At 72.6% G+C, this 113,273-nt stretch carries 104 protein-coding genes and 2 tRNA genes (1 of these 106 running past the window's edge); 32 read left to right on the plus strand and 74 right to left on the minus strand.

All coding sequences use genetic code 11. The features are described 5' to 3' along the window. The 14 genes from AC1DP1_RS00005 to AC1DP1_RS00070 all read right to left on the minus strand — a co-directional run. The coding region (locus AC1DP1_RS00005; RefSeq protein WP_477505091.1) for a ThuA domain-containing protein at positions 1-790 on the minus strand (790 nt) is incomplete at its 3' end. Between the two features lie 159 nt (positions 791-949). Then, on the minus strand, positions 950-2,110 hold the full coding sequence (gene xylA, locus AC1DP1_RS00010) for a xylose isomerase (protein WP_300045909.1): 1,161 nt from the start codon (positions 2,108-2,110) through the stop codon (positions 950-952). Then, on the minus strand, positions 2,107-3,300 hold the full coding sequence (locus AC1DP1_RS00015; RefSeq protein ID WP_477505092.1) for a Gfo/Idh/MocA family protein: 1,194 nt from the start codon (positions 3,298-3,300) through the stop codon (positions 2,107-2,109). The genes xylA and AC1DP1_RS00015 overlap by 4 nt, the downstream gene beginning before the upstream one ends. 169 nt (positions 3,301-3,469) lie before the next feature. Continuing rightward, on the minus strand, positions 3,470-4,546 hold the full coding sequence (locus AC1DP1_RS00020) for a substrate-binding domain-containing protein (protein ID WP_457191970.1): 1,077 nt from the start codon (positions 4,544-4,546) through the stop codon (positions 3,470-3,472). 115 nt (positions 4,547-4,661) lie between these two features. Then, positions 4,662-5,735 carry an ABC transporter permease gene (locus AC1DP1_RS00025; protein ID WP_477505093.1) on the minus strand — a complete coding sequence of 358 codons (1,074 nt, stop codon included), beginning with the start codon at positions 5,733-5,735 and terminating at the stop codon, positions 4,662-4,664. Next, positions 5,732-7,243: a sugar ABC transporter ATP-binding protein gene (locus tag AC1DP1_RS00030; RefSeq protein ID WP_477505094.1), complete on the minus strand. Its 1,512-nt coding sequence runs from the start codon at positions 7,241-7,243 to the stop codon at positions 5,732-5,734. The genes AC1DP1_RS00025 and AC1DP1_RS00030 overlap by 4 nt, the downstream gene beginning before the upstream one ends. Then, entirely contained in the window at positions 7,240-8,511 is a 1,272-nt protein-coding gene (locus tag AC1DP1_RS00035) for an ROK family protein (protein WP_477505095.1), read from the minus strand. The genes AC1DP1_RS00030 and AC1DP1_RS00035 overlap by 4 nt, the downstream gene beginning before the upstream one ends. 103 nt (positions 8,512-8,614) lie before the next feature. Beyond that, complete coding sequence (xylB, locus tag AC1DP1_RS00040) at positions 8,615-10,036, minus strand: xylulokinase (protein ID WP_477505096.1); 1,422 nt, start codon at positions 10,034-10,036, stop codon at positions 8,615-8,617. An 80-nt stretch (positions 10,037-10,116) separates the two neighbouring features. Next, positions 10,117-10,192 (minus strand) — tRNA-Glu (locus AC1DP1_RS00045). Between the two features lie 88 nt (positions 10,193-10,280). Beyond that, positions 10,281-10,352: transfer RNA gene (locus AC1DP1_RS00050), tRNA-Gln, on the minus strand. Positions 10,353-10,424: 72 nt separating this feature from the next. Then, the gene (locus AC1DP1_RS00055) at positions 10,425-11,429 is read right to left on the minus strand and encodes a lysostaphin resistance A-like protein (RefSeq protein ID WP_477505097.1); all 1,005 of its coding nucleotides are present in this window, start codon (positions 11,427-11,429) and stop codon (positions 10,425-10,427) included. A gap of 4 nt (positions 11,430-11,433) precedes the next feature. Then, the gene (gltX, locus tag AC1DP1_RS00060) at positions 11,434-12,912 is read right to left on the minus strand and encodes a glutamate--tRNA ligase (RefSeq protein ID WP_457191982.1); all 1,479 of its coding nucleotides are present in this window, start codon (positions 12,910-12,912) and stop codon (positions 11,434-11,436) included. 8 nt (positions 12,913-12,920) lie between these two features. Beyond that, positions 12,921-13,733, minus strand: a complete 813-nt coding sequence (locus tag AC1DP1_RS00065; protein WP_477505098.1) for a fumarylacetoacetate hydrolase family protein — start codon at positions 13,731-13,733, stop codon at positions 12,921-12,923. 24 nt (positions 13,734-13,757) lie between these two features. Next, on the minus strand, positions 13,758-15,119 hold the full coding sequence (locus AC1DP1_RS00070) for a pyridoxal phosphate-dependent decarboxylase family protein (RefSeq protein WP_477505099.1): 1,362 nt from the start codon (positions 15,117-15,119) through the stop codon (positions 13,758-13,760). Positions 15,120-15,202: 83 nt separating this feature from the next. Here AC1DP1_RS00070 and AC1DP1_RS00075 point away from each other — a divergent pair, with 83 nt between their 5' ends. Beyond that, complete coding sequence (locus AC1DP1_RS00075; RefSeq protein ID WP_477505100.1) at positions 15,203-16,057, plus strand: 3-methyladenine DNA glycosylase; 855 nt, start codon at positions 15,203-15,205, stop codon at positions 16,055-16,057. Between the two features lie 148 nt (positions 16,058-16,205). Here the strand turns inward: AC1DP1_RS00075 and AC1DP1_RS00080 are convergent, their stop codons facing one another. Continuing rightward, complete coding sequence (locus tag AC1DP1_RS00080; RefSeq protein WP_477505101.1) at positions 16,206-16,847, minus strand: sulfotransferase family 2 domain-containing protein; 642 nt, start codon at positions 16,845-16,847, stop codon at positions 16,206-16,208. 54 nt (positions 16,848-16,901) lie between these two features. On the opposite strand from AC1DP1_RS00080, the gene AC1DP1_RS00085 reads away from it, so the two are divergent. Then, positions 16,902-17,510, plus strand: coding sequence for a pentapeptide repeat-containing protein (locus AC1DP1_RS00085; RefSeq protein ID WP_457191994.1), 609 nt, complete (start codon positions 16,902-16,904; stop codon positions 17,508-17,510). On the opposite strand, the gene AC1DP1_RS00090 is transcribed toward AC1DP1_RS00085, so the two are convergent. Beyond that, the gene (locus AC1DP1_RS00090) at positions 17,507-18,058 is read right to left on the minus strand and encodes a TetR/AcrR family transcriptional regulator (protein WP_477505102.1); all 552 of its coding nucleotides are present in this window, start codon (positions 18,056-18,058) and stop codon (positions 17,507-17,509) included. The two genes, AC1DP1_RS00085 and AC1DP1_RS00090, sit on opposite strands and share 4 nt — an antisense overlap. A gap of 119 nt (positions 18,059-18,177) precedes the next feature. Between AC1DP1_RS00090 and AC1DP1_RS00095 the strand changes: the two genes are divergently transcribed. From AC1DP1_RS00095 to AC1DP1_RS00105, 3 genes are read left to right on the plus strand one after another with little or no spacing between them, the layout of a single operon-like run. Next, a complete protein-coding gene (locus tag AC1DP1_RS00095; RefSeq protein ID WP_477505103.1) occupies positions 18,178-18,795 on the plus strand; it encodes a biotin transporter BioY in 618 nt (205 codons plus the stop codon). Beyond that, the gene (locus AC1DP1_RS00100) at positions 18,792-19,481 is read left to right on the plus strand and encodes an energy-coupling factor ABC transporter ATP-binding protein (RefSeq protein WP_477505104.1); all 690 of its coding nucleotides are present in this window, start codon (positions 18,792-18,794) and stop codon (positions 19,479-19,481) included. Before AC1DP1_RS00095 ends, AC1DP1_RS00100 begins: the two co-directional genes overlap by 4 nt. Before the next feature lie 16 nt (positions 19,482-19,497). Next, positions 19,498-20,109 (plus strand): energy-coupling factor transporter transmembrane component T family protein, encoded by a 612-nt coding sequence (locus AC1DP1_RS00105; RefSeq protein ID WP_477505105.1) that lies wholly within the window; start codon positions 19,498-19,500, stop codon positions 20,107-20,109. A gap of 3 nt (positions 20,110-20,112) precedes the next feature. Here AC1DP1_RS00105 and AC1DP1_RS00110 read toward each other — a convergent pair whose 3' ends face one another. Together AC1DP1_RS00110 and AC1DP1_RS00115 are read right to left on the minus strand one after the other, a co-directional pair. Beyond that, positions 20,113-21,504, minus strand: coding sequence for an amidase (locus AC1DP1_RS00110; RefSeq protein WP_477505106.1), 1,392 nt, complete (start codon positions 21,502-21,504; stop codon positions 20,113-20,115). 105 nt (positions 21,505-21,609) lie between these two features. After that, positions 21,610-22,164 carry an NAD(P)H-dependent oxidoreductase gene (locus tag AC1DP1_RS00115; protein ID WP_300045966.1) on the minus strand — a complete coding sequence of 185 codons (555 nt, stop codon included), beginning with the start codon at positions 22,162-22,164 and terminating at the stop codon, positions 21,610-21,612. 72 nt (positions 22,165-22,236) lie between these two features. Between AC1DP1_RS00115 and AC1DP1_RS00120 the strand changes: the two genes are divergently transcribed. Beyond that, positions 22,237-22,824, plus strand: a complete 588-nt coding sequence (locus tag AC1DP1_RS00120) for a TetR/AcrR family transcriptional regulator (RefSeq protein ID WP_477505107.1) — start codon at positions 22,237-22,239, stop codon at positions 22,822-22,824. An 18-nt stretch (positions 22,825-22,842) separates the two neighbouring features. Here AC1DP1_RS00120 and AC1DP1_RS00125 read toward each other — a convergent pair whose 3' ends face one another. After that, positions 22,843-23,538, minus strand: coding sequence for a DUF305 domain-containing protein (locus AC1DP1_RS00125; protein WP_477505108.1), 696 nt, complete (start codon positions 23,536-23,538; stop codon positions 22,843-22,845). 189 nt (positions 23,539-23,727) lie between these two features. Between AC1DP1_RS00125 and AC1DP1_RS00130 the strand changes: the two genes are divergently transcribed. Next, positions 23,728-25,518, plus strand: coding sequence for an LVIVD repeat-containing protein (locus AC1DP1_RS00130; RefSeq protein ID WP_477505109.1), 1,791 nt, complete (start codon positions 23,728-23,730; stop codon positions 25,516-25,518). A 42-nt stretch (positions 25,519-25,560) separates the two neighbouring features. Here AC1DP1_RS00130 and cimA read toward each other — a convergent pair whose 3' ends face one another. From cimA to AC1DP1_RS00160, 6 genes are all read right to left on the minus strand, one after another. Beyond that, the gene (cimA, locus tag AC1DP1_RS00135; RefSeq protein WP_477505110.1) at positions 25,561-27,141 is read right to left on the minus strand and encodes a citramalate synthase; all 1,581 of its coding nucleotides are present in this window, start codon (positions 27,139-27,141) and stop codon (positions 25,561-25,563) included. A 274-nt stretch (positions 27,142-27,415) separates the two neighbouring features. Beyond that, positions 27,416-27,832 (minus strand): hypothetical protein, encoded by a 417-nt coding sequence (locus AC1DP1_RS00140; RefSeq protein WP_477505111.1) that lies wholly within the window; start codon positions 27,830-27,832, stop codon positions 27,416-27,418. 130 nt (positions 27,833-27,962) lie between these two features. Then, the gene (locus tag AC1DP1_RS00145; RefSeq protein WP_477505112.1) at positions 27,963-29,288 is read right to left on the minus strand and encodes a circularly permuted type 2 ATP-grasp protein; all 1,326 of its coding nucleotides are present in this window, start codon (positions 29,286-29,288) and stop codon (positions 27,963-27,965) included. Between the two features lie 81 nt (positions 29,289-29,369). Continuing rightward, entirely contained in the window at positions 29,370-30,404 is a 1,035-nt protein-coding gene (locus AC1DP1_RS00150; RefSeq protein ID WP_477505113.1) for a zinc metalloprotease, read from the minus strand. 141 nt (positions 30,405-30,545) lie between these two features. Beyond that, the gene (locus AC1DP1_RS00155) at positions 30,546-31,097 is read right to left on the minus strand and encodes a DUF5709 domain-containing protein (protein WP_477505114.1); all 552 of its coding nucleotides are present in this window, start codon (positions 31,095-31,097) and stop codon (positions 30,546-30,548) included. Between the two features lie 71 nt (positions 31,098-31,168). Next, positions 31,169-32,971, minus strand: a complete 1,803-nt coding sequence (locus tag AC1DP1_RS00160; protein WP_477505115.1) for a serine/threonine-protein kinase — start codon at positions 32,969-32,971, stop codon at positions 31,169-31,171. Between the two features lie 90 nt (positions 32,972-33,061). On the opposite strand from AC1DP1_RS00160, the gene AC1DP1_RS00165 reads away from it, so the two are divergent. The 5 genes from AC1DP1_RS00165 (at position 33,062) to AC1DP1_RS00185 (ending at position 37,594) form a co-directional block, all read left to right on the plus strand. Next, positions 33,062-33,415, plus strand: a complete 354-nt coding sequence (locus AC1DP1_RS00165; RefSeq protein WP_477505116.1) for a TraR/DksA family transcriptional regulator — start codon at positions 33,062-33,064, stop codon at positions 33,413-33,415. A 5-nt stretch (positions 33,416-33,420) separates the two neighbouring features. Further along, positions 33,421-33,912, plus strand: coding sequence for a GyrI-like domain-containing protein (locus AC1DP1_RS00170; RefSeq protein WP_477505117.1), 492 nt, complete (start codon positions 33,421-33,423; stop codon positions 33,910-33,912). Positions 33,913-34,038: 126 nt separating this feature from the next. Beyond that, positions 34,039-35,445, plus strand: coding sequence for an HNH endonuclease signature motif containing protein (locus AC1DP1_RS00175; protein ID WP_477505118.1), 1,407 nt, complete (start codon positions 34,039-34,041; stop codon positions 35,443-35,445). A 362-nt stretch (positions 35,446-35,807) separates the two neighbouring features. Continuing rightward, positions 35,808-36,953 carry a sensor histidine kinase gene (locus AC1DP1_RS00180; protein ID WP_477505119.1) on the plus strand — a complete coding sequence of 382 codons (1,146 nt, stop codon included), beginning with the start codon at positions 35,808-35,810 and terminating at the stop codon, positions 36,951-36,953. Next, the gene (locus AC1DP1_RS00185) at positions 36,950-37,594 is read left to right on the plus strand and encodes a response regulator (RefSeq protein WP_477505120.1); all 645 of its coding nucleotides are present in this window, start codon (positions 36,950-36,952) and stop codon (positions 37,592-37,594) included. Before AC1DP1_RS00180 ends, AC1DP1_RS00185 begins: the two co-directional genes overlap by 4 nt. Here AC1DP1_RS00185 and AC1DP1_RS00190 read toward each other — a convergent pair. Genes AC1DP1_RS00190 through AC1DP1_RS00210 form a run of 5 tightly spaced genes read right to left on the minus strand, consistent with a single transcriptional unit; the run spans position 37,573 to position 42,538 of the window. After that, complete coding sequence (locus AC1DP1_RS00190; RefSeq protein WP_477505121.1) at positions 37,573-38,250, minus strand: DUF2306 domain-containing protein; 678 nt, start codon at positions 38,248-38,250, stop codon at positions 37,573-37,575. The genes AC1DP1_RS00185 and AC1DP1_RS00190 overlap by 22 nt on opposite strands. A 57-nt stretch (positions 38,251-38,307) precedes the next feature. Beyond that, a complete protein-coding gene (gene nhaA, locus AC1DP1_RS00195) occupies positions 38,308-40,188 on the minus strand; it encodes a Na+/H+ antiporter NhaA (protein WP_477505122.1) in 1,881 nt (626 codons plus the stop codon). Continuing rightward, positions 40,185-41,264, minus strand: a complete 1,080-nt coding sequence (locus tag AC1DP1_RS00200) for a branched-chain amino acid aminotransferase (protein WP_477505123.1) — start codon at positions 41,262-41,264, stop codon at positions 40,185-40,187. The genes nhaA and AC1DP1_RS00200 overlap by 4 nt, the downstream gene beginning before the upstream one ends. 34 nt (positions 41,265-41,298) lie before the next feature. Further along, positions 41,299-42,387, minus strand: coding sequence for a 3-isopropylmalate dehydrogenase (locus tag AC1DP1_RS00205; RefSeq protein ID WP_477505124.1), 1,089 nt, complete (start codon positions 42,385-42,387; stop codon positions 41,299-41,301). A gap of 10 nt (positions 42,388-42,397) precedes the next feature. Further along, entirely contained in the window at positions 42,398-42,538 is a 141-nt protein-coding gene (locus tag AC1DP1_RS00210) for a hypothetical protein (protein WP_300045997.1), read from the minus strand. 423 nt (positions 42,539-42,961) lie between these two features. Here AC1DP1_RS00210 and AC1DP1_RS00215 point away from each other — a divergent pair, with 423 nt between their 5' ends. Genes AC1DP1_RS00215 through AC1DP1_RS00230 form a run of 4 tightly spaced genes read left to right on the plus strand, consistent with a single transcriptional unit; the run spans position 42,962 to position 47,267 of the window. Then, positions 42,962-43,528 carry an O-methyltransferase gene (locus tag AC1DP1_RS00215; RefSeq protein WP_300045998.1) on the plus strand — a complete coding sequence of 189 codons (567 nt, stop codon included), beginning with the start codon at positions 42,962-42,964 and terminating at the stop codon, positions 43,526-43,528. 19 nt (positions 43,529-43,547) lie between these two features. Further along, positions 43,548-45,047, plus strand: a complete 1,500-nt coding sequence (locus AC1DP1_RS00220; RefSeq protein WP_477505125.1) for a gamma-glutamyltransferase — start codon at positions 43,548-43,550, stop codon at positions 45,045-45,047. Between the two features lie 5 nt (positions 45,048-45,052). After that, on the plus strand, positions 45,053-45,730 hold the full coding sequence (locus AC1DP1_RS00225) for an ABC transporter ATP-binding protein (RefSeq protein WP_477505126.1): 678 nt from the start codon (positions 45,053-45,055) through the stop codon (positions 45,728-45,730). Then, positions 45,720-47,267, plus strand: coding sequence for a DUF6297 family protein (locus AC1DP1_RS00230; protein WP_477505127.1), 1,548 nt, complete (start codon positions 45,720-45,722; stop codon positions 47,265-47,267). The genes AC1DP1_RS00225 and AC1DP1_RS00230 overlap by 11 nt, the downstream gene beginning before the upstream one ends. 4 nt (positions 47,268-47,271) lie before the next feature. Here the strand turns inward: AC1DP1_RS00230 and yczE are convergent, their stop codons facing one another. Beyond that, on the minus strand, positions 47,272-47,955 hold the full coding sequence (yczE, locus tag AC1DP1_RS00235; RefSeq protein WP_477505128.1) for a membrane protein YczE: 684 nt from the start codon (positions 47,953-47,955) through the stop codon (positions 47,272-47,274). Between the two features lie 62 nt (positions 47,956-48,017). Here yczE and yczR point away from each other — a divergent pair, with 62 nt between their 5' ends. Further along, positions 48,018-49,469, plus strand: coding sequence for a MocR-like transcription factor YczR (gene yczR, locus AC1DP1_RS00240; protein ID WP_477505129.1), 1,452 nt, complete (start codon positions 48,018-48,020; stop codon positions 49,467-49,469). A 10-nt stretch (positions 49,470-49,479) separates the two neighbouring features. Here yczR and serA read toward each other — a convergent pair whose 3' ends face one another. After that, positions 49,480-51,075, minus strand: a complete 1,596-nt coding sequence (serA, locus tag AC1DP1_RS00245; protein WP_457185218.1) for a phosphoglycerate dehydrogenase — start codon at positions 51,073-51,075, stop codon at positions 49,480-49,482. Between the two features lie 135 nt (positions 51,076-51,210). Here serA and AC1DP1_RS00250 point away from each other — a divergent pair, with 135 nt between their 5' ends. Beyond that, positions 51,211-51,783, plus strand: a complete 573-nt coding sequence (locus tag AC1DP1_RS00250; RefSeq protein ID WP_477505130.1) for a YdeI/OmpD-associated family protein — start codon at positions 51,211-51,213, stop codon at positions 51,781-51,783. 9 nt (positions 51,784-51,792) lie between these two features. Here AC1DP1_RS00250 and AC1DP1_RS00255 read toward each other — a convergent pair whose 3' ends face one another. The 11 genes from AC1DP1_RS00255 to AC1DP1_RS00305 form a co-directional block, all read right to left on the minus strand. Then, positions 51,793-52,506 carry a DsbA family oxidoreductase gene (locus AC1DP1_RS00255; protein ID WP_300046011.1) on the minus strand — a complete coding sequence of 238 codons (714 nt, stop codon included), beginning with the start codon at positions 52,504-52,506 and terminating at the stop codon, positions 51,793-51,795. Positions 52,507-52,603: 97 nt separating this feature from the next. Beyond that, the gene (locus tag AC1DP1_RS00260; protein ID WP_457185213.1) at positions 52,604-54,103 is read right to left on the minus strand and encodes a purine-cytosine permease family protein; all 1,500 of its coding nucleotides are present in this window, start codon (positions 54,101-54,103) and stop codon (positions 52,604-52,606) included. A 71-nt stretch (positions 54,104-54,174) separates the two neighbouring features. Further along, on the minus strand, positions 54,175-55,467 hold the full coding sequence (efeB, locus tag AC1DP1_RS00265) for an iron uptake transporter deferrochelatase/peroxidase subunit (RefSeq protein WP_477505677.1): 1,293 nt from the start codon (positions 55,465-55,467) through the stop codon (positions 54,175-54,177). Next, positions 55,464-56,636 carry an iron uptake system protein EfeO gene (efeO, locus tag AC1DP1_RS00270; RefSeq protein ID WP_477505131.1) on the minus strand — a complete coding sequence of 391 codons (1,173 nt, stop codon included), beginning with the start codon at positions 56,634-56,636 and terminating at the stop codon, positions 55,464-55,466. The genes efeB and efeO overlap by 4 nt, the downstream gene beginning before the upstream one ends. A gap of 17 nt (positions 56,637-56,653) precedes the next feature. Then, positions 56,654-57,517 (minus strand): iron uptake transporter permease EfeU, encoded by an 864-nt coding sequence (gene efeU / locus AC1DP1_RS00275; protein WP_477505132.1) that lies wholly within the window; start codon positions 57,515-57,517, stop codon positions 56,654-56,656. A gap of 56 nt (positions 57,518-57,573) precedes the next feature. Continuing rightward, positions 57,574-58,371, minus strand: coding sequence for a class I SAM-dependent methyltransferase (locus AC1DP1_RS00280; RefSeq protein ID WP_477505133.1), 798 nt, complete (start codon positions 58,369-58,371; stop codon positions 57,574-57,576). A 51-nt stretch (positions 58,372-58,422) separates the two neighbouring features. Next, a complete protein-coding gene (ilvC, locus tag AC1DP1_RS00285; protein WP_300046014.1) occupies positions 58,423-59,451 on the minus strand; it encodes a ketol-acid reductoisomerase in 1,029 nt (342 codons plus the stop codon). A gap of 78 nt (positions 59,452-59,529) precedes the next feature. Beyond that, positions 59,530-60,087 (minus strand): acetolactate synthase small subunit, encoded by a 558-nt coding sequence (ilvN, locus tag AC1DP1_RS00290; protein ID WP_457185205.1) that lies wholly within the window; start codon positions 60,085-60,087, stop codon positions 59,530-59,532. Beyond that, a complete protein-coding gene (locus AC1DP1_RS00295; RefSeq protein ID WP_477505134.1) occupies positions 60,087-61,844 on the minus strand; it encodes an acetolactate synthase large subunit in 1,758 nt (585 codons plus the stop codon). The genes ilvN and AC1DP1_RS00295 overlap by 1 nt, the downstream gene beginning before the upstream one ends. 259 nt (positions 61,845-62,103) lie before the next feature. Further along, positions 62,104-62,787: a 4a-hydroxytetrahydrobiopterin dehydratase gene (locus tag AC1DP1_RS00300; RefSeq protein WP_477505135.1), complete on the minus strand. Its 684-nt coding sequence runs from the start codon at positions 62,785-62,787 to the stop codon at positions 62,104-62,106. Positions 62,788-62,854: 67 nt separating this feature from the next. Then, on the minus strand, positions 62,855-63,871 hold the full coding sequence (locus AC1DP1_RS00305) for a S66 family peptidase (protein WP_477505136.1): 1,017 nt from the start codon (positions 63,869-63,871) through the stop codon (positions 62,855-62,857). Positions 63,872-63,896: 25 nt separating this feature from the next. On the opposite strand from AC1DP1_RS00305, the gene AC1DP1_RS00310 reads away from it, so the two are divergent. Then, positions 63,897-64,346 (plus strand): DUF6973 domain-containing protein, encoded by a 450-nt coding sequence (locus tag AC1DP1_RS00310; protein WP_477505137.1) that lies wholly within the window; start codon positions 63,897-63,899, stop codon positions 64,344-64,346. Here the strand turns inward: AC1DP1_RS00310 and AC1DP1_RS00315 are convergent. After that, complete coding sequence (locus tag AC1DP1_RS00315) at positions 64,343-64,948, minus strand: TetR/AcrR family transcriptional regulator (protein ID WP_477505138.1); 606 nt, start codon at positions 64,946-64,948, stop codon at positions 64,343-64,345. The two genes, AC1DP1_RS00310 and AC1DP1_RS00315, sit on opposite strands and share 4 nt — an antisense overlap. Before the next feature lie 43 nt (positions 64,949-64,991). Between AC1DP1_RS00315 and AC1DP1_RS00320 the strand changes: the two genes are divergently transcribed. Continuing rightward, positions 64,992-65,714, plus strand: a complete 723-nt coding sequence (locus tag AC1DP1_RS00320) for a hypothetical protein (protein WP_477505139.1) — start codon at positions 64,992-64,994, stop codon at positions 65,712-65,714. Here AC1DP1_RS00320 and AC1DP1_RS00325 read toward each other — a convergent pair. The 8 genes from AC1DP1_RS00325 to AC1DP1_RS00360 form a co-directional block, all read right to left on the minus strand. After that, positions 65,695-66,159, minus strand: a complete 465-nt coding sequence (locus tag AC1DP1_RS00325; protein ID WP_477505140.1) for a deoxycytidylate deaminase — start codon at positions 66,157-66,159, stop codon at positions 65,695-65,697. The genes AC1DP1_RS00320 and AC1DP1_RS00325 overlap by 20 nt on opposite strands. Continuing rightward, a complete protein-coding gene (locus AC1DP1_RS00330; RefSeq protein WP_477505141.1) occupies positions 66,156-66,572 on the minus strand; it encodes a VOC family protein in 417 nt (138 codons plus the stop codon). The genes AC1DP1_RS00325 and AC1DP1_RS00330 overlap by 4 nt, the downstream gene beginning before the upstream one ends. Position 66,573: 1 nt before the next feature. Continuing rightward, positions 66,574-67,335, minus strand: coding sequence for a GNAT family N-acetyltransferase (locus AC1DP1_RS00335; protein WP_477505142.1), 762 nt, complete (start codon positions 67,333-67,335; stop codon positions 66,574-66,576). Next, positions 67,332-68,555: a kynureninase gene (locus AC1DP1_RS00340; protein WP_477505143.1), complete on the minus strand. Its 1,224-nt coding sequence runs from the start codon at positions 68,553-68,555 to the stop codon at positions 67,332-67,334. Before AC1DP1_RS00340 ends, AC1DP1_RS00335 begins: the two co-directional genes overlap by 4 nt. Positions 68,556-68,604: 49 nt before the next feature. Further along, positions 68,605-70,296, minus strand: a complete 1,692-nt coding sequence (ilvD, locus tag AC1DP1_RS00345; protein WP_477505144.1) for a dihydroxy-acid dehydratase — start codon at positions 70,294-70,296, stop codon at positions 68,605-68,607. Positions 70,297-70,360: 64 nt separating this feature from the next. Continuing rightward, entirely contained in the window at positions 70,361-71,008 is a 648-nt protein-coding gene (locus AC1DP1_RS00350; RefSeq protein ID WP_477505145.1) for a helix-turn-helix transcriptional regulator, read from the minus strand. A gap of 316 nt (positions 71,009-71,324) precedes the next feature. After that, positions 71,325-71,783: an SRPBCC family protein gene (locus tag AC1DP1_RS00355; protein WP_477505146.1), complete on the minus strand. Its 459-nt coding sequence runs from the start codon at positions 71,781-71,783 to the stop codon at positions 71,325-71,327. A gap of 43 nt (positions 71,784-71,826) precedes the next feature. Beyond that, positions 71,827-72,927, minus strand: coding sequence for a WD40/YVTN/BNR-like repeat-containing protein (locus AC1DP1_RS00360; RefSeq protein ID WP_477505147.1), 1,101 nt, complete (start codon positions 72,925-72,927; stop codon positions 71,827-71,829). Between the two features lie 63 nt (positions 72,928-72,990). Here AC1DP1_RS00360 and AC1DP1_RS00365 point away from each other — a divergent pair, with 63 nt between their 5' ends. The 3 genes from AC1DP1_RS00365 to AC1DP1_RS00375 are packed head-to-tail and all read left to right on the plus strand — an operon-like array spanning position 72,991 to position 75,648. Further along, entirely contained in the window at positions 72,991-73,554 is a 564-nt protein-coding gene (locus tag AC1DP1_RS00365) for a PadR family transcriptional regulator (RefSeq protein ID WP_477505148.1), read from the plus strand. 13 nt (positions 73,555-73,567) lie between these two features. After that, a complete protein-coding gene (locus AC1DP1_RS00370) occupies positions 73,568-74,479 on the plus strand; it encodes an EamA family transporter (RefSeq protein WP_477505149.1) in 912 nt (303 codons plus the stop codon). Then, positions 74,476-75,648, plus strand: coding sequence for a PQQ-dependent sugar dehydrogenase (locus AC1DP1_RS00375; RefSeq protein WP_477505150.1), 1,173 nt, complete (start codon positions 74,476-74,478; stop codon positions 75,646-75,648). Before AC1DP1_RS00370 ends, AC1DP1_RS00375 begins: the two co-directional genes overlap by 4 nt. 27 nt (positions 75,649-75,675) lie before the next feature. Here AC1DP1_RS00375 and AC1DP1_RS00380 read toward each other — a convergent pair whose 3' ends face one another. The 9 genes from AC1DP1_RS00380 to gatC all read right to left on the minus strand — a co-directional run bounded on the left by AC1DP1_RS00380 (position 75,676) and on the right by gatC (position 87,486). Then, a complete protein-coding gene (locus AC1DP1_RS00380) occupies positions 75,676-76,500 on the minus strand; it encodes an ECF transporter S component (RefSeq protein ID WP_300046040.1) in 825 nt (274 codons plus the stop codon). Continuing rightward, positions 76,497-78,113, minus strand: coding sequence for an ABC transporter ATP-binding protein (locus AC1DP1_RS00385; protein ID WP_477505151.1), 1,617 nt, complete (start codon positions 78,111-78,113; stop codon positions 76,497-76,499). The genes AC1DP1_RS00380 and AC1DP1_RS00385 overlap by 4 nt, the downstream gene beginning before the upstream one ends. Beyond that, positions 78,110-79,210: an energy-coupling factor transporter transmembrane component T gene (locus tag AC1DP1_RS00390; protein WP_477505152.1), complete on the minus strand. Its 1,101-nt coding sequence runs from the start codon at positions 79,208-79,210 to the stop codon at positions 78,110-78,112. The genes AC1DP1_RS00385 and AC1DP1_RS00390 overlap by 4 nt, the downstream gene beginning before the upstream one ends. A 5-nt stretch (positions 79,211-79,215) precedes the next feature. Continuing rightward, on the minus strand, positions 79,216-80,367 hold the full coding sequence (locus AC1DP1_RS00395; protein ID WP_477505153.1) for a hypothetical protein: 1,152 nt from the start codon (positions 80,365-80,367) through the stop codon (positions 79,216-79,218). Then, entirely contained in the window at positions 80,364-82,241 is a 1,878-nt protein-coding gene (locus AC1DP1_RS00400) for a hypothetical protein (RefSeq protein ID WP_477505154.1), read from the minus strand. Before AC1DP1_RS00400 ends, AC1DP1_RS00395 begins: the two co-directional genes overlap by 4 nt. A 333-nt stretch (positions 82,242-82,574) precedes the next feature. After that, complete coding sequence (locus AC1DP1_RS00405; protein WP_457185160.1) at positions 82,575-83,984, minus strand: prenyltransferase/squalene oxidase repeat-containing protein; 1,410 nt, start codon at positions 83,982-83,984, stop codon at positions 82,575-82,577. A 163-nt stretch (positions 83,985-84,147) separates the two neighbouring features. Continuing rightward, positions 84,148-85,656, minus strand: a complete 1,509-nt coding sequence (gene gatB, locus AC1DP1_RS00410) for an Asp-tRNA(Asn)/Glu-tRNA(Gln) amidotransferase subunit GatB (protein ID WP_477505155.1) — start codon at positions 85,654-85,656, stop codon at positions 84,148-84,150. Between the two features lies 1 nt (position 85,657). Beyond that, the gene (gatA, locus tag AC1DP1_RS00415; RefSeq protein WP_477505156.1) at positions 85,658-87,187 is read right to left on the minus strand and encodes an Asp-tRNA(Asn)/Glu-tRNA(Gln) amidotransferase subunit GatA; all 1,530 of its coding nucleotides are present in this window, start codon (positions 87,185-87,187) and stop codon (positions 85,658-85,660) included. Beyond that, a complete protein-coding gene (gene gatC, locus AC1DP1_RS00420; protein WP_300046052.1) occupies positions 87,187-87,486 on the minus strand; it encodes an Asp-tRNA(Asn)/Glu-tRNA(Gln) amidotransferase subunit GatC in 300 nt (99 codons plus the stop codon). The genes gatA and gatC overlap by 1 nt, the downstream gene beginning before the upstream one ends. Before the next feature lie 124 nt (positions 87,487-87,610). Here gatC and AC1DP1_RS00425 point away from each other — a divergent pair, with 124 nt between their 5' ends. From AC1DP1_RS00425 to AC1DP1_RS00435, 3 genes are read left to right on the plus strand one after another with little or no spacing between them, the layout of a single operon-like run. Beyond that, complete coding sequence (locus tag AC1DP1_RS00425; RefSeq protein ID WP_477505157.1) at positions 87,611-89,239, plus strand: N,N-dimethylformamidase beta subunit family domain-containing protein; 1,629 nt, start codon at positions 87,611-87,613, stop codon at positions 89,237-89,239. A gap of 22 nt (positions 89,240-89,261) precedes the next feature. Further along, entirely contained in the window at positions 89,262-89,891 is a 630-nt protein-coding gene (locus tag AC1DP1_RS00430; RefSeq protein ID WP_477505158.1) for a hypothetical protein, read from the plus strand. Positions 89,892-89,899: 8 nt separating this feature from the next. Beyond that, positions 89,900-90,835: an LCP family protein gene (locus tag AC1DP1_RS00435; RefSeq protein WP_477505159.1), complete on the plus strand. Its 936-nt coding sequence runs from the start codon at positions 89,900-89,902 to the stop codon at positions 90,833-90,835. Positions 90,836-90,845: 10 nt separating this feature from the next. On the opposite strand, the gene AC1DP1_RS00440 is transcribed toward AC1DP1_RS00435, so the two are convergent. The 4 genes from AC1DP1_RS00440 to ligA form a co-directional block, all read right to left on the minus strand. Then, complete coding sequence (locus AC1DP1_RS00440) at positions 90,846-91,490, minus strand: response regulator transcription factor (RefSeq protein ID WP_191196535.1); 645 nt, start codon at positions 91,488-91,490, stop codon at positions 90,846-90,848. A gap of 19 nt (positions 91,491-91,509) precedes the next feature. Beyond that, positions 91,510-93,759 carry a sensor histidine kinase gene (locus AC1DP1_RS00445; RefSeq protein WP_477505160.1) on the minus strand — a complete coding sequence of 750 codons (2,250 nt, stop codon included), beginning with the start codon at positions 93,757-93,759 and terminating at the stop codon, positions 91,510-91,512. Positions 93,760-93,827: 68 nt separating this feature from the next. Then, positions 93,828-95,075 carry a calcium-binding protein gene (locus tag AC1DP1_RS00450; protein ID WP_477505161.1) on the minus strand — a complete coding sequence of 416 codons (1,248 nt, stop codon included), beginning with the start codon at positions 95,073-95,075 and terminating at the stop codon, positions 93,828-93,830. Between the two features lie 80 nt (positions 95,076-95,155). Next, positions 95,156-97,279 carry an NAD-dependent DNA ligase LigA gene (ligA, locus tag AC1DP1_RS00455; protein WP_477505162.1) on the minus strand — a complete coding sequence of 708 codons (2,124 nt, stop codon included), beginning with the start codon at positions 97,277-97,279 and terminating at the stop codon, positions 95,156-95,158. Between the two features lie 164 nt (positions 97,280-97,443). Here ligA and AC1DP1_RS00460 point away from each other — a divergent pair, with 164 nt between their 5' ends. The 3 genes from AC1DP1_RS00460 to AC1DP1_RS00470 all read left to right on the plus strand — a co-directional run bounded on the left by AC1DP1_RS00460 (position 97,444) and on the right by AC1DP1_RS00470 (position 100,490). Further along, positions 97,444-98,055 carry a TetR/AcrR family transcriptional regulator gene (locus AC1DP1_RS00460; protein WP_477505163.1) on the plus strand — a complete coding sequence of 204 codons (612 nt, stop codon included), beginning with the start codon at positions 97,444-97,446 and terminating at the stop codon, positions 98,053-98,055. Positions 98,056-98,173: 118 nt separating this feature from the next. Beyond that, on the plus strand, positions 98,174-99,793 hold the full coding sequence (locus tag AC1DP1_RS00465) for an MFS transporter (protein WP_477505164.1): 1,620 nt from the start codon (positions 98,174-98,176) through the stop codon (positions 99,791-99,793). 58 nt (positions 99,794-99,851) lie between these two features. Then, positions 99,852-100,490: an alpha/beta hydrolase gene (locus tag AC1DP1_RS00470; protein ID WP_477505165.1), complete on the plus strand. Its 639-nt coding sequence runs from the start codon at positions 99,852-99,854 to the stop codon at positions 100,488-100,490. A gap of 42 nt (positions 100,491-100,532) precedes the next feature. Here AC1DP1_RS00470 and AC1DP1_RS00475 read toward each other — a convergent pair whose 3' ends face one another. From AC1DP1_RS00475 to AC1DP1_RS00485, 3 genes are read right to left on the minus strand one after another with little or no spacing between them, the layout of a single operon-like run. Continuing rightward, positions 100,533-101,522, minus strand: a complete 990-nt coding sequence (locus AC1DP1_RS00475; RefSeq protein WP_477505166.1) for a uroporphyrinogen decarboxylase/cobalamine-independent methonine synthase family protein — start codon at positions 101,520-101,522, stop codon at positions 100,533-100,535. Further along, the gene (mnmA, locus tag AC1DP1_RS00480) at positions 101,519-102,622 is read right to left on the minus strand and encodes a tRNA 2-thiouridine(34) synthase MnmA (protein ID WP_477505167.1); all 1,104 of its coding nucleotides are present in this window, start codon (positions 102,620-102,622) and stop codon (positions 101,519-101,521) included. Before mnmA ends, AC1DP1_RS00475 begins: the two co-directional genes overlap by 4 nt. Before the next feature lie 22 nt (positions 102,623-102,644). After that, positions 102,645-103,826 (minus strand): cysteine desulfurase family protein, encoded by a 1,182-nt coding sequence (locus tag AC1DP1_RS00485; protein WP_477505168.1) that lies wholly within the window; start codon positions 103,824-103,826, stop codon positions 102,645-102,647. 73 nt (positions 103,827-103,899) lie between these two features. Between AC1DP1_RS00485 and AC1DP1_RS00490 the strand changes: the two genes are divergently transcribed. After that, positions 103,900-105,147: a hypothetical protein gene (locus tag AC1DP1_RS00490; RefSeq protein WP_477505169.1), complete on the plus strand. Its 1,248-nt coding sequence runs from the start codon at positions 103,900-103,902 to the stop codon at positions 105,145-105,147. Positions 105,148-105,151: 4 nt separating this feature from the next. Here AC1DP1_RS00490 and AC1DP1_RS00495 read toward each other — a convergent pair whose 3' ends face one another. Continuing rightward, the gene (locus tag AC1DP1_RS00495) at positions 105,152-105,796 is read right to left on the minus strand and encodes a nucleotidyltransferase domain-containing protein (RefSeq protein ID WP_477505170.1); all 645 of its coding nucleotides are present in this window, start codon (positions 105,794-105,796) and stop codon (positions 105,152-105,154) included. Between the two features lie 23 nt (positions 105,797-105,819). On the opposite strand from AC1DP1_RS00495, the gene AC1DP1_RS00500 reads away from it, so the two are divergent. Then, positions 105,820-106,296 carry an HIT family protein gene (locus tag AC1DP1_RS00500; protein ID WP_477505171.1) on the plus strand — a complete coding sequence of 159 codons (477 nt, stop codon included), beginning with the start codon at positions 105,820-105,822 and terminating at the stop codon, positions 106,294-106,296. 14 nt (positions 106,297-106,310) lie between these two features. Beyond that, positions 106,311-106,628 carry a nucleoside triphosphate pyrophosphohydrolase family protein gene (locus AC1DP1_RS00505; RefSeq protein WP_477505172.1) on the plus strand — a complete coding sequence of 106 codons (318 nt, stop codon included), beginning with the start codon at positions 106,311-106,313 and terminating at the stop codon, positions 106,626-106,628. Positions 106,629-106,637: 9 nt separating this feature from the next. Here AC1DP1_RS00505 and proB read toward each other — a convergent pair whose 3' ends face one another. The 5 genes from proB to AC1DP1_RS00530 form a co-directional block, all read right to left on the minus strand. After that, positions 106,638-107,771 (minus strand): glutamate 5-kinase, encoded by a 1,134-nt coding sequence (gene proB, locus AC1DP1_RS00510; protein WP_477505173.1) that lies wholly within the window; start codon positions 107,769-107,771, stop codon positions 106,638-106,640. Continuing rightward, complete coding sequence (obgE, locus tag AC1DP1_RS00515; protein WP_477505174.1) at positions 107,761-109,326, minus strand: GTPase ObgE; 1,566 nt, start codon at positions 109,324-109,326, stop codon at positions 107,761-107,763. Before obgE ends, proB begins: the two co-directional genes overlap by 11 nt. A gap of 108 nt (positions 109,327-109,434) precedes the next feature. After that, positions 109,435-109,689 (minus strand): 50S ribosomal protein L27, encoded by a 255-nt coding sequence (gene rpmA, locus AC1DP1_RS00520; RefSeq protein WP_135840891.1) that lies wholly within the window; start codon positions 109,687-109,689, stop codon positions 109,435-109,437. Positions 109,690-109,738: 49 nt separating this feature from the next. After that, positions 109,739-110,038, minus strand: coding sequence for a 50S ribosomal protein L21 (gene rplU, locus AC1DP1_RS00525; RefSeq protein WP_056908626.1), 300 nt, complete (start codon positions 110,036-110,038; stop codon positions 109,739-109,741). A gap of 192 nt (positions 110,039-110,230) precedes the next feature. Next, positions 110,231-113,273: the 3' portion of an Rne/Rng family ribonuclease gene (locus tag AC1DP1_RS00530; protein ID WP_477505175.1), read on the minus strand. Its footprint extends 281 nt past the window's final position; the window shows 3,043 of its 3,324 coding nt (coding positions 282-3,324); its start codon lies beyond the right edge, outside the window — the gene reads right to left on this strand; its stop codon occupies positions 110,231-110,233.

Here is a 113,273-nt window from a genome sequence, read left to right on the forward strand (position 1 = left end):
GGGTGTAGGTGGTCTCGTCCAGCGACGCCAGCACGTGGAGCTTCGTGCGGGGGTTGGCCGCCGGGTTGGTCCGGAAGTTGTACCACTCGTCGGTGCGCTGCCAGCGGCGCTGGATGCCGGCGGTGGACGGGTGCGCAGGGTCCTCGACCTTGACCGTCGCGGTCGGTGTGCCCGGCGGGTGGTTGTTGAAGTAGGCGCCGACGAGACTGCCGTACCAGGGCCAGTCGTACTCGGTGTCGGACGCCGCGTGGATGCCGGCGTAGCCGCCGCCGGCCTGGATGTAGCGCTCGAACGCGGCCTGCTCGGACGGGTTGAGCACGTCACCGGTGGTGGAGAGGAAGATGACGACCTCGTACTGCTCGAGGTTGGCGTCGTTGAACGCGCTGCTGTCCTCGGTCGCCGTCACCGTGAAGTTGTTGTCGGCCGCGAGCGCCTGGATGGCGGTGGTGGCCTCGTCGATGTTGGAGTGCCGGAACGCAGCCGTCTTGGAGAAGAGGAGCGCGTCGAACGACTCCTCCGCGGCTGCGGCGGCGGATGCCTTCGGGTCGGCGGTCCACGGGACCGCGTCGCCCAGGGTGCTCGCGGTCTCGGCCGGGCCGGCCTTCCCGGTCCCCTGGGGGGCCTTCTTCGCCTGGATGTCAGTGGCGGCGGCGGGCTCGGGGCTCGGTGCCGCGGTGGCCGTGGAGGCCAGCCCGATGGTCGCGCCCAGCGGCAGCGACACGATCAAGGCCATGGTGGAGCCGACCGCGACGCGGGAGCGCCTCTGCAGTCGCGTGATGAGTCTGTTCATCACGATCCCTTCTCTGGTGACGGATGTGCGCTCCATCAGTTCCGGGGCGGGTCCCCGGGCGTTCGGCCCTCGTCATGCGGTCGAGCTGTGCTGCGGTCGTGCGGGTGGGACAGGTGTGTGCCCGGCGGGTTCGGCGCCCGCCGGGCCCACGGTGGTCGGTCAGCGGACTCCCAGCAGGTGCTCGAGCGCGAGCTGGTCGAGCGCCTCCTGGCCGACGCTGCGGGTGGCGAGGCCCTCGACGTCGTACGACGCCGCGCGGAGGTCGGCGAGCGACTCACCCTCGCCGAGGGTCGGGGTGCGCAGGGTGCCGATCTCGGCGGCCTCGAGGGCCGCGACGACGTCGGGGTCGGCGCGGAAGGCCTGGACCTTGTCGCGCAGGATCAGGTAGTTGCGCATGCACCCGCGGGCGGACTCCCAGACACCGTCCATGGCCTCGGCGCGCGGCGGCTTGAAGTCGAAGTGGACGTAGCCGTCGTAGGCCTTGCCGGTGCCGGCGCCCAGGAGCGCGTCGACGGTCCAGAAGGCGCCGCGCACGTTGCCGGCCCCGAAGCGCAGGTCCTGGTCGAACCGGGGACCGTGCTGGCCGTTGAGGTCGACGTGGAAGAGCTTGTCGTGCCACAGCGCCTGGCTGATGCCGTGGGCGAAGTTGAGGCCGGCCATCTCCTCGTGGCCCACCTCGGGGTTGAGGCCGACCATGTCGGGGTCGTCGAGCTCGGAGATGAGCGCGAGGGCGTGGCCGATGGTCGGCAGCAGGATGTCGCCGCGCGGCTCGTTGGGCTTGGGCTCGAGCGCGAACCGCATGTCGTAGCCCTGGTCCTTGACGTAGGCGCAGAGCAGGTTCAGCGACTCGCTGTAGCGGTCGAGCGCGGCCTGGACGTCCTTCGCAGCACCGTGCTCGGCGCCCTCGCGGCCACCCCACAGCACGAACGTCTTGGCGCCCAGGGACGCCGCCAGGTCGATGTTCCGCAGCGCCTTGGTGAGCGCGTAGCGCCGCACCTCGCGGTTGTTGGCGGTGAGCGCGCCCTCCTTGAACACCGGGTGCCCGAACAGGTTGGTGGTCACCATCTCGACGGCGAGGCCGGTGTCGGCCAGCGCCTTCTCGAAGCGCTCGAGCACGGCGTCGCGCTTGTCGTCGTCGGGGACGAGGTCGTCGTCGTGGAAGGTGACGGCGGCTGCGCCGAGCTCGGCGAGCTGGTAGGTCGCGTCGACCGGATCGAGGAGGTCACGGGAGCTGGGTCCGAACACGTCGGTGCCCTGCCATCCCACCGTCCAGAGGCCGAACGAGAACTTGTCCTCAGGGGTCGGGGTGTAGTCGGTCATGCGGGGATCTCCTGCCACGAATCGTTGTCAGAGCTGGTCTCGACCGCGGCCAGGACGCGTTGCACCTGGAGTCCGTCGGCAAAGGTTGGGGTGGGATCGGTGCCGTCCGCGATCGCGCGGACGAGGTCGACGGCCTGGTGGATGAACCCGTGCTCGTAGCCGATGACGTGGCCGGGCGGCCACCACGCACCCACGTAGGGGTGCACGGCCTCGGTGACGAGGATCCGGCGGAACCCGGCGGTGCCGGCGTCCTCCGTGCCGTCGAAGAAGTGGAGGACGTTCATGTCCTCGAAGTCGAACGCGATGCTTCCGCGCGAGCCGTTGATCTCGATGCGGATCGCGTTCTTGCGCCCCGAGGCGAAGCGCGTCGCCTCGAAGACGCCCATCGCTCCCCCGCGGAAGTCCGCGAGGAAGGTCGCGGCATCGTCCACGGTGACCTTGCCGGTGCCCGTGCCGGCCGTGCCGGAGAGGCCGGCGTGCTCGCTGGGGAGCGGCCGCTCGTCGACGAAGGTGCGCAGCCGGCCGGAGACGCGGGTGATGGTGTCGCCGGTGATGAACTGGGTGATGTCGATGATGTGGGCGCCGATGTCGCCGAGCGCGCCGGAGCCGGCCTTGTCCTTCTCCAGGCGCCACGACAGCGGCGCCTGCGGGTCGACGATCCAGTCCTGCAGGTACTGGGCGCGCACGTGGTGCAGCGTGCCGAGGCGTCCCTCGGCGACGAGCTGCCGGGCGAGGGAGATGGCCGGCACGCGCCGGTAGGTGAAGCCGACCATGGCGCGTACGCCGTCGGCGGCCGCGCGCTCGGCGGCGCGGGTCATCGCCTCGGCCTCCTCGACGCTGTTGGCCAGCGGCTTCTCGCACAGGACGTGCTTGCCGGCCTCGAGGGCGGCGATGACGATCTCGGCGTGGGTGTGGCCGGGGGTGCACACGTCGACGAGGTCGATGTCGTCGCGCTCGACCAGGGCCTGCCACGAGGTCTCGGTGGACTCCCAGCCGAGGCGCTCGGCCGCGGCGCGGACGCCCTCGGCGTCGCGACCGGCGACGGCGGCCATGCGGGGACGGAGCGGCAGGTCGAAGAAGCGGGGGGCGGTGCGCCAGGCGTGGGAGTGCGCGGCGCCCATGAAGGCGTAGCCCACCATGCCGACCGACAGGTCGCGTCGGCCATCAGGGGTGTCGGGAGTGGTGGTCATCGGACCTCCTCGGGGGCAGGGTGTGGGATCAAGGGGCGCGCGAGGGCGCAGTCCGCAGACGCCCTGTCGGGTCGACCGGGCGGCTGCTGACGTGCTGTGGGTGGTGCTGGGTGCCCTTCGGGGCGGTGGTGCCGCGGCGGCTCCCGGGTGGGGAGCCGCCGCGGACCGATCAGGACTCGAAGGCCGAGTCGATGAAGTCGTCGACGTTGTCGGACGTGACGACCGGGGCGTAGAGCTGGACGGTGCGGGGCACCTCGACCTCGACGAGGTCGCTCATCGCCTTGCCCTGCACCAGCAGGCGGGCCAGCTTCACGCCGTCGGCGCCCTGGGTGGAGGGGTAGATGACCGTCGCCTTGAGCACGCTGTTGTCGTCCTGGATCGCGCGCATGGCGTTGGCCGAGCCGGCGCCGCCGATCATGGTGAACTCGTCACGGCCGGCGTTCTCGATGGCGGCGAGGACGCCGACACCCTGGTCGTCGTCGTGGTTCCAGAGGAAGTCGATCTTCGGCTCTGCCTGGAGCAGGTTCGCCGCGACCTCCTCACCGCTCTCGACGGTGAACTCCGCCGCCTGACGGGCGTCGACGTCGAGGCCGCACTCGGACAGCGCGTCCTCGAAGCCCTGGCTGCGGTCCTGGGTCAGCGGCAGGGAGTCGATGCCGGCGATCTCGGCGACGATGGCGTCCTTGTTGCCACCGGCCTGCTCACAGACGTACTGGCCGGCCGAGACGCCCATGCCGTAGTTGTCGCCGAGCACGGTGACGCGGGCAGCGTTGGGGTCGTCGAACTCGCGGTCGACGTTGATGACCGGGATCCCGGCCTCCATCGCCTTGAGCGCGACCGGCGTCATCGCGGCGCCGTCGAAGGGCAGCAGGACGATGGCGTCGACCTTGTCGTTGATGAAGGTCTCGACCTGGCTGATCTGCAGGTTGACGTCGTTGGTGCCCTCGGCGACCTGGAGGTCGATGTCGGGGTACTCCTCCGCGAGGTCGCGGACGTTGTTGGTGATGGCGGCCATCCAGCCGTGGTCGGCTGCGGGCGCCGAGAAGCCGATGGTGACCTGGTCGCCCTCCTCGTCGTTGCTGCCGGCGGCAGCGGCCGGTGCGGAGTCGGAGCCGCCGTTGTCGTCTTCGGCAGCGTCATCGGCGCTGCCGGTGCAGGCGGCCAGGGACAGGACGGCGACCGCGCCGACCACGATGCCGGTGTAGCGGCGGCTCTGGTGCCGTCGAAGGGGAGTGCGCAGTCGCATGTGTCGTGCTCCTAGTTCATCTCGGGTTCATCTCGATGGTTGTGGTGCAGCCGGCGTTCCTGGGGGGTGCCGGCATGGTGGTGCGGTGGTTCCGAGCTGGTGGGCCCGGCGTTCGCTAGGTCGACGTCGCGTTGCGGGCCAGGCGCTGCTGGAGCAGCACGGCGACGATGATGATGACGCCCTTGGCGACCGCCTGGGTCGAGGTGTCCTGGTTGTTGAGGGTGAACACGTTGCCCAGGGTGGCGAAGATGAGGACCCCGACGACCGTGCCGACGATGGTCCCGCGCCCTCCGGTGAGCAGCGTGCCGCCGATGACGACGGCCGCGATGGCGTCGAGCTCCCACAGCGTGCCGTGGGTGGAGCTGCCGGTGGTGGTGCGGCTGACGAGCATGAGCGCCGCGAGCCCGCAGCACAGGCCGACGAGGACGTAGAGCATCACGGTGTGGCGGTTGACGTTGATGCCCGCCAGGCGTGCCGCCTCGGGGTTGCCGCCGACGGCGAGCGTGCGCCGTCCGAACGTCGTGCGGTTGAGCAGGATCCAGCCGGCGACCGAGACCAGCGCGAAGATGACCACGAGGAGCGGCACTCCGAGGACGTCGGCGGAGAAGAAGTCCTTGAACCCCTGGACCGTCACGATCTGCGTGCGCCGCTCGGAGATGATCTCGGCGAGACCACGCGCGGCGGCCAGCATCGCCAGCGTCGTGATGAACGGAACGACCTTGCCGTAGGCGATCAACACACCGTTGACCAGCCCGCATCCTGCTCCCACGGCCAGTGCCGTGAAGACCATGAGGATCCAGTGGGTGTCGCCGGCCATCGTCTGGGTGGCGAACGTCGTCGCCCACACCGAGCAGAGCGCCGCGATGGCGCCGACGGAGAGGTCGATGCCGCCACCGGTGATGACGAAGGTCATCCCGATGCTGACCACGCCGATGGTCGAGGCGAAGCGCAGGATCGTGAGGACGTTGTCGATGCTGGCGAACCGGTCGCCCACGGTGATGACGCCGGCTGCACAGATCAGCAGGAGCGCCACGATCAGGCCGAGGTTGCGGCCGAAGGGGCCGCTCATCAGTCCTCCCCCGCCACCTGCCGACTCTGCGGCGGCGCGCTCCACCGTGACTGTGTCCGTCGAGGGGGTGACGGTGTTCTCGACCGCGCCCCCGGGTCGGTTCGTGCTCTGCTCGCTCATGCGACCTTTCCTTCCATGACCAGGTCCAGGACGCGGGACTCGTCGATCTCGCCCGCGGGACCTTCGTGCACGACACGGCCCTCACGGACCACGAGGACCCGGTCGGCGAGACCGAGCACCTCCTCTACCTCGCTCGACACGACCACCACGGCGACGCCGGAGTCGGCCAGCGAGCGGACGAGGGCGTAGATCTCGGCGCGAGCGCCGACGTCCACCCCTCGGGTCGGCTCGTCCAGGAGCAGCACCCGGCAGCCGCGGAGCAGCCACCGAGCGAGGACGACCTTCTGCTGGTTGCCGCCCGACAGGAGGCGCACGAGGCGTTCCACCCCCGCCGGGCGGACGTCGAGGGACTCCGCGACCTCGGCGGAGCGCTTGCGCTCGGCGCGGCCGTCGAGCAGCCCGAACCGGCTGAAGCGCCCCATCGTGGACACGGTGATGTTGGCGTAGATGGCCTGGTCGAGCAGGAGCCCCTGGCTCTTGCGCTCCTCCGGGGCGAGCCCGACGCCGGCCTTCACTGCGGCGGGCACGGAGCCGCGACGCAGCTCCTTGCCCGCGACCCGCACGGTGCCGGCCGACGGACGCCGCGCGCCGTAGAGGGTCTCGAGGATCTCCGAGCGTCCGGCGCCGACGAGGCCGGCGAGACCGACGATCTCTCCCGCCCGCACGCTCAGGTCCACACCGGTGAAGACGCCCGGCAGCTCGAGGCCGATCACCTCGAGGATCGGGTCGCCGGTCACGGGCGGGGCGTCGCCGCGGGGCGGGAAGACGTACTCGATGGACCGGCCCGTCATCAGCTTGATCAGCTCGCTCGTCGGCGTCTGGTCGACGGCGAGGCCGGTGGCGACGGTGCTGCCGTCCTTGAGGACCGTGATCCGGTCGCCGATCTGCCTGATCTCCTCGAGCCGGTGCGAGATGTAGACCACGGCGACGCCCTCGGACGTGAGGTCGCGGATGACGCGGAAGAGGTTGTTGACCTCGCCCTGGTCGAGGACGGCGGACGGTTCGTCGAGGATGAGCAGCCGGGTGTCCTGGGAGAGGGCGCGCGCCATGCTGACGATCTGCTGCGCGGCGGGCGAGAGCCGGCCCACCGAGCGGGTGGCCGGGATCTCGGAGTGCCCGAGCCGGGCGAGCAGGTCGCGCGTACGACGGATCGTCTCCCCGCGCTGGCTGAAGCCGCCCTTGCTGAGCTCGTGGCCGAGGAAGATGTTCTCGGCGACGCTCAGGTCGGGGACCAGGTCGAGCTCCTGGTAGATCGTGGAGATGCCGAGGTCCATCGCGGTCTGCGGCGTGGACAGCGAGACCGGCTCGCCCTCCCACAGGATCTGGCCCTCGTCGGGCTGGTAGCTCGCGGACAGGATCTTGATCAGCGTCGACTTGCCGGCGCCGTTCTGGCCGAGCAGGCAGTGCACCTCCCCTGCGCGCACCTCGAGCTCGACTCCTCCGAGCGCGAGCACTCCGGGGAACCGCTTGACGATGCCGCGCATGGTCAGCAGCGGGGCGTCGTTCATGACATCACCTCCAGCGTGGGGACCGCCCGGGGCACGAGCGTGGGGTCGTCGTAGACGTGGTCGATGGCGACGGCGGCGGCACCGTGCACCGCTGCCGAGAAGCCGAGGCTCGAGAGCGCGATGCGCGTGCCGCCGGCGTCGGGGGCGAGCACCCCGGCGGCGAGCTCGGACTCGACCTCGGAGCGGATCCGCTCACCGATCTCGCCGAGGTAGCCCGAGAGCACGATCATCCCGGGGTTGAGCACGTTGGTGAGGATCGCGGCGCCGATGCCGACCCAGCGTCCGACCTCGCTCAGCGCGGCCAGGGTCCGCTCGTCGCCGGCGGCGGCCCGGCGGCTGATCTCCTCGACCTTGCCCTCGAGGTCGATGAGGGGCGATCGCAGCAGGTCGTCCTCGCCCGCAGCGGCCAGCTCGATGAGGTGGCTGAGACCGATGACCGTCTCCCAGCACCCCGTGCGACCGCAGCCGCAGCGGTTGCCGTCGCGGTCGACGACCATGTGGCCGAACTCGCCGGCGTAGCCGCGTCGTCCGGCGAACGGGCGGCCGTCGGCGACGATGCCGCCACCGATGCCGACCTCGCCGTGGATGACGAGGATGTCGCGGCGCTCGGGGTCGCCGGGGATGGCCTCGGCGACGGCGGCGAGGTTGGCCTCGTTGTCCACCTCGAGGAGGTAGTCGGGGTCACCCAGCCGGGCGCGCAGCAGGCTGGCCAGCGCGACGTCCTGCCACCCGAGGTTGGCCGCGACCGAGACGGTGCCGCGGTCGTGGTCGACCAGGCCCGCCACGCCCACGACCGCCGAGACCGGGGCCGCGCCGAGCGCGGTCAGGTCGGCCAGCGTGCCGTGGACCAGCTCGACGAGGCGGTCGACCACCTCGTCGGGCTCGAGGCCGCGGGTGTCCACCGACGTACGCCGCTCGCTGACGACGACGCCCGCCAGGTCGACCGCGCGGGTCGAGACGTGGTGGACGTTGATCTCGGCACCGAGGCCGTAGGCGCCGGCACCGTCGATCTCGACGATCGTGCCGGGGCGCCCGACGGCGCCGCGCTCGGCGCTGCCCTCACGGACCAGGCCGCGCTCGCGCAGCTCGGTGACGAGGCTGGAGACGGTGGCCTTGTTGAGCCCGAGGTCGGCGGCGAGACGGGCCCGGGACCGGGCGCCGCCCTCGCGGAGGCTGCGGAGGACGAGCGACAGGTTCGCGCGGCGCACGGTGCCCTGGTCGGCACCGCCGGTGCCGGTCGTCGACCAGCCATCCCGCACCTGCGACATCGGCGTCCTCGATCCTGCGTGTGACCTCGGTCACCCATTAGTTTGACGGACCGCCAAACTAAGTGCGTGATGGGCATCACGTCAAGGGTGGCACACAGAAAGTTCAGCTGGTCTTGTCCAGGTGCCGCGAACGACCCTCGGCGTAGCGCTCGCGCACGCTCGGCACGGGGTCCGAGGCATAGCGTCGGGTGCCCTCGCGGACCCACTCCGGCGGTGCGTCCGCGCCCGACAGCGCCCAGGCCGCCTGGCGTGCGGCGCCGTCCGCGACGTACTCCCCCGGCGGCGGGACGTCGACCGGGACGCCGAGCACCTCCGCGGCGACCGTGCGGACGGCCTCCGACGCGGCCGCGCCCCCGACGAGCAGGACGCGCGAGGGGGTGACCCCGGTGGCGACGACGGCGTCGAGTCCGTCCGCGAGGCTGCACACCAGTCCCTCGACGCTGGCCCTGGCGAGCGCCGGCCGGGTGGCGGTGGCGAGGGTGAGGCCGTGCAGCGAGCCGGTGGCGTCCGGCAGGTTGGGCGTGCGCTCGCCCTCGAGGTACGGCACCAGCACCAGCCCGCCGGCGCCGGCGGGGGCCTCCAGCGCGAGGCGCGACAGCGTCTCGTGGTCGACGTCGAGGAGGCGGGCGGCGGCGTCGAGGACCCGCGCCCCGTTGAGGGTCGCGACGAGCGGGAGGAACAGCCCGGTGGCGTCGGCGAAGCCCGCGACGGAGCCGGTCGGGTCGACGGCGGGCGTGCTGGTGACGGCCGTGACGACACCTGAGGTGCCGATCGAGACGACCACGTCGCCCTCCCCCGCCCCCAGGCCCAGCGCAGCGGCGGCGTTGTCCCCGGCGCCGGCACCGAGTGCGGTGCCGGCGACCATCGCCGCGACCTCGCCTGGCCCCACGACGCGCGGCAGGTGCGGCACGGCGCCGAAGGCACGCTCGAGGAGGTCGGTGCGGTAGTCGCCCGTCGGTGCCGACCAGTAGCCCGTGCCGCTGGCGTCGCTGCGGTCGGTCGTCAGGTCGCGCAGGTCGGTGCTCCCGGACAGCTTCCAGGTGAGCCAGTCGTGCGGCAGGCACACCGCGGCCGTACGACGGGCGTGCTCGGGCTCGTGCTCGGCGAGCCAGCGCAGCTTGGTCACGGTGAACGACGCGACCGGCACGACACCGACCGCCTCGGCCCAGGCGCGACCGCCCTCCTCGGGACCGCCGAGCTCGTCGACGAGGTCGCGGGCGGCGCCGGCCGAGCGGGTGTCGTTCCAGAGCAGCGCGGGGCGCACGACGGCGCCGTCCTCGTCGAGGCAGACCATGCCGTGCTGCTGGCCGCCGACGCTGACGGCAGCCACGTCGTCCAGTCCCCCGGCCTCGGCGATCGCCGCCTGCAGCGCGGCCCACCAGTGGTCCGGGTGCACCTCCGTGCCGTCCGGATGTCCGGCGCGGCCCTGCCGCACGAGCGCGCCTGTCCCGGCGTCGCGGACGACGACCTTGCAGGACTGGGTGGAGGAGTCGATGCCGGCAACCAGCCGGGGCCCGTCAGTCATGGGCGCGGATGCTAGCCCACCGTGCGCAGTGCCCGACGACGACGAAGGGCCCGGTCCGAGGACCGGGCCCTTCCATGCGTTGGTACCCCCGACCGGATTTGAACCGGCGTTACCGCCGTGAGAGGGCGACGTCCTAGGCCGCTAGACGACGGGGGCTTGCATGTTGCTGCCCTGGAGCAGCGGAGCGAAACTCTACCGAAGTTGGAGTGCCGCACCAAATCCAACCCCTGGTGGGGCGGATCCGCTGGGGTACTAGGACTCGAACCTAGAACAACTGGACCAGAACCAGCCGTGTTGCCAATTACACCATACCCCATGGGGGTATCAGTTCGACCGCCTGCGATCGCCCTGACCACCACGTGATTCCTTGCGGAACCGATCCCGAACGTTACACGCGGGGTGGCGGCACGGCCAAAACGGGGTCCCCGCCGGCGGGCGGCAACGCTCCCCCGACGGGCGGTCCTGTGGTGACCAGGCCCATCGCCCGCGCCACCCACGTCGCGAGGCCCAGGTAGACCAGGGACTGCGTCAGCGTCGAGAGGATCGTCCACCAGCTGCTACCCCCCTCCGCGTTGAGCGCCGTGGTCAGGTCGCCGAAGGTGAGCGCCAGCCCGAAGGCCAGGAAGTTGTTCAGCACGTGCATCGCGATGGGCGCCTCCAGACCTCCGGTGCGGATCACGAGGATGCCGGCGACGACGCCGAAGGCGAAGCGGTCGAAGAAGACCGGCCAGTCCTGCGACAGGCCGTGGAAGAGCGCGAAGATCAGCGCCGGGCCCAGCACGGCGAGCGCCTGCGACAGCTGCCTGGCCCACACGAGCGACCCGAAGGCCTGGGTGAGGTAGCCGCGGAACAGGTACTCCTCCCCCGCCGCCTGGAGCGGGGTCAGGAGCAGGATGACGAGGATGAAGTCGCGCGTCTGCGAGGTGAAGTCGTTGACCGTGCTCGCCGGCATGTCGCCGGTCTGCACGGGCAGCAGCATCGCCACGCCGAGCGAGGCGAGGAGCGCCACCACCGACAGTCCGAGGCAGACGAAGAGGTAGCCCCACCGCAGGCGGGGCGCCACCGAGGAGACCCAGCGCGGCTTGAGCCGGTGCAGCCACCAGGTGACCAGGAAGGTCAGCGGGATCGCCGCGGCGATGATCACGTTGAGCAGGGCGAGCCCGGCGGGCGTCGCCTCCGCCGTCACGTCGAGGACGGTCGAGGCCTCGCTCGCGCTGCTCCCCGTGGCGAGCAGCAGCACGAAGGCGATGCCCCCGACCACGAGCGGCACGACGGCGAAGACCAGGACGAGGAGAAGCACGACGCCCACGACCGAGCGCCACCAGCCGGGCCTGCCCACCCGGTGCAGCTCGTGGTAGCGCGGCCGGAAGTCGGGGGCCAGCGGTGCGGGCACGGCGTCAGGCCAGGGCCGACTGCAGGCGCGCGAGGCTGCGCTCGCGGCCCAGCAGCTCCAGCGACTCGAACAGCGGCGGGCTGATCCGCTTGCCGGTCACGGCGACCCGCACCGGACCGAAGGCCACACGGGGCTTGAGCTCCATGCCCTCGATCAGCGCCACGCGCAGCGCCTCCTCGATGGCGGCGGTCGACCACTCGTGCAGCCCCGAGAGGGCGTCGTACGACGCCTGGACGACGCCGCGGCCCGTCTCGTCGAGCAGCTTGGCGACGTCGGCGGGGTCGCGCTCGAAGTCGGCCTCGTCGACGAACAGGAAGCCGAGCATCGGCGCGGCCTCGGTGAGCTTGTTGATCCGCTCGGCCACCAGCGGCATCGCGAGCTCGAGCATCTGGGCATCGGGGTCGGTCACCGGGTCGCCCACGACGCCTGCGTCCTTGAGGAAGGGCAGCACGCGGTGGGTGATCTCGTCGATCGACAGCAGCCGCATGTGCGAGGCGTTGATGGCCTCGGCCTTCTTGAGGTCGAAGCGCGCGGGGTTGGGGTTGACGTCCTTGATGTCGAACTTCTCGACCATCTCGTCCAGGGAGAAGACGTCACGGTCCGCCGCGATCGCCCAGCCGAGGAGGGCGAGGTAGTTGAGCAACCCCTCGGGCAGGAAGCCCTGCTCGCGGTAGAGCGCCATGTGGGCCTGCGGGTCGCGCTTGGAGAGCTTCTTGTTGCCCTCGCCCATGACGTAGGGCAGGTGGCCGAACGCGGGCGTCTCCTTCGCGACGCCGAGCTCCTTGAGCGCGTCGAAGAGGGCGACCTGGCGGGGCGTGCTGGAGAGCAGGTCCTCGCCGCGCAGCACGTGGGTGATCTCCATCGTGGCGTCGTCGACCGGAGCGGTCAGCGTGTAGAGCGGGTCGCCGTTGGCGCGGCACAGCGCGAAGTCGGGGACGAACTCGGTCTCGAAGGTGATGTCGCCGCGGACCAGGTCGTTCCAGGTGATCGACCCGTCGGGCATCCGGAACCGGACGATCGAGGAGCGGCCCTCGGCCTCGAAGGCGGACCGCTGCTCGTCGCTGAGCTCGCGGCAGAAGCCGTCGTAGCCCATCACCTTGGAGCCGCTCGCCTTGCGGCGCGCCTCGACCTCGTCGTTCGTGCAGAAGCAGTCATAGGTGTAGGACGACTCGCGCAGCCGGGTGAGCACGTCGGCGTAGATCTCGGTGCGCTCGGACTGGCGGTAGGGACCGTGCGCACCGCCGACCACGACGCCCTCGTCCCAGCTGAGGCCGAGCCACTGCATGAGGTCGATGAGCGAGTCGTAGGACTCCTCGGTGTTGCGCGCCTTGTCGGTGTCCTCGATGCGGAAGACGAAGGTGCCGCCGTGGTGGCGGGCGAACGCCCAGTTGTAGAGGGCGGTCCGGGCCAGGCCGACGTGGGGCGACCCCGTCGGGGACGGGGCCATGCGGACGCGGACGGGGGTGCTCCCGGGGGTGCTCATGCTGGTGCTCACGCTCTCTGGGCGACGGGGTTGGTCAGGGAACCGATGCCGGCGACCGAGATCTCCACCTCGTCGCCCACCTCCATCGGCCCGACACCCTCGGGGGTGCCGGTCAGGATCAGGTCGCCGGGCAGCAGCGTCATCACTGACGACACGTGAGCGACCAGCGTCGGGACGTCGAAGATCATGTCGGCGGTCGAGCCGTCCTGGACGACGTCGCCGTTGAGGAACGTCTGCACCTGGCGGCCGTCGATGAAGTCCTGCGGGTCGAGGTCGGTCTCGATCCAGGGGCCGACCGGGCAGAAGGAGTCGAACCCCTTGGCGCGGGTGAACTGGACGTCGGAGCGCTGCAGGTCGCGCGCGGTCACGTCGTTGGCGATGGTGTAGCCGAAGATCACGTCAGTCGCCTGCTCGGCGGGCACGTCGCGGCAGATCCGACCGATCACCACGGCCAGCTCGCCCTCGAAGTGGAGGTTGGTGGTCTGCGAGGGGTAGAAGATCGGGTCGCCCGGGCCCACCACCGAGGTGTTGGGCTTGAGGAACATCAGCGGCTCGCTCGGCAGGTCGTTGCCCATCTCGGCGGCGTGGGCGGCGTAGTTGCGACCGATCCCGACGACCTTGCTGCGCGGGATGATCGGCGCGAGGAGGCGTACGTCGCTGAGCCGGTGCTCCTCCTCGAGCAGCTTGATCCCGGCGTAGAGCGGGTCTCCCGCGAGGGCCACCACCACCGAGTCATCGGCCGGCTGGCCGAACTCGTCGACCTCACCGGTGACGACGCCGAACCGAGGCTCCTCGCCCGTGCTGAACCGACAGATGCGCATGCGCCGAGGCTATCCAACCGTCCGTCAGTGGCCGGCGGCGCGGTGCAGTGCGGCGAGGCTCGAGGCGACGTCGTCGACGGTCGTCGACCAGTTGCTCACGCTGACCCGCAGCACGGCCTGGCCGTGCCAGCGCGACCCGGTCGTCCAGGCCGTCCCCTCGCTGAGCATCGCCTCGACCACGGCCCGGGTGCGGTCGTCGTCGCCGAAGGAGGCGCACACCTGGGTGAAGTCGACGTCGTTGAGCACCTGCGCGCCCTCGATCGCGGTGATCCCCTCCGCGAACGCCGCCGCGTGGTCGCAGAAGCCGTCGACCAGGTCGGCGACGCCGTCGCGTCCCAGCGCGCGGAGCACGGCCCACACGGGGAAGGCGCGGCCGCGGCGGCTGATCTCCGGCACCTTGTCGAACGGCTCGCCGGTGACGTCGTGGATGAGGTAGTCGCCGTGCATGCCCATCGCGGCCCGCAGGGCAGCGCGGTCGCGCACGATCGCCAGCCCGCAGTCGTACGGCACGTTGAGGGTCTTGTGGGCGTCGGTCGCCCAGGAGTCGGCGCGGTCGGCGCCCGCCATGAGGTGCCGCCGGCGCGGCGAGGCGCCGGCGAAGAGCCCGAACGCGCCGTCGACGTGCACCCACGCCCCCGCGTCGTGCGCTGCGGCGATGGTCGCGTCGAACGGGTCGAAGGCCCCGGAGTGGACGTTGCCGGCCTGCAGGCAGACCACCGTGGGACGGCCGTCGCCCGCGTCGAGGGCCGCCGCCAGCGCGGCCGGCTCGACGCGTCCCTGGTCGTCGACGGCCACCGGCTCGGGCGCACCGAGGCCGAGGTAGCGCAGGCTGAGGTCGATGGTGTCGTGGCGCTCCGCCCCCACCAGGACGCGTACGCCCGGCGAGCCCACCAGCCCGCGCTCGGCGACGTCCCAGCCGGCTCGGCGCAGCACCTCGTCGCGACCGGCGGCGAGGCAGGTGAAGTTGGCCATGGTGCCGCCGGTGACGAACCCGACGGCGCTGCCCGCGGGGAGGCCGAGCAGGTCGACCACCCACGCCTCCGCCACGTCCTCGATCGCGGAGTGGGCGGGGGTCAGCACCCGCAGCCCGGAGTTCTGGTCCCACGCGCTGACCAACCAGTCCGCGGCCAGCGCGGCCGGGTGGGTGCCGCCGATGACGAAGCCGAAGAACCGTCCGCCCGGCATCGCGGTCAGCCCGGGCTCGCACGCCTCGGCCAGCTCGTCGACGACCGCGACGGGATCGGTCGGGCCGTCCTGGAGGCGCCGGTCGAGCCGGTCCAGCATCTCGTCGGCCGTCATGGCCGGCGGGACCGGCCGCGTTGCGAGGGAGTCGAGCCACCCGAGGGCGTGAGCGTGCGCACGGTCCAGCCCGGCGGTGCGGTCCATGTCGGCAGTGTGCTCCAGGCACGAGCCCACGTCGAGTGCCGTCGAAGCGGCCCGGGCCGCTCCCCCGCACTAGCCTTGGCGCAGTGCGCGTGCTGTCGACCTCCGAGTGGCGTCCCCTCGCCGAGGCCCACGCCGCACGCGTCGACGACTTCGTCCGGCCGCACCTCGCCCGTCGCGCCGACCAGGTGAAGCACCCGGTCCACGACTTCCTCTTCACCTACTACTCCCAGCGCCCCGCGCACCTGCGCCGCTGGCACCCCGGTTTCGGGGTCGCGCTCGAGGACGCGGATGAGCACGCGAGCCTCAAGGGCTACGCCGGTGACCCGGTCGCCGTCACCGCGCCGTACGTCGCCTCGCAGCGCCCGCTGCTCACCCAGCTGCACTCATTGCTGACGGCGACGGCCGCCCGCCCGCCGCAGCTCGGCTGCTTCGGCCTGCACGAGTGGGCGATGGTGCACCGCTCGGCGGAGCACGGGACCCGGCACGACTGGCCCCTCCGCCTCGGTCCCGAGGGCACCGACGCGGTCGTCGAGTCGCACCGCATCGCCTGCTCGCACTTCGACGCCTTCCGCTTCTTCACCCCCACCTCCCGCCCGCTCAACACCCTGCAGCCGGGGCGCGACGACCGGCCGGCGTTCGAGCAGCCCGGTTGCCTGCACGCGGGCATGGACCTCTACAAGCACGCCTTCCGGCTCACGCCGATGGTCCCCAGCGAGCTGGTGGCCGACTGCTTCGAGCTGGCGCGCGACATCCGGGTGCTCGACATGCGCGCGGCGCCCTACGACCTCGCCGACCTCGGCTTCGAGCCGGTGCGGATCGAGACGACGGAGGGCAAGGCGGCGTACGTCGAGGCGCAGCGCGGGTTCGCGGAGCGCGGGGCTCCCCTGCGGGCCCGGCTCGTCGCCGAGTGCGAACGGCTGATGGACGCCACGCCTTAGCCGAGGTCGGGGTCGGGGTGGTCGGGGTCGTGGTCGGGATCGGGGTTGACCTGCGGCTTGTCGGGGTCGAGGCAGGCCCACTCCGAGACGTCACCGTGCACGTCGTGCACGCGGACGCAGGGCCGCTTCGCTTGCCGGGTCGGGGCCGTCAGAACTCGTAGCCGAAGGCCTCGACGGTGTCGGCGAACACCGTCGCGACCCGTTCCTTGGACGCGGGGGTGTAGAGCTCGCGGTAGTGGCCGGCCGGGCGCGCGTTGCCCTTGGCGCGCGGCAGGTCGGGCTCGCCCGGCAGCCCGAGGTGCTCCCACACCTCGCGGAGCTCGTCGTCGAGGTTCTCGTAGCGCAGCACCCGGTCGAGCGCCATCTTGCCGCGGATGCGGTAGAGCCGGCGGTTGTTGGCGAGCTGCTCGATCCAGATCTCCTTGACGTAGGTCTCGAAGTCGGGCAGCTCGGGCCGGTCCTTGTACTTCCAGTAGTAGAGGGACACGACGGCGTCCCACGGGTTCCGCTCGATCGCGAAGGTGAAGTAGTCGGCGAACACGGCGGCCCCGACGAGGTCGCGCGTCGCCTTGGCACCCATGTGGTTGTAGGCCTTGCGGGGCTGCGGCGGCGACTCGAAGTTCTGCGGGGCACGACCACCGGCGGCCTGCCGCAGCTTCTCGTCCTCGGGGCTGATCTCGGTGATGACGTCGTCGGGCCCGCACACCTTGGACAACGCGATCTCCACGCTCGTGCCCGCCGTCTTGCGGGTCTTGAGGAAGATGAAGCGGTGCTGGTGGGACGCGATCACGGGGACGACCCTATCCGTCCCGCCCTCTCCCGTGGCACGACTACGGTGGGCGCCGTGACCGAGGCCCAGGTAGCGAACGGCAGGCACTTCCGCGGCGACGACTGGTACGGCGACGACCTCGGCGCCGCGCACTTCGTCGAGTGCACCTTCACCGACGTCGACCTGTCGGAGACCACGACGTCCGGCGCCACCTTCGAGCGGTGCACCTTCCACGGCGGTCGCTTCAACGCCTCGGTGCACACCGCGACGGCCTTCGTCGGGTGCGACTTCCGGCGCACGTCGTTCTTCGACGCCACGCTCGACGGCTGCAAGCTCGTCGGGTCGGTCTTCGCCGAGTGCACCCTGCGCCCCCTCACGGTCGCGGGCGGGTCCTGGCTCGGCGTCACGATGCGTGGCGCCAACCTCTCGCGCCTCGACCTCACCGGCGTCGACCTGCGCGAGGCCGACCTGTCGATGTCGGACCTGACCCTGACCACGCTGGCCCGTGCCCGCCTCGACCACGCCGTGCTGCGGCAGGCCAAGCTCGACCGCACCGACCTGCGGGGCGCGAGCCTCGACGGCGTGGACCTGCTCACCGCCGAGCTCAGGCGGACCCGGCTCGACCTGGCCGGCGCCGTGCTGCTCGCGGAGCTGCAGGGCGCGGACGTCGACACCTCGGCCTAGGCGAGCCGCGCCCGCAGGCCGTCGATGACGAGGTCGAGGCCCAGGTCGAAGTCGGGCAGCGAGTCGAGCGAGCGCTCGACGGCACCGAGGCCCACGGCCTGGCGGGCGGTCTGCTCCTCGAAGGCGTGGCCGAAGACGTAGTGGACCAGGGTGCGCGACGCGACGGGGACGAGCTCGTCGGGGACGTCGGCATCGGCGAGGACCTTCTCCATCTCCGCCACCGGCGCCGCGGCGCCGAGGCCGAAGGCCCACACCGTCGCGACCACGTCGGCGCCGTCGGTGCAGGCGAGCATCGCGTGCCGGAGCTCCGAGCACACCTCGCGCAGCTGGTCGGGCCACTCCGACGCCGTACGCGGTCGCGCACCGCGGGCGAGGATCTCGTCGGCGACCGCCGCCAGCAGGGCCTGCTTGCTCGGGAAGTGGTGGTAGATCGCGCTCGGCTGGACCCCGAGCTCGGCCCCGAGCCGGCGCATCGTCAGCGCCGAGAGGCCGTGCGCGTCGAGCAGGGTGACGGCGTGGGCGAGCACGTCCGCGCGGCGGTGCGGCACGACGTACCCCCTCCCTCTCCGACGATCCCGACGCCTGCCACCGCGGTTGACGCGGCGTCCCCACGACCCTAACCTGAACGCCGTTCAACTGATCACCGTTCAGGTAGAGGGAACACCCCATGAGCACTCGCCGCAACCCCGGCACCGACGTCGCCCTGATCGCCGCCTTCGCGGCCCTCGTCGCGGTGTGCGCGCTGCTGCCGGCCATCAAGGTCGCCGGTCCCGTGCCGATCACCCTGCAGACCTTCGCGGTGCTGCTCTCGGGTGCGGTGCTCGGCATGCGACGCGGCTTCCTCGCCGTCCTGCTCTACGTCGTGGCGGGCGCCGCCGGGCTGCCGATCTTCTCCGGCGGCGCCGCCGGCCTCGCCGTCCTCACCGGCCCCACGGCCGGCTACCTCATCGGCTTCCCCCTGGCGGCCGGGCTCTGCGGCGCGATCGTCGAGCGGCTCCCCCGCCGCTCCCTCGTCAGCCCGGTCGCGATCTTCTGCGCCGGACTGATCAGCTCGGCGCTCTGCATCCACACCCTCGGCATGGCCGGCCTCGTCCTGCGCGCCGACCTGACGTGGGCCCAGGCCTGGGACATCGACAAGATCTTCTGGATCGGCGACGTCCTCAAGAACGTCGCCATGGCGCTCGTCGCGACCGCGGTGCACCGCGCCTTCCCGGGCATCCTCGACCGCCCGACCGCGCCGGCGCCCGCCGGGCAGGGACAGCCCGAGGGCACGCCCACCGCGTGAGCGGGATCCTCCTCGAGCAGGTCACCGTCTCGGTCCCGACCCAGGACGGCGAGCGCCGCATCCTCCACGAGACCTCCCTCGAGCTCACCGAGCGCCGGGTCGCCCTCGTGGGCCCCAACGGCTCCGGCAAGTCCACCCTCGCCCGGCTCCTCAACGGCCTCGTCCCGGCTACGACCGGCCGGGTCGTGGTCGACGGCCTCGACGTGGCGCGCGAGGGCCGGGAGGTACGCCGCCGGGTCGGCTTCGTGTTCACCGACCCCGCCGCCCAGCTCGTGATGCCGACCGCCCGCGAGGACGTCGCCCTGTCGCTGCGGCGCACGCACCGCGACAAGGCCGAGAGGCTCGTCGCCGCCGACCGGGTCCTGGCCGACTTCGGGCTCGGCGGCTTCGGCGACCGCAGCGTGCACGGGCTGTCCGGGGGCGAGGGGCAGCTGCTCGCACTGGCGGGGGTGCTCGCCACGGGGCCGTCGATCCTGGTGGCCGACGAACCGACGACGCTGCTCGACCTCGGCAACAGCCGCCGCATCGGCGACCTGCTGCTCGGCCTGGAGCAGCAGCTCGTCGTGGTCACGCACGACCTCGACCTTGCCGAGCGCTGCGACCGGGTGCTCCTGGTCCGCGACGGCAGGGTGGAGCGCGACGGCTCCCCGGCCGACGTCATCGGGCACTACCGGGCGACAGCATGACCGGGTCGTCCACCAGATGAGCGCCCAGCTCCTCGGCCTCCACCAGCCCGGCACGACGTGGCTCCACCGGCTGCCCGCCGGCGCGAAGCTGCTCGGCCTGATGGCTGCCAGCCTCGTCGTGGTCCTGGTCCACGGCCCCGCGTCGGCCGTGGTGTTCGTCCTCGTCGCCGCCGGCCTGGTGGTGTGGTCGGGCGCGCGCCTGGGGTTCACCCTGCGCGCGATGCGCTGGCTGCTGCTGACCGCGGCGATCCTCGGCGGTTGGACCGTCTGGCAGAACGGCTGGCCGCGCGCGGTCGAGGTCGTCGGCGACCTGGTCGCCCTCATCCTGCTCGCCACCACGCTGACCGTCACGACGCCGGTCGACGAGGTGATGGACGCGGTCGCCCGCGGGCTGCGTCCGCTGCGCCGCGTCGGTGTCGACCCCGAGGCGGTGGCGCTGGCGTTCTCGCTGATGCTGCGGGCGATCCCGACGACCATCGGGCTCGCCGAGGAGTCGCGGGACGCGGCCGTCGCCCGCGGGCTCGAGCGGTCGCCGCGGGCGCGGCTCATCCCGTTCGTGGTCCGCGTCGTCGCCCGGGCGCACGACACGGGGGACGCGCTGCACGCGCGCGGGATCGGCGACGACTGAACGTCACCAGCCGGGCGGTCGCCTGTCAGCCCAGGGCGCAGCGGCCTCGACCTGCGCGGCGAGCGACAGGAGCAGCTCCTCCTCGGCCGGTCGCGCCGCGACCATCACGCCGATCGGGAGACCCTCGTCGGTCCAGTGGAGTGGCAGCGACATCGCCGGCATGCCGGTGACGTTCCACGCGCTGGTCCACGGCGTGAACGCCTTCTGGGCGGCGAAGTCCCCCGCCGGGTCGGCGTCGTCGCGCAGGGCGCCGACCTCGACCGGCGGGCTGGCGAGGGTCGGCGTGAGGACGACGTCGTACGGCGCCAGCGCGGTGAGGGCCGCCGCCGCGTGCTGGCGGAGCCGCCCGATCGCGAGCCCGAACTCCGGCCCGCTGACGGCGTGGCCGAGGCCGCCGAGCCAGCGGGTGAGCGGGCGGAGCCGGTCCTCCCGGCCCGGGGGTGCGGGCGAGAGCGCGGTCAGCACCGCCCAGCAGGTCTCGAAGTCGGCGACCGCCTCGCGCGGGATCGGCACCGGCACGTCCTCGACCTCGTGGCCGAGGACCTCCAGCAGCCGCGAGGCGTCGTCCCACGCGGTCACGGAGGCCGGGTGGACGTCGACGTCGGCGATGACCGGGGTGATGAAGCGCGCGACCCGCAGCCGTCCCGGCTCGCGGTCGCAGGCGTCGAGGAAGCTGCCCGACGGCTCGGGCGCCCAGAACGGGTCGCCGACGCGCCGGCCGGCGAGCACGTCGAGCAGCGCGGCGGCGTCGCGCACGCTGCGGGCCAGGGTGCCGGCGGTCGCGAGCCCGACCGGGTCGCCGTAGCGGGGCGCGCCGCTGATCCGTCCGCGGGTGGGCTTGAGCCCGACGAGGCCGCAGCACGACGCCGGGATCCGGATCGAGCCGCCGCCGTCGGAGCCGGGCGCGACGGGCAGCAGGCCGGCGGCGACGGCCGCGGCCGCCCCGCCGGACGAGCCGCCGGCGGTGCGGGTGGTGTCCCATGGCGTGACCGCCGGAGGCGCGACGTCGGGCTCGGTGTAGCAGGGCGAGCCGAACTCGGGCGTGCTCGTCTTGCCCAGGCTCGGCATCCCCGCGGCCTCGACGGTCAGGACGAGGTCGTCGGAGGCATCGGGCACGAAGTCGTCGTACGCCGCGGAGCCGAAGGTGGTCCGGACCCCGGCCGTCGGATGGAGGTCCTTGATGCCCGTCGGGACGCCCCAGAGCGGACCTGCGTCCGTGGGGCGTCCCGCTCCGGTGAGCCGGCGGGCGTGGTCTCGCGCCTGCTCGTGGGTCGGCGTGACGAACGCGCCCACCCGGTCGGCCCGGCCGGCGTAGTGCTCGACCAGCTCGAGCGGCGACACCTCGCCGCGGCGTACGGCGTCGCCCTGCTCGAGCGCGGTCAGGTCGTGGAGCACACCGCCGAACCTACCGATCGATGCGTTCCCCGGATATCCGGGGAAGTTCCCGCTTGTCGGCCGATGCTTCGGCCGACAAGCGGGAACTTCGGCAGCAGAGTCAGGTCAGGCCGCGACCTCGACCTCGTGCGCGACAAGGGCGTCGAGGGCGCCGAGGAAGCGCTGCACGGCCTCCTCGTTGGCCAGCGGGTCGCCCTCGAGGGCGGGCTCGTCGACGACGATGCCCTCGACGACGACGGCCCCGGCGATGGTGGCCGAGTGGCGGGCGTGCTCGTGCGACCACTTGCCGCCGTACGGCGTGGGGGTGGCGCCGATGGCCGCGAAGGGCTTGCCGACGATGGCGCCCTGGCCGTAGGGCCGCGACAGCCAGTCGATGGCGTTGTTGAGGACGGCCGGCATCGTGCCGTTGTACTCCGGCGTCACGGCGAGCACGCGGTCGGCGCTGGCGACGGACTGGCGCAGGGCGGTGGCAGCTGCAGGAGCCGACTCGCCGTCGATCTCCTCGTTGTAGAACGGGACGGCGTCGATGCCCTCGACGACGTCGACGGTGACACCCGCGGGGGCGTGGTCGCGGAGGTGCTCGGCGATGCGGCGGTTGAGCGAGCCGGCGCGGTAGGAACCGAGGAGGACAGCGACACGGGTCTGCTTCTGAGTGGTCATGAACGTCGAAACGGACCGCGGTCCGCTTCTATTCCGGTGCGGGGGAACTTTCTTCCGACCTAGGCTGAGGGCGTGACCCACCTCCTGCCGCTGGCCGACGAGCCTGCGCCGGAGCGGGCCGACGCGGCGCGCAACCGCGAGGCGATCCTCGCAGCGGCGCTGCGCCTGGTGGAGACGCGGGGGGTCGGGTGCGTGACGATGGACACGGTCGCGACCGAGGCCGGCGTCGGCAAGGGCACGCTGTTCCGGCGCTTCGAGAGCCGGGAGGGGTTGATGGCCGCGGTCCTCAACGAGTCCGAGACGGTGTGGCAGGGCAGCGTCATCTCGGGCCCGCCTCCCCTGGGCCCGGGCGCACCGCCGATGGAGCGGCTCCTGGCGTTCGGCCACTCGCGGATGCGGGTCAACGTCACCCACGGTGACCTGATCCGGGCCGCCACCGGGATGGACCCGGTCCGCTCCCGGGCTGCCGCCGGGTTCGCCCTCATGCACGTGCGCCACCTGCTCGGCCAGCTCGGGGTGACGGGCGACCTGCACTTCCTGGCGTTCGCCCTGCTCGCCCCGCTGGAGGCGATGGCGCTCCAGCAGCAGCGGGTCGACGGGGTCAGCCTGCCGCAGATCGAGCTGGCCTGGGACGACCTCGTGGCACGCGTGGTCGGCTGACCGCAGGCGCCCGCGGGGTCAGCTGCCCAGCCGCTCCTTCATCGCGGCGATCTCGACCTGCTGGTCGGTGCCGATGTGGCTGGCCAGCTGGAACACCTCCGACTMCTGGCCGCCCTCGCCGCCGGTGAGCAGCGTCTCGACCATCACCACCGCGCCCTCGTGGTGGCGGATCATGCCCTGCAGGAACAGCCGGTCGAACCGGTCGCCCTTCGACCGCGCGAGCTGGTCGAGCTGGGCGGGGGTGAGCATGCCGGGCATCTCCTGGTGGCCGCCCGCACCGCCGTGCTCCCCGTGCCCGCCGTGCATGCCCGACACCATCTCGCCGCGCTGGTTGAGCCACTTCTCGAGCAGCGCGATCTCGTCCTGCTGCGACACCTCGATGCGCTCCGCGAGCTGGGCGAGGTCGGGGTCTGCAGCCCGGTCCTCGACGAGGGCGGTCATCTCGAGCGCCTGCTGGTGGTGCGGGATCATCATCTGGACGAACTCGACGTCGGCGTCGGTCCAGGTGGGCTCGTCGATCGCCTCGGCCTCGTCCGGCGAGAGCGTCTTCCCCGCCTCACCGGGGGCGCCGAGCTGGACCACCGGCGCCGCCTCGTCCGCGGGCGGGTCGTCGTCGGACGTGCAGGCCGCCGACCCCAGCGCGACGGCGAGGCCGACGAGGAGAGCCGGCCACCGACGGACCCGACCGGTGCCGCTGTCGCTCCTGTTCCCCATGCGGGTCTCCCACTCGCTCGATGCTTGCTGGTTCGGCTGGCTGGCTCGATCTCGGTGCGGCAACTGGTCGGCTGCGGGTATGGCGGTCCACCCCCCACCCTCGCTACGTTGTCCGACATCGTAGGTCGATCTCGCGGCGGGCCTCCCGGGCCCGGGGCTTTGGGGCGACCCGAACGGGAGGGTACCCACATGTCGCGTCATCCCCGTCCGAGCAGGTCCGTGCTACGAGCCGCCGGGGTGATGGCCCTGGCCGCCGCGCTCCTGCCGGCGATGGCCTACGCCGCCGAGGACGACCCGCGCGAGGGTCTCGCGCCGGGCTACCTCCCCTGGTCCGAGGCGAGCAGCAACATCGAGCTGCTCGACAACGACCCGCGCGTGGCGCCCTTCGACGCAGCTCCGGGCAACTTCGGGTTCGTGAACTCCGACCTCGCCTTCACCGGCGACACGGCGGTCGTGGGCAACTTCAACGGCTTCCAGTTCTACGACATCTCCGACCCGTCCGACCCGACCCTGAGCGGCTCCTTCGTGTGCCCCGGCGGCCAGGGTGACGTGTCGGTCTACGGCGACCTGCTCTTCATGTCGGTCGAGGAGACCCGCGGCCGCATCGACTGCGGCAGCCAGGGCGCTGCCGGCTCGGTCAACCCGGAGCGCTTCCGCGGCGTCCGGATCTTCGACATCAGCGACCAGAGCAACCCCGTCCAGCTGCCGGGCGTGCAGACCTGCCGCGGGTCCCACACGCACACGATCGTGAGCGACCCCGACGACCCGGCCAACATCTACATCTACAACTCCGGCACGTCCGGCGTACGCCCCGCGGCCGAGCTGGCGGGCTGCGAGAACGCGAACGCCAACAACCCGGCCCCGGTCACCTCGGGCAACCCGACGCAGTGGCGCATCGACGTGATCAAGGTGCCGCTCGCCGCACCGCAGACCGCGGCCATCGTGAGCCAGCCGCGCATCTTCACCAACCCGGCGACGGGCGCCTACAACGGGCTGCAGAACACGACCCCCGGCACCCTGCACCCGAGCGGTACGGCGTACTCCCCCCTGCCGAACACCAACACCTGCCACGACCTGACCTCGTTCCCGGCGCGTGAGCTGGTCGCCGGCGCGTGCCAGGGCAACGGCATCCTCCTCGACACCTCGGACCCCGTGAACCCGGTGCGCCTCGACGCGGTGTCCGACCCGAACTTCTCCTACTGGCACTCCGCGAGCTTCAACAACGACGGCACCAAGGTGATCTTCACCGACGAGTGGGGCGGCGGCACGAGCGCCCGCTGCCGGGCGACCGACAAGCCGGAGTGGGGCGCCGACGCGCTCTTCGACCTCGAGGGCGACCAGATGGAGTTCGCCAGCTACTACAAGATGCCCGCCGTGCAGACCACGCAGGAGAACTGCGTGGCCCACAACTCCTCGCTCGTGCCGGTGCCGGGTCGCGACATCCTCGTGCAGGCCTGGTACCAGGGCGGCCTGTCGGTGATCGACTTCAGCGACACCGCGAACCCCGTCGAGATCGCCTACTTCGACCGCGGGCCGATCAACACCCCCAACCCGACCGGTCTCAACCTCGGCGGCCTCTGGTCGACCTACTGGTTCAACGGACAGGTCTACGGCAGCGAGATCGCTCGCGGCTTCGACACCTTCGGGCTGACGACCAGCGACCTGCTGAGCGAGAACGAGCTCGACGCGGCCCGTGAGGTGCAGCTCGACGAGTTCAACGCCCAGCACCAGGAGCAGATCGTCTGGACGCCGAGCTTCAACGTCGCCGGCGCCTACTTCGACCAGGCCGTCCGCTCCGGCGAGCTGAGCGGCACGACGCTCGACACCGTCGAGAAGCACCTCGCCAAGGCGGAGAAGCTCGCCGACAACCCCGGCAACGCAGCCAGGGCCCAGCTCGCCAACGCGATCCGGGTGCTCGGCACCTCCGGTGACCAGGGCGAGCTGCGCCAGGCGCTGGTCGAGCTGCGCGACAGCCTCTGAGCACGGAGGGCGCCGCCACCCGTCCGGTGGCGGYGCCTTCCCTCAGCGGTGGTGTCGGCGCAGGCCGAAGGTCAGCCCGTCGACGAGCGCGCCCCACGACGCCTCGATCACGTTGGCGCCGACCCCGACGGTGACCCACGACGACTCCCCGTCGGTGGTCTCGATGAGCACGCGGGTGATCGCGTCGGTGCCGTGTCCCTGGTCGAGGATGCGCACCTTGTAGTCGATCAGCTCGAACTTCGCGACCTCCGGGAAGGCCTGGCCGATCGCCTCGCGCAGCGCGGCGTCGAGGGCGTTGACCGGGCCGTTGCCCTCGCCGGTGACGACGTAGCGCACGCCCTCGGCCCGCAGCTTCACCGTCGCCTCCGAGATGGCCTCGCCGTCGGTGCGGGTCTCGGTGATGACGCGCCACGACTCGACGTCGAAGTACGACGGACGCGCGCCCTCGACCTCCTCGGCGAGCAGCAGCTCGAAGGAGGCGTCGGCGGCCTCGAAGGTGTAGCCGCTCTGCTCCATCGCCTTGACGCGGTCGGTGACGCGGGTGACGAGCTCGCGGTCGTCGCTCAGGTCGTAGCCGAGCTCCCGGCCCTTGAGCTCGATCGAGGCGCGCCCGGCCATGTCGGAGACGAGCAGGCGCATGTCGTTGCCGACGACGAGCGGGTCGAGGTGCTGGTAGAGGTCGGGGTCGACCTTGATGGCACTGGCGTGGAGGCCGGCCTTGTGCGCGAACGCCGACGTGCCGACGTACGGCTGGCGAGAAGCGGGCGGCACGTTGGTGACCTCGGCGACGGCGTGCGCGATGCGGGTCGCCTCGCGCAGCAGGCCCTGCGGCAGCACGTTCCGGTCCAGCTTGAGCTCGAGGTTGGCGACGACGGTGACGAGGTCGGCGTTGCCGGTGCGCTCGCCGTAGCCGTTGATGCAGCCCTGCACGTGGCTCGCCCCGGCGGCGACGGCGGCCAGCGAGTTGGCCACGGCGCAGCCACTGTCGTTGTGGGCGTGGATGCCGACGCGGGCGCCGGTCGTCTCGATGACGTCGAGCACGACGTCGGAGACCCAGTCGGGCAGCATGCCCCCGTTGGTGTCGCACAGGGCGACGACCTCCGCGCCGGCCTCGGCGGCCGTGCGCAGCACCTCGAGGGCGTACGCGCGGTTGGCGCGGTAGCCGTCGAAGAAGTGCTCGGCGTCGAGGAAGACCGTCTGCCCCTCCTCGCGCAGGTGCGTGACCGTGTCGCGCACCATCGCGAGGTTCTCCTCGAGCGTGGTGCGCAGCGCGAGCTCGACGTGGCGGTCGTGCGACTTCGCGACGAGGGTGACGACGCCGGCGCCGGAGTCGCGGAGGGCACCCACGAGCGGGTCGTCGGCAGCACGTACGCCGGCCCGGCGGGTGGCGCCGAAGGCCGCGAGCCGCGCATGGCGGAGGTCGAGCTCCTCCCGGGCGCGGCGGAAGAACTCGGTGTCCTTGGGGTTGGAGCCCGGCCAGCCGCCCTCGATGTAGCCCACGCCGAGGCCGTCGAGCTGCTTGGCGATGCTCAGCTTGTCGGCGACCGAGAGGTTGAGACCCTCCTGCTGGGCGCCGTCGCGCAGGGTGGTGTCGTAGACGTGGAACGAGCCGTGCAGGTCCATCGGAGGTCTCTCGGTCTCGGAGGTGTGGGGGCAGAAAAAAACCTCCTGGGGTGCAGGAGGTCGGCGCGGCGGGGAGTCCCGTCGCGCTAGGCAATGATGATCGTGCTGGTGGTCACGCCTTCATGGTGCCACCGATCCCCCGCTGGTGAGATCTGCGTCTCGCCATCCGGTCGACACGAACGTGCCCCGGGTGCCGCCCCCCACGAGCAGCACCCGGGGCAGGTTCGTACCCCCAGATCGTCCCCTCAGATCGTCCCCCAGTACCAGCGGCCGGTCAGCAGTCGTACGCGTCCGCCCCGGCGACGTACGTGGCCACCATCTCCTCCGGGAGTGGCGAGCCGGCCCCGAAGTACTCCAAGCCCCTGCCGTTGGCCCCGTTGGGGTTCATCCGGCCGGTGTCCTTGGGATCGCCGATGGTCATCTTCTCGAAGACCTTGAGCCCGACCGGCAGGCCGGCGTCGCGCAGCGCGGCGTACCCGGCGTCGCGGGCGCCGTCGCAGGCGGCGGTGTAGCCCTCGAAGCCCGCCCCCTCCTCGGCGGAGACGACGAACCAGTTCGGCGAGGCCGGGCCGTCGAGCGAGTACATCGGGACGAAGCAGTGGTGCGCGCTGGCGCTGGCCGCGGTCACGGCGATCGCGGCGGCGGCCCCAGCGGTGACGACGCCGAGGCGTCGGACGGTGATGATGCTCATGTGTTCCACCCCTCCTGCTGACCCCCTGCGGGCCAGCACGAGCAGTCCACCGCCTCGCCCCGGCGGCCGCCACGGCCAGCGACCCGCACAGTTCTCGTACAGTTCGCCGGCCGCCGAGGCCACGGCCGCGCTAGCCGACCCAGGTCGCCTTGGCTCCGCCGTCCTGGGAGGAGTTGACGACCATCTGACCCTCCTCGAGCGCCACGCGGGTCAGGCCTCCTCGCGGCACGGTGACCTCGCGACCGTCGAAGAACACGAAGGGCCGGAGGTCCACGTGGCGCGGCTGCGGGACGCCGTCGACGATCGTCGGCTGGGTGGACAGCGAGACGACGTCCTGGACGATCCAGCGCTTCGGCTCGTCGCGCATGGCCTGCCGGGCGGCGGACAGCTGGTCCGCGGAAGCCGTCGGCCCGATGACGACGCCCTCGCCGCCCGCCCCGTCGCGGGGCTTCGCGACCAGCTCGGGCAGCCGGTCCAGCGCCTCCTGCAGCCGGTCGGCGTCCGTGAGGTCGTAGGTCCGCACGGAGCGGACTCGCGGCTCCTCGTGGAGGTAGTAGCGGACCATGTCGTCGACGTGCGCGTAGACGGACTTGTCGTCGGCGACCCCGGTGCCGTAGCAGTTCACCATGCCCACCCGACCGGCCCGCCACGGCTCGAGCAGCAGGCCCGCCACGTCGACGCCGGCGTCGCGCGGCGCGAGGCCGTCCTGCTCGGTGCGGCGGTAGGCGGCACGCACGGGCGTCCCGTCGGCCAGTCGCAGCACGTCCCCGTCGCGCCGGAGGCCGTCGGGCTCGACGAGCTCCAGCCCGGCCTCGTCGGCGAGGCGCCGGTGCTCGTAGTAGGCCGAGTTCTCCTCGCCGTCGGTGAGCAGCACGAGCGCGCCCTCCCCGTCGGGGTTGGTCGCCTCGAGGCAGCGGCGCAGCGCCGAGGCGCACTCGTCGAGGCCGGACGACGGCTCGACGCCCAGCACCTCCGACACGGCCTCGGACACGGCCATGGCGTACGCCATCCCCGACGGCGTGCGGACGTTGTCCTCCAGCACCAGCAGCGTGCCGTCCTCGTCGCGGACGACGTCGAAGCCGGCGACCGAGATCCAGGCGCCCGCCACCGGGGCACTTCCGGTGAGGTCCTGCTCGAGGTAGGGCGTCGCGTCCAGGACGTGGGCCGGCACGACGCCGTCGGAGACACACCGACGCTCGGCGTAGACGTCCGCGACGAAGGCGTCGAGCGCGCGGATGCGCTGCGCCAGGCCGTCGGCGAGGAGCTCCCACTCCCCCGGGTCGAGCAGGCGCGGGACGGGGTCGGCGCGGAAGGCGTGGCCGCCCGCTCCACCGAAGCGCACGCCCCGCTCCTCCAGCACGGCGTTGACGCGGCGGCTCAGGTCGTCGCGCTCCGCCGCGGACGAAGGTCGCTGGGTGGGGTCGGTCGGGTGGGTCGGATCAGCAGGCTGGTGCATCCGACCTGTCTACCAAGGGTGTGGCCGGACCGTCCCCCCGTAGGGAGGTGCCTGCAGGGGGACGTCCGGTCTTCCGGTCGGTCAGCCGATCTCGCGGTACGCCGTCCACGCCGCCTGCATGCGGGCCGCCTGGCCCGCGGTGAACTGCGTCATGCAGGAGTCGTAGGTGTAGTCCATGAAGTTCGTGATCGGGTCGACTCCCCCACCCGCGCACGTGTCGCGCCCGACCGGGCACTGGAACGCCGGCGAGGCCTCGGGCGCGGTGTCGGCGACGTAGTCCCCCGGCTCGGAGCACCCGCCCTGGAACGTGTGGTAGAGCTCGAGCCAGTGCCCGATCTCGTGCGTCGCCGTGTCGCCCTCGCCGTAGGTGCTGTACGCGCGGCTGTCACCGGTGTCGTTGGGCACGGTCGGGAGGCTCCGGTAGTCGACGACCACGCCGTCGCGGTACTGCGGGAGCGGGTTGCCGGCCGTCGCCGCGGCGTCGAAGTCGGAGGGGAAGTAGGCCCAGCCGAGGAGCGACTGGCCGAGGGAGGCCGAGTAGATGTTGAGCGTCTCCGACGTGCTGTCGCCGTAGAGCGCCTTCTTCATCGCCACCTCCTTGCCGCCACCGCGGTAGAAGCGCGGGTCGCCGCCGTTGGAGGAGATGAGGTTGAACCACTGGGGCTCGTAGGTGCGCGTGACCTGCTCGAGCACGAAGGAGAAGCCGTGCGGGGCGTAGGCCGCGTTGAGCACCCGGATCTGCTCGGCGATGCGGGCGTCGGAGACGTCGCCGCCCTCCTGGCCGCGGTCCTTGGCGATCACGTGGAAGCGGACCGGTACGGTCACCGGGGCGAAGGCCGCCGCGGTCGTGCCGGAGCCCGGCTTGCCCCTCGCGGACGTGCGAGCCGCCCTGGCAGCCTTCAGCGCCCTGGCCAGCGGGTCCTGGTGCACGACCTGCAGGTCGTCGCGCGGGATCGTGCCGGCCGGCGCCGCGGCGACGTCGCCGTAGTCGATGCAGTCGGTGGGCTTGTCCTTCGCCGGCGCCCCGGAGGACGGCGTGGACATGCCCATCCCGAGGGCGAGTGCGGTCACTGCGACGCCGATGCGTCGTACGGCAAGGGTGCTGCGAAGGTGCATGGGGGGTCCCCTCAGTGAGTCGGTGGAGCGAACGTAAGCCCGCCGGGCACGCCGGGAGAAGACCCACCTTCGGGTGGAGCAGGCCGTCCTGACGACGCGAGAGCCCCCGACCCGGGGGTCGGGGGCTCTCGTGAGTCGTCGCTACGGTCGGTCGGGCTCCTCGTCCACGACCTCACCGTCGAGGAGCAGCGGGTCCGCGAGTTCGGGGTCGTCGACCACGTGCACGGCCGCCTCCTCGGCGCCGGCCGCGGCGCCGTCGATGCCCACGTCCTCGGCGACGAGGTCCTTCTCGGTGTCGGTCCGGACACCTTCGTCCGCAGCGACCAGGCGTCCCGCCCGCTCACCCTCGGCCCCCTCGACGTCGGCCTGGACGGCCTCGCCCTCGCTCGAGTCCTCGGCCACCATCGCGGCGAGGTCACCGCGCGCGGCCTCCTCGTCGGCGACCTCGTACGGGTCGAGCTCGGCGACCTCCTGCTCGACCCGCTGGTCGAGCGACTCGCCCTGGATCTCCTCGAGCGGGGTGTTGCCGTAGCCCTGCGCCGCCGACCACTTCTCCGGCGGCGAGTAGCCCTCGTCCAACGGCTCAGCGAGGCCGCGGTCGTCGACGAGGCTGTCGCCGTCGCCCTGGGGCTGGTCCTCGTCGTCGACGCTGTAGCCGTGGTAGCTCTCGTTGTCGGGCTGGTCGGAGCTCATCGGTCCTCCTGCTGTCGGGTGCGTGGACCCGGTAGGTACCCCGCTCGGGCATGCCTGAACGGCGAGGCCCGTCACAACCAGCCGGGAAGCCGTACGTCGGAGAACGGGGCCGAGTCGTCGGGCGCCCAGCTGGTGCCCTGCGCGGACGCCGCCGCGCCGAGGCCGGACCCGGCAGCCGCGACGAGCAACGTGACGAGCAGCCACGGCACGCCGCGGCGGGCAAGCGGGTCGACGACGCGGTGGACGGGCGAGCGGAGCCGCTCGGAGCCCGGGCCCCACCAGGTCGACAGGGCGAACATCGCCCCGATCACGGCGAGCGACGTGGTCAGCGACAGCGAGCCCGCGAAGCAGAGCAGCGCGACGCCGCAGGCGATGCCAGCGCTCCACATGAACAGCAGCAGCGAGCCGCCGAGGCCGGCCACGGCGTGCCACGGGGCGGCGAGCAGCACCTGGATGCCGTCGTACCACTTGGCTCCGCGACGGTCGCGCCGGTTGCCCGCGGACGACGCCGCCAGCGAGCCGCTGCGCAGCAGCCAGACGACGACGACGAGGACGGCGATCGAGACATAGGGGGCGAACGTGATGGCGCCCGCGACGACGCCGCCCACGGCGAGCAGGGTGAGCGTGCGGCGCACCCGCTCGCCGGCCGGCACGTGCGGCCGGGCGGGCGGGCCGTAGTCGCCGACGTACTCGGTGGAGCCGTCCGGCAGCACGCGGGTCTGCCGGTGCGGCTGCGTGCCGGCGTCGCCCCACCCGACGGTCGCGTCGTGGTCGCGCCAGGCGTCGGTGCGGTCGTCGAGCTGGTCGTCGGTGGGGTCGTCGTCGTGCCAGGCGCGGTCGCCGTGTCGGTCGTCGGCGCCCGGTCGGTCCCAGTCGTGGGACCAGTGCACCGGCTCACCGACCGGCTGGGTGTACGCCGGCGCGACGGTCGGCGCGAACGGCTCCGCCGTGGCCGTGCCGACGCGGGTCGGCGCCTCGAGGTCCTGACGGATGCCGGCGACGTAGGGCAGCGTGACGGGGGCGGCCGCGCGCTCCTCGCGCTCCTCGCGCTCGTCGGGCTCGGGCGAGCCCAGGTCCTCGAGCCAGTCGCGGACCTCCTCGAGCGTGGGCCGGTCGGCGGGCTCCGGGGAGAGCGCCTCCTCGACCAGCTCGAGGACGTCGGGGTCCAGGCCGGCGAGGTCGTGCTCGCCGCGTCGCACGCGGTCCATGACCGCCACCGACGGCCCGCGGCCGAACGGCGCGCGACCGGTGCCGGCGTACGCCACCGTGGCCGCCCACGCGTGCACGTCGGAGGCGATCGTGGCGTCGTCGCCGTAGAGGATCTCGGGGGCGAGGTAGCCCGGCGTGCCGAGCAGCCAGCCGGTCATGGTGATGCGTGAGTCCTCGGCGACGCGGGCCAGGCCGAAGTCGATCAGGATGGGCGTGCGGCCCTCCATGATGACGTTGGACGGCTTGATGTCCCGGTGGAGCACGCCTACCGAGTGGACCGCCTCGAGCGCCTCGGCGAGGCAGTCGGCGAACCACAGCAGGTCGTCGCCCTCGAGCGCTCCCTCCTCCTGCACGTGGTCGTGGAGAGAGAGGCCGGGCACGTAGCGGGTGGCGACGAAGGGGATCTCTCCGAACGGGTCGGCGTCGACGATCTCGGCGATGCGACGGCTGCGGACGCGACTCAAGGAGCTGACCTCGCGCGCCAGCCGGCGCCGGGCCTCGTCGTCGCCGACGACGTGCGGGCGCAGGACCTTGATCGCCACCGGGCGCTCCCCCGGCTTCTGCCCGAGGTGCACCACGCCCATGCCACCCTCGCCGAGGCGGGCACGCAGGGCGTAGCCGCCAACGGTCAGCCCGGGCGGCGGCGCCTTCGGGGACGTCGTCACGGCACGAGGATACGGCTGGAGCCGGTCGTTCCCCCGATCCCGGACGACGCGCCGCGCGCCGCTGTCGGAGGCGTCGGCGACGATGGAGCGGTGGACGAGGTACGACGGCGCCTGACGCTCGAGCGCGAGCAGGCGCTCGCGCGGCTGGCCAGCCTGACCGGCGACCACGAGGCGATGGTGGCCGCCTCCCTCGACACCAACGCCGACGACGAGCACGACCCCGAGGGCACGACCATCGCCTTCGAGCGCTCCCAGATCGGGGCGCTCGTGCGCCAGGTGCAGCACCACGTCGCCGAGGTGGATGCGGCCCTCGACCGGGCCGGGGCCGGCACCTACGGCGTCTGCGAGGTCTGCGGCCGCGACATCGGCGCACCGCGCCTCGAGGCCCTCCCCGCTGCCCGCACGTGCATCAGGTGCGCGGGCCGCGCGCCCGGCCTACGGTGACGGACATGACAGACCTCACGCCCGCACAGCCCTTCGAGCTCGGCGCGCGCGTCACGCTCGACCCCGTCCCTCTCGCCGTCGTGCGCCACGAGGGCGTCTCCCTCGACGACCTGCGCGACCTCTTCGACGCCGCCTACCCCGCCATCGCTGGTCTCTTCGGCTCAGGCGAGCTCGTGCCGGCCGGCGCGGCGCTCGCGGTCTACCACGGCAATCCGCAGGAGTCGTTCGACATCGAGATCGGCTTCCCCGTCGTCCAGCCACCCGGCTCGGCGATCGCGGTCGGCGACCTCCAGGTGGTCGGTGCCGCGCTGCCTGCCGGACCGGCCCTCGCGGCGACGCACCTCGGGTCGTACGACGGGCTGGGCGAGGCCTGGGGCCGTCTCGCCCAGACCGCAGGCGCCACCCCGACGGGCGACTGGATCGAGGTCTACGTCTCCGACCCGAGCGACTCGTCGGCCGTTCTCCGCACCGACCTGCTGATGCCCGTCAGCAGCTGAGGCTCGTCCGCCATCCGCGCTGGTTGAGGAGGGAGGAAGTCCCGTCGCGAAACCGGTCGGGACAGGGTGGCCAGCAACCGTCCACAGCCATGGTCACTGTCGGTGGCCGCCGGTAGAATCGAACACATGATCGAGATGCTGGCGGGGCGCGGAGCAGGTGAGGTCGACGACCTCACCGCCCGCGACCTGCTCGCGCTCGCGCGGGACCGGAAGGCAGCCGAGGACCGCGCAGCAGCGGACCTCCTTGTCGTGGCGGCCCGGTGGGCCGACCTGCACCCGCCGGAGTCGATCCACTCGGCCGCTGCGTTCACCGTCCCGGGCTGCGAGCACGAGGAACCGATCGCGGGTGAGGGTGCGCCGCTGGTGGCGGAGTTCTGCCTCGCCGAGCTCGGCACCGTCCTCGGTGTCTCGACGACCGCGGCGAAGAAGCTCGTCGGCCACGCCCTCGAGCTGCGCCACCGACTCCCGCGGCTGTGGGCGCAGGTCCACACCGGACGCGTCCCCGCATGGCGGGCCCGTCTGGTCGCGGAGACCACCATCCACACCACTCCTTCGCTGACGCGGGAGGCTGCGGCGTTCGTGGATGCCCAGGTCGCCGCGGTCGCGGGTCGTGTCGGGCTGGCGCAGCTGGACCGGCTCGTCGCCGAGGCCATCAAGCGCTACGACCTCGCCGACGTCGACCCGGCCCAGGACCCGGAGGACGGCCACCTCCACGTCGACCCCCGCCACGTCACGATCCACGACGACGACGTGCACTTCGCCGGCACGATGCGGCTCGAGGCCGAGCTCGACATCGCCGACGCCCTCGACCTCGACCGGGCCCTGGCCCACGGCGCCGCGTCGCTGAAGGCACTCGGCTCCGATGCCTCGCTGGACGCCCGCCGCTCCGCTGCCCTCGGTGACCTCGCCCGCACCCAGACGGCGCTCGACCTCGCCGGGGCGGGCGCTGATCCCCAGCGCCTGCCCGCAGCACGTGAAGTCGTCCTGCACGCGCACTTCGACGCCACCCTCGACGACCTGGCCACGGTGTTCGGACCGACAGGTCGCGTGGAGGAGGGCCAGCGGCTGGTGCTGCTCGACCAGGTCAGGGACTGGTGCGCCGACTCGCGCACGAAGGTCACCGTCAAGCCGGTCATCGACCTCAACGCCCAGTTGTCGACACCCGCGTACGAGGTGCCGGACCGGATCCGGGAGCAGGTCATCCTCCGCGACCGCACCTGCGTGTTCCCCTGGTGCACCCGCCCGGCCCGGGGTTGCGACATCGACCACGTGATCCCGCACGAACGCGACGCCGAGGCGGCGGGGCGACCACAGCCGGGTCCGACGCAGAGCGACAACCTCGCCGCGCTGTGCCGTTTCCACCACCGGCTCAAGACCCACACCGCCTGGCGTTACCGGATGGTCGAGCCCGGCGTGTTCGAGTGGACGAGCCCTCACGGCCACCACTACCGACGCGACCGCCACGGCACCACCGCGGTCGACCAAGCCGAGCCACCCGACCCGCCTGACATCCCCCGGCCCCGTCGACCATGACCCCGCCCCACACCCACTGACGAGCGCCGCGCAGGGGGCGTGAAGCACGTCTGCGTGAAGCACGTCTGCGACTCGCCATCCGTCTCATCCGCTGTCTTGTCTCGTCTAGCGAGGCCGGCTTACGGCGATCGCGTCCGCACGGGTGCGGTCCGCATGGGATCAGGCGACCACGTCCGACGGAGGAACTCGTGGGGGCAGTGAAGTCCTACCCGAGCCGCGAGCTGTTGCGCCTGCGCCGCGAGTGGCTGCAGACCAAGCAGCGCTACCTCGTGCTCATGGCCGCCTTCTAGGTCGCTGTCGTGGCGACGCACTCGGTCATCCGGCCGATCCGATCGGCCGCCGCGGGGCACTAGCGTGCACCCGTGCTCGCGCAGATCCGCTCCGTCGCGCTGTCCGTCTGGCGCCTTCCCGCGCCGCCCGACGCGCGGCCCGCCGGACGCCTCGACCACGCGTTCGTGGGGGTAGTCGCCGTGCTCGCGGTGATCGAGGTCGCCGTGCTGCGACCGGACCTGCCGTTGCGCTGGCTGTCCCTGGCGGGCTTCCTGGTCTGGCTGCCGACGCTGCTCGTCCGACGGACCAGACCGATGCTCACCGTGACGGTCTTCGGGGCGGTGATCCTCGCCCTCCTGGTGGTCTCGAGGGTGACCGACGGCGCTCCACCGGGTGACCTCAACACCGCCATCGTGGCGCTCCTCATCCCCTACTCCCTGGCGCGCTGGGCCCGCGGCGAGGACGCCGTCATGGGCCTCCTCCTCTTCCTCCTCATCGCGGGCGGCTCGCTGGTCTCGCAGGACCTGCCCGCCGCGGACCGGATCGGCGGCACCGCGGTGATCGTGGCGGCGGTGGCGCTGGGTGCGACGGTCCGCGCCCGGTCGATGCTGCACACGCGGCAGCTCGACGACGTACGCCGTGGGGAGCGGGAGCGCCTCGCCCGCGACCTGCACGACACGGTCGCCCACCACCTGACGGCCATCGCGATCAGCGCGCAGGCGGGCCTCGCGGTCGCCGGGCGTGACCCGGCAGCCGCGACGGACGCGCTGCGCCGCATCGACGAGGAGGCGACGCGCACGTTGGCGGAGACCCGCAAGGTGCTGCGCCTGCTGCGCACCGACGAGGGGGCGCCCGACCGGCCGCTGGCGGACCTCCGCGGCCTGGCGAGCGGCGGGCCCGGGCCTGTGGTGACGGTCGCGGTCGACGATGACCTCGACGACCTGTCCCCGACCGTCGCGGCCGCGCTGCAGCGCATCGCGCAGGAGGCGGTCGCCAACTCCCGTCGGCACGCCCGCGACGTCACCTTCGTGCAGGTGCGGGTCACCCGCGACGTGGACGGCGTGCAGCTCGTCGTGACCGACGATGGGCGGGGCTCGACGGGCAGCGGGGACGGCTTCGGCATCGTCGGCATGACCGAACGGGCGGTGCTGCTCGGCGGTCGCCTCGAGGCCGGGTCGCTCGCTCCCCTCGTGGGCTGGCGGGTCACTGCGACACTGCCCCTCGAGGAGGCACGATGACACTGCGCGTGCTGGTCGCCGACGACCAGGAGATCGTCCGCACCGGGCTCGCCATGATCCTGGGCGCGCAGGACGGCATCGAGGTGGTCGCGACGGCCGTCGACGGGCAGGACGCCGTCGAGCAGGCGCGGGACCTGCGACCCGACGTGTGCCTCCTCGACATCCGCATGCCCCGGCTCAACGGCATCGAGGCGACCCGCGCGCTCGCCGGGCCCGACGTCGCGGACCCGATGGCGGTCGTCGTGGTGACCACGTTCGACCTCGACGAGTACGTCTACGGCGCGCTCCTGGCCGGCGCCAGGGGCTTCCTGCTCAAGGACTGCGGCCCCGAGCTGCTCACCCACGCCGTGCGCGCGGCCGCCGACGGCGGGTCGCTGATCGCGCCGACGGTCACCACCCGCCTGCTGAAGAGGTTCGCGGCCAGGGACACGCCGCCCCAGCCGACCTCACCGCTGACCGAGCGCGAGGAGCAGGTGCTGATCGCGGTGGCCCGCGGGCTGACCAACCACGAGGTCGCCGCCGAGCTCTACATCTCGCTCAGCACGGTGAAGACGCACCTCGGCTCCCTCATGGGCAAGCTCGGCGTCCGCAACCGGGTCGAGCTCGCGCTCTGGGCCTATCAGACCCGCCGGCTCGACTGACGCGCCTGCGATCGCCGGACCAGCCATTCCGCCACGGCGAGGTTCAGCACCCACGCGAACCCCATCCCGGCGGCCTTGAGGCCACCGCCGGGCTGGTCGACGACGAGCACCATCGGGCCGAGCACGAGCGCCTGCGTGCCGGCGCCCTGCGCGACGGCGTACGACCTCGCCATCCACCGCTGGTGCGTGCGCACGTCCCGGGCGCGGATCGCGGCGAGGCCCCGCACCAGCCCCACCGCCATCAGCGTGCCGAAGACCAGGCGGAGCCACATCAGGGCGGTGTTGTCGTAGGCCGGCAGGCGGCCGGACACCGCCATCACCAGCCCGCTCACCGCTGCCGCGAGGCCGGCCGGGACGAGCACGCGACCGCTCCACCGGTGCCAGCGCGGCCGGCGCCGGCGGAAGGAGGGCATGAACTGGAAGGCCCCCAGCACGCAGTACGTCGTCGCCCCGAGGATGTGCACCACGACGGGGACGGGGAGGTCGAAGAACCGCGCGTTCTCGGTGGTCCGACCCGACGACAGGTCGACCAGCCGCGCGGCGCCGGCGGCCACTGGCACGAAGGTGAGGGCCAGCAGGCTCGCGGGGATCCACCACTCGCGGCGGGGACGGGGCGGGGCGTCGGGTCGGCCAGCTCGGGAGACGGTCGTGCTCATGCCGACGAGCCTCGCGGCGCGGGGCGTACGACGCATCGGCCCGCAGGCCGCAGCGGGTCAGCCGATCGGCCGAGGCGCCGCCTGCGACGACTCGAGTGCCTTGATCAGGGTCAGGGCGTCGTGGGGACCGATGTGGCGGGTCTCGCCGATGAAGAAGGTCGGGGTGCCCCGCACCCCGCTCTCCTCGGCCGACGCCACGTCGTGGGCGACGTGGCGCGCCAGGTCGTCGTCGTCGAGGTCGCGGACGAACTCCTCCACGTCGAGGTGTAGCCCGGCGGCGTAGCCGACGAGGTCCTCCAGCTCGAGCTCGTCCTGGTGGGCGAAGAGCACGTCGTGCATGTCCCAGTAGCGACCCTGCCGTGCCGCCGCCTCGGCACCCAGCGCGGCCAGCTCGGCGTGCGGGTGGACCGGCAGGGGCAGGTGGCGGGTGACGTAGCGAAGACGGTCGCCGAAGTGCGCGCGCAGCTCCTTGCCGACCCCGCTCACGCGGGCGCAGAAGGGACACTCGAAGTCGAGGTACTCGACCAGCGTCAGCGGCGCGTCGACCGGTCCGGTGATGTGGTCTCGCGCCGGGTCGACCGGTCGGCTGAGGTGCGTCGGGAGGGCCGCGTCACGCTGGCCGAGGAAGCGGGCGGCGAAGCGGAAGGCGAGCCAGCCGGCGAGGCTCGCGAGTGCGGCGGCCACCAGGACGCCCACGCGCGCCTGGTCCTGCAGCCGCGACGACTCGAAGGCGAGGCTGATGATGAGCAACGACACCGTGAAGCCGATGCCGGAGAGCGCACCGCCGGCCAGAGTGTGGCCCAGGCCGACGCCCTGCGGCAGCCGCCCCCAGCCGAGGCGCACGCTCGCCCACGCGCCGGCGAAGATGCCGAGCGCCTTGCCGACCACGAGGCCGAGCACGATGCCCCACATCAGCCGCGACCCGAACGCGTCACCGAGCACGCCGTCGCGCAGGTCCACGCCGGCGTTGGCCAGCGCGAAGACGGGTACGACGACGTGGCTGGTCGGTGAGTGCAGCGCCTCCTGCAGGCGCTCGTTGACGGAGATGGCCCGGGTCAGCGACCGGCGCGCAGCCCGCTGCACGCCCGGCATCGGCGACTGCCGGAACGCGCGGAAGCTGCGGGCCGCGTCCTCGACGTCGGACCGGCGCGGGTCGAGGGCCGGGACCAGCAGGCCGCTCAGCATGCCGGCGATCGAGGCGTGCACGCCGGACTCCAGCGTGGCGAACCACAGCACCAGCACGACCAGCACGTAGGGCGCCGCCTGCCAGACGCCCGCCCGGTCGAGACCGACCAGCACGAGCAGGCAGAGGGCGGCGACGGCCAGGGCCCCGAGGGACAGCTCGTCGGAGTAGACGACGCCGATCACGCTGACGGCGACGATGTCGTCGATGACGGTGAGCGTCAGCAGGAAGATCCGCAGCTGGGTGGAGACCGCCGGTCCGACCAGCGCCATCACGCCGAGCAGGAACGCCGTGTCGGTGCCGATGACCGCGCCCCACCCGGCCGCCGCCTCGCCGGACGGGTTGAGCGCCAGGAAGATCGCCGCCGGCACGAGCATGCCCATGACGCCAGCGACCAGCGGCACCACCACGCGGCTGCGGTCGACGAGCTCGCCGATGGCGAACTCCTTGCGGACCTCGAGGCCGATGACGAAGAAGAACACGACCATCAGGCCGTCGTTGATCCAGTGGTGCAGGTCCATCGTCAGGCCGCCGTCACCGAACCTGATCGACAGCTCGGTGTGCCACAGGTCGACGTAGGACTGCGACCACGGCGAGTTGGCCCACACCAGCGCGATCAGCGCCGCCATGACGAGCATGCCGGCGGAGCCGGACTCGGTGCGGATGAAGTCGCGCAGCGAGCGCGAGCTCTGCGCCTCGAACGCCGCGGACCCCCGGCAGGAGGACTGGTCCGGGTCAGCCTGGTCCGTGCTCACACGACGCGGTGCATCCAGCCGAAGGTGTCCTCCGCGCGGCCGAACTGCATGCCGACGAGCGCCTCACGGATCTGCATGGTCAGCTCGGTGCTGGACGGTGCGGGCGTGACGCCCTGGGGCGAGCGGAGCTCGCCGACCGGGGTGACGACCGCGGCGGTGCCGCACGCGAAGACCTCGGTGATCTCACCGGAGGCGACGCCGTCGCGCCACTCGTCGATGGAGACCTTGCGCTCCTCGACGGCGTGGCCGAGCTTGCCGGCGAGCTCGATGATCGAGGCGCGGGTGATGCCCTCGAGGATGGTGCCGGTCTCGGGGGTGACGACGCGACCGTCGGCGTGGACGAAGAAGAGGTTCATCCCGCCGAGCTCCTCGATGTAGCGGAACTCCTGGTCGTCGAGGAACACGACCTGGTCGCAGCCCTTCTCGATCGCCTCGCGCTGGGCGGCGAGGGACGCGGCGTAGTTGCCGCCGGTCTTGGCCGCGCCCATGCCGCCGCGACCGGCGCGGGTGAAGGTCTCCGACAGCCAGAGGTTGACCGGCTTGATGCCGCCCTTGAAGTAGGCGCCGGCCGGCGACGCGATCACCATGAAGGTGACGTGCTGGGACGGCCGGACGCCGAGGAACGTCTCGGAGGCGAACATGAACGGGCGCAGGTAGAGCGACTTCTCGCCGCCGCCGGAGTTGTCCGGCACCCACCGCTGGTCGACCTCGACCAGCGCGTCGACGTAGGCGACGAAGTCCTCGACCGGCAGCTCCGGGAAGGCCAACCGTTGCGACGAGCGCACCATGCGGGCGGCGTTCTGCTCGGGCCGGAACGTCCACACCGACCCGTCGTCGTGCCGGTAGGCCTTCATCCCCTCGAAGGTCTCCTGCGCGTAGTGCAGCACCGCCGTCGCCGGGTCGAGCGTCAACGGTCCGTAGGGCTGGATCCGGGCGTCGTGCCACCCCGCGTCGGGCGTCCACTCGACCAGCAGCATGTGGTCGGTGAAGTGCTGCCCGAACCCGGGGTTCGCGTGGATCTCCTCGAGCCGGGCGAGGTCGACGGGCGAGGGGTTGGCGGTGGTGCTGATCTGCATGGGGTCAACCTATTCCAGAGGCCCGGAGGGGCGCTCAGAGACGGCCGGCGATGGCGTCCCCGACGTCGCTCGTACGACGACTCGTGCCGGGGTCGCGCTCGGTGAGGTCGGCCAGGACGGCCGCCTCGATCGCGGCGGCCGCCTCGGCGTGGCCGAGGTGGTCGAGCAGGAGCGCGCCGGAGAGGATCGCGGCGGTCGGGTCGGCCTTCTGCTGCCCGGCGATGTCGGGGGCGGAGCCGTGGACGGGCTCGAACATGGACGGGGCCGTCCGGTCGGGGTTGACGTTCCCGGAGGCGGCCAGCCCGATGCCACCGGTGATGGCGGCGGCGAGGTCGGTGATGATGTCGCCGAAGAGGTTGTCGGTGACGATCACGTCGAATCGGGCGGGGTCGGTGGCCATGAAGATCATGGCCGCGTCGATGTGGATGTAGTCGGTCGTGACGTCGGGGAACTCCGACGCCACCTGCTCGAACAGGCGCCACCAGAGGGAGCCCGCGTTGACCAGGACGTTGGTCTTGTGGACCAGCGTGAGCTTCTTCCGCGGCCGCTTCTGCGCCCGGGCGAAGGCGTCGCGGACCACGCGCTCGACGCCGTACGCGGTGTTGACCGAGACCTCGGTCGCGATCTCGGCCGGGGTGCCGACCCGGAGCGCGCCGCCGTTGCCCGTGTAGGGGCCCTCGGTGCCCTCGCGCACCACCACGAAGTCGACCTCGCCCTTGTCCAGGACGTGCCCGGCGAGCGGCGAGACCGAGCCCGGGAAGAGGCGCGACGGGCGCAGGTTGACGTAGTGGTCGAGCTCGAAGCGCAGCTTGAGGAGCAGCCCTCGCTCGAGGATGCCGGGAGGCAGGTTCGGGTCGTTGGGCTTGCCGCCGACGGCTCCGAGCAGGATCGCGTCGTGCTCGCGGATCTCCGCGAGCACCGAGTCGGGCAGCACCTCGCCGGTCGCGAGGTAGCGCTCGGCGCCGAGGTCGTAGCGCGTCGACTCGAACTTCACCGGCGAGGCGACCTCGAGGACCTTGAGGGCCTCGGCGGTCACCTCGGGGCCGATGCCGTCGCCGGGGATGGCGGCGAGGGTGGGGCTCCCGGTGTCGCGGGCGGCGGCGGTCTGGTCGGTGTCAGGCATGCGGCGAACGTTAGTTGTCGTCCGGACGCTGACCGCCGCCGTCTCGCAGGTCAAGCGCGGTCTGGACGGCGACCGTCGTGTTCTCCGCGCTGCGCGGGTTCTCCGGGTCGTGGGCCGCGGGGCCCCAGGTGTCGGGATACATCTGGTACATCGATCTCACTCCTACGTACGTGACGGTGGGTGAGCCCGAAGCCGCCGACACCGCGGCGGGTAGGGAAGCAGGACGGCGGGGATCGCCCGGGCCCGGCTGCCGGCCGACGAGCGTGCGGGTCGCGCAGGACTGCGGAGGACCCGCCGCGAAGGCGGTGGCTTCGAGCTCTGCCGAGCAGACGCTCGGCGAGAGGGGCGAAAGGCCGGGTGGCGGAACCTCGTCAACGCCGAACACCGCGACGAGGTGGCCCTTCTGTCAGGCCTCGCCGCGGCAGTCGATAAGTACGAAGACGCTCCGCATGGTGGGACGACTGTACGACTGCCGGACGGGCCGCCGCACGCGGTTTCGCCGAACGTGTCAGATCGTGAGATGTCGGCCCGTCCAGTGGGATCGCGCGCGAGGAGTGACAGACTCGGCGACCTCATGTCTGCTCCTCCGGAACTCCCCGAGATCGTCCAGCGCGCGTTCGACGTCTGCCGCCAGGCCGGCTACGTCGCGTTCTGCCGCAACGAGACCGGTCGCCTCCTCGCCACCCTCGCCGCGACCAGGGGCGGCACGATGGCCGAGTTCGGCACCGGCTGCGGGGTCGGCACCGCCTGGCTGCGCAGCGGCGTGCGCAACGGGGCGCGGATCCTCACCGCCGAGCTCGACGAGTCGCTGGCCGGTGCCGCGTCCAAGATCTTCGACGACGACGCCAAGGTCGAGGTGCTCGCCGCCGACTGGAGCGTGCTGCGCGAGCACGGCCCCTTCTCCCTGCTGTTCCTCGACTCCGGCACCCCGTCCGAGGTGGGCGTCGACGCCGTCATCGACCTCGTCGAGCCCGGCGGCATCGTGGTGCTCGACGACTTCGCGCCGTGCGAGTCGTGGCCGCCGATCACCTACGGGCGCGTCGACACGCTGCGCGAGCAGTGGCTCACCGACGAGCGGTTCACCGCGGTCGAGGTGATGGTGGCCGCCGACGCGTCCGCCGTCATCGCCACCCGGCGCTGAGCACTGCGACCGGTCCCCCGTGAGACCCCTCGCCGTCGCGGCCCCGAGCCACGAGGCCGCGGACGCCGCCGCGGCGATCGCCCGTGCGGGAGGCTCCGCCGTGGACGCCGCGATCGCGGCTGCCCTGGTGGCGATGGTCACCGAGGTCGGGCTCGTCTCGCTCAGCTCCGGCGGCTTCGTCACCGTGCAACCCGCCACCGGGTCGGCGTACACCGTGGACGGGTGGATGGACCGGCCCGGCGTCGGGCGTGCCCCGGGCGCGCCCACACCGGAGACGTGGGACGTCTCGACGGAGTACGGCGGCGGGGTCGAGGTCACGATCGGTGCGGGGTCGGTGGCGACGCACGGCTCCCTCGCCGCCTTCGGCGAGGCCCACGCGCGCGACGGGCACCTCCCGTGGGCCGAGCTCGTCGCACCGGCCGTCGACGTCGCGCGGGACGGCTTCGCCCTGGGCTCGGCGTCGCGCTACTACCTGCGCCACGTGCACAAGTCGATCTTCGGGTGGGAGCCGGCGAGCCACGCGGCGCTGCACGACGCGGCGGGTCGGCTCACCGAGGACCGGGTCGTGGTGACCGACCTCGCGGCGACGTTGGAGCAGATCGCCACCGACGGCCCGCGAGCCCTCCACGAGGGCGACCTCGCCGACGCGATCGCAGCCGACGTCTGCGCCCGCGGCGGCCTGCTCGGGCGCGCCGACCTGGCGGCGTACGCTCCCGTCGTCCGCGAGCCCCTGACCACCCGCGTCGCCGGCTGGAGCCTGGCGACGACGACGCCCCCGTCGGTGGGCGGCGTGGTCCTCGCAGCCATGCTGCGGCTCCTGGAGGATCGACCGCGGGGAGCGTGGGACGCCGACGACGTCGAGCACCTGGTCCGGGTGCAGCGCGCGGTCCTCGGCCACCGGCGCGAGGTCCTGGAGGTCGCCGCCGACCTCCCGGCCGCGTCGCGCGCCTGGCTCGACCGGGTCGACGCCGACCACCGGGCGGTCCTCGAGTCGGGCTCGACGGCGCACGTGTCGGTCACCGACGCCGACGGCGCCGCGTGCTCGCTCACGGTGTCGTCGGGCTACGGCGCCGGCATGATCGCCGCCGGCACCGGCATCTGGCTCAACAACTGCCTCGGGGAGCAGGAGCTCAACCCTCCCGGCCGCGACGTGGCACCGGGCTCGCGCCTGCTTTCCAACATGGCGCCGGTCGTCGGGCGCCACGACGACGGGTCGACCCTGGCGATCGGCTCGCCGGGTGCCGACCGCATCACGACGGCGGTCGTCTGCGCCCTGGCCGGCTTCGTCAACGGCGGCCTCGACCTCGAGGACGCCGTGGCCCACCCCCGGGTGCACGTCCACCGCGCGGGCCTGCCGGACGAGGACGTGCGCCGCGAAGAGGGCCTGACGATGTACTTCGGGGGCGTCGGCGCTGCTCTCACCCGGGGCGACGGGACCCTCGAAGCGGTCGCCGACCCGCGACGCGAGGGCGTCGCGAGGGTGCTCGACGCGCCGGGTCGTAGTCGGCTGCTTGGATGACTGGCATGGCCAGGAAGAAGGCAGCCGCCACGAAGCCGGCGCTGCTCACGGTCCGCGGCATCATCCGGACCTTCGGCGAGCGCACCATCCTCAGCGGGGTCGACCTCGACGTGCGCGCCGGCGAGGCGGTCGGCGTCGTGGGGCCCAACGGCAGCGGCAAGTCGACGCTCCTGCGCTGCATCGTCGGCGCGGACGAGGCCGATGCGGGCGAGTCGACGCTGGCGGGCAACGTCCTCGACGAGCGCCGCCCCGAGATCCGTGCCGACCTGGCAATCGTGATGGACGACATCGACTTCTTCCCCGATCTCTCCGTGGTCGAGCACCTCGACCTCGTCGCGCGGGCGCACTCGCAGGCGGATGCCGAGGAGGTCGTCAACGTCGTGCTCGACGAGGTCGGCCTGATGGAGGTGTCCGGGCAGCTGCCCTCGACGCTCTCCTCCGGCCAGCGACGACGGCTCGCGCTGGCCAGCGCGTTCGTCCGCCCGCGCAAGCTGCTCGTGCTCGACGAGCCCGAGGCCCGGCTCGACGTCGAAGGCGTGACCTGGCTGGGCGACAAGCTGGTCGCGGAGAAGAAGGCCGGTCGCGCGGTGCTGCTCGTGAGCCACGACCCCCGGCTCGTCGAGCGCGTGTGCGACCGCGTCGTACGCCTCGGGCCCGCTCCGGAGCCGGCCGATGTCGACTGACGTCGCCCCCGAGCGCACCGAGGTCCCGTCGGCACGGGAGGTGCGGCAGGAGATCCGGGACTGGCGTCGCGGTCGCGCCGAGCTCAGGTGGGGCGAGGCGCTCTCGAACGCCTACGTCGGGCTCTTCTGCACCGTGATGGTCGGCGCTATGGCGGGCAACGTCGTGCTCAACCTCCGGCGCCTGGCCGACGAGACCTGCACCGCGAGCTGCGGCGAGGTGCGCGCGGCCGCGCCCTGGCTGGTTGCGCTCGCGGTGACGCTGCTCGCGCTCGGCCTGGCCCGCCTGCTCGGACCCGTCTTCAGCCCGCCCGCCGCGAACAGCTGGGTGCTGAGCTCCCCCGTCGACCGCGGTGCTCTGCTGCGGCCCGGATGGGTGCGGACCACCGTCCTCACCGCCGTCGGGGCCGCCCTCCTGCTGGTCGCCCCGGCGGTCCTCGGCGGCTTCGCGTGGCACGAGGCGGTCGTCTACGTCGTCGCCGGCAGCGCGACCGCGCTGGCGTGCGTGGGGGTGGCCGCGCTGTCACAGGTGCACGAGCACCCGGCCTCCCGCTGGCTCACCTGGCTGGTCACCTTGGCGCTGTGGGCCGCGCTGGGGCTCTCCGCGACCCAGGAGCTCGGGAGGCTGCCGGACGTGCCGTCGGGTGCGGTCCTGGCGGTCGCGGTCGCGATGGCGGTCGTGGCCGTCCTGCTCGCGTGGCGCTCGGCCCTCGCGGTCGGCACGGTTTCGCGACGCGTCCTCGGCCAGACCGAGCACCTCTCCCCCAGCCTGTCGGGCGCGCTGTCGTCGGTCGACCTCGGCCTGATGTACGACGTCCTGCTCGCGCGCCGCTGGGGGCGTGGCGCGCACGTGCGCAGCCACACCGGCGGTCCCCTCGGCTGGAGCGCCCTGGTCCACCGCGACGTCCGCCGCGCGATCCGCGCCCCGCAGCCCTATGTCCTTCTGGCCGGCCTGGTGCTGGTGCCCTACGCCGCCGCGGAGGCCGACGCCGGCCGCGCGGTCGTGCTGGCGACGACGCTCGCCGGACTGCTCGGTGGTCCTGCGCTCTGCTCCGGGCTGCGGGTCGTCGTGAGGACCGAGGGGCTGGCGCGGATGATGCCCTTCCGTCGGCAGACCCTGCTGCTCGCCCACGTCGTCGTGCCGGGCGGCGCGCTCATGCTCTTCGCGCTGGCGACGACACCGACGCTCGTGCGGGAGGTCCAGGGCGGAGGAGCGGTCAACCTGGCGATCGCGTGCGGCCTCTCCTCCGTCGCGGCGACCGTGCGGTGGATCACCGGCAAGCCGCCGAACTACGCGGCGCCGATGGTGAGCACCCCCGCCGGCGGCGCACCCACCGGCGTCATCTTCAGCGTGGCCCGCGGCTTCGACGTGTGGGCCATCACTGCCCTGCCGCTGATGTTCGGCCAGGGCGGCATGCTCTTCTCGTCGGTCATCAGCATCGGCGTGATCGCGTTCCTGACCTCCGACGGGATCCAGCCGCCGCCTCAGCAGCCCGCCCAGAAGCAGGGCGGGAAGCCGGGCCAGAAGCAGGAGCGCTGACGGCTCAGTCCGCGTCGGGACCCATCACGTCGACCGTGAACCACGGCAGCATCAGCTGGGTGAGCGGACCGATCGCCAGCGCGTAGACCACGGTCCCGACGCCCAGGACGCCACCGAGCAGCAGGCCGATGACGACCACGGCCACCTCGAGGCCGGTGCGGACGAGCCGCAGCGAGAGCCCGGTGCGCCGCGCCAGGCCGGTCATCAGGCCGTCGCGCGGCCCGCGGCCGAGCTGCGCGCCGATGTAGAGCGCGCTGGCCAGCCCGCAGAGCAGGACGCCGCCGACCATCAGGCCGAGCCGCCCCGCCATCGCCTCCGGGCGGTCGAGGACCGCCAGTGTCGCGTCGGCGGAGAGGCCCACGACGATCGCGTTGCTGATCGTGCCGAGCCCCGGCATCTCCCGCAGCGGGATCCACAGCACCAGCACCACGAAGCTGAACAGCACGACGGCCTGGCCGAGGGTCATCGGGACGTGGCGGATGAAGCCGGAGTGCAGCACGTCCCACGGAGCCAGGCCGAGCGCGCCGCGCACCATCATCGCGAGCGAGACGCCGTAGAGGAAGAGACCGACGTAGAGCTGCGGCAGGCGCCGCGCCAGGCGTCCGGCGCGCAGCTGGGCGACGGGGCCAAGGTCGACGAGGACGCCGCGGGGCGCGTGAACGGTTCCGGTGGGGGTCGTGCTGGTCATGACCCCATCCTGATCCCCAAGTGGCCTTGTCCGACATAGCCAATGATGGAACAGTGGCCTGCATGAGCCGCATCGTCAGCGCCCAGCGCGTGGCCACCCTCGTCGGTGACTTCCCCCGCTCCCCCGCCTACCTCGGCCTCGCCGAGAGCCTGCGCGTGCTCATCGGGGACGGCCGGATCGGCATCGAGGTGCGGTTGCCCAGCGAGCGCGACCTCACCACCTCCCTCGACGTGTCGCGCACGACCGTGACCCGTGCCTACGAGGTGCTGCGGGAGTCGGGGTACGCCGAGGCGCGCCGCGGGTCCGGCACGTTCACCACCGTGCCGGGCGGGCAGCGCCGCGCCCACGACCGGTCGCTGATGCCGGGCACCGGCGGCGAGGACGTCATCGACCTCAACTGCGCGGCGCACTCCGCACCGCCCGGCCTCGTCGAGGCCTACCAGCGCGCCACCGAGCAGCTGCCCGCCTACCTCAGCGGGCCCGGCTACTTCCCGCTCGGGGTGCCCGCCCTCCAGACCCGGATCGCGGCGGCCTACGAGGCGCGGGGGCTGCCGACCGTGCCCGAGCAGGTCATGGTCACCGCCGGCGCCCTGGCGGCGGCGTCGGTGGTGGCGCAGGCGTTCACCGCTCCCGGGGAGCGGGTCGTCGTCGAGTCGCCGACGTACCCCAACGCGACCCAGGCGGTGCGGCACGCGGGCGCCCGGCTCGTCGCGGCCACCGTCGACCCCGACGGCTGGGACCTCGACGCGCTGGCCGCCACGCTGCGCCAGACCTCGCCCCGGCTCGCGTACCTGATCCCGGACTTCCAGAACCCCACCGGACACCTGATGAGCGACAGCCAGCGCGAGGAGCTCGCCCACGCGCTCGCCCGCACCCGCACGACGGTCGTCGCCGACGAGGCCCACCAGGCGCTCGCGCTCGCGCCCGGGCTGGCCGACGACATGCCGCGGCCGCTCGCGGCCCATGCCCACGACGCGATCACGATCGGCAGTGCCAGCAAGTCGTTCTGGGGCGGGCTCCGCCTGGGCTGGGTCCGCGCCCCGCTCTCCGACATGGACCGGCTGCTGCAGGCCCGCATCGGCCTCGACCTGGGGGCGCCGGTCTTCGAGCAGCTGGTGCTGGCCGACCTGCTCGACCGCGCCGACGAGGTGCTCCCGCTCCACCGCGAGCGGCTGGTCACGGGCCGCGACGCCCTCGTCACGGCCGTCCGCGAGCACCTCCCGTCGTGGCGCTTCCGCGTGCCCGACGGCGGGCTCGCCCTGTGGTGCGAGCTGCCCGAGGCGCTCGGCACCGCGACGACGGCCGAGGCCGAGCGTCGGGGCGTCGTCGTCGCCCCCGGTCCGGTGTTCGCCGTGGAGGGTGGCCTCGACCGCTTCGTGCGGATCCCCTGGACCGCCTCCCCCGACGACCTCACCGAGGCCGTACGACGCCTCGCCGCAGCGTGGGAGCACGTGACCACCGACGCAGCCCGGCCGGCAGCGCGTCGCGCTGCCGGCCGGGTGATGGTCGCCTAGGGGCGATCCGTCAGGTCAGGTCCACCGCGCGCACCGAGGCGGCCTGCATCGCGGCCTCGATCTCGGTGAGGGTCTCGGACGGGATCGCCGAGTCGACGCTGAGCGCGACGAGAGCTGCGCCGCCCTTGTCCTGGCGCGAGACCTGCATGCCGGCGATGTTGACGTCGGCGTCGCCGAGGATGCCTCCGATGAGGCCGACCATGCCGGGACGGTCCTCGTAGGTGAAGAACGCCAGGTGGGTCGTCGGCTCGATGTCGACGTCGAAGCCGTTGACCTCGACCAGCCGCTCCTTCTGCGCGAGCCCCACGAGCGTGCCGCTCACGGACACCTGGGTGCCGTCGGCGAGGGTCCCCCGCAGGGTGATCAGGTTGCGGTGGTCGGGGCTCTCCGCCTCGGTCACCAGGCGCACCTCGGTGCCGCGCTCGGCGGCGAGGAGCGGCGCGTTCACGTAGGAGACCTGCTCCTCGACGATGTCGGCGAAGACGCCCTTGAGCGCGGCCAGCTCGAGCACCTTGACGTCGAACTCGGTGATCTCGCCGCGAACCTCGACGTCGAGCTGCTGCGCGACCTCGCCGGCCAGGGAGGTGAAGACCCGGCCGAGCTTCTCGGTGAGCGGGATCCCGGGACGTACGTCCTCGGCGATGACGCCGCCCTGCACGTTGACGGCGTCGGGCACCAGCTCGCCGCTCAGGGCGAGCCGGACCGAGCGGGCCACGGCGACGCCGGCCTTCTCCTGGGCCTCGTCGGTCGACGCGCCGAGGTGGGGCGTGGCGACGACGTTCTCGAGCTCGAAGAGGGGGCTGTCGGTGCACGGCTCGCTGGCGAAGACGTCGAGGCCGGCAGCGGCGATCTGGCCGGTCTTGAGGGCGTCGTAGAGCGCGGCCTCGTCGACGATCCCGCCGCGGGCGGCGTTGACGAGGACCAGGCTCGACTTCGCGCGGGCCAGCTGGTCGACGCCGATCAGCCCGACCGTCTCCGGCGTCTTGGGCAGGTGGACGCTCATGAAGTCGGACTCGGCGAGCAGCGTGTCGAGGTCGACGAGGCGGACACCCATCTGCGCGGCGCGGCCGGCCTGCACGTAGGGGTCGTAGGCGATGACCTTCATGCCGAAGGCGCTGAGGCGCTGCGCGACCAGGACGCCGATGCGGCCGAGGCCGACGATGCCGACCGTCTTCTCGTAGAGCTCGATGCCGGTGTACTTCGAGCGCTTCCACTCGCCGCCACGGAGGGCGGCGTGGGCCGGGCTGATGTGGCGGGCCGCGGCGAGCATGAGGGCGACGGCGAGCTCCGCGGCGCTGACGATGTTGGAGGTCGGCGCGTTGACGACCATGACCCCTGCCTGGGTGGCGGCCTTCACGTCGACGTTGTCCAGACCAACGCCTGCACGGGCGATGACCTTGAGCCGACGCGCGGCGGCGAGGGCCTCGGCGTCGACCTTGGTGGCGGAACGGACCAGGATCGCGTCGACGTCGGCGATCGCAGGGAGGAGCTCGGCGCGGTCGGCACCGTTGCAGCTGCGGATCTCGAAGTCCGGGCCGAGCGCCTCGATCGTGGCGGGGCTCAGCTCTTCGGCGATGAGTACGACAGGCTTCGCGTGTGCGTTCACAGCGGGGTCCTCGGGTGATCAATGGTGTGTTCGGGGACTGCACGACGCTGTGCCCGGCTCACATTACCCGCGAGTGGGACACGAGTCCCATCGCCCCAGCATCCGGACGTCGTACCCGACGCCTACGATCCAGGCATGGGCGCGATGGACGACGCGGAGCGGCTCGAGCCGGCGACCGTCGAGGAGTGGAGCGCGTGGCTCCGCGACCACCACCCGCAGCCGCAGGGCGTGTGGCTGGTCAGCCCGCGCAAGGCCGCCATGCGGGCATTCTCCTACGAGGAGGCCGTGCTGGAGGCGCTGCGCTACGGCTGGGTCGACTCGACCGTCAAGCCCGTCGACGAGCTCCGCTCGATGCAGTGGTTCGCCCCGCGCCGACGGAGCAGCATGTGGACCCGCATCAACAAGGGGCGCGTCGCCCGCCTCGAGGAGGCCGGCCTGATGGAGCCCGCCGGTGCGGCCGCCATCGCGACCGCCAAGGAGACGGGCATGTGGACCCTCATGGACGACGTCGAGGACTGCATCGTGCCGGACGACCTGGCCGCCGCCTTCGACCGCAACCCGGGCGCGCGCGAGCACTGGGAGTCGTGGTCGGCCTCGGCGCAGAAGCTGATCCTGACGTGGATCGTGCTCGCGAAGCGGCCGGAGACGCGCGCCGTCCGGATCTCGACGACGGCGGAGAAGGCGGCTCAGGGGATCAAGGCGCAGTGACGCGCGGCGTCAGATGGCGCAGCCGTCCGGGCCGCACTCCTGCCCGTCGGCACCGGTCGCCAGCACCTCGATCTTGGGCTGCGACTCCGCCCACGCCCGCTCGAGCACCTGCGTGAACACCTCCGTCGGCTGCGCCCCGGAGACGCCGTACTTCTCGTCGACGACGAAGAACGGGACACCGCTGGCGCCGTAGGCCTGGGCCTGGGCGACGTCGGCGTGCACGTCGTTCTCGAACTCCCGGGAGCCGAGCACCTCCTCGACCCGGGCGGCGTCGAGGCCCGCGGCCTGCGCCACGTCACGCAGCACGGCGTGGTCGGCGACGTTGCGGCCCTCGGTGAAGTACGCCGCGAGGAGGGCCTCCTTGACCCGGCCCTGGAGCTCGTTGCCACCCTGCTCGTGGGCGAGGTGGATCAGGCGGTGGGAGTCGACGGTGTTGAGGTGCAGCGTCTGCGAGAGCCGGTAGACCAGGCCCTCCTCGGCGGCGACCGCCTCGACGCGGTCCTGCATCTGCTGGGCACCGTCGGGCGACTGGCCGTACTTGCGGGCCAGCATCGTCGTGGTGCTCTCCGTCGGCTCGGTCGGCGCGCCCGGGTCGAGCTGGTAGGAGCGCCAGTGCACCTCCACCTCGTCGGCGTGCTCGAACTCGGCCAGGGCGTTCTCGATGCGACGCTTGCCGATGTAGCACCACGGGCAGACGACGTCGGACCAGATCTCGATCTTCACGTCGTCCCCAACACGCCGTCTGACCTGCGTGTTCCCCGGGCGGGCTGTGCAGTGAGTCTCCAGGAGACTCAACGGCCAGTCCCGGGCGTGTCGCGACTCAGGACTCCTGGCGGCGGACCTTCGCGCGCCGGGCCACGAACGTCACCCCGAAGCCCAGGACGAGCGCGAGCAGCACGCCGAGGTTGGCGTAGGCCCACGGACCCTCCCAGTAGGGCCCGGCCGGGTCGTCGACGTAGGTGCCGAGACCGAGCGGCTCGATGAGGAAGCCCTGCCAGTTGTTCCACGTGGCGTCGGTGGCGAAGTTGTTGACGACCAGGCCCCAGCCGAGGACCGAGGCGCCGATCATCGTGGCGAGCGCGGGGACGTCGACCGAGCCGTAGCGACCCGCAGGGTCGAACAGCGCTTCCTCGTCGTAGTCGCTCTTGCGCAGCGCGATGTCGGCGATCATGATCCCCGCCCACGCGGCCAGCGGGACGCCGAGGGTGATCAGGAAGCTCTGGAACGGGCCCAGGAAGTCCTCGGCGAAGAAGACGACCCAGATCGTGCCGAGGGTGAGGATCACGCCGTCGACGAACGCCGCCGCCGGCCGCGGGATCCGCACGCCCAGCGAGAGCAGCGTCAGGCCCGAGGAGTAGATGCCGAGCACCGCGCCACTGACCAGGGCGAGGATCGCGGCGAGGAGGAACGGCACCAGGAACCACGTCGGGAGGAGGGTGCCGAGGGTGCCGATGGGGTCGGCGACGATCCCGGCGGACAGCTCCTCGGACGAGCCCGCGAGCAGCAGCCCGAACACCACGAGGAACACGGGGGCGACCGCGCCGCCGAAGGTGTTCCAGCCGACGATGGCGGCGCCCGGGGCGTCACGGTGCTGGTAGCGCGACCAGTCGGCGGCGATGTTGATCCAGCCGAGGCCGAAGCCGGTCATGACCATGACGAGCGCACCGACCATCTGCTGCACGCTGCCGTCGGGGATCGCGCTGACCGCCGACCAGTCGATCTCGTCGAGCGTGAGGAGCACGTAGACGATGGTGGCGAGGCCGGTGATCCACGTCAGCACGGACTGCATCCGCATGATCACGTGGTAGCCGGCGACGCTGGCCGAGACGATCAGGAGCGCGACGACGATGGTGGCGACGACCTGCGTCGTGGTCCCGCCCGACCAGCCGAGCTGGTCGAAGATCGTGGCTGTCGCGAGGACGGCGAGGATCGCGAGGAACGTCTCCCAGCCGATGGACACCAGCCACGAGACGACGCCGGGGACCTTCTGCCCGTTGACGCCGAACGCGGCCCGGCTCAGCACCATCGTGGGTGCCGATCCGCGCTTGCCGGCGATCGCGATGACGCCGCACAACGCGAACGACACCACGATGCCGACGACCGTGACGACGACCGCCTGGACGAAGGAGATGCCGAAGCCCAGCACGAACGAGCCGTAGCTGATGCCGAACACCGACACGTTGGCCGCGAACCACGGCCAGAACAGGTCCCGCGGACGCGCCGTCCGCTCGGACTCCTCGATGATCTCGATGCCGGTCGTCTCGACACCGAGCCGACGGGTCTGCTCCAGCCCCGACGAGGGCGTGGTCGTGTTGCTCATGACGGCATCGTCGCGCACCCGGGGCTCAGGAGCCAAGCGCGAGAAGCGGGGCCGGTGCGGAGCGCGGCGGGTCAGGCGAACAGCGACTGACCTACGTGCTCGCCGGGGCCGACACCCGGCGGGACCGCGAACAGCGCCGACCCGGTGAACTTGAGGTACTCGACAAGGGCGTCGGTCTTCGACATCGCCAGCTGCAGCGGGACGAAGTGGGTGTCGGGGTCACGGACGTAGGCGATGAAGAAGAGCCCCGCGTCGAGCCCGCCGAGGGCGTTCGAGCCGTCGACGAAGTTGTAGCCGCGCCGCAGCATGCGTGCGCCGCCGTGCTGGTCGGGGTGCACGACCCGCACGTGAGCGTCGACCGGGATGACCGGCTGGTCGTTGCTGCCGGGCATCGCGAAGTCGGGCTCGGTGTGTTCCTCGCCACCCGACAGCGGTGCGCCCGTGGCCTTGGTCCGGCCGACGAACATCTCCTGGTCGCCCAGCGGCTGTCGGTCCCAGACCTCGATCGTCATGTTGATCCGGCGCGCCACCAGGTAGGACCCGCCCGCGAGCCACGAGCCGGCCTCGTCGTCGGCGGCGGCGACCCACACGTGCTCGTCGAGCGCGGCGGCCTCCTCGGCCTTGACGTTGGCGGTGCCGTCCTTGAAGCCGAACAGGTTGCGCGGCGTCGACTGCGACGTCGAGGTGGTCGAGGTGCGGCCGAAGCCGAGCTGCGACCACCGCACGGCCACGGTGCCGAAGCCGATGCGCGCCAGGTTGCGGACCGCGTGGACCGCGACCTGCGGGTCGTCGGCGCACGCCTGGACGCACAGGTCGCCGCCCGACCGTGCCGGGTCGAGGACGTCGCCCGGGAAGTGCGGGAGGTCGCGCAGGGACGCCGGCTGCCGGGCGGCGATGCCGAACCGGTCCTTGCCCCCGCCGTCGCGGAACAGCGACGGCCCGAAGCCGAAGGTGATCGTCAGCCCGCTCGCCGGGAGGTCGAGCGCCTCGCCGGTGTCGTCGGGAGGCAGGCGCACGTCGCCCCCGATCGCGCCGCCCCCGGCCGGTCGCCCAGCGGTCATCTGCTCGGCGGCAACGGTCCACTGCTGCAGCAGATCGATGAGCGCCTCGCGGTCGTCGGTCAGCACGTCGAAGGCGGCGAAGTGCAGCCGGTCCTGGGCCGGGGTGACGATCCCGGCCTGGTGCGCGCCGCGGAAGGCGTACGACTCCTCCCGCCCGTCGCCGGAGGCGACACCCGTGACGCCCGCGTCGGCATGCGCGGTCGTACGACCGGCGGCGAAGGCGCCCGCGACGCCTGCGAGCGCGACTCCCCCGCCCAGCAGGCCGCGCCTGCTGAGTCCGGTGGGCGTCGGCTGGTCGGTCAGGACAGCACCGCCGCGGTCAGCCGCGACAGCGGCTCGGACAGGGCGTTCACCGAGTTCGAGAACTCCTTGACCTGCTCGGGGGTGAGCTGGTCGTACGTCTCGAAGCCGTCACCCTCACGCTGGGCGTCCAGCAGCTCCTGGAGCTCGTCGAAGCGGGTGGCGAGCTGGTCGGCGAGCTCGGGGTCCTTCTCCTCGACGATGGGCTGCACGCCCTCCCACGCGACCTTTGCTCCGTCGACGTTGGCCTGGAAGTCCCACAGGTCGGTGCGCGACCAGTACTCCTCCTCGCCGGTCACCTTGCCGGTGGCCACCTCCTCGAGGAGGCCGCGCGAGCCGTTGGCGATCGCGTCGACGGTGTAGGTGAGCTCCTGCACCCGCGAGTCGAGCTCCTCGGTGTTGGCGAGCAGGTCGTCGGCGTAGGTCGCGCGCTCCTCGTCGGTCAGCGGCGTGTAGTCCTCGGCGCGCTGGGGCCAGAGGTCCTTCTCGATGAGGTGCCAGCCGGTCCACTTCTGACCGGGCTCGAGGTCGGCCTCGCGCGCGTCCATCATCGGGTCGAGGTCGCCGAAGGACTCGGCCACCGTCTCGATCCGCTCCCAGTGGGTGCGCGCGACCGGGTAGAGCGCCCGGGCGGCGTCGTCGTTGCCGGACGCGTAGAGCTCGACGAACTCCTGCGTCTTCTCGAGCAGCTGGGCGGACTGGTCCTCGACGTAGGAGGCGTAGTTGGCCTCCGCCTGCTCGACGAGCTCCTGCTCGTCGGCGGAGACCTCGACGTCCTCGTCGGAGGCGGTGACGGTGAACTCGCCGCGGATGCCTTCCCCGGCCATGCCCGGCTTGCAGGCGGTGACGTACGTCCCGGCCGGAGCGTTGACCGTCAGGGCTCGGGAGATGCTGGGGCCGATGTTCTCGACCTCCGCCACGATCCGCAGGCCGTCATCGCCGAGCAGGTAGAACTCGGTGACCTGGTCACCGGAGTTGGTCACGTCGAACGTCAGCGCTCCGGCAGGCGCCTCGGTCGCCGACAGCGCGCAGGAGTCGGCCGAGGAGTCGACGGTGAGCGCGCGGGGGTCGGCCGCTTCGCCGGACCCGCCGGCGGAGCCGGTGTCGGCGTTCTGCGTGCAGGCCGCGAGCAGCGGGAGGGCGACCAGGGCGGCCACGAAGGTCTTGCGCATGGGGAGGTGCTTCTTTCTCAGGCAGCCGCACGCGACGGCGCGGCCGGGGTGGTGGAGCGTCGGCGGGCGCCGACCAGGAAGAGGGCCATCACCGGCACGGCGTAGAGCAGCCACGCAGCAGCCTCGAGCTTGGTGGTGGCCGGCGAGAAGTTGAAGATCCCCTTGAGCAGGGCGCCGTACCAGGTGTTCATGTCGACTGAGTCGGACACGTCGAAGGCGAGGTCGTGGAGCCCCGGGAGGAAGCGGGCCTCCTGCAGGTCGTGCACGCCGTAGGCGAGCACCCCGGCGGCGACGACGATGAGGAAGGCGCCGGTCCACGTGAAGAAGCGCGACAGGTTGATCGACAGCGCGCCGCGGTAGATCAGGTAGCCCAGCGCGACCGCGGTGAGAATCCCGAGCGCGGCGCCGAGCAGGGGTTGCCACGTCGGTGTGGCGGCGCCGACGGCGTCGCGGGTGCCGGCCTGGGTGGCGGCCCAGAGGAAGAGCGCGGTCTCCAGGCCCTCGCGGCCGACTGCGAGCACGGCGACGACCACGAGTGACCAGCGGCTGCCCTCCGCCGCCACGTCGATGCGGCCGCGCAGCTCACCACTCAGGCCGCGTGCGGCGCGGGCCATCCAGAAGATCATCCAGGTCACGAAGCCGACCGCGACGATGGACAGGCCTCCGCCGATGAGCTCCTGCGCCTCGAAGGTGAGCCCGCGGGGGCCGAAGGTCAGCGCAGCGCCGAACGCGAGGCTCACGCCGACCGCGAGTGCGATGCCCGCCCAGATCCGCGGAAGCAGGTGCCGACGGTCGGTCTTCACGAGGTAGGCCACGAGGATGCTCACGACCAGGGCCGCCTCCAGCCCTTCGCGCAACCCGATCAGGTAGTTCGCCAGCACAGCGCAGGACACTACACCTTAGGTTAGGCGTACCTAACACTTAGGGCGGCTGGTGGTCACGCCGTGATGACGACCTCGCCGTGCAGCACCGAGAACCAGCCGTCGGGATGCTCGGCCCACGCCCGCCAGGCGGCCGCCACGGCCACGAGCTCGCGCGTCGTCGCGCGGCCCTCGTCGACGAGCTGCCGGGCGAGGGCGGTCGAGGTGAGCCGGTCGGCCCAGAGGGTGCCCCACCACGCGCGCTCCTCGGGCGTCGCGAAGCACCAGGTGGCAGAGCTTKCGTCCACCTGGGCAGCTCCGGCGGCGTGTGCCCAGGCCAGGAGGAGCCGCCCGGCGTGCGGCTCTCCCCCGTTGGCGCGGGCGGCGTCGTCGTACAGCTCGAGCCAGCGGTCCAGCCCCTCGCTGGCGGGGTGCCACGAGAAGTGGCCGTAGTCGCTGTCCCGGGCGGCGACGACGCCGCCGGGACGGGTCACGCGCAGCATCTCGCGGAGCGCGCGGACCGGGTCGGCGACGTGCTGCAGCACCTGGTGGGCGTGGACGACGTCGAACACCCCGCCGAGCCCGTCGACGTCGAGGTCGTGGACGTCGCCCACCACGACCGTCGCGTTGGTGACGCCCTGCCGGTCGAGCTCGGCTCGGGTGAGCGCTGCCGCCTGGTCGTCGACCTCGAGGGCGACGACCTCCCGCACCAGCCGAGCCAGGTCGGCGGTGATGGTGCCCGGGCCCGACCCGACGTCCAGCAGGCGCTGACCGTCGTGCAGGTGCGGCAGGAGGTACGCCGCCGAGTTGGCGGCGGTCCGCCAGCGGTGCGAGCGCAGGACGGCCTCGGCGTGCCCGTGGGTGTAGGTGCTCACGGGAACCTCCGAGGCCGTCACTGGCGTCGTCGCGGGTCTACGCCGACCGCATCAGCGGGCGGAGCTGCCCTCGGTGTAGTCGGAGTCGTGCGACTTGACCCAGGCCATCAGCTTGCGCAGCTCGCGGCCGGTCTGCTCGATCGGGTGCGACTCGCCCTTCTTGCGGAACTCCGTGAACTCCGGCGAGCCGTTGTCCATGTCGGTGATGAAGCGCTCGGCGAACGCGCCGTTCTTGATGTCGGCGAGCACGTCCTCCATGTTCTTCTTCACGTCGGGCGTGATGACCCGCGGGCCGGAGACGTAGTCGCCGAACTCGGCGGTGTCGGAGACGGACCAGCGCTGCTTGGCGATGCCGCCCTCGTACATCAGGTCGACGATGAGCTTGAGCTCGTGGAGGCACTCGAAGTAGGCGACCTCGGGCTGGTACCCGGCCTCGGTCAGCACCTCGAAGCCGTACTGCACGAGCTGGGAGGCGCCGCCGCAGAGCACGGCCTGCTCGCCGAACAGGTCGGTCTCGGTCTCCTCGGTGAAGGTGGTCTTGATGCCGCCGGCACGCAGGCCGCCGATCGCCTTGGCGTAGGAGAGCGCGAGGTCCCAGGCCTTGCCGGACTCGTCCTTCTCCACCGCCACGAGCACGGGCACGCCGCGCCCGTCGACGTACTCGCGACGCACCAGGTGGCCGGGGCCCTTGGGGGCGACCATGAAGACGTCGACGCCCTCGGGCGGGGTGATGTAGCCGAAGCGGATGTTGAACCCGTGGCCGAAGACGAGGGTGTCGCCCGGGGTCAGCGCCGGCTCGATCTCCTCGGCGTAGAGCTTCCGCTGGTGCTGGTCGGGGGCGAGGATCACGATCAGGTCGGACTCCTCCGCTGCCTCGCGCGGGGTGAGGACGCGCAGGCCCTCGGCCTCGGCCTTGTCGCGGCTCTTCGAACCGGGCTGCAGGCCGATCCGGACGTCGACGCCGGAGTCGCGCAGGGACAGCGCGTGGGCGTGGCCCTGGCTGCCGTAGCCGATCACCGCGACGTTCTTGCCCTGGATCAGGCTCAGGTCGGCGTCGTCGTCGTAGAACATCTCAGCCACTGGGGGCTCTCCTTCATGTTGGTGGTTCACTCGGTGATCGAGTAGCCGCGAGGAACGAGCGGCGTATCGAGATCTGGGTCAGTTGGCGATTGCGGAAACGGGGGCGGGTACGGCGACGGGGCGGTGGGTGCGCTCGCTGATCGAGCGCGACCCGCGACCGATCGCGACCATGCCCGACTGCACGAGCTCACGGATGCCGAAGGGCTCGAGCACGCGGAGCAGGTCGGCGAGCTTGTCGGCGTTGCCGACGGCCTGGACGGTCACCGCGTCGGGTGCGACGTCGACGACCTTGGCCCGGAAGAGCTGGACGGCGTCGAGCACCGCGCCACGGGTGGTGGCGTCGGCGCGGACCTTGACGAGCAGCAGCTCGCGGTTGACCGATGCAGCGCCGTCGAGCTCGACGATCTTGATGACCTCGACGAGCTTGTTGAGCTGCTTGGTGACCTGCTCGAGCGGGGACTCGTCGACGTTGACCACGATGGTCATCCGCGAGATCTCGGGGTGCTCGGTCGGGCCGACGGCGAGGCTGTCGATGTTGTAGCCGCGACGCGAGAACAGGCTCGCGATGCGGGCCAGGACGCCCGGCTTGTTCTCGACCAGCACGCTCAGGGTGTGCTTGTTGCTGGGGCTCGTCATCAGATGTCGTCCTCGTCGAACTGGGGCGCCAGGTCGCGCGCGTACTTGATCTCGTCGTTGCTGGTGCCGGCGGCGACCATCGGCCACACCATCGCGTCACGGTGCACCCGGAAGTCGACCACGACCGGCCGGTCGTCGATCGCCATGGCCTTCTCGATGGTCGCGTCGACCTCCTCGGGCGACTCGCAGGCCAGGCCGACGCAGCCGTAGGCCTCGGCGAGCTTGACGAAGTCGGGGATGCGCTTGGAGTGCAGATCGGTGTTGGAGTAGCGCTCGTTGTAGAAGAGCGTCTGCCACTGCCGCACCATGCCGAGCGACTCGTTGTTGATGATCGCGACCTTGATCGGGATGTCGTTGATCGCGCAGGTCGCGAGCTCCTGGTTGGTCATCTGGAAGCAGCCGTCGCCGTCGATCGCCCAGACCGTGCTGTCGGGCCGGCCGACCTTGGCTCCCATCGCGGCCGGCACCGAGAAGCCCATCGTGCCGAGGCCGCCGGAGTTGATCCACGTGTTGGGGTTCTCGTAGCCGACGTAGTGCGCCGCCCACATCTGGTGCTGGCCGACTCCGGAGGCGTAGATCGCCTCGGGGCCGGCGATCGCGCCGAGCCGCTCGATGACGTACTGCGGGGCGAGCGAGCCGTCGGCCGGGGTGTCGTAGCCGAGCGGGTAACGCGTCTTCAGCCCGGCGACGAAGGCCACCCACGCCTCGTAGTCGCCGTCGGCGCCCTCGGTCGTGAGCAGCGCGACCAGCTGGGCGATGACTTCCTTGCAGTCGCCCACGATCGGCACGTCGGCGTGACGGTTCTTGCCGATCTCGGCGGGGTCGATGTCCGCGTGGATGACGAGCGCGTTCGGCGCGAACGAGTCGAGGTTGCCGGTCACCCGGTCGTCGAACCGCGCGCCCAGGCTGATGATCAGGTCGCTCTTCTGCAGGCCGGCGACCGCGGCGACGGTGCCGTGCATGCCCGGCATGCCGAGGTGCTGCGGGTGGCTGTCGGGGAACGCCCCGCGCGCCATCAGCGTCGTGACGACCGGGATGCCCGTCAGCGCGGCCAGCTGCGCCAGCTCGCGCGACGCGCCGGCGCGGATGACGCCGCCGCCGACGTAGAGCACCGGGCGCCGGGCCTCGCGGATCAGCCGGACGGCCTCCTTGATCTGCCTGGCGTGCGGCGTCGTCACGGGCCGGTAGCCGGGCAGGTGCAGCTCGTCGGGCCAGGCGAACGTCGTCTGCGCCTGCAGGGCCGACTTGGCCACGTCGACGAGCACCGGGCCCGGACGGCCGGTCGAGGCGATGTGGAAGGCCTCGGCGATCGTGTGCGGGATGTCGGCGGGGTCGGTGACCAGGAAGTTGTGCTTGGTGATCGGCATCGTGATGCCGCGGATGTCGGCCTCCTGGAAGGCATCGGTGCCGATCATCGCGGCGCCGACCTGCCCGGTCACGGCCACCATCGGCACCGAGTCCATGTGGGCGTCGGCCAGGGGCGTGACGAGGTTGGTCGCGCCGGGGCCGGAGGTCGCCATGCAGACACCCACCCGGCCGGTGGCGGCGGCGTAGCCCTGGGCGGCGTGCCCGGCACCCTGCTCGTGGCGGACGAGGATGTGGCGGATCCGCGTGGAGTCCATGAGGGGGTCGTAGGCCGGGAGGATCGCACCGCCCGGGATCCCGAAGATGTCGGTGACACCGGCCGCCTCGAGGGACGTGACGAGGCTCTGCGCGCCCGTGACCGATCCGCTTCCCTGTGCGCCCTGCTGTGTCATGTCCTTCTCTCCTGCGTGTGCGATGTCCGGCGATGAGCCCATGAAAAAACCCCTCGGCCCGGTGGGCGACGAGGGGTGACGCGCGTGCGTTGGCCGACTGGCCTCAGCTCACGCGTCGCGTGCGTACAAGAATCTCGGTGCGCATGCGACAACCGTCGTCGCCGGGGTGGTCCGGCGTCAAGCAAGTGTGACAGGCGTCCCAGCATATGGAACGGGAGTCTCGCCATGTGGCGCGGCGCGCTCCGGGAAGGCGGTCCGGTCACCCGCGGTCGAGCGGCGTGCAGATGCAGGAGCGGTTCCCGTCGGCGTCCTCGACCACCCAGAACGACGGCGCCTCGGCGTCGCTCACCAGCCGGCCACCGGCGGCGAGGACCGCCTCGAGCCGCCGCTCGCCCTCGTCGTGGGGCACCCACACGTCGAAGTGCCAGCGCTGCTCGGGCTCCTGCGGGGGAAGGGTGGACTCGCCGCGCTCGCCCTTCTGGAACCACAGCCCCGGCACCTGACCGCTCGGGTCGACGGGCTCGCCGTCCGCGACCTCGCCACCGAGGAGCGCGGCGTAGAAGGCGCCGAGCCGCTCGGGCGCGCCCGTGTCGAGCCCGGGCTCGAGGGCGGTGAGCCCGGAGGTGTCGGCGCTCGCGCCGAGCTCGGCCGCGAAGCCACTGATCCGCCGAGCGAGGTCGACGTCGCGCCTGGTGATCCCGCCGACGTCGTGGCTGCTGAGCGTGACGATGACCTCGGGGTAGGTCAGCGAGACGTCGGGGTGGTGGTCGGCCTCGTCGGCGGCGGCCCCGATGCGGTCGACGAGGGCGACGCCCGTCGCGAAGTCACCGGTCCGGAAGCGGGCTCGGAGCCGGTTGAGCACCTTGCGCCAGTCGTCGAGACCTGCCTCGAGGATCTCGTCGTGGCTCAGGCGTGCCTTCGGGTCCGTGGTCGCATCGCTCATGGCACCGACCCTGCCACCGTCCACCGACAGCGACCAGCCCCCTTGGTGTCGCCGGCCGTCGCCGACCTCAGGCGATGGACTGGGTGATCTCCCGGGTCTCACCGTCGACGACGACCCGGGCGAGCGCCCCGTTGATGAGCGGCAGGTGCGGCGGCACGTGCCCGATCTCGAGGTCCCACACGATCGGGACGTCCAGCCGACCGAGGGCGTCGAGCACCGCCTCGCGCTGCGTCAGGTCCTCGTGGTCGGGCGCGCTGGTCCGGCCGACCAGCACGGCGGCCGCCCGGTCGAACCACCCCGCCAGGCKCAGGGAGTGGAGGTAGCGGCAGATGTTGATCGAGTTCTCCTCGCACGCCTCGAGGTAGACGATCGTGGGCTCGTCGAGGTCCTCGGCCCACGCGCGCACGTCGCCGTACGGCGTGCCGGCGAGGTTGGCGACCGTCTCGGCGCAGCCGCCGATCAGCCGGCCGGCGACATCGAGCCGACCCCCGCCCTCCACCTCCCAGCGGCCTTGTCCGACGTGCGTCCACTCGGTGGCCTGCGCGTCCTGCTCGAAGCGGACCCACGTGGCGACCAGGCCGGAGTCGCGCTGCACGAACGGCCCCGGCTCGCCGGCGAGGTCGAGCCAGTGCAGCAGGCCGTCCGGGACGGCGTACGGCGTGTCCGCGAGGTTGTCGCCGTGGAGCGTGGCCCAGCCGAGGCGGGTCGTGACGGGCAGGAGGAGGGTGGACATGTCGGAGTAGCCGACGAGCCACGTGGGCTCGGCCTCGGCGAGCGCATCCCAGTCGAGCAGGTCGACCATGTCGATCGCGGTCTCGCCGCCCCACGGGGGCACGACGCAGTGGATGTCGGGGTCGGCGAGCATGCGGGTGAGCTCGGCCGCGCGCTGCTCCGCGGGGGCGGAGGTGAGGCCGTCACCGTAGAGGCACTCCCCCACCACGACGTCGTACCCGCGACCACGCAGCCAGTCCAGGCAGAACTCGATCCGCGCCGCCGAGGCGCCCGTGACGCCGGCGGACGGAGCAGTCACGGCGATGCGGTCACCGGGGCGGAGCGGGGCCGGGAAGCGGAGTGGTCGGGACATGTCACGAGTCTGACACTGTGTGTCCATGGGTTTCGGTGACGTCGTGCAGCAGGCCATTCATGCCGGGACCGGGGTCCCGCGGTTGTACGCCGCCGCGACCAGGGCCGGCCTCGGACCCTCGGGCGCCTTCGAGGTGCTGCGCGTCTCGCAGGCCGCCCTGCAGGCGGCCGCGACCCACGGCCGCGGCGTCCCCGGGCGCACCAACGCCATGCGCCACTTCATGTGGCAGGCGACGCTCACCGCGCGCTTCGGGGTCGACGTCGCCCGCTCGATCGCGGCCGCGCAGGAGGCCGGCACCCCCAGCCGTCGCGACTCCCGCGTCGACGAGCAGAACAACGCGGCGGGCCAGGCCTACGGGACCGAGCACGCCGAGGACCTGGCGGGGCTGACGCCGTCGGAGGCGATGAGCAGCCTCGTCCCCGTCGCACTGGGCATGTGGGAGTCGGGCGAGCTCGTCTGGGTCCGTCCCAGCTAGGACTGCGCCTCAGGCGCGAGCAGTCGTCGTACGACGTCGACGAGCGTGGCCCGCTGGGCGTCGGCCGTGAAGTCCGCGTCCACCGCGAGCCGGCCGAGGAAGCCGTCGATCACGACCATCAGCCACGCCGTCAGGTCGCGGGCCGAACGGTCGGTGCGCACCTGCCCGGCCTCCTGCGCGCGGGCGACCCAGGGCTCGAGCCCCTCCTGGAGCACCCGGCTGTCGAGCGCCAGGGCGGCCTCGACCTCCGGCTCCCCCATCACCGCGCCGACCGCCCGGACGAACCCGGCAAGCCGGGGCTCGGACATCTCCTCCGCCGTGTGGTCGACGTAGGCCTCGACGACCGCGAGCGCGTCGGCGTCGTCGGCGCGGGCGTCGAACCACGCCCGTGTCTCCTCGGTGCCGAGGGCCAGGATCGCCAGCAACAGCGACTGCTTGGTCGGGAAGTAGTGGAAGAACGTGCCGGAGCCGATGCCGGCCTCGCGGCAGATCGCCGCGGTCGAGGTCCCGGCGTAGCCGGTGGCGGCGAAGCAGGTGAGGGCAGCGTCGATGATCACCAGCCGGCGCGCGAGGTGGCGCTCGGGGTCAACGGTGCGGGCCACCCGTCACGCCCTTTCTTGGAGTGGATGCTCTAGTATTGCACGCATGGGGGACACCGAACGCTGGCACCTCGTCCACGACGGCCACGAGCACGCCGTCGCGATCGAGCGGGGCGCACTCGTCCGCGAGGCCGTCTGGACCCGCGACGGCGTCGAGGTGGGGCGGAAGAAGACCTCGGACGAGACCTTCGTCGTCGCGGCGAGGGGTGCGGGCGGGGCCGTCCGACTCAAGTTCGGGGTGACCGGGCCGGCGCGGCGCGTCACGCTGCACGACTCCGAGACCGAGGCGCACACCGGCCTCGGAGGCACCGACCTCGAGCCCGAGGCCGGGTCGAAGGCGGCCGAGCGCGCCGAGTGGATCGGCGCGCACCCCCACCTGCACACCGCGCGGCAGACGGCCATTGCGGCGGCGGGCGTCGGCGTACCCGTCCTGGTGATCTGGCTGCTGACGCTCGTCCCGTGGCCGAGCATCCCGTGGCCCGACGTCGACCTGCCGTCGATCCCGTGGCCGGACCTGCCCTCCATCCCGTGGCCCGACATCCGCCTCCCGGCGATCCCCTGGCCCGACGTGGACCTGCCCGACCTGCCGCCGTGGGTCGACACCGTGCGGAAGTTCGCCATCCCGATCCTGATCGCGTTCTTCATCGCGCGGGGCGAGGTCAAGCGCCGACGCAAGGCCGAGGAGAAGAAGGCCGAGGAGAAGAAGGCACTGGACCTTGAGTCTCCTGGAGACTCACGGGCAACCGGGGCTACCGACTCCAGGTCGTGAGGCCCTCGCGGTCGTGCTCGCCGTCGGGCCAGACGGCGCGGATCACGCCGGCAGCGGCGAGCGCCTTGCGGCAGCCCGGGCAGGGCGGGTCGGTGATGTAGGCGGTCGCGCCCTTGGTGTCGCGGGTCGCGAACAGCAGGGCGTTGACCTCGGCGTGGATGGCGATGCAGAAGCCCGCCGTGCCCGGCCGGTCGTAGTCACCGAGCCCCGGCACCTCGTCGTACCCGAGCTGCCCGCGCGGGCACGCGCCGGCCAGGCAGTCGTCCTCGCCGGGCGCGGCGCCGTTGTAGCCGGTGGCGATGATGCGGTGGTCGATGGTGAGGACGGCGCCCACCCGTCGGCGCGTGCACTTGGCCCGGGCGGCGACGGCGTCGGCGATGCCGAGGAAGTAGTCGTCCCACCCGGGGACGGCGTGTCCGGTGCTCCCGGCGCTGGCGGTGCTCACGGGAGCACAGACTGCCCGATCTCGCCCGGGTTGTAGGCCACTTCCCAGCGGAAGCCGTCGGGATCGGCGAAGTATCCCGAGTAGCCACCCCAGTCGCGCTCGCTCGCCTCGCCGACCTGCGACGCCCCGGCGGCCCGGGCCTGCTCGAGGACGGTGTCGACGCCCTGCGTGGTGGCGAGGTTGTGGGACAGCGTGACCGGGGGTACGCCGCCGCGCGCCGGTGCTTGGCCGATCTCGGCGACGAAGCCGCTCTCGGTCCACAGGCTCAGCACGACCTTGTCGGCGACCTTGAACATGAGCACCTCCCCCGGCACGTGGATCTCGGGCTCCCAGCCCAGGCCCTCGACGTAGAAGCGCCGGGTGGCCTCGAGGTCGGTCACGACGAGGGTGATGAAGCTGACGCGCTGGTCCATCTCAGGCCTCCTGCTGGTCGGGTCGCGGGGCCCGGGCGGCCAGGCGCGTGCGCTGGCGGCCCATGTCGTCGAAGTTGTCGTCGTCGAGCCACGCGTCGAGCGCTGTGCGCACGCGCGGCCACTCGCCGTCGGTGATCGAGAACCAGTCGGTGTCGCGGTTGCGGCCCTTGTAGACGAGGGCGTTGCGGAACCGGCCCTCCCAGATGAAGCCGAGCCGGAGCGCAGCGCGACGCGACGGCGCGTTGAGGCTGTCGCACTTCCACTCGTAACGGCGGTACCCGAGGTCGTCGAAGACGTGACGCATCAGGAGAGCCTGCAGCTCGGTGGCAGCGCGGCTGCGCTGGAGCTGGCGACCGAAAGCGATCGCTCCCACCTCGATCGAGCCCATCTGCGGGTCGATGCGCATCAGCCCRCAGAAGCCGGCCGCCCGGCCGGTCTCGGTCGGGACGATCGCGACGAACACCCGCTCGTCGTCGGTCGCGAGCTGCTCGACGAGCGCGGCCATCTGCTCGCGGTCGCGCGGGCGCTCCCAGGCGAGGTACGTCCAGAGCGGGTCGTCGTCCTCGCGGCACAGCGCCGCGAACAGGTCGTCAGCGTGCTGGGCGCCGATCGGTTCGAGGCGGACACCCTGGCCCTCGAGGACCACGTCCTTGGCCGGTGCGGTCGCACCCGTCCACTCGACCGGACGGCCCAGCGGCTGCCCGTGGTCGTTGGTCGACCGGGTCCGCGTCGCCGACAGCCGCACCCCCACCGGCCCGGTCATCGCAGGGCCTCGGCCACGGCGGCGATGCCGCGCTCGACCTCGTCGAACGATGTCGACAGCGGGGAGAGCCCCAGCCGCAGGCCGCCGGGGTCGCGGTAGTCCGGGATCACGTCCCGCTCCCACAGGCGCGCGGTGACCTCGCGCATCCGGTCGTGGTGGAGCGTCACGTGGCCGCCCCGCAGGGCCGGGTCGCGCGGCGAGGCGAGGGTGACGTCGGGCAGCGTCGCGTCGGCGAGCTCGACGGCGTACGACGTCAGTGCGACGGACTTGGCGCGGATCGCCTCGATGCCCGCCTCCTCGACGAGCGCGAGCATGTCCTGCATGGCGACCATGCCGAGGATCGGCGGGGTCCCGGAGATGAACCTCCGCATGCCCGGAGCGGGCGTGTAGCCCGGTCCCATCAGGAACGGGTCGGCGTGGCCCATCCAGCCCTGGATCGGCTGGGTGAGCTGGTCCTGCAGGCGCGCGTTGACGTAGCCGAAGGCCGGGGAGCCGGGGCCGCCGTTGAGGTACTTGTAGGTGCAGCCGACGGCGAGGTCGGCGTCCCACTCGTCGAGGGCAATGGGCACCGAGCCCGCGGAGTGGCACAGGTCCCAGAGGACCAGGGCGCCGGCGTCGTGGCTGATCCGGGTGAGCTCCGGGGCGTCGGCGAGCCAGGCCGAGCGGTACGCAACGTGGTTGAGCACGACGAGGGCGGTGTGCTCGCCGACCGCGTCGCGGAGCTGGTCGGCGGTGACGCCCTCGGAGGTGTCGACCTCGATCCACCGCAGCGTCAGCCCGCGCTCGGCGGCGATGCCCTCGGCGACGTACCGGTCGGTGGGGAAGTTGTCGGTGTCGATGACGATCTCGGTGCGGCCGGGATCCGTGCGCACGGCGTGGTCGACGGCGGCGCGCATCAGCTTGTAGAGCCACACCGTGGTCGAGTCGCCGATGGCCGTCTGGCCCGCCGCGGCGGCGCCGAGGCAGACACGCGCCAGGTCGTCGCCGAGCGTGGTCGGCAGGTCCATCCACTGCTCGTCCCACCCGCGGATGAGGCGGCCGCCCCAGTCCTGCTCGACGAACGCGCCGAGCCGGCCGGCCGTCGCGGCGACGGGGCGGCCGAGGGAGTTGCCGTCGAAGTAGACGAGGTCGCTCGCGGCCCCGACGAACCGGTCGCGGAAACGGGCAAGGGGGTCGGCGGCGTCGCGCTCGGCTGCGCCCAGCTGGATCGGAGTGCTCACCACGGCAACCTATCCGCCGCCCGGACCCTCCAGTGGGCCCGGCCGTACGTCAGTAGCAGACCGCTCCGTGGGCGGCGCTCTGGACGACCTTGCGGTACTTCCCGAGCACGCCGCGGGTGTACTTCGGCGGCAGCGGCTCCCAGCCCTCGGCGCGCGCGGCCAGCTCGGCCTCGTCGACGTGCACGTCGAGGGTCATGTTGGCCACGTCGAGGGTGATCTGGTCGCCGTCGCGGAGGAACGCGATGGGGCCGCCGTCGCTCGCCTCGGGGGCGATGTGGCCCACGCAGAGACCGGTGGTGCCGCCGGAGAAGCGGCCGTCGGTGATCAGCAGGACGTCCTTGCCGAGGCCGGCGCCCTTGATCGCCCCGGTGATGGCGAGCATCTCGCGCATCCCCGGCCCGCCCTTCGGGCCCTCGTAGCGGATGACGACGACGTCGCCGGCGGTGATGGCTCCCTCGCCCAGGGCGTCGAGCGCCTTGCGCTCGCCGTCGAAGACCCGGGCGGTGCCGGTGAAGGTGGAGTCGTCGAAGCCGGCGCTCTTGACCACGGCCCCCTCCGGCGCGAGCGTGCCCTTGAGGATGGTGAGTCCGCCGGTGGCGTGGATCGGCCGGTCGAGCTGGCGCAGGATCTCGCCGTCGAGCGGCTTGGGGTCGAGCTCCGCGAGGTTCTCGGCCATCGTCTTGCCCGTGCAGGTCAGCACGTCACCGTGCAGGTGGCCTGCGTCCAGCAGGGCGCGCAGCAGCACCGGGATGCCGCCGACGCGGTCGAAGTCGGTCCACACGAAGCGACCGAACGGCTTCATGTCGGCCAGGTGCGGCACGGTGCGACCGATGCGCGTGAAGTCGTCGAGGGTCAGGTCGACCTCCGCCTCGCGGGCGATGGCCAGCAGGTGGAGGACGGCGTTGGTGGAGCCACCGAGCGCCATCGCCATCGCGATCGCGTTCTCGAAGGCGGGGCGGGTCATGATCTGGCGGGCGGTGATGCCCTGGCGGAGCATGTTGACGACCGCCTCGCCCGACTTGTGCGCGAAGCCGTCGCGGCGGCGGTCGACCGCCGGCGGGCTCGAGCTGCCGGGCAGGGACATGCCGAGTGCCTCGGCGACGCTGGCCATCGTGTTGGCGGTGTAGGCCCCACCGCAGGCGCCCTCACCCGGACAGATCGCACGCTCGATCTCGTCGACCTTCTCGCGGGTGATCTTGCCGGCCAGGCAGGCACCGACAGCCTCGAAGGCGTCGATGATCGTGACGTCCTTGCCGTCGACCTGCCCGGGCATGATCGTGCCGGCGTAGAGGAAGACGCTGGCCAGGTCGAGCCGCGCGGCGGCCATGAGCATCCCGGGCAGCGACTTGTCGCACCCGGCGAGGAGCACCGAACCGTCGAGGCGCTCGGCCATCATCACGGTCTCGACCGAGTCGGCGATGACCTCGCGGCTGACGAGCGAGAAGTGCATGCCCTCGTGACCCATCGAGATGCCGTCGGAGACCGAGATGGTGCCGAACTCCAGGGGGAAGCCACCGCCCGCGTGCACGCCGTTCTTCACGGCCTTGGCTAGCCGGTCGAGGGACAGGTTGCAGGGGGTGATCTCGTTCCAGCTCGACGCGACGCCGATCTGGGGCTTCTCCCAGTCGTCGTCGCCCATGCCGACCGCACGCAGCATCCCCCGTGCCGCAGCCTTCTCGAGCCCGTCGGTGACGTCGCGGCTGCGGGGCTTGATGTCGGGTCCGTCGGCTGCATGGGTCATGGCTGCAGGCTAGTCGGCGCGCCCGTCGCCGCTTCGCGGTGTCTCATCCCGGTCGCCTGGTCCGTCAGGCCGCTCGCCGCGGTCTCCACGCCTCCCGTCGCTCGTCCAGGAAGCGCACCTCGGCGGCGAGCTGGTGCGACGCCGGGTGGTCGTCCGGCGTGCCGTGCAGCTCCCGCTCGATCCGCTTCCGGAACCGCGAGACGTGGTAGCGCACCGCCGGGTCCCCCAGCCGCCTGGACCGGTCGCGCCAGGTGAACGCCTCGACGGACGTCATCGCCCGCAACCTCCGCGGGACCCACCACCCGGTGGCTCGCAGGTCGACGTGCGCCGGGAACCGGCTGCCACCGTAGGTCCGCGCCCCGTCAGCACGCATCGGCCCGACCTCACTCCCGTCCTCGTCGTGGACGGTGACCCGCAGCCGGGCGAGCCGCAGCATCCGCTGGACCACGGCCACCCGCGGACTCGTACGCCCGGTCTCCCACCGCGCCACCACCGACTGCGAGACCTCCAGGATCGCGGCCAGCCCACGCTGGGACACGTCCAGGATCCGCCTGATCCGGCGGACCATGCCCGGCGTGCCGCCGCCGAACGGACCCATGAACCAGTAGTCCCGCTCGGCCTGCGTCCAGTTCGCCAAGCAGTCCCAGGTCGACCGGTCGACCTCCGCCGTACCGTCCTGCTGGTCCTCGTCCTCGCGACTCACCAGATCCATGGCCCCGCCTCTCGTACCGGCACCCGCGGTCGGGCACCTCGTACTCCCAGCACACCCACCGGCACCCACAGCGGTCGGCCCTCGTCCACAGCCGTGGCCCAGGACCCCGTCATGAGGTCGTCTGTGGACGATTCGTGGCCCCCATCCGACCGGCCCGGCGAGGCCGGTCCCGCCCGGCTCCTTGGTTCGCCGGCTCCTCCCGCCCTGACTTGTCGGTGAGTCGCTCAGAGACTCACGGGCAACTGCCGGCGGCAGCAGAGCCCGGACAGGCCGCCAGGACTTGAGTCGCTGACAGACTCACCGGCAAAGGGGTGGGTCAGGCGCCGCGCTCCGCCTGGGTCTTGAGGTCGGCGAGGCCGCGGTCGAAGTCCTTGCCGATCGCCTTGTCGAAGAAGAGCTTGCCGCCCACCGACATGATCGCGCTGCGGGTGCCGGTCATCGTCCAGGTGACGTCGGTGGCGTCGCCGACGGGGGCGAGGTCGAAGCGGGTGACGTTGGTGGCCTTGAAGGGCTTGAGGAAGACCAGGTCGACGACGACCGACGTCGGGGTGGACTCGGTGATGGCCATCTCGCCCTCGCCGGCCTTCTTGTTGCCTGCCCAGTGGTACGCCGACCCGACGCCGTGGTCGGGGCCGGAGTACTTCCGGTCCAGGTCGGGGTCCACGCCCTCCCAGGGCGACCACTTCTGCCACTCGCGGAAGTCGTCCAGCAGCGCATGGATGCGGTCCGGGGACGCGTGGACGCGGGTGCTTCGCGACAGGGAGAAGTCGGCCATGGCGTGAGGCTAGACCTCGGCCGGCGCGTTCGTCAGGGTCGTGTCAGATCCGCGCGGCACGGACCACGAGCACGTCCGGCAGGTCCTTGTGGATCTCCTCCCACGACGCCCCCTCGTCGGGCGAGGCCCAGACGCCGCCGTTGCGGCCGCCGAAGTAGAGACCGGGCTGGTCGTGGTCGTCGGCGCAGAGGGCGTCGCGCATGACGGCGGTGTAGTAGCCGTCGGGCAGGATCCCCTCCCCCAGCGGCTCCCAGGACGAGCCGGCGTCGGTGGTGCGATAGACCCGCGCCTTCCCGTCGACCGGCCAGCGGGCCTCGGCGCCCGTGATCGGGAAGTTGTACGCCGTGTCCGCGCGGTGCGGGTGGGCCACCATGGCGAAGCCGAACTCGGTCGGCAGCCCCGGGGCGATGTCCTGCCAGGACGCGCCGCCGTCGTCGGAGCGGTAGACGCCGCCGTGGTTCTGCAGGTAGAGCCGCTCGGGATCGGCGGCGTCCCGGGCGACCTTGTGCACGCACTGGCCGAACTCCGGGTAGTTGCGCTCGCCGGGGAAGAACTCCGCCTTCACCCCGGTGTTCGACGCCTTCCACGACGTGCCGCCATCCTCGGTGACGTACACCCCGCCCGTGGACAGCGCCGCGAGGACGCGCGAGGGGTCGGAGGGGTGGGGCAGGATCGTGTGGAAGGCCTGCCCGCCGAAGCCCTCGTTCCACTCCGGTCGGTGCGGGTGGTCCCAGAGCCCGCGGACGAGCGAGAACGTCTCGCCCCGGTCCTCCGAGCGGAAGACCGCGCCCGGCTCGGTGCCAGCCCAGACGACGCCGTCACCGCCGTCGGCAGAGGTGCCGGGCTGCAGCTGCCACACCCGGGCCAACGTCGTGTCCGTGTCCTCGGGGAAGCGAGCGGCGCCGTTGGGCGTCTCGTCCCACGTCGCGCCGAGGTCGTCGGAGCGCCACACCTGGGGGCCGAGCCAGCTCGACGAGGCGCCCGCGAGCAGGCGGGTCGTGCTGCCGCGGGTGTCGACCATGACGGAGTAGACCTCCTCCATCGGGAAGTGCGGCCCGGTCCAGTCCCACGAGGTGCGGGACTCGTCCGAGGTCCCGAGCCACATGCCCTTGCGGGTTCCGACCATGAGCAGGGTGCGCGACATCGGGGCCTCCGCGACGGCGAGTTGGGTGACTATTCCGATTAGGAACACTACTCTCGGAGGGCGATGAGTCAAGACGTCCCGGTGACGGGCTACGCGATCCTCGGCCTCCTCACCTTCGGCGACGAGCTGACGGGGTACGAGATCAAGCAGCGCGCCGACGTCACGCTCCGCTTCTACTGGGTCTCCCCCGCGATGAGCCAGATCTACACCGAGCTGCGCCGCCTCACCGGGCTCGGCCTCGTGCGGGCGGACGCGCGTCCGGACGACGGCCGCGAGGTGACGACGTACGCCATCACCGACGCGGGCCAGCAGGCGCTCCGGGACTGGATGGACCAGACGCCCGCCGGGTTCCCGGTCCTCAAGCACACCGTGCTGCTGCGGCTGCTGATCGGCCACGCGAGCGAGCCCCAGCAGACCCGACGCATGCTGGAGGACTACCTCGACGAGCTGGAGCGGGCCACGACCGACCTCGCCGAGGTGCGGGAGGCGCTGCGCGGCGCGGACCGGCCGGGCGAGCCGTTCCGGTTCCCGTCACTGGTCGCCGACTGGGGGCTCGACTACTTCGCCGCCGAGGGACGCCACGCCCGCCGTGCGCTGGACAGCCTCGAGGACGGCGCACCGGGCTGAATAGGCTTGCCCGGTGACCCAGCGACCGAGCCCGACCCTGCTCGGACCGGTGGGCCTGGTGATGGTCGGGATCCTGTCGGTCCAGCTCGGCGCGGCCATCGCCAAGGGGCTGTTCGGCGAGATCTCCCCCACCGCGATGGTGTGGCTGCGCCTGGTGACCAGCGCGCTCGTGCTCGCCGCCGTCGCCCGACCGAGGTTCACCGGCCGGACGCAGCGCGACTGGCTGGTGGTGCTCGGCTTCGGCGCCAGCCTCGCGACGATGAACTGGGCGATCTACCAGTCCTTCTCCCGCATCCCGCTCGGCATCGCCGTGACGATCGAGTTCATCGGCCCGCTGTCCCTGGCGCTCCTCGGCTCGCGCCGCGCCCGCGACCTGGTGTGGGTGCTGCTGGCCGCGGTCGGGGTCGCCCTCCTCGGCTTCCAGCGGACCGGGCTCGACCTCGTCGGTGTCGCGTTCGCCCTGCTCGCGGGCGCCGCGTGGGCGGCGTACATCCTGCTCAGCGCGAGCACCGGGCGGCGGTGGGCGGGCTTCGACGGTCTCGCCGTGGCGAGCATCATCGCCGCGGTCGCGATGACCGTGCCCGCGCTGCTGAGCGCGGGTACGTCGCTGTGGGACGGCCGCGTGCTGCTGATCGGTGCGCTCGTCGGGCTGCTCAGCTCGGTCATCCCCTACAGCTGCGAGCTGGTCGCGCTGCGCAGCCTGCGACCCGCGGTGTTCGGCATCCTGATGAGCCTCGAGCCGGCCGCCGCGGCGCTGGCCGCGATCGTGGTGCTGCAGGAGCACCTGTCCCCCCACCAGTGGCTGGCCATCGGGTGCGTCGTCGCCGCGTCGATCGGCGCGACCCGCTCGGGAGCGAACCCGAGCGAGCCACGGGGCCGTCACGACGACGACCATTCGGCGGCCCACGGCACACTGGCCACATGACCGGGGGCGACAGGACATCCAAGGTCGCCCTCGCGGCGCTGGCGCTCGCGCTCGGCGCCGCGGCCGGTGGCTGCTCGGGCACCGACGCAGAGCCGATCCCGCGCGTCACCCAGCCCACCGACCTGCCGAGCCAGCCGACCCCCACCGACACCCCGACCGAGAGCGAGTCCGGGCCCGGGACGCCGTCCGGCTCCCCCGGCGGCCCGCCCGAGGTGGTCGACACGCTCGTCGAGGGACTCGAGGTGCCGTGGGGCGTGGACTTCCTCCCGGACGGCGACGCCGTGGTCACCGAGCGGATCTCCGGGCGCGTGGACCGCGTCGGGACGGCCGGCGAGGTGACGCCGCTCGGCACGGTCGCGGGCGCCGTGCCCCAGGGCGAGGCCGGCCTCCTCGGCGTCGCCGTGTCCCCGGACTTCGAGACCGACCGGACGCTGTTCCTCTACCTGACCACCGACACGGACAACCGGGTCGTCAGTGCAGAGCTCGACGGCTCTCGGCTCGGACGTACGACGGTCGTCCTCGACGGCATCCCGGCCGGCTTCATCCACGACGGCGGGCGCATCGCCTTCGGCCCCGACGGCCACCTCTACGTCACGACCGGCGAGACCGGCAACCCCGACCTGGCCCAGGACCCGCAGAGCCTGGCCGGGAAGATCCTCCGCATCACGCCCGACGGCGACCCCGCCCCCGGCAACCCGGACCCCGACTCTCCGGTGTGGTCGCTCGGCCACCGCAACGTCCAGGGCCTGGCGTGGGACGACGAGGGGCGCCTGTGGGCCTCGGAGTTCGGCGACTCGGAGTGGGACGAGCTCAACCTGGTCGAGAAGGGCGGCAACTACGGCTGGCCGGAGGTCGAGGGTGTCGGCGGCGATGCGTCGTACATCGATCCGCAGGTGGTGTGGCCGGTCGACCAGGCCTCGCCGAGTGGGTTGGCCTTCGCCGACGGCCACCTGTGGATGGCGGGCCTGCGCGGCCAGCGCCTGTGGCGCATCGCGGTCTCCGCCGACGGGAAGGCGTCGAAGCCGCGGGCGTTCTTCGGTGAGGAGTACGGGCGGCTGCGCACCGTGGCCGTCGCACCCGACGGGCTGCTCTGGCTGACGACCTCCAACCGTGACGGGCGCGGCGAGCCCACACCGGACGACGACCGGATCATCCGCATCCAGCCCTGACCGGGGCGGGTGGCGATGCCCGTGGCGTCAGCCGGGGCGTACGACGGCGCGACGGGCCGCCCGGCGCAGCGTGGTGAGGATCGCCGGGCCGAGCACGGCGATCGCGATGCCGGTGGTGATCGCGCGCCCGGTGTCCCAGCCGCCGGTCGAGGTCAGCAGCGTGTAGACGAGGAACCGGTGGGCGTTCTCCAGCACCGGCGCCCCGGCGACGTAGGCCAGCGCGCCCTCGTGGCCGGGAACCACGATGCCGAGGGTGAACGGCCAGAAGCTGAGGTTCATCAGCATGCCGTAGAGGTAGGACGCGACCACCGCGTAGACGATCAGCATCACGATCTCGGCGCGGCCGCTCACCCGTCGCGGCAGCAGGCCCGCGCCCATGCCGACCCAGGCCGCGCAGATCATCTGGAACGGCAGCCACGGCCCGACGCCCGCGGTCAGCAGCGCGGAGGCGAACAACGACGTACAGCCGAGGACGAAGCCGAAGCCGGCTCCGAACACGCGACCACCCAGCACGAGGAGGAAGAACACCAGCTCGATGCCGGCCGTCCCGGCGCCGAGCCCGCGCATCACCGCGTTGATCGCGGAGAGGACCCCGAGGACGGCGAGCACGCGTGAGTCCATGCCGCCCTCGCCCATCTCGGCGAGGACGACGACCATCACGAGCGGGAGCAGCGCGAGGAACATGAACGGCGGCTCGACCCGGTCCCCGGGCTGGGCCACCAGCAGCAGCGGCCAGCACAGCATCATCAGGCCGACGACGGAGGCGAGGACCAGCACCGCGGCGGTCCGCGGCCCGATCGGCAGGGCGACCTCCGGCTGGGTCGTGGAACGAGTGCGTTCGAGGATGCTCATGCGTGTCCCGCCCCTGCCCGCGCCAGCGCCGCCGCGACCTCCTCGACGACCAGCCACGGCGGTCCGAGGACCTTGGTGACCTGGGGGGCGAACGACGGCGACTCGGCGAGCACCCGTCGTGGCGTGCCGTGCGACACGATCTCTCCCTCGGCCATCACGACGACCTCGTCGGCGACGTGGGCGGCGAACTCGACGTCGTGCGTGGCCAGGAGGACGGCGTGGTCGTCAGCGGCGAGGTCGGCGACGATGCGCGCGAGCTCCGCCTTGCCGGCGTAGTCCAGGCCGCGGGTCGGTTCGTCGAGCAGCACGACCGGCGGGCGGGCCGTGAGGACAATGGACAGCGCCAGCGCGAGCCGCTGCCCCTCGGACAGGTCGCGCGGGTGGATGGCGTCGTCGACGCCGGGGGCGAGCCGGTCGAGCAGGCCGCGGCAGGTCCCGGGCTCGGCGTCGGCGCCGGTGTCGGCGGCTGCGCACTCGTCGGTGACGGTCTCGAGGTAGAGCAGGTCGGCGGCGGTCTGCGGCACCAGCCCGACGTGCGTACGACGCTCGGCGGGGGCGAGGTCGGCCGGGTCGTCGCCGGCCACGTTGATCGTCCCCGACCGCCTCCTGCCCGAGCCCTGCAGCGCCCAGATCAGGCTGGACTTGCCCGAGCCGTTGCGGCCCATCAGGACCGTGACCCGGCCCGGGGAGAGCGTGAGGTCGAGCTGGCGGACGGCGACGTGCGAGCCGTGCACCACCGTCACGCCCCGCGCGACCAACAGCGGGTCGCTCGCCGGTGGCGACTGCGGCTCGGGCGGGGCCATCTCGGGCAGGGAGCGCGCCTGCCGCCGTGCGTCGCGCACGGTCAGGGGCAGCGGGTCCCAGGCGGCGAGGCGGCCGAGCTCGACGAGCGGCGGCACGACCGGCGAGTCGACGAGGATCCCGCGGGGCTCGTCGACCCGGATGCCGCCTTCGCCGGTGACGAGGCAGATCCGGTCGGCGAACGGGACCACGCGCTCGAGCCGGTGCTCGGCCAGGAGGACCGTCAGGCCGAGGTCGTGGACCAGGCGCGTGATGGTCGCGAGGACCTCCTCGGCCGCCGTCGGGTCGAGGGCGGAGGTGGGCTCGTCGAGGACCAGGACGCGGGGGTGGGTGGTCAGCACCGCCCCGATGGCGACGCGCTGCTGCTGGCCGCCAGAGAGGGTGCGCAGGTCGCGGGCGCGCAGGTCGGCGATGCCCAGCAGGTCCAGCGTCTCCTCGACCCGGCGGCGCATGGTCTCCGGAGCGGTGCCGAGCTGCTCCATGCCGTAGGCGAGCTCCTCCTCGACCGTGTCGGCGACGAACCCGGCGAGCGGGTCCTGGCCGACGTACCCGACGAGGTGCGCCCGCTCGCGCGGCGGCTGGTCGACGATGCTGCGCCCGTCGAGCAGGACGTCGCCGGTGAGGACCCCGCCGGTGAAGCGCGGCACGAGGCCGGTGACGAGGCCGAGGAGCGTGGACTTGCCGACGCCTGTCCGGCCGGAGACGAGGACCAGCTCGCCCTCCTCGAGGGAGAGGTCGACGCGGTCCAGCACCTGGTGCCGGGCGTAGCGGAAGCCGATGTCGCGCAGCTCGATCACGCCGTGGCCGTTCATGCGGTCACCTCGCGTCGTACGGGGGCAGTGGCGGGGACGGGGGTCGCGACGGCGGGCAGGGCGCCGAGCACGCCGAGCGCGAGGGCGAGCGGCGACAGGTACGGGACGACGGTCACGCCGGGGTAGGCGACGAGGAGCTGCGTGTGGCTGACGTAGTAGCCCAGCACCGCGACGGCGATGCCGATACCGACCGTGAACAGCTCGGCCCCGCGCCACGGGTCGGGCCGGTAGCGGGTGCGCTGAACACGCCGTCCGGCGCTGATCAGTCCGACGACCGCGACCGCGACGCCCGCGCCGAGCATGGGCAGCGCGAGGACCTGCGGGGCCGTCGGGTCGAGCCAGGCGTACGTCCCGACGCAGATGCCCGTGAGGGCGAGGAGCAGCAGCGACCCGGTCATCCACCGCGCGCGGACGGTCGCACCGCCGGAACGGCCGTAGCCCCGGGTGTCCATGCCGGCCGCCAGGGACAGCGAGCGCTCGAGCGCGTCCTCGAGGACCGGCACCAGGAAGCGCTGGAGCCGTCCGACGCCGGAGGTGGCGCCGCCGCGCAGGGCCTGGGCGGCCCGGACCCGGCGGGCGCTGTCCGCGAGCTGCGGGAAGATCGTCACCGCGACGACGAGGGCCGTGCCGATCTCGTAGAGCGCCGGCGGCACGGAGGCGAGCACGCGCTTGGGGTTGGCCAGCGAGTTGGCGGCGCCCACGCAGATGATGATCGCGGCGAGCCGGAGCCCGTCGTACAAGCCGGCCAGCAGCGCCTCGCTCGTCACCGGACCGAGCAACCGGATCCCGGCTGCCCAGTCCGGCAGCGGGATCTCGGGCAGGTCGAGGAGCACGTGGCCGATCTCCTGGCCCCCGAAGATGAGCCGGAAGACCACCCGCATCACCACGGTGAACACCGCCAGGAGCACGTAGAGCCGGAACGACCGGCCGAAGGGATGACCGGACCGACGCGCCATCACCACCACCGTCGCCGACCCCATGATGAGGAGCAGCAGCAACGGGTTGGTGGTGAACGATGCCGCCGTGGCCAGCCCGATCGCCCAGGCCCACCAGGCGAGCGGATGCAGGTCACGCGGCAGGGCCGCCGGTCCGGTCACGCGCGTCAGACCCCCCGTCTACGACGCGCGACGACCGCGCTCCCCGCGATGGCGACCACGAGAAGCCCGAGCACGCCCCAGGTGACGGCGGCCGGCACGCGGGCGGGACTGTCCGCCTGCGGGTCGGTCGCCTCGGAGGACGCGTTCGTCACTGAGTCTCCTGGAGACTCAGAGGCGGAAGCGGAAGCGTCGTCCCCGGCGCTGGACGGTGAGTCGCTGGGAGACTCATCGTCGTCGGAGCCCTTCGCGGACCCCTTGCCGGAGCCCTTGCCGGACCCCTTGTCGCCGGTCGCGCCGGCCCCTCCCGGGCCTGCGCTGCGCTGTGAGTCTCCTGGAGACTCACTGGCCATCGGCGACTCGGAGGGCGTCCCGGACGCGGACGGCGAGGACGTCGACGAAGGGCTGGACGACGGGCTCGACGACGGGCTGGAGCCCGAGCCGCCGGACCCGCCCGAGCCGCCGGACGGCGAGGGCGAGCTGCTGGGCTGGGACCCGCCGCTCGACCCTGAGCCCGAGCCCGAGCCGGAGCCGCCGCCAGAGCCGCCGCCGGAGCCGCCGCCGGAGCCGCCGCCGGAGCCACCGCCCGGGCTGGGCGAGGAGGTCGGCGACGAGGTCTGCGACGGGGAGGACGTGGGTGACGGCGTGGGCGTCGAGGTGGGGGTCGACGTCTTGGTCACGGGCGGCGCGACACCCGGCGGGACGCTCGACCCGGCCGCGCGGTCCTGCTGCCACGACCAGGCGACCGAGCCGCCGGCCGGGACGGTGAGCGAGCCGACGCCGTAGGACGAGTACGTCCAGGACGCCTTGGAGCCGTCGGCCCACCACAGGCCCCAGTAGGCGTTGGACGGCGAGGTGTTCACGCACGGGTCGCTGGCGGGGACGCCGTTGACACGGCACACGAACCCGGGCTGGCGGGTCGCGTAGGTGATGTCGACCCCGACGGAGGCGAAGACCGCCGCGGCGCTCTTGCCGCCGCCGTCGGCCGAGCAGGCGGTGACGGTGCCGCCGCCGAGCTCGCGGTAGTCGACCACGACGCTGACGCCGCCCGAGGTCGCGCACGTGGCGGCGCTCGCCGCGGTGGCCGACCCGAGGACGAGCCCCGGGGCGGCCACCAGCAGGAGAGCGGTGAGCACACGGCGCACGGCGTACGTCGTCATCGCAGCGTCACGCTCGTGGAGCCGGAGCGCAGCGCGGGGAACTGGCCCACGGCGCGCACGCGCACCTTGGCCCGGCCGTCCGGCAGGGCGACGCGGGTGAGGAACCGGCCCTTGGCGTTGGCGCGCCCCTTGGCGAGCGTCCGTCCGGACACGATCACCTTCACCTTCTCGCGGGCGGCGAGACGGCGGACCAGCACGCGGGTGCGGGGACCGTCGCTGGGGAGCGTGGAGACCTTGAGCGTGCGCTTGCCGAGCACGCGGGCCTCGACGCCGACCTGGCCGTCGGAGCCGACGAGCACGTAGGCCGCGGTCGTCGTGGCCTTCGGGAGGGTGACCGAGCGGGTCAGCACACCGTCCGACGCCGCCACGACCGTGGTGTCCGCGAGGCCGGGGCCGCGGAGCACGAAGCGTGCGCCGGGGGCGGCGCCGACGACCTCGAGGGCCACCTTGCTGCCGGCCTTGCGGAAGCCCGCGGGGCCGGTGAGGCGGACCCCGGCGACCGAGCCGCGGGCGGAGTCGGGCTGGGATGCAGGCTGCACGTCGACGCGGTGCGTGGTCGCGCCGTCGCGGCCGGTGAGGGTGTACGTCGCCGCGCCGGACGCAGCCGGGAGGACGACCTTGCTCGTCAGCGTGCGGTCGGAGCCGACGACGACGGTGCGGCTGCCCTGGATGCCGGGGCCGGTGAGGCAGAACCGGTCACCCACGGCGCCACCGGTCGCGGTGAGGGTCGCGGTGCTGCCGGGCGCGGTGCCGGACGAGGTCACGGTGAGCGCCTTGGCGGAGCCGCGGGCGTGCGTCAGGCCGGCGACGGCCTGGACGGTCGCGCGCCACCACTGGTCACGGCCTGCACCGATGCCGCTGGCGGCGGCGCTGTCCATCGCGCCCTTGTCGTAGGCGAGGGCACCCTCCTCGCCGGCGAGCGGCGAGCTGGCGGGCTGAGGACCGACCTGCAGCGAGGTGACCCACTCGGCTGCGCGGCCGGCCTGCTCGCAGGTCCCGGCCGCCGCGAGCGCGCTCGCGGCGAGCCCGGTGCTGTTGGTGTTGGGGTCGGGCGTGAAGGTGCTGCCGACGAACGAGCCGTCGGCCTTCTGCGTGGCCGCGAGCCAGGCGACCGCCTTGGTGATCGCGGCGTCCACGGCTGCAGTGCGCGGCGACGTGGCCGCCAGCTGGTTGACGACGAACGCCGTGGTGTCGGTGTCGGTGGGGTCGGTGCCCTCGACGCACGACTGCCCGGCCGCTGCCGCGTCGGTGGTGAAGAAGACCCGGAAGTAGCCCGACGAGCACTGCTGCTTCAGCATGAAGTCCGTCGCTGCGGCGGCCTTGGCGGAGCCGGCCACCGACAGGCCGCGCACGGCCAGGGCCTGGCCGAAGCTGTTGGCGTAGTCGCCGTAGGCGGAGAGGTCGGCGAGACGACCGGCGCTGGGACCGCTGGCGGTCACCCGCGCCTCGGTCTCCGCGACGAGGTCGAGCCCACCGTAGGTCCGGGGGTCGGCGCCGGAGACCTGGGCGAAGACGAGCGACTTGGCCAGCGAGCCCGAGTAGCGCTCCCCGGCCGACGGGGCGGCGTACTCCGCGATCCGCGTGGAGAGCGCCGAGCGGATCTGGCGGACCATGGCCTGGTCGCCTCCGACCTCGTCCATGCTGAGCCCGATGTCCATCGTCATGCCGAGGTCGTCGAAGTCGTAGGTGTCGTTGTGGATGACGCCGTTGGTGAGCTGGGTGGCGAGCCACCCGGTGCCGGCGCGAGCGGCGCTCGTGGCCGGGACGTCCGTCGCGGCCTGGGCCGCGGGAGCGAGCAGGGGTTGCGCCAGCGCGGTGGCGGCGACCGTGAGAGCGAGACCCGACAGGGCGGTCCTCGACGCGGAGATCTTCATGTTTCCTTCCCTCGCTGCGACAACGAGGGAGGCGGAATGCACCGGCTCGCCCCGTTGCATTCCTCGACAACGATGGTGATCAAGACGCGTCGAGGTGGGTCTTCCGGCTCGCACGGGATCGCTCCCGTGCCCACGGTTGCGGGTCAGCGCCGGTTTCGGACCGGCTTTCCCCAGCTCGGGCGTGTGTGGTGCCGGCCCGGGCGGGCGCGGCTTGCGAAGCGTAACCCCCGTCGATCCCCGCACGCACCTCGGCCCGGCGCCACGAGATGAGCTCCGTGGGCGCCGGGCCGAGGGGGTGGTGCTGGTGGTGCGTGGAAAGCAGTCAGCTACGCGTCAGTTGCGCACGCGGAGCGACGTACGGGCCTCGTCGTCCGAGGTCTTCACCAGGGCGACGCGGCGCTGGTTGCCCGTGGGCAGCTGCAGCTTGCGGACGATCTTGTCGCCCGTCTTCTTGCCCTTCACGCGGACGAAGTCGCCCTTGACCTGCAGGCACGCGCTCTCGCTCGGCGCGAGGCCGAACACGCGGAACTGCACGCGCTCGCCGGCACGGGCCTGCTTGCGCACCGACACGATGCGGAGCTGGTCCTTGCTCGCCGGGGCGAACTGCAGCCCGAGGATCGCCTGCGAGGTGGCGCGGCGCCACTCGTCACGGGCGTCGGCCGGGATGCCGCTGGTCTTGGCACCGGTCGCCCGGTCCTTGCGGTAGGCGACGGCACCCGTGTCCTTGGTCAGCGCGGTGCGGCACTTGTACTTGTCGACCGGCTGGTTCTTGCGGATCCACAGCGCCGCCTTCTGGGCCGCGTTGCGGTTCTTCAGCAGACCCAGGGCGTAGCCGCCGAGCGCCGTGGTGTTGGTGTTGATCTTGCTGACCGGCGCGGCGGCGCGGAACGCGCCGCTCCCCCGCTGCCGGTCGGCCAGCCAGGTGCCGGCCTTGGCCAGGGCACCCACGACGGCCGGGCTCTTGTCGCCCGACTCGACCAGGTTGATGACCGCGAGCGCGGTGGCGTCCGGGTCGGCCGCGCTGCCGGCGACGCCCTCGGTGCACGACTGGTTGGGCACGTCGGCCTTGTCGAAGTCGGCGCGGAAGTAGCCCGACGCACACTGCTGCTTGAGCAGGAAGTCGCGTGCGGCACCGGCCTCGCTGGAGTTCGCGAGCGTCAGCGCGCGCACGGCGTAGGACTGGCCGACCACGTTGGCGTAGTTGCCGTACTCGGACTTGTCGAAGATGCGCCCCGCGAACGCGGCCGCCTGCGGCTCCTTGGTCGGGTCCGCCGGCACGTTGGCGGTGCGCTCCTCGAGCCGGGTGATCAGGTTGATCCCGCCGTAGCTCGTCGGGTTCTTCTTGGCGACGCGGGAGAACGCGGCGGCCTTGGCCAGCGGGCCGGCGTAGGACTCCTTGGTCCCGTCGCCGACGTACTCGGCGATGCGCGGCTCGAGGGAGTTGTTGATCGCCGTGACGGTCCCGCTCTGGCTGGCGACGGTGGTGAGCGCCATCCCGGTGTCGATGGTGAGGCCGAAGTCCGGCCCCGAGGAGCCGACCATGAGGCCGTCCCGGAGCTCTCCGGCGATCCACTCTGCGGCGATGGTGGAGGGGGTGCTGTCGGTGTTGACCGCGGCCTTGGCGGAGCGCAGCGCGGACGAGGGATCGGCCGACGCGGGCGGAGCGGCGAGTACGCCGACCCCCAGTGCTGCGGTCGACAGGGCGACCAGAGCCGTGCGGACAGGTCGAATGCGATGGTGCATGACTTCCTTCCCGCTCGCCGAGGTCGTCACGGCCGCATGCCGCGGCCGACCACTCCCCCGATGCTGCGAGCGTTGGTTGGTGATGTGACCAATGGGACTCGCTAGCACCCTAACAAGTTGTCTAGACCGCGCCGCAGGGCGCATGTTCCGACCAAAGTAGGGGTCAGGACAGCTTCTCCAGGATCAGCTCGCGCACCCGGCCGGCGTCGGCCTGGCCGCGCATCTCCTTCATCACTGCGCCGATGAGGGCCCCCGCGGCGGCGACCTTGCCGTCGCGGATCTTGTCGGCGACGTCGGGGTTGGCGGCGATCGCGCTGTCCACCGCGGCACCAAGCGCGCCGTCGTCGGACACCACGGCCAGCCCGCGCTTCTCCACGACCTCGTCCGGGGTGCCCTCGCCCGCGAGGACACCCTCGAAGACCTGACGAGCGAGCTTGTCGTTGACGACCTTCTCGTCGACGAGCGCCTGGATGCGGGCCACGTCGGCCGGGGTGATCGGCAGGTCGACGATGTCGACGCCGTCCTCGTTGCTGCGGCGGGCGAGCTCCCCGAGCCACCACTTCCGCGCGGCCTGCGGGGCCGCCCCCTCCGCGATGGTCTCCTCGACCAGGCCGAGCGCGCCGGCGCCGATCGTGTCGCGCATCTCCATGTCGCTGAAGCCCCAGTCGGCCTGCAGCCGGGCGCGGCGCACGGTCGGGTTCTCCGGCAGCGTCCCGCGCAGCTCGTCGACCCACTCGCGGCTCGGGGCCACGGGTACGAGGTCGGGCTCGGGGAAGTAGCGGTAGTCCTCGGCGTCGGACTTCTCCCGGCCGCTCGTGGTGATGCCGGTGTCCTCGTGCCAGTGGCGGGTCTCCTGCAGGATCGAACCGCCGCCGCTGAGGATCACGGCGTGCCGCTGCATCTCGTAGCGGACGGCCCGCTCGACCGACCGGAACGAGTTGACGTTCTTCGTCTCGGTGCGGGTGCCGAGGGTGCCGCTGCCCTTCGGGGACAGCGAGAGGTTGACGTCGGCGCGCAGGTTGCCCTGGTCCATCCGGGCCTCGGAGACGCCGAGCGCCACGATCAGCTCGCGCAGCTGCGCGACGTAGGCCTTGGCGACCTCGGGTGCCTTCTCCCCCGCGCCGAGGATCGGGCGGGTGACGATCTCGATGAGGGGGATGCCGGCGCGGTTGTAGTCGACCAGCGAGTGGTCGGCGCCGTGGATGCGGCCGGTGGAGCCGCCGACGTGCAGCGACTTGCCCGTGTCCTCCTCCATGTGGGCGCGCTCGATCTCGACGCGGTAGGTCTCGGTCTCCCCAGCGTCGTTCTGGATGTCGACGTCCATGTAGCCGTCGAAGCAGATCGGCTCGTCGTACTGGGACGTCTGGAAGTTCTTCGGCATGTCCGGGTAGAAGTAGTTCTTCCGGGCGAACCGGCACCACTCGGCGATGTCGCAGTTGAGCGCGAGGCCGATGCGGATCGCCGACTCCACCGCCTTGCCGTTGACGACCGGCATCGCGCCGGGCAGGCCCAGGCACGTCGGGCAGGTGCCCGCGTTGGGCTCGCCGCCGAAGACGGCCGGGCAGCCGCAGAACATCTTCGAGGCCGTGTTGAGCTCGACGTGGACCTCGAGGCCGAGGGCGGGGTCGTAGGCCGCCAGCACGTCGTCGAAGGGCATCAGGGTCTCGGTCACGTCACTTCACCTCGGCGGTCGCGGCGCCGGCCAGGGCGGGTGCCTTGTCGAGCAGGGGGCCGCCCCACTGGTCGGTGTACAGGGCTTCGAGCGCGGCGCCCACGCGGTAGACGCGGTCGTCGGCCAGTGCCGGCGCGAGCACCTGGAAGCCGCTGGGCAGGCCGTCCTCGTCGGCGAGGCCGTTGGGGACGGAGATCCCCGGGACGCCGGCGAGGTTGGCGGGGATGGTGGCGAGGTCGTTGAGGTACATCGCCATCGGGTCGTCGAGCTTCTCCCCCAGCTTGAACGCCGTGGTGGGAGCCGTCGGCGACACCAGCACGTCGACGTCGGCGAACGCGGCGTCGAAGTCGCGGCTGATCAGCGTGCGGATCTTCTGGGCCTGGCCGTAGTAGGCGTCGTAGTAGCCGCTGGAGAGCGCGTAGGTGCCGAGGATGATGCGGCGCTTGACCTCGTCGCCGAAGCCGGCGTCGCGGGTCGCCCGCATGACCTCCTCGGCGCTGGGGTTGCCCTCGGGGGTCACCCGCAGGCCGTAGCGCATCGCGTCGAACTTCGCGAGGTTGCTGGACGCCTCGGCGGGAAGGATCAGGTAGTACGTCGCGAGGGCGTGCACGAACGAGGGGCACGACACCTCGACGACCTCGGCGCCGGCCCTGACCAGCAGGTCGACCGACTCCTGGAAGCGCGCCATGACACCGGCCTGCCAGCCCTCGCCGGCCAGCTCGGTGATGACGCCGACCTTCACACCGCTCATGTCGCCGGTCGAGCCGGCCCGCGCCGCCTCGGTGAAGGAGGGCCAGTCCTGCTGGATCGAGGTGGAGTCGCGCGGGTCGTGGCCGCCGATCACGTCGTGGAGCATCGCCGCGTCGAGCACGGTCCGGGTGACCGGGCCGGCCTGGTCGAGGCTGTTGGCCAGGGCCACGAGGCCGTAGCGGGAGACGCCGCCGTAGGTCGGCTTCACGCCGACGGTGCCGGTGACGGCGCCGGGCTGGCGGATGGAGCCGCCGGTGTCGGTGCCGATGGCGAGCGGTGCCTCGAAGGCGGCGACGGCGGCCGCGGAGCCGCCGCCGGAGCCGCCCGGGATGCGGTCGAGGTCCCATGGGTTGCGGGTGGGGCCGTAGGCGGAGTGCTCGGTCGAGGAGCCCATCGCGAACTCGTCCATGTTGGTCTTGCCCAGGATCGGCAGGCCGGCCTCGCGCAGGCGCGTGACGACGGTGGCGTCGTAGGGCGGGACCCATCCCTCGAGGATCTTCGAGCCGCAGGTGGTCGGCAGTCCGCGGGTGGCGAGGACGTCCTTCACCGCGATCGGTACGCCGTCGAGCGGACCGCGTGCCTCGCCGCGGGCCCGGCGGGCGTCGGAGTCGGCAGCATCAGCGAGGGCGCCGTCGCGGTCGACGTGGAGGAAGGCGTGGACGGCACCGTCCACGGCGTCGATCCGGTCGAGGTGGGCCTCGGTGAGCTCGACGGAGGTGACCTCGCCGGCGGCGAGCCCGTCGGCGAGCGCGGCAGCGGTGCTGCGGGTCAGGTCGCTCATCACGCCTCCTCGTCCAGGATCCGCGGGACGGAGAAGCGCTGGTCCTCGACGGCCGGGGCGCCGGACAGCGCCTCCTCGGCCGTCAGGCCCGGCACGACGACGTCCTCCCGGAACACGTTGGTCATCGGGAGGGGGTGCGACGTGGGCGGCACGTCGTCCCCCGCGACCCCGTTGATCGAGGCCACCGACTCGAGGATGACGCTCAGCTGGGGCGCCAGGTGGTCGAGCTCGGCGTCGGAGAGGTCGATGCGGGCGAGCATGGCCAGGTGGGCCACCTCGTCCCGGGAAATCTCGGGCATGGGGTCGATCCTAGGTCCCCGCCCGCTCGGCTCCGGCGGCCGGTCGGGACGGTGGTCCTGATCGTCCCGACCTCCCGGGATCGCCGCCCCATGTGCCGGGAGGTGCCCCCGGACGAACGTCGTCATGACGGCGACGGGACCCTCCGACGCCACGGCCGAGGAGATGGCGATGCGGACACGGTGGGCGAGGTTCGGGACAGTGGTCGTGGTGGCGGTCCTGGTGCTGGGGACCGGGTGCGCCTCGGCCGAGCGGGCGGGCAGGGACGCGGGCCGGGACGGGGACGGCGGGGCGGCGATCGGCATCCCCCTGGCGCAGGCGGACGCCGAGGCCACCGAGCAGGCGGAGCCGGAGCCCGCCCCCGAGCCGCGCGGGTCGGAGGACTGGCGGGTGAGCAGGACCTCCTTCCACGGCGAGGTCGCGGCGTACACCACGCACGCCAGCGGCGTCCCGGGCACGCGGGTGGGCCTGAAGGTGTCGACCACCGAGGGCGGCTGGGAGGCGGCGGCGTTCCGGATCGGGTCCTACGAGGGTGGCACCGGGGCCTTCGTCTGGGAGTCCGGCTTCCGGCGGGGTCGGCAGCAGTCGGCGCCGCGCTACTCGTCGTACGAGCGGCGCACGGTCGTCGCGCCCTGGGAGCGCGACCTGACCGTCGACACCTCGACGTGGACGCCCGGCTTCTACGTCTTCCGGCTGCGCACCGACACCGGGTGGGAGACCCAGGTGCCGTACGTCGTGACCTCCGAGTCGGCCGAGGGCACCGTCGCGCTGGTCGCGCCCGTCACCACGTGGCAGGCCTACAACGAGTGGGGCGGCTACAGCCTGTACGCCGGCGCCAACGGGGACACCCCGAGCCACGCGGTGAGCTTCGACCGGCCCTACAACGGGGCGACCGGGGCCAACGACTACCGCACGGCCGCCATCCCGGTCGTCGTGCGGGCGGAGAGCACCGGCGTGCCGCTGTCCTACTTCACCAACGTCGACCTGCACACCACCCCGGGAGCGCTCGCGGGCGCCCGCGGCTACGTCTCGATGGGGCACGACGAGTACTGGACCAACACGATGCGCGACGTCGTCCTCGGGGCCCGCGATGCCGGGACCAACCTGGCCTTCCTGGGCGCGAACACCATGTACTGGCGGATCCGGCTGGAGCCGGGCTCCGAGGGGCCGGCCCGCGTGGTCGTCGGCTACCGGCACTCCGCGCACCTCGACCCGTTGTACGCGCAGGGGTCCGTCGAGGCGACGGCGACCTTCCGCGAGCCGCCCGTGCCGCGCCCCGAGCACGACCTGCTGGGGATGCAGTACGAGTGCTACCCCGTCGACACCGACTACGTCGTCGCCAGCCCGGGCTGGTGGGGGTTCCGCGGCACGGGCGTCCGCCGCGGCGACCACGTCCCCGGCCTGGTGGGTCCGGAGGCCGACCGGGTCTACCCGGACGGCCGGCTGCCGCGGCCGCTGCAGGTGCTCAGCCACTCGCCGTACTCCTGCCGGGGCGTCACCACCACGACGCAGTCGGTCTACTACACGGCCGGCTCGGGGGCCGGGGTGTTCAACGCCGGCACGCTGCGCTGGGGGTGCGCGATGGTCGACCGGTGCGAGCGCCCGCTGGGCGCCGTCACGCAGGAGTTCACCCGGACGGTGACCGGCACCCTGGTGACGGAGTTCGCCCGCGGCCCCGTCGGCACCCGGCACCCGGCCCGGGACAACGTCGAGGAGTTCGACCTCTCCACGGTCAACACGGTCTCGGCGAGCTGAGACAGGTCAGGCAGAGTCGGTCATGATGATCGCCATGGGCTCCTCTCGACGCCGCGCGGGGTGGACCGCGCGCGTCGGCGCAGCGGTCGCCGTGGCGGCGCTCGCCGCCGGTTGCTCGACGGGTGGCCCGCCCGACGACGAGCCCACCCCGACGGCCGAGTCCGCGGCGCTCCGCGTGCAGACGGTCACCGGCGCCGAGCGGCTCGACCAGCAGACCCGCACCGAGGTCGAGGGGGCCGTCGGCGACGTCCTCTCCGACTACGTGGTGGCCGCCTTCCTCGGCGAGTTCCCCCGCCAGGAGTTCGTCCGGGCCTTCGAGCCGTTCACCAGCGTGGCCGCACGCAAGGCGACCCGCGACATCGACTACCTCACCGCGGCCACGGCGCGCGACGCGACCGCCGTGCGCGCCACCGACCTCGACGCCAAGATCTCGTTCCTGACCCAGGGGGGCGAGGTGCTCGGCGGGACGGCCGCGGTGCACTTCGCCTTCGACGCGACGATGGAGGACGGCACCACGAGACCGCTGGTGCTCGACGGACGCTTCATGCTGGAGGCCGACGACGACGGCACCTGGTCCATCTTCGGCTACGACGTGAAGTTCGACGACGGCGACGAGACGCCCGCCGAGGCGGAGCCGGGAGGCAGGACATGAGGCGGGGCATGAGCTGGAGCGCACGGCGCGGCACGAGGTGGGTGCGGCGCGTCGCCGTGCTGGTGGCGGTCTTCGCCGGCGCCGCGGTCGTCGTTCCGGCCGCCTCCGTGCACCCGACGAGCATCAGCCTGACGACCATCGGCACCGCCAAGGCCGTCGACGCGGGCGACGGCATCGTCTGGGTCCTGGCCCTCGGCTCCGAGGCAGCCGCCGGCGACGACGTGACGACCGGCCTGACCGACGCGATCCAGCTCATCGGCGTGCAGCTCGACACCGGCCGGGCCGTCGCCATCGGGCTCCCCCGCGACCTCTACGTCGAGATGAGCGACGGCCGCGCCCGCCTCAACACCGCCCTGCGCGACGAGGGGCCCGAGGGGATCGCCCGCGAGGTCGACGACCTGCTCGGGATCGAGCCGGACGTGGTCGCCGTGACCGGGTTCGACGGGTTCCTGTCGATGATGGGCGCCGTCGGCGACGTCCAGGTGGACTCGCCGCTGGCCTTCACCACCGAGGAGGGCGACGTCCAGGTGCGGCGCGGCCCCAACACCTTCGACCCCGACGAGGCGCTCTACTACGCCCGCACCCGCGAGACGCTGCCCGGCGGCAGCGACTTCGAGCGGGCGGCCAACCACCAGCGGCTGCTTCTCGGGGTGCTCGAGCGGCTGCGCGAAGCCGAGGACGAGGCCGGCTTCATGGAGGCGGTCACGCTGTCCGCGCTGGGCGGGCTGCAGACCGACATGTCGCCCCCGCAGGTCTACCGGCTCGTGCAGGCGCTGACGACGGTCGACCCGGATCGCACGGACGCCTGCATCATCGTCGGCACGTTCGGGGTGGAGAACGGCGCCTCGGTGGTCTACCCCGACGTGGAGCAGGCGCGGGCGGTCGGGCGCGACGCCCAGGACGACGCGCGGCTCCAGGGCGGCTGCCGCGACGGGTCCGGCTGACCGGACGGGCTCAGCCCAGGCCCGCCTCGCGCGCCTTGACGATCGCCTGCGCACGGTGCGCGACCTGCAGCTTGGCGAAGATGTTGCTGGCGTGGTTGCGGACCGTCTTGACCGACAGCCCGAGCTGTCGCGCGATCTCGCCGTTCTCCTTGCCCTCCGCGATCAGGCCGAGCACGACGCGCTCGCGCTCGGTCAGGTCCGGGAAGGCGTCGGCGACGGGCCGGTTGCGCACCCCCAGGAAGTAGTCCATCACCCGGTCGGCGACACCGGGCGCGAAGATCACCTCGCCGGCACCCACGGCCTCGACGGCCCGCAGGATCTCACCGCGGCGCGCGCCCTTGAGCAGGTAGCCGCGGGCGCCGGCCCGCATCGCCGCGAAGACCGACTCCTCGTCCTCCATCATCGTCAGCACGAGCACCCCGATGTGGGGCGAGGAGGCGACGATCTGCGCGGTCGCGTCGATGCCGTTGACCCGCGGCATGTGCAGGTCCATCAGCACCACGTCGGGCTGGAGGTCCAGGGCCAGCGCGATCGCCATCGCGCCGTCGGAGGCGGTGCCCACCACCTCCACGTCCGGCGTCGCGGCCAGCAGGGCCTCCAGCCCGCGCCGGAACTCGTCGTGGTCGTCGGCGATCAACACCCGGTGGCCGTCCATCGGCTCCTCCTTGCTCTGCTCATGCTGGTCCCTGGTCGAGCGGCAGCCGCACCTGGACCACGGTGCCGCCACCGGGGCGGTCCCCCGCCTCGAACGACCCGCCGAGCTCCTCGGCGCGTTCCCGCATCGAGGACAGGCCTACACCCGGGCGCCGGTCCGGAGCCAGCCCCGATCCCGTGTCGGAGACGTCGATGCGCAGCTCGCCGTCCTTGCGCGCCAGGCGTACGACGCACCGGTCGGCGCCGCTGTGGCGCTGCACGTTGGTGACGGCCTCGACGACGATGCGGTAGGCCGCGACCTCGACCGCGGCGGGGAGCGGCTCGATGTCGTCACCGGCCTCCACCAACCACGGCACCCCGGCACCGGCGGACCCGTGCTCGGCGGCCCGGTGGCGCAGCGCCGAGACCAGGCCGAGCTGGTCCAGCGCGGGCGGTCGCAGCCCCTCCACCAGTCGTCGTACCTCGCCGATGCCCTCGCGGGCCTGGTCGGAGAGCCGCGAGACCAGGTTCGACGCCTGCTCGGGGTCGTCGTCGATGAGGTCGGAGGCCGCCTCGAGGCGCATCGCGAGCGACGCGAGCGAGGGGCCGAGACCGTCGTGCAGGTCGCGCCGGAGCCGCCGCCGCTCCTCCTCCCGCGCCGCGACCAGCCGCTGGCGCGAGACCTGGAGCTCACGGTTGGCGGTGACCGCCTGCACGAGGGCGCCGACCTGGGTCCCCACGTCCTCGAGCAGCCGACGGTCCCCCGGTCCGAACGGGTCGTGGCCGGCATCGACCTCGACCCGGAGGTGTCCGACCGTGGTGCCGCCGACGGAGAGGTCGACGGTCGCGGGCGTGCCCGTCGGGGCACCGATGGCGGCGGCGATCGGCCCGGAGGTGGGCGTGGCCAGCACGTCGACGGCGGCGTACGACAGGTGGAGGCGCCGGGCGAGCAGCTCGAGGGCCTCGCGCAGCGCGTCCTCGGGCGCGGTCAGCGCGTCGAGCCGGCGCAGGTCCGATACCACCCGGTGCGGGAACTCGCGGTCGCCGTAGACCACCCGCCGCACGGTCCGCTGGACCGCGACGCCCGCGGGCAGGAGCAGCAGCGCCAGCAGCCCGCCGGCCAGCATCGAGCCGGCGGAGATGTCCGCAGCGGCGTCCACCGCCCGCACCGCGCCGGCGAACGCGGCTCCCACGACGGCCAGCACGAGCGCCTGGACGAGCCCGCGGCGGACCCGCGGCTCGATCTCGCCGAGGTGGTAGCGCCCCGCGGCCGCTGCGACACAGGCCACGGCGAGCCCGCCACCCAGCAGGACGAGCACGTCCTCGCGCAGCAACGGCGAGCCGGTGAGGAGGTCGGGGACGGGGCCCAGCACCAGCCACGCGCCGACACCGGCGCCGACGCCGAGGAGGGCGAGCCTGGTGGCCAGCACGTCGGACCGCCCGCGGGCCCGCAGGTGGGCGAGCGTCGCGATCGCGAGCAGGGCCGGGACGGTGGCCCAGAGGGCCGGCGCCCAGACGGACGACAGCACCCACTGCTGCTCCAGCGCCGAGTCTGACCCGTCGGCGAACGCGGCCACCCAGACGGCGTACCCCACCGCGGGGGCGGTGAGCAGCGCAGCCGTCACCCACCGGCCGCGGCCCTCCGGCCGGGTCAGCAGCGCGACTGCGAGCATCAGCGCCACGAGGCCGAGGGCGGCCATCGCCTCGCCGACGGCCGCGGGCCAGGTGCCGCGCGCACCGGCGAGGTCGACGACGCCGAGGCCCAGCGGGGTGGACGTCAGCGTCGCGGGCAGCAGCGCGGCGGCGACGAGGAACGCCCACGCGGGCGCTGTCGACGGCCTCGCCCAGAAGACGAGGGAGCCCAGCGCGAGCAGCAGGACCGGCAGGAGCACCACGTGCGGGGCAGCCCGCGCCGCGGCGGCGAGCGGGTAGCGGTGCAGCGTGACGTCGACCTGCTGGATCAGGTCGAGGCCCGCCCCGGGGCGGCGGACCTCGTAGCGGAGGACGTCGCCCACCTCTCGTCGTACGCCGTCGAGGTCGCCGGTGCCGTCCGCCCAGTCGGCCAGCGCGCGGCCGTCGACGGCCTGGACCTCGTCACCCGGTCGCAGCGCCGTCTCGCCGTAGGTGGCCCGGACGTGGACCGTGTCACCCCAGCGCTCGCTCGCCGAGGGCAGCAGCCTCGAGGAGAGGCTGGTGCCGTCGGACGGCCCGGCCAGCAGCGCGAGGACGGTCCAGCAGAGCGGCACCGCCCAGGCCACTGCGAGCACGAGCAGCCTGCTGGTGCGCGCCATGGAGGCATCGTGCCCCCGTCTGCGCCCGCGGGGGAAGCAGCCGCGCTGTCAGGCCGGTCAGCCGCGACTCAGCAGCTCGAGCGCTTCTCGGCCGCCTTGCAGGTGTCGTTGCCGCCGCGTCCCCGCGCGATGTCGAAGCCCTTGCCGCCGTCGATACGGTCGGGCTCGTCGGAGCCGGTCAGCACGTCGGCGCCGCCGCGGCCGTAGAGCTTGACGCGGTAGTCGGGGTTGGCGGTGACGATCTCGGAGTCGTTGCTGCCCTTGAAGACCGACAGCGCCCGGGCCGGCAGGACGACGTCGCTGAAGCCGGTGATCTTGCCCTCGAGCGTGAGGGGCTGGAGCCCGCGGATGGTCGTCTTCTTCAGCTGGTCGATGCGCAGGGTCGGCTTGAGGGCGGGGTTGGAGCTGGCGACGATGCGCAGCTTGTCCTGCCCGCCGTAGCCCTTGGCGATGAACCCGGACTCGGCGGGGATCGGGAAGGTCATCGTGTCGCTGCCACTGCCGCCCCGCCAGACCTGGTGGCTCTCCGACGTCGTCGACAGGGTGTCGCCGCCGCTGCCCCCCACGAAGGTGTCGATGCCCACGGTGCCGACGAGCAGGTCGTCGCCGGCGTCGCCGTAGAGCCGGTCGTTGCCGAGGGTGCCCGAGGCGTCGGCGGTGATCGTGTCGTCGCCGCCCCGACCGAAGATCGTGTCGTCACCGCCCCGTGCCGCGATCAGGTCGGCGGAGTTGGTGCCCTTGACGGTGTCGCCGAACGACGACCCGACGAGCCGGATGCCGCCGTCGAACCCAGTGACCGTGTCGTTGCCGTCGGCGGCGATCGGGACGGTGCGCGCGGCGCGGAAGTCGACGACCACGGGTGCCGGTGCGTTGACGTAGGTCACCCCGTCGAGCACCACCGTGGTGCCCTCGCCGGCGGGGCGCGGGTCGTAGCCGAGGTCGATCGTGTCGTCGCCGGTGCCGCCGGAGACGGTGTCGCCCTTCTTGACCACCCGGCCGAACTGGTCGAGGCGCACCAGGTCGGTCTCGCCGTAGAGCCGGTCGTTGCCCTCGCCGCCGAGGATCGTGTCGGCGCCGTCGCCCCCGCAGATCACGTCGTTGCCGGCGAGGCCGCGGATCGTGTCGTTGCCACCGCTGGCCACCACCACGTCACGCCGGGGCGTGCCGGTGATCGAGTTGGCCTTGTCGTTGCCCACGATCGTGGCCTTGAGGCCGGCGCAGCTCGGGGCGGCGTGGGCGGTCGGCGCGACCGCGAGCGGTGCGGCGAGGCCGACCGTCGCGACGACGGCGGGCAGGAGGTGACGGACGAGGCGCATGCTGACTCCCAAGAAGTGGTTCGTTGCAGGGTTGATGGCCCCGAGCTCGGCACCTCAAACCTCCCGGGCGCCGCGGACGGTCAGGCCAGGGCGTCGGGACCCTTCTCCAGCAGCAGCGTGAACTGGTCCTCGTCGAGCACGGGTACGCCGAGCTGCTCGGCCTTGTCGGCCTTGGAGCCGGCGTTGTCCCCGACGACGACGTAGTCGGTCTTCTTGGACACCGACCCCGCCGCCTTGCCGCCGCGGCTGATGATCGCCTCCTTCACCGAGTCGCGGGTGTAGTGCTCCAGGGAGCCGGTGGCCACGATCGTGAGGCCCTCGAGCGTGCGGGCGATCGACGCGTCGCGCTCGTCGGCCATCGACACGCCGTCGGCCTCCCAGGCGTCGACGATCGCGCGGTGCCAGTCGACCTCGAACCAGGCGATCACGGCCTCGGCGATCGTCGGTCCCACCCCCTCCGCCGCCGCGAGCTCCTCCTCGCTGGCGGCGCGGACGGCGGCCATCGAGGCGAACTCCTGGGCCAGCGCCCGGGCCGCGGTGGGGCCGACGTGTCGGATCGACAGCGCGACCAGCACCCGCCACAGCGGCACCTGCTTGGCCTTGTCGAGGTTGGCGGCCAGCCGCTCGCCGTTGGCGGAGAGCTGCGGCCCGTCCTCGTCCTTCTTGGGCGCCCGGGTGAACAGCGGCGCCCTGACGAGCTGGTCGCGGGTCAGGGAGAACAGGTCGCCCTCGTCGGTGATCACCCCGGCGTCGATGAGGGCCGATGCCGCCTCGTAGCCCAGGCCCTCGATGTCGAAGGCACCTCGACCGGCCACGTGGAAGACCCGCTCGCGGACCTGCGCCGGGCAGTGCTGGTGGTTGGGGCAGCGGAGGTCCTTGTCGCCCTCCTTCTGCTCGGCCAGTCGCGTGCCGCAGGACGGGCAGTCCTCCGGCATCACCCACTTCTCGAGCCCCTCGGGACGCAGCCCCAGCACCGGGCCGACGATCTCGGGGATCACGTCGCCCGCCTTGCGCAGCACCACGGTGTCGCCCGGACGGACGTCCTTGCGCTCGACCTCGTGGCGGTTGTGGAGGGTCGCGTTCTCGACGGTGGACCCGGCCACCTTCGTCGGCTCCATGACGCCGTAGGGGGTGACCCGCCCGGTGCGACCGACGTTGACCCGGATGTCGAGCAGCCTGGCGTTGACCTCCTCCGGCGGGTACTTGAAGGCGATGGCCCACCGCGGGGCGCGCGAGGTGGAGCCCATGCGCCGCTGCAGCGCGACGTCGTCCACCTTCACCACGACGCCGTCGATCTCGTAGGGGACGATCGAGTGGCGCTTCTCCCCGGCGTTCTCGACGTAGGCCTGGACGTCGGCCAGCGACGGCACCACCCGCACCTGGTCGGAGGTGGGCAGACCCCACGCCGCGAGCGCCTCGTAGGCGTGCGACTGGGCCTTCGGCTCGAACCCGCGGCGCTCGCCGATGCCGTGGCAGACCATCCCCAGCGCGCGGCTGGCGGTGACCCGCGGGTCCTTCTGCCGCAGCGACCCCGCCGCCGCGTTGCGCGGGTTGGCGAAGGCGGGCCGACCGGCCTCCGTCATCGACACGTTGAGCCGCTCGAAGGCCTCGACGGGCAGGAACACCTCGCCGCGTACCTCGAGCAGCCCGGGCACCGGGAACCCGTCGGCGGCCGTCAGCCGGTGGGGCACGGAGTCGATCGTCTTGACGTTGGGCGTGACGTCCTCGCCGGTGCGGCCGTCACCCCGGGTGAGGGCCCGCACCAGCCGGCCGTCCTCGTAGAGGAGGTTGATCGCGAGGCCGTCGACCTTGAGCTCGCACAGCAGGTCGGGCGCCTCGAGACCCTCACGCTGCAGACGGGCGTACCACCCCTCGAGCTCGTCGTAGGTGAAGGCGTTGTCGAGGCTCTCCATCCTCTGGAGGTGGTCGACCGCGGTGAACTCAGTGGACACCGCTCCACCGACCTTCTGGGTCGGCGAGTCGGGGGTGCGGAGCTCGGGGAACCGGTCCTCCAACGACTCGAGCTCGCGGAGCCGCACGTCGAAGTCGGCGTCCGACAGCGTCGGGTCGTCGAGCACGTAGTAGCGCCAGCGGGCGTCGTCGACCTGCTCACTGACCTCCCGGTGACGCTCGCGCGCCTCGGGTGGGGCGGACTCCACCGTGGCGTCGGTGGCCTCGAGGTCGGGCTGCTCGGACGTGCTCATGGGCACAGTCTGCCGGTCCGGTCCGACAGGTGCTCGGCACGGCACGCACCCCCGGTCTGGACCGGATGGAACTCATTTGTTCCCTCGGAATGGATCTGCCTACGGTGACGTTGTGGAACGAAACCGTTCCGTTTCATCACGAGCACGTCGACCGAGGAGCACGCGTGACCCCGACCGAGACCGGCACCCGCCCCCGCGTGGCGGGCGAGCGTGAGCTCGAGATCCTCGACGCAACCCTCGAGGTGCTCGACGAGGTGGGCTACGACCTGCTGACCATGGACGCCGTGGCGAGTCGCGCCAAGGCGTCCAAGGCCACGCTCTACCGCCGCTGGAAGGGCAAGCCCGAGCTCGTGGTGGCCGCGATCATGGCGCACAAGGGCGAGGCCGTCGTCCCCGACACCGGCACCCTGCGTGGCGACCTGCTCGCCGCCTACTGCGGCAGCGGCGGCCTCAACGACCCGATGGCGCAGACCGTCCTCACGGCCGTGGTCACCGCCATGGGCCGTGACCCGGAGTTCGCCGAGGTCTACCGCCGCGACTTCATCGCACCCAAGGTCGCCACCTCCCACGCGATCTACGAGCGGGCCCGCGAGCGGGGCGAGGTCCACCCCGACGTGGACCTCTCGATCCTCGCCCCCTCGCTCGCCGGGATCGTCCTGCACCGGGCCTTCCTGCTCGGCGACGCCGTCACCCCCGAGCTCGTCGGCCGCGTGCTCGACGAGGTCATCCTCCCCGCCGCACTGCGCGGACCCGCACCCTCCGCACCTGACCGCTGACCAGCTCCGCTGACGCACGACCACTGACTCACGACCACTGACTGACTGCCACGTCCGGCACCCGCTGTCGGACCCCTCTGCTCGACTCGACCTGAACCACGATCCAGAAGGACGTTCCATGACCGACAGCACCGTGGTTGCCGACGAGGTGACCCCCGAGCAGCACAAGCGCCTGCGCTGGGCGCTCGTGCTCATCTCGCTCGCGCAGCTGATGGTGGTGCTCGACAGCACCATCGCCAACATCGCCCTCCCCTTCATCGGCGCCGACCTCGACATCGACCAGGCCAACCTGCAATGGATCGTCACCGGCTACGCCCTGACCTTCGGGGGGTTCCTGCTCCTGGGTGGCCGGCTGGCCGACCTCTACGGCCGCCGGCTGATCTTCATGGTGGGCGTGCTGGTCTTCGCACTCGCCTCGCTCATCGGCGGCTTCGCCCAGAACGAGGCCATGCTGCTGTCGGCCCGGGCCTTCCAGGGCCTCGGCGCCGCGATGGCCTCCCCCGCCGCCCTCGCCCTGATCACCACCACGTTCCCCGCCGGCAAGGAGCGCAACCGCGCGTTCGCGGTCTACGCCGCCATGGCGGGCGTGGGTGCCGCCGTCGGCCTCATCCTCGGCGGCTGGCTCACCGGCCTCGACCCGATCCTGGGCCTCGAGGGCTGGCGCTACACGTTCCTCATCGTCGTTCCGATCGGTCTGGCGGCGGCGTTCTTCGCCCCCCGTTTCTTCGACGAGTCCGAGCGCCACTCCGGGTGGCTCGACGTCCCCGGTGCGATCACCGGCACGGGTGCCCTGCTGGCGATCGTGTTCGGTCTCTCCCGGGCCGGCCAGCAGGACTACGGGTGGGACGCCACCAGCACCGTGGTCAGCCTGGTCCTCGGTGTCGTGCTGCTCGCCATCTTCCTGCTGGTCGAGTCGAGGGTCGAGCACCCCTTGATGCCGTTCCGGATCTTCAGGAGCAAGAACCGCGCGGCCGCCTTCGCGGTGATGATGATCGTGCCGGCTGCGATGTTCGCGATGTTCTTCTTCCTCTCGCTCTTCATCCAGCTCGTCGTGGGCTACTCCCCGCTCCACACGGGCATCGCCTTCCTGCCGTTCTCGATCGCGATGATCATCTCGGCGACGACCGCCTCCAAGCTGATCGCCTTCGTCGACCCGCGCTACCTGTCGGGGGTCGGCACGCTGCTCTCGGCTGCGGCGCTCTACGGCTTCAGCCGGATCACCGTCCCGGAGGACCCCGCGTCGATCCTCGGCTCGCTCCCCGCGTCGATGGGCGGCCAGGGCGTGGCCCTGGGCGGCGACGTCAGCTACTGGACCCAGGTGCTGCCCTTCGTGGTGCTGATGGCCTTCGGGATGGGGCTCAACTTCGTGCCCCTCACCCTCGTCGCGGTGCACCACCTGCGCGCGCAGGACACCGGCATCGGGTCCGGCGTGCTCAACACGATGCAGCAGGTGGGTGGCGCTCTCGGCCTGGCGACGCTCAGCACGGTGTCGCTCCACTTCGCACAGACGCGGGCCGACGAGATCGCGCCGGCCATCGCGGCCGCCGCTCCGCAGCTCGACTCCGCGTCGCTGGGCCAGCTCGCCTCGCTCGGGTCGTTCACCGAGGGCGCCACGATGGCGTTCCTCGTGGGCTCGCTGATGATGCTCGGCGCCTCGGCGATCGTGTGGCTGTTCCTCGACGTCAAGCACGAGGAGCTGGCCACCGAGTCCGCGCCCGAGGGCGTCGGCGTCCACTGAGCCACCCACACCCAGCACACCGAGCCATCCGACGTCGTCGCCGTCTCGAAGGAGAGTCGTGACTGATCCCCTCCTGTCGACCGACGACGTCCCGGGCGACCCGCGAGCGATGGTCCTGGTCCTCCACGGGGGCAAGCCCCGGTCGGACCGGGTCATCGGCTCGACGAGCGCGTCGTGGCACCGGGCCGCGTGGCTGCAGCGCGCGATCGTGCCGCGGGCCCACGAGGCCGGCGTCGGCGTCTGGCTCGCGCGCTACCGGGTGCGCGGGTGGAACGGTGGCGCCGGCCCGGTGGCCGACGCCCGGTGGGCGCTCAACGAGATCCGGGCCGCCCACGGCGACGTGCCCGTGGTGCTCCTCGGCCACTCCATGGGTGCCCGGGTGGCGGTCCACGCCGCCGACGACGCGTCGGTCGTCGGCGTCGTCGGGCTCGCTCCGTGGTGGTCCGGGGACGACCCCGTCTCCACCCTCGCGGGCCGCGCCCTGCGGGCCGCCCACGGGCGCCGGGACCGCATCACGTCGTTCCGCGAGACCACCCGCTACGTCGATCGTGCGCGCGCGGTGGCGAGCAGCGCCGAGCTCCACGACATGGGCGGCCTCGGCCACTACATGCTCGCGGGCTCGCAGGAGTGGCACGACGTGGCACTGGCGTCGGTGCTCGACGTGGTCGCCGCCCAGGTCCCGCGCGCCGACCGCTGACGGGGCGTGCCACGGCCCGGCCAGGCCGGTCGGGCAGGGTGCTCAGAGGTTCCGGGCGACCGTCGCGGAGAGCCTGACGGCCCGGCCCGCCCACTCCGCCGACGCACCGGCCAGGCCGCAGGTCGGCGTGACGACCAGGTGCTCCCCCACGCCGTCCGGGTCCAGGCCGAGCATGTCGAGCCACCGCTGCACCCGCTCCGTGGTCCGCACCTCCGAGGCCTCGGCGGCCGGCGCCGTGGACGGTACGACGCCGAGTGCGGCGGTGCGGCCGGACTCCAGCACCTCCGCGAACGTGTCGAGGTCGGCCGGGCCGAGCATGTCGAGGTCGGCGGACAGGCCGTGCACGCCCGTCCCCGCGACGAGCGACCACGGCGTGCTCGGGGCGCAGGAGTGCACCCACGCCTCGCCCCCGGCGTCGACGACCGCCGCGACGACCCACTCGAGGTGCGCCGATGCCTCGGGGAGGTCGACTCTGCGGTGCCGGCCGAAGCCGCTCGCGGTCGGCACCTGGCCGGCGACGACCGCGGCCAGCACCGGCTCGTCGACCTGCACGATCCAGCGGTCGACGCCGGGGAGGCGTCGGCGCAGGTCGGCGAGGTGGGTGCGGACGCCCTCGGCGAGCGCCTGCGCGAGCTCGCGGCGGGCGCCGTGGTCGGAGAGCACCTTGTCGCCGCGCGGCTTCTCGACCGTGGCGGCCAGGGTCCACGGGCCGGCGACCTGGGTCTTGAACGCGCCCTGGTAGTCCTGCGCCAGCTCCTCGACGGTGTCGAGGTCCTGGGCGAGCAGCGATCGTGCGCGCCGGTGGTCGACCCCGCTGGCGTCGGTCAGCCKCCAGCCGGCGGGCTGGAGGTCCGCGCCGAGACCGGAGACGATCGCGAGCCCGCGACCCGTCATCGCGGCCGTGACGCCCCGGCCGGGCACCTCCGCCACGTGCGGGAGGTCGGGCAGCTCGCCCAGGACCAGGCGGGTCGCCTCGGCGTGGTGGGCGTCGGTGGTGCCGGGCATCGAGCCCACGCCGGTGGCTCGCGTCACGCGTGGACCTCGACGGGACGCGTCGACTCGATGGTCGCCGAGCCGACGACCCGGGTGCCGTCGTAGATCACCGCGGCCTGACCGGGTGCGATCCCCTCGGCGGGGTCGAGGAGGTCGATCTCCACGCGGTCACCGGACACGACGACGACCGCCCGGTGCTCCGCCCCGTGGGCGCGCATCTGCACGGTGCCCTCGACCCGGTCGGGGACCGTACCGCACCAGCGCGGGCGCACGCCGGCGACGTGGTCGACAGCCAGGCGCTCGCGGGGTCCGACCGTGACGGTGCCGCTGACCGGCTCGATGTCGAGCACGAACCGCGGCTTGCCGTCCGCGGCGGGCACGCCGAGGTGGAGGCCGCGGCGCTGGCCGATGGTGAAGCCGTAGGTGCCGGTGTGGCTGCCGACCGTCTCGCCGGTGGTCGCGTCGACGATGTCGCCGCCGTGGTTGGGCGCCCGGTCGCCGAGCTTCTCGCGCAGCCAGCCGGCGTTGTCGCCGTCGGCGACGAAGCAGATGTCGTGCGAGTCGGGCTTGTCTGCCACCAGCAGGCCGCGCGACCCGGCCTCGCGGCGCACGGCCGTCTTGTCGGTGTCGCCCAGCGGGAAGAGGGAGTGCCGCAGCTGCTGCTGGTCGAGCACGCCGAGGACGTAGGACTGGTCCTTGGCGTGGTCGGTGGCGCGGTGCATCTCGATCAGCCCGTCGGCCCCGGTGCGCAGCTGCGCGTAGTGCCCGGTCGCGACAGCGTCGAAGCCCAGGGCGAGCGCGCGGTCGAGCACGGCGGCGAACTTGATCTTCTCGTTGCACCGCAGGCACGGGTTGGGCGTGCGCCCGGCGGCGTACTCGTCCATGAAGTCCTCCACGACGTCCTCGTGGAAGCGGTCGGACAGGTCCCAGACGTAGAACGGGATGCCGATGACGTCGGCCGCGCGGCGTGCGTCGTTGCTGTCCTCGATGGTGCAGCACCCGCGCGCCCCGGAGCGGTACGACGCCGGGTTGCGGCTCAGGGCGAGGTGCACCCCGGTCACCTCGTGCCCGGCCTCGACGGCGCGGGCGGCGGCCACGGCCGAGTCCACCCCGCCCGACATGGCGGCGACGACCTTCATCCCTGACTCCACCCGACCGACCTCAGCGTGCCTTGGCGGCGCGGGCGCGCTCCACCACCGGGCCGATCGCCTCGACGAGGGCATCGATGTCGCCCGGCGTGGTGGTGTGGCCCAGCGAGAAGCGGAGCGAGTGCCGCGCCTGGTCCGCGTCGCAACCCATCGCGAGCAGGACGTGGGAGGGCTGCGGGACGCCGGCGGAGCAGGCGGACCCGGTGGAGCACTCGATGCCACGGGCGTCGAGCAGCATCAGCAGCGAGTCGCCCTCGCAGCCGGGGAAGCCGAGGTGGGCGTTGCCCGGGAGCCGCTGCGGCCCGGCCAACGCCCCGTGCAGGTGGGCGTCGGGCACGACCTCGACGACGCGGCGCACCAGGTCGTCGCGCAGGGCGGCGACGCGCACGGCGTGCTCGTGCTGGTTCTTGACCGACTCCTCGACGGCGGCCGCGAGGCTGGCGATGGCCGGCACGTCGAGCGTGCCGCTGCGGATGTCGCGCTCCTGCCCGCCCCCGTGCACCAGGGCGCTGACGGCCAGGTCACGACGTACGACGAGCGCACCGACGCCGTAGGGGCCGCCGACCTTGTGGCCGGTGAAGGTCAGGGCGTCGACGCCGGAGGCGGCGAAGTCGACCGGCACCTGCCCGAGGGCCTGGACCGCGTCGGTGTGCACGGGGATGCCGTGCTCGGCGGCGATCGCGACCACCTCGTCGATCGGCTGCAGCGAGCCGACCTCGTTGTTGGCCCACATCACCGAGATGAGCGCCACCGACTCGGGGTCCCGGGCGACGGAGTCCTTCAGCGACTCGACGTCCAGCACGCCTTCCGGCGACACGGGCAGCAGCTCGACGTCGGCGCCGTCGCTCGCGGCGAGCCAGTGGAGCGGGTCGAGGACCGCGTGGTGCTCGATGGCGGTGGAGAGAACCCGCGTGCGACGGGGGTCCTCGGCACGGCGGGCCCAGAAGATCCCCTTGAGCGCGAGGTTGTCGGACTCGGTGCCGCCGGAGGTGAAGACGACGTCGCCCGGCCGGGCGCCGATCACCCCGGCGATGGTCTCGCGCGACTCCTCGACCACCCGCCTGGCACCGCGTCCGGAGGCGTGCAACGAGCTCGCGTTGCCGATGCCGGTGAGCTGGCGCGTCATCGCCTCGATCGCGGCCGGCAGCATCGGCGTGGTCGCGGCGTGGTCGAGGTAGACGAGCGAGTGGTTCATGACCTGCCAAGCCTACGGTGCCGACGTGCGCCAACCCGCCCCGCGTGGCCACGTTCACACCTAGGCTCGCTCCGTGCGCGCATCCCGGGCCTGGCTCGCCTGTCTCCTGCTGCTGCCGACCCTCGCGTGCCGGGCCGGCGGCCAGCCGCCCGAGGACTCCCCTGCGGCGGACCGCCAGGAGCGGTCCGCGGCACCGGGCGCGAAGGACGAGACGCTGCGCGAGGAGGCCCTCGCGCTCCTCGACGAGCGTGAGCGGGCGCTGGCGGACGGCGACCGCGAGGCGTTCCTCGCCACCGTCGACCCCGACGAGCTCGGCTTTTCCGCGACCCAGGCCCGCTGGTTCGACAACCTGGCCCAGCTCCCCATGGCGGACGTGTCCTTCGAGCTCGGCGAGGAGGACGCCCTCGCCGACGAGTTCGACGACGGCGAGCTGCGGCTCCCCGTCGAGTTCACGATGCGGCTGCGCGGCTTCGACAGCCGTCCCGTCACGGACATGATGGTGTGGACGTTCGTGCACAGGGACGACGACGTGCTCCTCGTCGGCGACCGCGACGAGGAGGTCGACCTGGTGAACGGGTGGATCCCGGCTCCGTGGGACCTCGCCCACGTCGAGGTGCGCCGCTCGCGTGGCATCCTCGCGGTCTTCGACGAGGACACCAGCGAGCACGCCACCTATGTCATGTCCGACCTCGCCGACGCCACGGCGGTCGTCCGACGCCACTTCCCGGACTGGTCGGGCCGCTACGTCGCCTACGGCGCCTCGGACACCACCGCGATCGCCGAGATGAGCGGCATGACCGTCGACCAGACCGCGGGCGTGGCGTTCCCCGTGCTGGCGCGCCCGGACGGCCCGGTGGCCGCCTACCGGTTCGCGGTCAACCCCACCGTCGTCGGTGACGTCGTCGCCCGCGGCCTCGTGTTCCGCCACGAGCTGGCGCACGTCGCGCTGGGTGCCACCGACGACCGCTCCCCCGTCTGGTTGATGGAGGGCGCCGCAGAGTACGTCGCCCGCTCGACCATGCCCGTCGACGACCGCCGCCGGATCGCCGCGTTCCAGCTCGGCGGCGCGTCCGCCCGCACGCTCGAGCCCACCAGGAGCTTCTACACGGGGGATGCCACCCTCAGCTACAACCTGGCGGCGGTGGTGTGCGACTACGTCGCGACCACCAGGGGCGAGGCCGCGCTGTGGGACCTGGTCCGCGGCTTCCGCACGGCCCGCTTCTTCTCCTGGGCACAGACCGAGGGCGTCGTACGCCGTGAGCTCGGGCTCTCGACAAGGGAGCTGAGCGCGCAGGCGCTCGCCTGGGCGCGGGCTGCCTGAGGCTTCAGCCCATCGGCTCGAGCCACGGGTGGTCGGCGCGCTCCTTGCGAACAGCTTCGCGCAGCCAGTCCTGCTCCCTCGCGCCGAGAAGCGGCCACGCCACCGCGAGGTCGGCGTCGTCCTTCGGCCGGTTGAGCCGGGCCTTGTGGTGCAGCACCACCTCCGGGCGCATGTAGCGGATCCCGTCGCCAGCCACCCATGTCACGTCCGCCAGCGGAACCACGTGGTCGGGGTCTCGGCGCGACACCCACAGCCCGTCGCGGTCCTCGGCGAGCAGGCAGTCGAGGAACCACGGTGCCTGCGCGTGGTCGCGCAACCAGACCTGCCCCGAGCCCTCGTGCGGTCCGGGGAAGTCGTCGTTCACCGGCCGGAGCGCGCCGGCACCGGCGCTCCAGAGGTGGTGCCGGTCCCCCACCATCGCCCGGAAGCGCGGCAGGTCGCGCAGCCAGATCACCGCGTCGATGTCCTCGTGCCGCCGTGCCTGTCCGGTGAAGGCGTCGATCGCCCACCCACCGACGACCCACCACTCGCCGTCGTACGTCGCCATGAAGGTGGCCAGTCCGGCCGGGTCGAGCGCCTGCCACTCGCCGTAGAGCCGGCGGAACGCCGCCTCCTCGGCGAGGTCGTTCGCCGAGGGCTCCCAGTGCATTCCCGCAGGCTAGCGTCGCGCCCGTGCACACACACGAGCCCGAGGGGTACGACTGCCCGTTCTGGCGCCTGCAGAGGGGCGTCCACAACGAGCACAACCGGCCGGAGGACGTCGTCGCGGTCACCGGGCTCGCGTTCGCGCGGATCTCGCCGAAGTGGTGGCCGGCCAACGACGGCGCGGTCCTGGTCGTCCCGCGCCCGCACCACGAGAACCTCTACGACCTGCCCGCCGAGGTCGGGCACGCCGTCTGGGACCTGACCCAGCGGGTCGCGGTCGCGATGCGATCGGCGTACGACTGCGACGGGATCTCGACCCGCCAGCACAACGAGCCGGCCGGCGGCCAGGACGTGTGGCACCTCCATGTCCACGTCTTCCCGCGGTGGTCCGGCGACCGGCTGTACGAGCAGCACCTGAGCACCCGGTGGCCGTCACCCGAGGAGCGCAGGCCGTACGCCGACCGGCTGGCCGCCGCGTTGGACCTGCCACGCAGCTTCGGCTGAGGCAGGATCGGGCCATGGAGTTCGAGCAGATGCAGCAGCGGGCCCGCGCGGTGCGGAGCAGGTACGCCGAGGTGGAGGCGTCGACGTACGGCCGGTCGTGGACGACCGAGGAGGTGATGCTCGGCTTCCTCGGCGACGTCGGCGACCTCGCCAAGCTGGTGCAGGGCAAGGCCGGCGTGCGCCCACGCGAGGACCTCGACGAGGCGCTGGCGCACGAGCTCGCCGACTGCCTGTGGAGCATTCTGACCCTCGCCGACGCGTACGACGTCGACCTCGCCGCTGCCTTCACGAGCACGATGGACGAGCTCGACGAGGTGCTGGCGGAGGACTGACCGCCGGACCTACAGCAGGACGAGGTCGTCGCGGTGGATGACCTCGCGCTCGTACGCCGCCCCGAGGGCCACCTTGAGCTCGCCGGTCGAGCGGCCGAGGAGGGCGGGCAGCTCGTCGGCGTCGAAGTTGACGAGCCCGCGGCCCACCACGGCGCCGTCCGGGTCGAGCAGGTCGACGGCGTCGCCTGCGACGAAGGAGCCGTCGACGCCGGTCACGCCGGCCGCCAGCAGCGAGGCGCGACGCTCGACGACGGCACGCACGGCACCGCTGTCGAGGGACAGCGTCCCCTGCCCGGACGTGGCGTGGGCCAGCCACAGCAGCCGGGTGGGGCGGCGCTTGCCGGTCGCCTCGAAGTGGGTGCCGACCTCGGCGCCGGCCAGCGCGGCAGCGGCCTGATCGGCGGAGGTCAGCAGGACGTCGATGCCGGCGCCAGTCGCGATGCGGGCGGCGTCGACCTTGGTCGTCATGCCACCGGTGCCGACGCCGGCGGAGCCGGCCGACCCGACGGTCACCGCGGCCAGGTCCTCCTCGGACCGCACGACCGGGACCAGCCGCGCGCCGGGGCGCGACGGCGGGCCGTCGTAGAGCCCGTCGACGTCGGAGAGCAGGACCAGCAGGTCGGCGTGCACGAGGTGGGCCACCAGAGCCGCCAGCCGGTCGTTGTCGCCGAAGCGGATCTCGGAGGTGGCGACGGTGTCGTTCTCGTTGACGATCGGGACGACCCCGAGCTCGAGCAGCTTGGCGAAGGTCTGGTGTGCGTTGCGGTAGTGCGCACGCCGGGTGACGTCGTCGACGGTGAGGAGCACCTGGCCCGTGACGATCCCGTGGCGGGCGAACTCCTCCTGGTAGCGGTGCGCCAGCAGCCCCTGCCCCACGGACGCGGCCGCCTGTTGTGCAGCGAGGCCGCGCGGGCGCTTCGTCAGCCCGAGCGGGGCCAGGCCGGCGGCGATGGCACCGCTCGAGACCAGGACGACCTCCGCGCCGCCACCGCGGGCGGCGGCGAGCACCTCCACCAGGTGGCGTACGCGGGCCGGGTCGATGCCGCCGGCAGCGGTGGTCAGCGACGACGAGCCGACCTTGACGACGATGCGTCGGGCACCGGCGACCAGGCTCAGCCGGGCGGCCGAGCGGTCAGTCGTCACTGCCGTCCCAGTCGGGGTCGTCCTTGCTGCCGATCTCGTAGGCCATCGGGCCCACGCCGGAGCTGCCCGAGCTGCGGTTGGGGCCCTTCTTCCTGCGGTCCTCGTCGAGGCGGCGGGCGACGTCGGCGCGCGCTTCCTCGTCGGCCTTCGTCTCCATGCCCTCCGCGATCTCGCGGCGGCGGTCGCGGGCGGGACGGGCCTCGCGCAGCCGCTCGTCCTCACCGCGGCGGCCGAGCATCTCCGCACCGGCCTCGACACTGGGCTTGAAGTCGAAGACGACCGAGTTGTCGTCGGCCCCGATGAGGACCGTGTCGCCCTCCTCGGCACCCATCCGCGCGAGCTTGACCTCGACGCCGAGCCGGTTCAGGCGATCGGCGAGGAAGCCCACGGCCTCCTCGTTGCTGAAGTCGGTCTGCCGCACCCAGCGCTCGGGCTTGGTGCCGCGCACCCGCCAGCCGTCGTCGGTGGCGACGACCTCGAAGTCGTCGCTGCTGTCGACGGCCTTCGGCCGGAGCACGATGCGCTCGGGCTCGGCCGCGGGCGCGACCTCGCGGGACGCGACGACGATCTCGGCCATGGCGAAGGTCAGCTCGCGCAGGCCGGCGCCGGACGCGGCGCTGACCTCGAAGACGCGCAGGCCGCGACCGCGCAGCTCCTCGACCACCATGTCGGCGATGTCCTGGCCGTCCGGGACGTCGACCTTGTTGAGGGCGACCAGCCGCGGCCGGTCCTCGAGGCCGCCGTAGCGGGCCAGCTCGCCCTCGATGACCTCGAGGTCGTCGAGGGGGTTGCGGCCGGGCTCGATGGAGGCCGTGTCGACGACGTGGACCAGCGCGGCGCAGCGCTCGATGTGGCGCAGGAAGTCATGGCCGAGGCCACGGCCCTCGGCGGCACCCTCGATCAGGCCGGGCACGTCGGCGACCACGAAGGTCGTCTCGCCAGCGGTGACCACGCCGAGGTTGGGGATGAGGGTGGTGAACGGGTAGTCGGCGATCTTGGGCCGCGCTCGCGAGATCGCGGCGATCAGCGACGACTTGCCGGCGCTCGGGAAGCCGACCAGGCCGATGTCGGCGACGACCTTGAGCTCGAGGCGTACGACGAGCTCGTCGCCGGGCTCACCCAGCAGCGCGAACCCGGGAGCCTTGCGCTTGGAGGAGGCGAGCGCGGCGTTGCCGAGGCCGCCGCGGCCACCGGCGGCGATGACCAGGGTCGTCCCGTTGCCGACGAGGTCGGCCAGCGCGGTGCCGTCCTCGGCCTTCACGAGCGTGCCGTCGGGGACGGTGAGGACCAGGTCCTTGCCGTTGCCGCCGTTCTTGTGGTCACCGGCGCCCTGGCCACCGTTGTCGGCACGGCGCTTCGGGCTGTGGTGGTAGTCGACGAGGGTCGTGACGCTCGTGTCGACCTGGAGGATGATCGACCCGCCCTGGCCGCCGTTGCCGCCGTCGGGACCGCCGAGCGGCTTGAACTTCTCCCGCTTGACCGAGGCCACGCCGTTGCCACCTCGTCCGGCCGCGAGGTGCAGCGTGACCTGGTCGACGAACGTGGGGATGGCCATGGGGGTTCCTGTCAGGTGTGGAGCGGGGGGTGAAAGCACGAAGGGCGCCCCCAGACAGGGACGCCCCTCGCAAGAGAGCTCAGTGCTGAAGTGCTCAGTGTCGCGTCGTCACTCGCCGGGGACGATGTTGACGACCTTGCGGCCGCGGCGGGTGCCGAACTCGACGGCGCCGGCCTGCAGGGCGAACAGGGTGTCGTCGCCGCCACGGCCCACACCGGTGCCCGGGTGGAAGTGGGTGCCGCGCTGGCGCACGATGATCTCGCCCGCGCCGACGACCTGGCCGCCGAACCGCTTCACGCCGAGGCGCTGGGAGTTGGAGTCACGGCCGTTCTTGGTGCTCGCAGCACCCTTCTTGTGAGCCATTGTTCAGTCCTTTGGAACGAAGAGTTGGTGGTCGACCTCGAGCCGGCGCTCAGAGGGAGATGTCGGTGACCTTGACCTGGGTGTACTTCTGGCGGTGACCCTGGCGCTTCTTGTAGCCGGTCTTGTTCTTGTACTTCTGGATGATGATCTTCGGGCCCTTGGTGCGGCCGGTGACCTCGACGGTCACGCTCGCCTTGTCGAGGCCGGTCGCGGTGACCTTGTCGCCGTCGACGACCATCACCACAGGAAGGGTGAGGGTGTCACCGGCGGCAGCCATCGCGTCGATCTCGATGACGTCGCCCACGGCAACCTTCTGCTGCTTGCTGCCACTGCGCACGACTGCGTACACGGCGAGTCACTCTCCTCGATACGAACTACTGGTCTCAGAACTGGGGCTCTGCGCACGACACCGCCTGGAACTTCGGGCGAGTACGCCGCGTGGCGGGCGCGCAGGGATGGTGTGTCGAACACCGAGGGTCAAGACTACGGGATCGGGTGCCGACCGGGCAAAACGAGGTCGGCCACCCCCTTTTTCCGAGCCCTATCGCTTGCGCGAGCCCTTCTTCTTGATCGGGACGTGCTCGACGACGGGCGCCTCGTCCGGCGCACCGGAAGCGGTGTCCGCCCCGTCGACCGGGGTGGGCGCGACGGCGTCACCGGACGGCGTACCGGTGCCGGGCTCGAGGCCCGCGGTGCCGGGCTCGACGACACCCGTCTGCGGCACGGTGCCCGCTCCCGACGGCGGACCGGCGGGGCGACTGGCGGACCGGCGACGCGTCCGCGTCACCACCTTGGGCTTCTCGGGCTCGGCCGGCGGCGCCTCGGCAGGCTCCTCGTCGGCCGACTCGGCGGCCTTCTCGGCAGCCGGCTCGCTCGACGGGGCGCGGCTGGCCGGAGCTGCGTCGACGGGCGGTGCCTGGACCGGCGGAGCCTCGGCGCGCGGCGCCTGGGCGCGCGGTGCCTCGGCGACCTCGTCCGCGGCCGCTTCGGTCGACCGGGCGTCGCCCGACTGCTCGCCCGACACGTCGGCAGCGTCCGCTGACGCCTCCTCGACCGGGCGCTCGTGGCGCGCCATCGCGGCGACGTCCTTGGGCGACGGGGCGGACGAGTGGGCGTGGTGCGGATCGCTGGTCTTCGCGTCGGCGTTGCCGCCGCCGTTGTCGTTGCCGGAGTCGTCGTTGCCCGAGCCGCGACGACCGCGGCGACGGTTGCTGCGCCGACCCTCGCCGTCGTCGGCGCGCGCGTCGGGGTCCACGGGCTGGTCCTTGATGACCACGCCACGGCCGTGGCAGGCCTCGCAGTTCTCGCTGAACGCCTCGACCAGGCCGGTGCCGATCCGCTTGCGGGTCATCTGCACCAGGCCGAGCGAGGTCACCTCGGCGACCTGGTGGCGGGTGCGGTCACGGCCCAGGCACTCGACGAGCCGCCGGACCACGAGATCACGGTTGGACTCGAGCACCATGTCGATGAAGTCGACCACGATGATGCCGCCGATGTCGCGCAGGCGGAGCTGGCGCACGATCTCCTCGGCGGCCTCGAGGTTGTTCTTGGTGACCGTCTCCTCGAGGTTGCCCCCGGACCCGGTGAACTTGCCGGTGTTGACGTCGACGACGGTCATCGCCTCGGTGCGGTCGATGATCAGGGAGCCGCCCGACGGCAGCCAGACCTTGCGGTCCAGTCCCTTGTGGATCTGCTCGTCGATCCGGTACGTCGCGAACACGTCGCCACCGGTCGCACCGCGCTCGAACCTCTCGAGGCGCTCGGCGAGGTCCGGGGCGACCGACTCGACGTAGCCGTGGACGGTGTCCCAGGCGTCGTCGCCCTCGATGACGAGCTTGGCGAAGTCCTCGGTGAACAGGTCACGCACGACCTTCAGGGTCAGGTCGGGCTCCCCGTAGAGCAGCTGCGGGCCCGAACCCTTGTGGGTCGCCTTCTTCTCGATGTCCTCCCAGCGGGCCTTGAGTCGCTCGACGTCACGCGTCAGCTCGTCCTCGCTGGCGCCCTCGGCCGCGGTGCGCACGATGACGCCGGCGGTGTCGGGGACGATCTCCTTCAGGAGGGTCTTCAGGCGGCCGCGCTCGGTGTCGGGCAGCTTGCGCGAGATGCCGGAGGTGGTGCCGTCCGGGACGTAGACGAGGAAGCGACCGGCGAGGCTGACCTGGCTGGTCAGTCGGGCGCCCTTGTGGCCGACCGGGTCCTTGGTGACCTGCACGAGGATCATCTGGCCGCTCGAGAGCACCGACTCGATCTTGCGGGGCTGGCCCTCCTTGTGGCCGAGCGACTGCCAGTTGACCTCGCCGGCGTACAGGACCGCGTTGCGGCCCTTGCCGATGTCGATGAACGCGGCCTCCATCGACGGGAGCACGTTCTGGACGCGGCCGAGGTAGACGTTGCCGATGAGCGAGGTCTGGGACTCCCGGGCCACGTAGTGCTCGACGAGGACCTTGTCCTCGAGGACACCGATCTGGATGAGGTCCTTGCGCTGGCGGATCACCATGATCCGCTCCACCGACTCGCGGCGGGCGAGGAACTCGGCCTCGCTCACGATCGGGGCCCGGCGGCGACCGGCCTCGCGGCCCTCGCGGCGGCGCTGCTTCTTGGCCTCGAGACGGGTCGAACCCTGGACCGAGGTGATCTGGTCCTCGGCCGAGCGGGTCTTGCGGACCCGGGTCACGGTGTTCGGCTCGGCGTCGTCGGAGGAGCCCTCGTCGCCCGAGCGGCGGCGACGGCGACGGCGGCGCGAGGTGCCCTCGCCGGTGCCGTCGGTCGTGTCGGAGTCCGCGTCCGTCGAGGCGGGGCTCGCGGGGGCCTCGGTGGGGTCGTCGGCCGTGTCGGCGGAGCCGGACTCGGCCGCGCCCTCGCTCTCACCCTCGCCGGACTTGCGGCGACGACGGCCGCCGCGGCGGCGACGACGACGACCGCCGCCCTCGCCGTCACCCTCGGTGTCGTCAGCGGACTCGGACGAGTCGGTGTCGGTCCCGGTGTCGGACTCGGTGGTGGTCTCCGTGCTGGTCTCGGCGCCCTCAGCGCCCTCGGTGGCCTCGAGCTCCGCGAGCGCTGCGGCGGCGTCCTCGTCCTCGTCGGCGACGGGCGCCTCCTCGACAGCGGCGGCCTTCTTGCCGGACCGCTTCCGGGCCGGCCGGTCAGCGGCGGACTTCTTCGCCGCCGACTTCTTCGCAGCCGACTTCTTCGCCGGTGCCGCGGCCTCGGTGTCCTCGGTGGCGACAGCGGCGTCGGTGGACTCGGTCGTCTCGGTGGACTCCGCAGCGTCGGCCGTCTCGACCGGGACGGGCGCGGCCTTCTTGCGGGTACGGCGGGTGGTCGTGGTGACGACGGGCGCCTGGAACAGCACGGCGTGACCGGTGGCGGCGTCGGAGGCCTCAGCGGTCCCGGCTGCCTCGGCGGTCTCGTCGGCGTCAGCAGCCGCCGGCGCGGGTGCGGCTGAAGTCTTCTTGGCGGTGCGCTTGGCCGCGGTCTTCTTGGCCGGCGCCTTGGCGGCGGCGGACTTCCGGGCAGCCGCCTTCCTGGCCGGAGCCGGAGCCTCGTCGGCCGGGACGGCCTCGGCCGGCGCGACGGCAGCGTCG

Source organism: Nocardioides sp. P4_G10 (assembly GCF_056401175.1).

Coding starts and splice junctions, on each gene's coding strand:
- xylA (WP_300045909.1), bottom strand. CDS start 2,110: ATGACCGACTACACCCCGACCCCTGAGGACAAGTTCTCGTTCGGCCTC.
- AC1DP1_RS00015 (WP_477505092.1), bottom strand. CDS start 3,300: ATGACCACCACTCCCGACACCCCTGATGGCCGACGCGACCTGTCGGTC.
- AC1DP1_RS00020 (WP_457191970.1), bottom strand. CDS start 4,546: ATGCGACTGCGCACTCCCCTTCGACGGCACCAGAGCCGCCGCTACACC.
- AC1DP1_RS00025 (WP_477505093.1), bottom strand. CDS start 5,735: ATGAGCGAGCAGAGCACGAACCGACCCGGGGGCGCGGTCGAGAACACC.
- AC1DP1_RS00030 (WP_477505094.1), bottom strand. CDS start 7,243: ATGAACGACGCCCCGCTGCTGACCATGCGCGGCATCGTCAAGCGGTTC.
- AC1DP1_RS00035 (WP_477505095.1), bottom strand. CDS start 8,511: ATGTCGCAGGTGCGGGATGGCTGGTCGACGACCGGCACCGGCGGTGCC.
- xylB (WP_477505096.1), bottom strand. CDS start 10,036: ATGACTGACGGGCCCCGGCTGGTTGCCGGCATCGACTCCTCCACCCAG.
- gltX (WP_457191982.1), bottom strand. CDS start 12,912: ATGAGCACCCCCGGGAGCACCCCCGTCCGCGTCCGCATGGCCCCGTCC.
- AC1DP1_RS00065 (WP_477505098.1), bottom strand. CDS start 13,733: ATGCGCATCTGTCGGTTCAGCACGGGCGAGGAGCCTCGGTTCGGCGTC.
- AC1DP1_RS00070 (WP_477505099.1), bottom strand. CDS start 15,119: ATGGACCGCACCGCCGGGCTGGACCGTGCGCACGCTCACGCCCTCGGG.
- AC1DP1_RS00095 (WP_477505103.1), top strand. CDS start 18,178: ATGAGCACTCGCCGCAACCCCGGCACCGACGTCGCCCTGATCGCCGCC.
- AC1DP1_RS00105 (WP_477505105.1), top strand. CDS start 19,498: ATGAGCGCCCAGCTCCTCGGCCTCCACCAGCCCGGCACGACGTGGCTC.
- AC1DP1_RS00115 (WP_300045966.1), bottom strand. CDS start 22,164: ATGACCACTCAGAAGCAGACCCGTGTCGCTGTCCTCCTCGGTTCCTAC.
- AC1DP1_RS00130 (WP_477505109.1), top strand. CDS start 23,728: ATGTCGCGTCATCCCCGTCCGAGCAGGTCCGTGCTACGAGCCGCCGGG.
- cimA (WP_477505110.1), bottom strand. CDS start 27,141: ATGGACCTGCACGGCTCGTTCCACGTCTACGACACCACCCTGCGCGAC.
- AC1DP1_RS00140 (WP_477505111.1), bottom strand. CDS start 27,832: ATGAGCATCATCACCGTCCGACGCCTCGGCGTCGTCACCGCTGGGGCC.
- AC1DP1_RS00145 (WP_477505112.1), bottom strand. CDS start 29,288: ATGCACCAGCCTGCTGATCCGACCCACCCGACCGACCCCACCCAGCGA.
- AC1DP1_RS00150 (WP_477505113.1), bottom strand. CDS start 30,404: ATGCACCTTCGCAGCACCCTTGCCGTACGACGCATCGGCGTCGCAGTG.
- AC1DP1_RS00155 (WP_477505114.1), bottom strand. CDS start 31,097: ATGAGCTCCGACCAGCCCGACAACGAGAGCTACCACGGCTACAGCGTC.
- AC1DP1_RS00170 (WP_477505117.1), top strand. CDS start 33,421: ATGACAGACCTCACGCCCGCACAGCCCTTCGAGCTCGGCGCGCGCGTC.
- AC1DP1_RS00175 (WP_477505118.1), top strand. CDS start 34,039: ATGATCGAGATGCTGGCGGGGCGCGGAGCAGGTGAGGTCGACGACCTC.
- AC1DP1_RS00185 (WP_477505120.1), top strand. CDS start 36,950: ATGACACTGCGCGTGCTGGTCGCCGACGACCAGGAGATCGTCCGCACC.
- AC1DP1_RS00190 (WP_477505121.1), bottom strand. CDS start 38,250: ATGAGCACGACCGTCTCCCGAGCTGGCCGACCCGACGCCCCGCCCCGT.
- AC1DP1_RS00200 (WP_477505123.1), bottom strand. CDS start 41,264: ATGCAGATCAGCACCACCGCCAACCCCTCGCCCGTCGACCTCGCCCGG.
- AC1DP1_RS00205 (WP_477505124.1), bottom strand. CDS start 42,387: ATGCCTGACACCGACCAGACCGCCGCCGCCCGCGACACCGGGAGCCCC.
- AC1DP1_RS00210 (WP_300045997.1), bottom strand. CDS start 42,538: ATGTACCAGATGTATCCCGACACCTGGGGCCCCGCGGCCCACGACCCG.
- AC1DP1_RS00215 (WP_300045998.1), top strand. CDS start 42,962: ATGTCTGCTCCTCCGGAACTCCCCGAGATCGTCCAGCGCGCGTTCGAC.
- AC1DP1_RS00225 (WP_477505126.1), top strand. CDS start 45,053: ATGGCCAGGAAGAAGGCAGCCGCCACGAAGCCGGCGCTGCTCACGGTC.
- AC1DP1_RS00230 (WP_477505127.1), top strand. CDS start 45,720: ATGTCGACTGACGTCGCCCCCGAGCGCACCGAGGTCCCGTCGGCACGG.
- yczE (WP_477505128.1), bottom strand. CDS start 47,955: ATGACCAGCACGACCCCCACCGGAACCGTTCACGCGCCCCGCGGCGTC.
- yczR (WP_477505129.1), top strand. CDS start 48,018: ATGAGCCGCATCGTCAGCGCCCAGCGCGTGGCCACCCTCGTCGGTGAC.
- AC1DP1_RS00250 (WP_477505130.1), top strand. CDS start 51,211: ATGGGCGCGATGGACGACGCGGAGCGGCTCGAGCCGGCGACCGTCGAG.
- AC1DP1_RS00260 (WP_457185213.1), bottom strand. CDS start 54,103: ATGAGCAACACGACCACGCCCTCGTCGGGGCTGGAGCAGACCCGTCGG.
- efeO (WP_477505131.1), bottom strand. CDS start 56,636: ATGCGCAAGACCTTCGTGGCCGCCCTGGTCGCCCTCCCGCTGCTCGCG.
- ilvN (WP_457185205.1), bottom strand. CDS start 60,087: ATGACGAGCCCCAGCAACAAGCACACCCTGAGCGTGCTGGTCGAGAAC.
- AC1DP1_RS00295 (WP_477505134.1), bottom strand. CDS start 61,844: ATGACACAGCAGGGCGCACAGGGAAGCGGATCGGTCACGGGCGCGCAG.
- AC1DP1_RS00300 (WP_477505135.1), bottom strand. CDS start 62,787: ATGAGCGATGCGACCACGGACCCGAAGGCACGCCTGAGCCACGACGAG.
- AC1DP1_RS00310 (WP_477505137.1), top strand. CDS start 63,897: ATGGGTTTCGGTGACGTCGTGCAGCAGGCCATTCATGCCGGGACCGGG.
- AC1DP1_RS00320 (WP_477505139.1), top strand. CDS start 64,992: ATGGGGGACACCGAACGCTGGCACCTCGTCCACGACGGCCACGAGCAC.
- AC1DP1_RS00330 (WP_477505141.1), bottom strand. CDS start 66,572: ATGGACCAGCGCGTCAGCTTCATCACCCTCGTCGTGACCGACCTCGAG.
- ilvD (WP_477505144.1), bottom strand. CDS start 70,296: ATGACCCATGCAGCCGACGGACCCGACATCAAGCCCCGCAGCCGCGAC.
- AC1DP1_RS00350 (WP_477505145.1), bottom strand. CDS start 71,008: ATGGATCTGGTGAGTCGCGAGGACGAGGACCAGCAGGACGGTACGGCG.
- AC1DP1_RS00355 (WP_477505146.1), bottom strand. CDS start 71,783: ATGGCCGACTTCTCCCTGTCGCGAAGCACCCGCGTCCACGCGTCCCCG.
- AC1DP1_RS00360 (WP_477505147.1), bottom strand. CDS start 72,927: ATGTCGCGCACCCTGCTCATGGTCGGAACCCGCAAGGGCATGTGGCTC.
- AC1DP1_RS00365 (WP_477505148.1), top strand. CDS start 72,991: ATGAGTCAAGACGTCCCGGTGACGGGCTACGCGATCCTCGGCCTCCTC.
- AC1DP1_RS00375 (WP_477505150.1), top strand. CDS start 74,476: ATGACCGGGGGCGACAGGACATCCAAGGTCGCCCTCGCGGCGCTGGCG.
- AC1DP1_RS00380 (WP_300046040.1), bottom strand. CDS start 76,500: ATGAGCATCCTCGAACGCACTCGTTCCACGACCCAGCCGGAGGTCGCC.
- AC1DP1_RS00385 (WP_477505151.1), bottom strand. CDS start 78,113: ATGAACGGCCACGGCGTGATCGAGCTGCGCGACATCGGCTTCCGCTAC.
- AC1DP1_RS00395 (WP_477505153.1), bottom strand. CDS start 80,367: ATGACGACGTACGCCGTGCGCCGTGTGCTCACCGCTCTCCTGCTGGTG.
- AC1DP1_RS00400 (WP_477505154.1), bottom strand. CDS start 82,241: ATGAAGATCTCCGCGTCGAGGACCGCCCTGTCGGGTCTCGCTCTCACG.
- AC1DP1_RS00405 (WP_457185160.1), bottom strand. CDS start 83,984: ATGCACCATCGCATTCGACCTGTCCGCACGGCTCTGGTCGCCCTGTCG.
- gatA (WP_477505156.1), bottom strand. CDS start 87,187: ATGAGCGACCTGACCCGCAGCACCGCTGCCGCGCTCGCCGACGGGCTC.
- gatC (WP_300046052.1), bottom strand. CDS start 87,486: ATGCCCGAGATTTCCCGGGACGAGGTGGCCCACCTGGCCATGCTCGCC.
- AC1DP1_RS00425 (WP_477505157.1), top strand. CDS start 87,611: ATGACGGCGACGGGACCCTCCGACGCCACGGCCGAGGAGATGGCGATG.
- AC1DP1_RS00430 (WP_477505158.1), top strand. CDS start 89,262: ATGATGATCGCCATGGGCTCCTCTCGACGCCGCGCGGGGTGGACCGCG.
- AC1DP1_RS00435 (WP_477505159.1), top strand. CDS start 89,900: ATGAGCTGGAGCGCACGGCGCGGCACGAGGTGGGTGCGGCGCGTCGCC.
- AC1DP1_RS00440 (WP_191196535.1), bottom strand. CDS start 91,490: ATGGACGGCCACCGGGTGTTGATCGCCGACGACCACGACGAGTTCCGG.
- AC1DP1_RS00445 (WP_477505160.1), bottom strand. CDS start 93,759: ATGGCGCGCACCAGCAGGCTGCTCGTGCTCGCAGTGGCCTGGGCGGTG.
- AC1DP1_RS00450 (WP_477505161.1), bottom strand. CDS start 95,075: ATGCGCCTCGTCCGTCACCTCCTGCCCGCCGTCGTCGCGACGGTCGGC.
- ligA (WP_477505162.1), bottom strand. CDS start 97,279: ATGAGCACGTCCGAGCAGCCCGACCTCGAGGCCACCGACGCCACGGTG.
- AC1DP1_RS00465 (WP_477505164.1), top strand. CDS start 98,174: ATGACCGACAGCACCGTGGTTGCCGACGAGGTGACCCCCGAGCAGCAC.
- mnmA (WP_477505167.1), bottom strand. CDS start 102,622: ATGAAGGTCGTCGCCGCCATGTCGGGCGGGGTGGACTCGGCCGTGGCC.
- AC1DP1_RS00485 (WP_477505168.1), bottom strand. CDS start 103,826: ATGAACCACTCGCTCGTCTACCTCGACCACGCCGCGACCACGCCGATG.
- AC1DP1_RS00495 (WP_477505170.1), bottom strand. CDS start 105,796: ATGCACTGGGAGCCCTCGGCGAACGACCTCGCCGAGGAGGCGGCGTTC.
- AC1DP1_RS00505 (WP_477505172.1), top strand. CDS start 106,311: ATGGAGTTCGAGCAGATGCAGCAGCGGGCCCGCGCGGTGCGGAGCAGG.
- obgE (WP_477505174.1), bottom strand. CDS start 109,326: ATGGCCATCCCCACGTTCGTCGACCAGGTCACGCTGCACCTCGCGGCC.
- rpmA (WP_135840891.1), bottom strand. CDS start 109,689: ATGGCTCACAAGAAGGGTGCTGCGAGCACCAAGAACGGCCGTGACTCC.